This window comes from Bacillus inaquosorum KCTC 13429, assembly GCF_000332645.1.
GTDB lineage: Bacteria > Bacillota > Bacilli > Bacillales > Bacillaceae > Bacillus > Bacillus inaquosorum.
Genome location: NZ_AMXN01000009.1, coordinates 55,852 through 171,194, shown reverse-complemented (window position 1 = coordinate 171,194; position 115,343 = coordinate 55,852). Strand labels below are relative to the sequence as shown.

Below are 115,343 nucleotides of genomic sequence, written 5' to 3'. Positions count from 1 at the left end.
CATTAAAGCTGAAAATTAGATAATTCCTCAAAACAGCAGCAAATGCCGCCTTATAACAACACTTTGCTTTCTGAACCTGAAAAAAAGCGCTGTGTTTGCTTCCATTCCTCATATAAAGCCAGTTCGGCCTGACTATCCTGCGGTTCTATTACCCGGACATTTGCTGACATCTCTTCCGTCAATTGAAAGGTTTCATTGCAAATGACTGCAGCCCCTACGACAGATGCCTGATGATATCCCTCTTGGACATAGATTTTTTTCTGAAGAAGGTCCGCGATATATTGAGTGAGCGCTTTGCTTTGGAATCCTCCTCCGCACACCCAAACATAGTCACGTTCAAACGGAGTAATCTCTGTTAATATATCAAAGTTCCATTTGATAGAAAATGCGATCTCTTGCAGCGCCGCACGTACAAAATGTGCTCTTTTTAAATGCGCTGAAAGCGGGGCATCAAAAAGAAAACCGCCTCTCGTTAACGCATTCTTTTTTGCCGATAAATAAGAACCGAGAGCCGCCACACATGCATTGTCTTCTTTAGCAAGTGCAGAAATCTCTTCCTCCATCACTTCGTACGATTCATTCGGGTAAAAAATCTGTTTTAATTTTTGATAATTCAGGCCGGTAATTCCCGGATTTGTTTCCACAAGCCATTGGCCATGTTCTGTATGGCAGTTCAGCCAGGCTTTATGTTTTGTGTCGTCATGATCAGCAGTAATTTTGGTTATTGGCGTTGTTGTCCCAGATACGATGACGATGTCCTTAAGAGCAGCGCCGGTGCTTTTTACAGCCAGCTGTGTGTCTCCGCCCCCTGCTATAACCTTTGCATGTATAGAAAGGCCTAATTCGGACGCATACTCATTTGTTATCGTTCCAATCGCTGTTCCCGCTCTTACAAGAGGCGGAAGGATTGATGGGGAGAAGCCGAATATGCCGCACATCTCTTCTGACCAAGTGTTTTGCTTCACGTCAAACAGCAGGGTTTCGGTTGCCTGTGAGGGTTCATATGTCAATATTCCGCTCAGCTGGTACGTCACCCAATCACTGATGCTTGTAAAGCTTGCCGTTTTTTCCCATAAAGAGGGCTGGCGTTCTTTTAAACCATAAAGCTTGAGCGCAGAAAAAAGTGCGGTCGGCAGGCGCCCTGTGCAGCTGGATATCTCTTCCTGATTGGGTATGCTCTCCTCCCACTCACGGCCGCGGTTATCAATGTTCGGCAGCCCTAGAAAAGAGTCGCCGTTCTGATCGATCAGAACAATCCCCTGTCTTTGACTCGTCGATGTCAAACCTATTATGTCAATATCATGCGAACGTGAAAGCGCACGTTTTGCCAATCTCATGACTTGTTTCCACAGCACCTGAGGAGAAAAATAACGGCTGTCCGGGTAAAGCGTCTCGGTGGCATACACGATGTCCTCCCGTTCAACCGTTTGAACACTGCCTGATACACTCACGATCGCTACTCTCGCATTGCCTGTACCGATATCAAAAACGAGATAGCCTTTTTGTTTTTTCATTCCGTTAGCCTCCTTTCTTATGCCTCTGTTTTTAGCTTATCTTTGTTATACAACGTCGGAATATTAAGAGTTTTTTCAACCTTCCATTTTTTGAGGGCTTCATTCAGGATCGTCACGTGATGATCCTCCACTTCAAAGGTTGCTCCAGCGAGATGCGGTGTTGCCAGAACATTAGGCAATGAAATCAATTTGTAATCCGATTCCTCTGGAGGTTCATGATAAAAAACATCTAAAATTGCTCCTCTGATTTTATGTTCTTTTAATACAGATAAAAGATCATCACGGTTTACCACAACCGCTCTTGAAGTATTGACGAAAATCGCACTCTCTTTCATCAGATCAAAATATGCCCGATCAATCAGTCCAAGTGTTTCCTCGGTACGAGGCAGATGGACAGAAACGATATCACTGACTGAAAAAACCGTTTTAAGAGATACTTTTTCATATTGAGGATGATCGTCTTGTACGTATGGATCGTAATACTTTATTTTACAGTCGAACGCAGTCAGCAGTTTTGCAATCCTTTGACCAACCGCGCCGAACCCAACCATGCCGACCGTTTTTCCCGTTAATTCATTTCCTTTAAATTTGACATAAGCCTGCAAATAATCATTTTTCCACTTTCCATCCTTCAGCCATTGATTCGAGGTGCTGGTATGGCGGAGAAAGGAAATCACATTCCCGATAAACATTTCAGCAACGGCTTGCGCATTCCGCCCGGGTGTATAAAAAACGGGTATGCCTCTTTTTGATGCTGCGGCCACATCCACATTGGAGGGCATTCCCCTGCACACACCGACAAATGAAAGTTCGGGAACAGAAGCAAATACGCTGTCTGTTACTTGATCAAGCTCAGTAATCAAGCCTGTCGCATTTGTTGCTTTTAATAGCTGAATGATTTCATCTTCCCGGTATGCCCGGCCTTGCTCCTTCCAGGTGTGATAAGCAACCGAGCCGAACAATTTTTCAAGCTCTTTGCGTCCTTCTTCGTTGTACGGCGCTGTAACCAAAACCGTCATGGTGCAAAACATCCTTTTCATCATATTTTTTCATAAAAAAAATCTCTTTCCGAAGATGGAAAGAGATTCATATATAGGCGTGCCCTGTTACAGACAGACGCCGGTATAAACCTTGCTTTCCTATCTTTCAAGCTGACGCTTGCTGGAATTGGCACAATAATGTTGCCGAGGTTTCATAGGGCCAGTCCCTCCACCTCTCTGGATAGAAAATGTTGAGTATGTAATTTTCTGAATAAAGAATACGTTTATCATAAAGAAGTCTCAGATTGATGTCAATCTCTTTTTTTCAGAATTGACGTTATCATCCGAAATGTTATAATTCTTACAAAATATCTAACTAGAGAGAGGAACTGGGCCATGAAATCTTTTGCAACACAACAAAACGGCATTTTCAAATCCGTTTGCTCGCTGGACTGCCCGGATCAGTGCGGATTATTAATACATAAAAAAGACGGAAAAATTGTGAAAGTGCAAGGTGATCCCGACCATCCTGTTACGGCCGGAAACATATGCAACAAAGTCCGAAACATGACGGAGCGCATCTATGATGAAAAGCGGCTGACTGCACCGCTCAAACGGACTGGTGCGAAAGGCCAAGCAATATTTGAACCGATTTCTTGGGAAGAGGCGATCGATACCATTACCTCCCGCTGGAAACAGCTGATTAATGAAGAGGGAGCTGAAAGCATACTCCCGTACAGCTTTTACGGAAATATGGGAAAATTAACAGCTGAAGGTATGGACCGCCGCTTCTTTTACCGCATGGGTTCAAGCCAGCTCGAACGGACAATTTGCAGCAAAGCGGGATCTGAGGGCTATAAATATACAATGGGTATAAGTGCGGGAATTGATCCTGAGGAAACCATTCATACGAAACTATTTATTTTTTGGGGAATCAACGCGGTCAGCACAAACATGCACCAAATTACAATCGCCCAAAAAGCACGAAAACAGGGTGCCAAAATTGTCGTGATTGATGTGCATAAAAATCAGACAGGGCGTCTCGCAGATTGGTTTATTCCCATAAAACCCGGAACCGACAGTGCACTTGCCCTTGGCATCATGCACATTTTATTTAAAGAAAACCTTCATGATGAAGCATTTCTGTCCGAATACACGGTCGGCTATGAAGATCTCCGTGAACACGTGAAACAGTATGATCCGGAAAAGGTGTCACTGATCACCGGTGTCAGCACTGAAGATATTTATCAGCTGGCAAGAATGTACGGCGAATCCTCCCCTTCTTTTATCAGAATCGGAAACGGAATCCAGCATCACGATAACGGCGGGATGATTGTAAGGACAATTGCCTGTCTTCCGGCGATCACTGGCCAATGGCTGCACAAAGGGGGCGGCGCAATTAAGCATAACAGCGGAATTTTAGAATATAACACGAATGCCTTGCAGCGCCCTGACTTACTGAAAGGGCGCACACCGAGATCGTTTAATATGAATCAGCTTGGCAAAGTGCTTTTGGAAACAGATCCGCCTATTCGCTCTCTTTTTATTTACGGGACGAACCCGGCCGTTGTCGCGCCGGAAGCGAACAAAGTCAGACAGGGCTTGCTGCGGGAAGACCTATTTACTGTAGTTCATGATTTGTTTTTGACGGAAACGGCTGCATACGCAGACATTGTCCTGCCTGCAACATCCGCTTTTGAAAATACTGATATTTATACCTCCTACTGGCACCATTACATTCAGCTTCAGCAACCGGTGATTGAGAGATATGGTGAAAGCAAGTCTAACACTGAAGTGTTCCGATTACTGGCTGAAGCAATGGGGTTCACAGACCAGGAGCTCAAAGATTCAGATGAAGAATTAATCCGCCAGGCACTTGACCATCCAGATAATCCATATTTGGCGGAGATTGATTACGATTCACTTACAAAGCATTCATTTATGAAAGCAAAACGCGAAAAACCGCTGTTTCCGGGCAAACTTCCGACTCCAAGCGGAAAAATAGAATTATATTCGAAAAAAATGAAACAAGACGGTTTCCCAGCTTTACCGACATATACGCCTCTTGTATCCGATAATGAACATCCGTTTATGTATGTTCCGGCGCCAAACCATAATTTCTTAAACTCAACGTTTTCTAACAATGCAAAACACATCAAGCTTGAAAAGACACCAAAGCTCTTTATTAACACAAAAGATGCTGAAGAACATGGAATCATTGATGGGGATCCTGTACGAATTTGGAACAGCCGGGGAGAATGCGAGCTGAACGCTGCAGTCGGAGAACAAGTGCTGCCAGGTGTCGTAGTCAGCCAAGGATTATGGGCGGATGAACCGGGAAAAAAACAGCTTGTAAACGCGCTTACCCCAGATCGCTTGTCCGATATGGGCGGCGGCGCCACCTTTTTTTCAGGACGCGTGCAGATTGAAAAAGCATAAACGAAAAAACCGCCCAGAACATGTTCTGGCGGTTTTTTTTGGTTGATAATGAAACCCGGAGTATGCCAAGCCCGTATAACATAACATCGACATAATGGAGGCATGCATATGGACGTTTTTTTAGGAATCGGTATTGCTTTGGCTGGCTATTTTATCGGTGAAGGCTTAAAGCAAATGAACCATCCAAAAGCATATGAAAAAAGTGATACCTTGCTTATAAAAGAACGAGATATTTACTTTTACATCGGACATTTTTTAGGAATAACGACAACTGAGGCAAAACAGTTAGCCGGAGACATGACAGACCTGCCTTACATTAAAATCAACGGGAAAAAGTATGTGCAAAAACAAAGTTTAATAGAATGGATATTTGCATTAGTCAAAAAGCAACAGGATGAAGTTAGTATTAAGAAAAACGGGATTTGCTAGTTGTTTAATGGAAAACATTTGAAAGTAAAGGCTTGCTTCAAAAGCAACGCCTTTTTAATCATAATAAAAGAGAGCGTTTACATATTTATTTCTCCTTTGCCCGATGATGCTTTTCGAACACCTTGATTGCTTCTAAAGTCGTTTTCAAGCTCTTCTAGAGTACGACCTTTTGTTTCCGGCAGATACTTTTTCACGTAAAGAATCGCAGAAGCCCCCAGAACAACGAAGACGAAGAACGTTGACGACATCCCCAATTGATCTAGTAACACAGGAAACGTTAAGCCGATAAGAAAATTCATCATCCAAAGGAAAAACACTGAAATCCCCATTCCGAGCCCTCGCAATCTGAGCGGGAATATTTCTGAAATCATGAGCCACGTAACCACGGATACCGCTGACTGCTGAAAAGCCAGGAACGTAATTGTCAGGCCAATCACGATAAACGGCAGCACGGGAGTTCCTTGAAGTGTGATGGAACAAATCGCTATAAGCAAAATAGAAGCTGTTGTGCCTGCAAGTCCTGTAAGGAGAAGAGGCCGCCTCCCGACTTTACCTACAATCCAGATGCCGAATGTACAGGCTATCACTGAAATAACGCCATTTCCAATGTTTGCGACAAGTGCTGCGTCTCTGGCAAAACCAGCTTTCTGCAAAATTTGCGTGCCATAGAACATAATGGAGTTAACACCGGTTATTTGCTGCACTATAGCGATTCCTATTCCAAGACCTACAAGTCTGCGAATCCATGGGACTGACAAGTCTTTCAGTGTCGCCCGATTTATTTCAGTCTCTCGATTGATTGAAGCTTTGATTTCAGTCAGCTCAGCTTTGGCACAATTTTCTTCCCTTACATGCTTAAGAACTCTGAACGCCTCCCCCACCTTCCCTTTCGATGCCAGCCAGCGCGGGCTCTCTGGTACAATAAGCATCCCGAACCACAGAAAAATGGCCGGCAGTGTTGCCAAGATAAGCATAAATCGCCAAACGTGCGCATATTCACCCATTGATGTACCAATGACTGCATTACATGTAAATGCAAGAAGCTGACCTAAAATAATCATCAGATCGTTCTGAGTAATTGTTTTGCCCCGCTGTTCCGCTGGCGACATTTCAGCTAAAAAGGCCGGTACTGTGACAGATGCTGCCCCTACTGCAAGACCAAGTAAACTTCGGCAGATTATCATAACAGATGTGTTTGGTGCGAACGAACAACCAATCGTAGCAATAAAAAACAAGAAAGCTAGATTTAAGATGGTTTTCCGCCTGCCAATACGATCTGCTAACCGTCCTCCAGTCAGGGAGCCAAATGCGGCTCCGAAAAGGAGGGAACTTGTGATGAGACCTTCGGTGAAGGGAGTTAGATCAAGCTGACCTCTTTGTGCCATAAAAGGCAACGCTCCATTGATTACTCCAGTGTCATAACCAAAGAGAAGGCCTCCGAATGTAGAAATGATGGTAATCTTGCGGAAAAATTTTTTATGTTTACACGAGGTATTTCCGCCTGCAGTATCAATTTTTTCACAATGGTCCATTTTTCTCCTCCTTTTGAAAGGACTTACAATCGCTACATGTTATTGATAGTCCACCCATACTGCGCCTTTATCCGCGGATCGAACGCAGTTTTCCACCCAGCGTACACCTTCCACACCTGCTTCAATTCCTGGATACCACATGTCATTCAATTCTTTCCCTTGATCTGCAGCCTCCATTGCTACGGCAAACCGTGAATAAAGATTTGACCACGCTTCAAACAGACCTTCTGGATGGCCGGCTCCAATCCGGTCATCTTGTAATGCTTCCGGATATAAATACCCCATTCCGCGCTCCAAAATCTGTACAGGTTTTCCCTGTATTTCCAACCGTAGCTGGTTAGGCTGTTCATCCCACCATTCAACACTGGCTTTGGAACCGATCACACGTATTTTCTGGCCATGCATTGATCCGGCATTTACACATGAAGACCACACCGTGCCGACCGCCCCATTATCGTATTCCATAATCGTATAAGCATTATCTTCAAGAGGCGCTCTGCTTTTTACAAAGCTCTGGCGAGTACATAACAGTTTGTTTATTTTCAGTTCCGGAATCATGATTTCCGATAAAAATAACGGATGAGTTCCTAAATCTCCTAACACGTAGCTCGGACCGGCAAATTTCGGGTCTACACGCCATTTCGTGCTTGGATTATTCATTTCTACAGGATCTGAGTGAAAACCATGTGCAAATTGCATATTAATAATTCTGATGTCACCCAACTCTCCATTTGCGATCATCTGGCGCGCCTGTTCAATCATTTGATGCCCAGAATAACCATATGTAATGCCGACAACTCTGTTCTTTTTCTTTGCCAAATTCTCAAGCTCTTTTGCTTCTTCAAACGTGAAACAAAGAGGCTTTTCACTTACAACATGCAAATCGGCATTCAGGGCCGCCTTACAAATTTCATAATGAGTGCCGTTTGGAGTTGCGATAGAAACAGCTTCAATACCGTCTTCTCGTTTTGCTTCTTCTTCAAACATTTGCTGGAAATCCAAGTAGCAGCGTTCCGGAGTAACATGAAGATTCATCCCAAAATCTTTTCCCCGTTCCGGATTGATGTCAAATGCCCCTGCAACCAACTGAAAGTGATGATCACGCAAGGCAGCCGAGCGATGAATGTATCCAATTTGACTTCCCCGGCCGCCTCCTACCATTGCCCAGCGTATCGGTCTATCTACCTTTTTTTCACCATTAATCATTTTTGATTCCTCCCTCACTAGTAACCAACATTTTTTAAATAGGCAAGGCTTTGACTGACATCTCTTAAACTAGTATCAGAGTTTCTCGGATCACGTTCTTGCTCAATCGTAATATAGCCGTGATAGTGAATGTCTTTTAGCAACTTGTAAATCGCTTCATAATCAATAATTCCTTGGCCTATCGGACACATGACTCCTTTTGCGCAAGCATCAAAAAAGCGGATATGCTCACCCATTACTTGTTGATAAACATGTTCATCAATGTCTTTAAAATGGATATAGTCGACACGGTCCGCATAGTCCCGCAGCCATTGTTCCGGATCCATCTTTGAATAATATAAATGTCCTGTATCAAGACAAAGCCCCGCAATATCATATGGTATATCTTTTAGTAATTGCTGAATCTCATCCTCGAATTCAATATATCCCCCTGCATGAGGATGGATGACGGCTCGTACGCCATATTGCTTCCACGCCCGTTCCGCAATTGTCCGAATATGAGACATCATACGGTTCCATTCCTTTTTAGATAACCGTTTCGCTTGATCAGGATGCCCCGCCTTATAATCTCTTTCGTCATGCCCCCAGTCAATCAGGACCAAATAAGGAGGTGAAAAGCGAAAGCGCTCCTCTTTATCCTGAAAAGAGAAAGGTAGTTTTGTAATCAGAGAACAAATCTCATCAACTTGCTCCAGCAAATTTCCTAAGTGCGACTCTGATACTAAATCATCAAAAATCGTACCGGCAATAATGGATAAATCGTTTTTCAAAAGCTCTGCTTGGACACGTTCGATATCCATCGGAATATAGCCGTATGGACCTAACTCAATCCCTTTATAACCAGCTTGTGATGCTTCTTGCAGCACTCTCTCCCATGGAGGAAGATAAGGATTTTTCGGATCGTCAACGCCCCAGCAGCACGGCGCGCCAGCAATGTGAATACTCATCCAAGACACCTCTAATCAAATGAATTATGAATCGCAACCAAAAAATAAAGCGCTTTCTTTTAACTGGATTTAAAAGTACGTTCATTTCGGTTCTCCGAGATGATCTTCTCTTCTTAATCGTGCACTTTAACTAAAACCGGAAACAAATGATATAAAGCGCTTTACACTCCGTTTTTAAAAGCAAATAGATTTCTTTTTTACTAATTATATCCCTGTATATAGAAAGCGCTTTATATTTTGTGAGTTGATTGTATAATATTCAATATATTTTGTAAACGTTTTTTTGAAATTCCTTTCAGAAAATAATCAACAATATACCAATATATATACATCTTCAACTTTAAAAAAGGATATTCCGACCTATCAATGTTGTTTTTTTGAGTTTTTCTTGCTTCCCTTTTGTCATTCTTGTCATTCTATGGTGAAACACAAAAAAGCAGCGGGGACTTTCCAGCTGCTAAACAAATATATTGATTTGGAACACACATCTTTAATGAAAACGGCTTGTTGATCTTCGGACAATTAATTTCGGCAATACTAAAATTTTTTGTTTTTCTGAGGCTTTTCCTTCTATTTCATCAATTAGTAAATCCACTGCCTGTGAACACATGCTTTGCACAGGCACTTCAACTGTTGTCAAAGGGGGATCACTACTTTTTGATATCAGTGTATTATCAAAGCCTGTGATAGAAAGTTCTTCAGGAACCAACACATGTTCCTCCCTTGCTGCAAGGAGCGCACCAATTGCTAAGATATCATTACAACAAATCATAGCTGTGGGCGGATTTGAAGATTGTAATAATGAAGAGGCCAAAGACTGTGCAGACTCGGCCGTTGAATCTGTTACAACAATCAGATCTTCGTGAATATCAAGATCAGACTCTTGTAATGCCTGTGAATATCCGCGAATTCGTTCCCTGCTGCTTGCATTGTCTTCTGCAATCACCGCAATCCTTGAGTGGCCAAGCGAAATTAAATATGCTGTTAATTCATACCCTCCCAAGAAATTATCAACTGTAACCGTTGTAAGAGATGAGTATGGCTGTGATTCCGAAAGAAGGATAACAGGAATGTTATCGCTGATTAACTCATGAATAACCTCTTTATTCCTAAACCCCCCAGCTAAAATAAACCCGTCAACACGTTTCTGCCTTAATAATGAGACGTATCTCTCTTCCTTCTCTGACTTGAAATCCGTACTGCAAATGACGACATTGAATCCATATTCGTGTGCCCGATCCTCTACTCTCCGTGCCATTTCTGCAATCAGAGGATTAGCTATATCCGGTAAAAGAAATCCTATTGTCGAAGTCCGTTTCCCTGTTAATGCTGATGCGAGCACACTTGGCTTATAATTCAGCTCTTGCATGGCATCTAGCACTTTTTGTTTTGATTTCATCCCGACCGGCTGATGATTGATCACTTTTGAAACTGTTGAAATGGACACGCCGGCTTTTTCTGCAACATCGTAGATTGTAGTTTTCATTTTGCTAAAAACCTCTTTCTCCATACAAGTAACCTAAAAAAATGCACGATTTGGAAAGCGCTCTATATAGGCTATTGTAAAGATAACTGTGAAGATTTCAATAATCTTTTTTAGCTTTATGAAGCATTGCAATATCTTGTCCAGCCCCTATCTAACCCATTAACGGCTAAAGACACATTAAGCAAATAATATCGCTGCTAATCCTCTCAATCAAAACATCATTTTCTATTTTAAGTAAACTTGCAAAGATACATGACGATTGCCGTAAGACCAAACGGTGTTTTCAATTTTGAGGTTCTGGCTGAATGTTTCGATCCATACCTGTTTTGAGTGTAATAAAGCAGACAGCTGCACTGAGTTAAGCTCAACTTCTTCAATCTGTTCGTTTTTTTGAAACACAAATACAACTTTTTCGAATCTCCATTTTTCACCAGACTCATCTCCCATATCTCCCCTTTATGATAAGAAAGAATGTTACTCACCTTAACAAATTTGTTCCCAGTTCTACAGCCTCTTCATATACGCAATGTACTAACAAAAGGTTTCAAAAATCAAATGCACGCCTGGCATAACTGGCTCTTTTCCTAATGGGGAAGAGTCAACGAAAAAAAGCGAATGAATAGCTGCCGAACAGACAGAATAAGAAGAGTTGATATTTAAACACTTTTCGTAAAGGGGTGACATCAATGAGTAAAAAAGGAATTCAAAATTCAAGTATTGAACAAATAAGAAATGACCATGAGACTGAAACAGCTTTTAAAGCAGATGATCCTAAAAAACATGGTTCCGATCCTAAAAGAACGAAATAAGTTTTTGGCCTTAATGGCATAGACACCGCAAAATTTCAATAGTCTGGAGTGAGTAAAGTGGCTCAAAAAAATGGAGCAGACAGACCGGATGATTACAAAAGATTTTCTTCATTAGACAAGGAATATGATTTTCAGCAATCTTTAAATGAAAGTGGTAAGACAGAGAATGTAAACGCTGATACTCAAACTCATAATAAAGAAAACATTAATGACACCACGGATGTAGCTGGAAAATATTTTGATCCCTCGGACTATAAAGGAACCACGCAATTGGAAAAAGGATTGGCTGAAACTCATGAACAAGTCAGCGATGACTATTTTGAAGGGACAATCGATCAAAATTTGGACTAGTTTTTATCAAACGAGGCTAAAAGCATGTTAGCTCTGTTTTTAGAAACAACCGCAGGAAGGTTAGTAAAACCCCACCGAATAAGATGGGGTTTTTACGTCATGTAACCACATTAAAATTTAAAACGATTAATGACGGTTTGAAGTTCTTCCGCCAATTGGGATAGAGATTCTGCAGCATAGGAGATTTCCTCCATTGAATTAAGCTGCTCCTGTGAAGATTTTGCAACCGCTTCTGAATTTGCTGATGTTTCTTTTGTACCAGCGGCCAATGTATGAACTGTATGCTGAATGACTTCAACGCCTGATGTAAGCTGCTGTGTTACCGCTGCCACTTCTTGTATTTGAGAAGTGACCTGTTCCACCAGGTTCAGTATTTCATTGAAATTTCCTGTTGTCTCTTGAGAAAGAACAATACCTGAGCTCACATTTTCTTGAACAACCTTGATGTTATTCACCGTTTCAATGGATTCATTTTGGATAGTTGTTACCACCGATTGGATGTGGTTTGCAGATTTATTCGTTTCATCAGCTAATTTCCGAACTTCTTCTGCCACCACAGCAAATCCTTTTCCTTGCTCTCCGGCTCTGGCCGCCTCGATCGCTGCATTCAGAGCTAATAAATTTGTCTGCTCGGAAATATTTGTGATCAGTGAAGAAATATCGCTAATCTCAGCTGTGCTCTCTACCAATGCCTGCAATCCATTGCCGGCTGAATCTACAGATGTATCAATGAATTTCATCTGATCTAACATTTTGTTGACGGATTTAGACCCTATTTCAGCCTTGTCTCTCATCGAAGAAGAAAGATCCGCTATGTTACCTGTATTTGAAGCAACAGATGATATACTGTCTAATAATTCAGTAATAGATTCCGCACTCTTTTCAGTCATTGAGCTTTGCTTCACATTGCTGTCGGCAGCCATCTGCATTGCCCCGGAAATTTGTTCAGAAGTTGATTTCGATTCTTCCGCGCTTGCTGATAATTCTTCGGAAGATGCGGCGACTTGTTCAGATGAGCTGCTGATCTGCTTCACAATTTGAGTTAATGATTGGGTAAAAGAATTGAAAGATTGAGCAAGCTGACCAAATTCGTCTTTATTTTTAACAATGACTTTTTTCGTTAAATCAGCCTCTCCGTGAGCAATTTCCTCCATCTGCTTATTCATACTTCTCAATGGAACCATAATGGACTTTAACAGCAATAAGCTTAAAACAATGCCTACCATTGCTGATATCCCTGTGACAATGATGATGAACCATTGACTCATTTTCCCATTGCCGCGTATTTCGCCTTTTAGATCCTCCACCTCTTGATCCAGGCGATCTGTCAGTTTATCGACAGCCGGATCTACAACGTCTTTTCTTAACGTTCTTTCTTCCCTAAAATGGATGGTTTCTGCTTTTTTAGGATCTGAAGAGTAGGCTGTTAATACTTGCTGATTTAAAGCTCTATACTGAGTGAAACTTGTTTTAATGTCTTCAATATTTGATTGATATTTCTCTTCATCAATCAAGCCATTGATCCGATCAAGGCTCTTTAAGACATCTTCTGCTTTTTCCTTCATTCCCTCGTCATATTCTTTGTCTCCGGTGATCAGAAAGCCTCTTTCATCATTTGATAACCCGGTCAATCGATATTGGATCTGCTTCATCTCTTTTTGGAATTCCATTTTGTCTTTAAGTTCTTCATTCTTTTTTACAGTAGAAGAAATCATAAAAACAGAGGAGCCTCCAATTCCAATCATTGAAACAACTAATATTGATATAATCCCCAGCAATTTTGTTTTCACTTTCATGTGTAGTTTTCCCTTTCTGCACGATGTAATGATTGACATAATAATGTTCAAGCGTTGGCATGCAATTCGCTTACGCCCATGACAATAATATCGACATGTTTTATAAAATTTTATAGTGATGTCTTACTCGGTAAATAAGCCAATTCTTTAATTTGCTGACTTGTCTGCGTAGTATTTGAATTTCTCTTTTTCACTTTTTCTATTAAGGCATACTAAAAAAGGCTTTTCCTATCTCAAATTGGCTGAACAGGCTGTTCTTTCGAAAATATAATGACAATACGCAACATGATGTGAAGGAGCGAAACGTCAAATGGGGATCATCAATGGAAAAGAATTCATTGACCGATTAAATAAACTACAAAACGAAATATGGTATGATGGCAAAAAAATTGAGGGTAACATTTCTGATCATCCTGCATTTAAAGGAATAATCAAAACCAAAAGCTCGCTTTATAATTTGCAAACGAAGGATGAGTTAATGAATGAAATGACTTATTGCCTTCCTGGAGAACATGACCCAATCGGTCTCTCATATCTTCAGCCTAAAACCAAGAATGATTTGAGAAAAAGAAGGAACATGATTGAACATTGGGCTAGACATACTCACGGAATGATGGGGAGAAGTCCGGATTATATGAATACGGTCATGATGAGCTTTGCATCCTCAGCAGAGCTTTTAAGAGATAAAGAAAATTGCTTTCCGGAACATATACTAGACATGTATAAACAAGCTGCTAAACACGATCTTTCCTTTACCCATACATTCATTACTCCCCAAGTGAACCGGTCACAGTCCTATTTTGGCTCCAGTGAAAAACCAATATCTGCTAAAGTCATTGATAGGACCGAAAAAGGATTAATTGTACAAGGCGCGCGTCTGCTTGCAACCCAAGGCGGGTTAACGGATGAAATCCTGGTTTTTTCGGCACCTAAATTTTTCTTTGAAACAGATGAAGCCTTTGCTTTTTCAATTCCATCTAATACAAAAGGCGTTAAATTCATCACAAGAGAATCATTTGTATTAAGCGAATCATCCTTTAATCATCCCTTAAGCTCAAGGTATGAAGAAATGGATTCAATCGTTGTTTTTGATCAGGTACTAGTGCCATGGAATCGTGTGTTTTTTTATGATAATGTTGAAGCAGCTAAAGATTTTATGACAAAAAGCTCCTTTCATGCCTTTACCTTTCATCAGGTCGTCATTAGGCAAATGATAAAGGTTGAATTTCTATTAGGAGTTGCACAGCTTCTTGTCGACACTATTAATGTTTCTGAATATCAGCACATACAAGAAAAACTCTCTGAAATCATTGTGGGGTTGGAAACCATCAAAGCACTCATTGAGAAATCAGAAAATGACGCTCAGTTAGATGAATTCGGCTATATGCGTCCCAGTTTGATTCCTCTTCAAGTCATCAGTACGATCATTCCTACTCTATATCCTCGATTCACTGAAATTATTCAGTTAATTGGCGCTAGCGGAATGGTGACGCTGCCGACAGAAAATGCGTTTGACTCAGAGATACGGGAAGATCTTGATCAATACCTCCAAGCAACCAATACAAACGCTGAAGAACGTGTGAAAATTTTCCGCTTGGCTTGGGATTTAACAATGAGTTCATTCGGAACAAGGGAAACTCACTACGAAAGATACTTTTTCGGAGATCCTATTCGGATTTCAAGCAGACTGTATACAAGTTATCCAAAGCAGCAGCAAGTGAACATGATTAAAGCGTTTTTACATGCGGATGTTGATGATTGATATCTATTCATACTAAAAAACAGCGGGAAAAGGTCCGCAGTTTCGTATTTTTTATTCAGGAAACTGTACATGTCCCGGCACTGTATATGCATTGGACGTTCCGCTTTCAGGCAGCTTCGGAATCGTGTCTTTCACAACTTTTCCGCGGATGTCAGTGATTCTGACTGTGAGAGAGCCTGTCCCTAAATTAGTGCTGACAAAATGGTTATAGTCCATTTTCTCCATGTTGATCCACTTTCCGTCTTTATTATATTCCATTTTCATAACAGGATACTTGTGATTTCTGACTTGGATTGCAGCCCACCACCTGCTGCTGCCTTCTTTGATCCGGTACGTGAAATTGCCCGTGATTGGGGCTTTGACAACACGCCATTTAATATTGATTTTTCCGTCTTTGATATTGCCGATTTTACGGAAGGCATTAGGTGACAGATCGAGCGCTCCCCGAGCGCCTTCAGGATATAGATCGGTAACGTAGACAATTGTTTTTCCTTTTGGCCCTTGGACTTCCAAATAAGAACCTGCAAGTGCCGCTTTCACTCCTCCGTAATTGAGATCTGCCGGATTTATTGCAGTAATCTCCATATCAGAAGGAATGGGATCCAGCAGGAAAGCTCCTCCTGAATAACCTGACCCTGTATACGTTGCATAGCCTTCATGCAGGTCATCAAATGCTGCCGAAGCTTGCGGGGAAAAACAAAGGATCATCAACAAAAACATGCCAACAACTGCACTTATTTTCTTTTTCATACCTGCCCTCCTCAATCCAGACTTTAAATGAGAATCATTATCATTGTAAGACTCAATCCATCTGGTTTGAAAGAGGAAATAGATTCATAGATATTTTATGACAGATTCTCTATCATACATATATCCAAGGAAGTGTTTGATGAAAAAATCAATACGAATGAACGAGTATGCTCATCCGCCGAATGACTTGTTTTTATTTGCTGAGCTATAGCAATAACCGAAATAAAACGAGTTTTTAGCCTGACAACAGCCAAGCAGGAAAAATTATTTTTCCCCGCTCAGTTTTAACTTAGCTGTCATCATGATGCCAAATATCAGCACGATCGGAACCCAAATGATGATGTAATAAAAATCAGGCTCAGCTAAAGCCACAATAATAGCCCCTACACAATATAAGATAATGGCCAGCGCTCTTAACACAGCATCTCTTAAAAATGTCTTTTTCTGCTTTTTAAAAAACAAACGGCCGGACAAATCCTCTAACAGAGAAGCCAATGTTCCGGTCAACACAGTTGAAGAAATACCTGCGATCCCCAGCTTTTTTGCTGCTATTGTTTGAATCCCCATGGAAATGCTCAAGAGAATAATAAGGATGTATACAGGAACAAAAGACGAATAAAAAGAAAGACAAGCAAAAACAAATAAAATGAATGCTTCAAGTGCAAGCGCTTTTGTCACAGCAGAAGGCCAAAGGGTATTTTCTGCCTTTCCGACCATCAGTGTTGAAATAATCACGCCGCATATAAATCCGATTAGCGCAGTCAAAGAATTAAAAACAGTAACCTGAAGGGATTTGCCGATAGCCAACCCCAATAATACAATGTTTCCCGTCATATTAGCTGTGAACACATGTCCCAAGCTTAAATACCCGATTACATCCACAATTCCAGCTGTTAAACATAAAAGCGAAAGCAAGGTGTTTCGATAAGCTGCTGCAGTCAACGGTGTATCAATCCTTTCCTATTTCAATTAAAAGTGTGTCTTTAAAACGCGATCGTATATTTTTAAATAACCCGGCTTTAATTTAGGAAGATAGAACCTATTATTCCTTTCCATTAACTGTAATAATAATCCCCACGAGGAAATTTATTAAAATTGAAAGGGAGCATATTATGATGAAACGATTTTGTTTATGGTTGGCCATGTTCAGTTTGTTATTGGTTCTTTTGCCTGGAAAAGCGTTAGGCGCCGTCGATTTTCCAAATACCTCAACGAATGGCCTTTTAGGATTTGCCGGAAATGCTAAAAATGAAAAAGGCATTTCTAAAGCGAGCACAACGGGCGGAAAAAACGGTCAGATTGTTTACATTCAAAGCGTAAGTGATTTAAAAACCCATCTAGGAGGATCTACTCCGAAAATTTTAGTGCTTCAAAATGATCTTTCCGCATCTTCGAAAACAACAGTCACCATTGGTTCAAATAAAACACTCGTAGGCTCATACGCGAAAAAAACGCTAAAAAATATTTATTTAACAACGTCATCTGCCTCTGGAAACGTCATTTTTCAAAATCTGACTTTTGAACACAGTCCGCAGATTAATGGAAATAATGATATCCAGCTTTATTTAGATTCCGGCATCAACTATTGGATTGACCACGTCACATTCTCAGGCCACAGCTATAGTGCAATCGGAAGTGATTTGGACAAGCTCCTGTATATCGGAAAATCAGCAGATTATATCACGATCAGCAACTCAAAATTCGCGAATCATAAATACGGTTTGATTTTAGGATACCCAGATGATTCGCAGCATCAATATGACGGCTATCCCCACATGACAATCGCCAACAATTATTTTGAGAACCTGTATGTAAGAGGCCCGGGTCTTATGAGATACGGATACTTTCATGTTAAAAACAATTACAGCAACAACTTTAACCAGGCGATTACGATTGCCACAAAAGCAAAAATATATTCCGAATATAATTACTTTGGAAAAGGCAGTGAAAAAGGCGGGATCCTTGATGACAAGGGCACTGGTTATTTCAAGGATACAGGCAGCTATCCGTCTCTCAACAAGCAAACCTCTCCGCTGACTTCCTGGAATCCCGGATCTAATTACAGCTACCGTGTCCAAACGCCGCAGTATACAAAAGAATTTGTCACGAAATACGCCGGATCACAAAGTACAACACTGGTATTTGGCTACTGACACAAAAGAGGCCTGCGTAAAATAACGCCGAGCCTCTTTTTTACTTATAGGCTATTTTAAAGCGGTCTTGTTCCCTCCATCAGATTGGATGAAGGTACTGAAACAATTCCTTTTGCTCCTCTTTATGACTTTTTCACGATAACTTCTCAACGGTTTTTATTATACCAGTTTGATACAAGTAAAAAGAATTCATATTATAAAGTTTCAATATATTGATTTTTATCATCTATAAACGAGACCGCCATCAGTTAATATGGCTTGGCCTGTAATGTAATCTGAAGCATCTGAAGCTAAGAATGATACCAAATTAGCAACGTCCTCAGGTGTTTGATATCTTTTAAGGGCTATTTCCGAAGAAAATTTTTCAAAAGCTTCTCCTTGCTGCAAATCATCACTATGTTTCACCATTTCTTCATCAATTCTGTCCCACATTTTTGTTTTTGCGACTCCGGGACAATATGCATTCACTGTTATGTTATACTTCGCCAACTCTTTAGCAGCTGAATGTGTAAAAGACTTCACCGCATGCTTCGTCGCTGAATATGTGCCCAGCATTTCAAATGACTCGTGACCCGCTATACTGCATGCGTTAATGATTTTGCCCTTTGTTTCTTGTTTGATTAACTGGTCAGCGGCTGCTTGAGTGCCAAAGACAACTCCATTCACATTAACCTGAAATAATCTATTCAGTTGTTCTTCTGTGATTTCCAAAAATGGAGAAACAGCTTCAATCCCCGCATTGTTTACAAAAACATCTAAACGGCCAAACTGATCTACTGTTTCTTTAACCAAATTGAATTGGTCATCACGTTTTGATACATCACCTTTCACACCAATCACCTGAAAGTGTTTCTCTTTAAAATCCGAAAGCGTTTCATTTAGCAATGCTTCATTGATATCGTGCAGCACTACACGAAAACCATCTTTACATAGTCTCTCTGCGATGCCTCTCCCTAATCCGCCTGCAGAACCTGTAACTATCGCCGTCTTGGACATAAATAATCCCCTTTCGCAATGAGTTAACGTGACTATATATTTATTTTAACAAATCAATTTTTCTCCACATCATGTAAACTGCTTAGGTTTGCTCTTATTTAAAATCATTCGTCCGAACTTGCTCCCCACCCCAATTGCTATATCAGAGGGATAATTATGCCGGGCATGCTTTTCTACGCGAAAAAAACATTTCAATCAATGTCCTTTTCATCTTATCTTTAGACACGTAAAAAAAGGCCAAGTATTAGACCGGCCTTAACGTTCAATCTTTTATTAATATTCATATAACTCATCAAACTGATAACCATATAAACCTTTAACTTTCACTTCTCCACAGCCCTGATCTTTCGTTAACTCTAAATAATGATTCTTGTACGGCATCGCTTCTGCTTGATCAGTTGCGCTGAAATCGAAATGGTTGCCTGTGAAATCTTTCTGACTTAGCGTGATTTCATTTCCTGATAAAGAAAGGCGAAACAGTCTAGCATGAATTGTGCATCCTTCCGCATCAAAAATTGTGAATCTGTAGCCGAACTGAGACGGAAACCTATTTGGATTTGAATCATCGGACATCATGAACTCTTTTTGATTTTCTGTCATCGTAAAGCTTACTTTTTCCTCATTTTTTACAATAGCTGCTGAAGCATTCCCTGCACTGATTGACATAAAAAACAAAGCTAAGATTAACGTGAAGAACTTTTTCACTTAGATTCCCCCAAGCCTTTTTATTTCAATATATTGGAATATGAAGCTTTGATCAATATAAACTTTGATAAATAAGTCTTTAGGGTCAATTCACACATCCTGTAATGAAAATGCTGAACTAATCTAATGATTAATCCAGCATCATACTTCATTAATTATCTAAACCATGCCTTCACTACATGATTCGTGAAATTGGGATCATTAAAAGGAACATTTGCTTTACCGAAATCTGTTATATTTAAAGCATTTCTCGCTGCTGGAGTTAAGTCTTCCCACCCGATTAATGGTTGAGTGCCCCCTGCTGCATGATCACTAATATGTAATTCATGGTTTAAGGGCCATGTGCTGTCGTAAGCAATTAATGGATGTGTATCCTTCATATTGCTATCATTCGGTTGAACATTTGTAAATTTTCCGTGTCCAGAGTATGCAATTGATAAAACTTGTGGATTTTGATTAGCAGGATTGTCGACCCAAACTACGATGCCTTCCCAGTCATGTCTATGACCCAAACTTGGAGAAGCCTCATCCTTCGGAAAATACCAAGAATACATGATGGCCCACACGCCATTATACCAAGTTGAACGTGAATAAACTTGTCCGGTATGTTTGCTGCAACCCCCTTCAGGCGCTCCAGTCGGCTGTAACCCGCCACTCGTATTGCCTTGTGCGTCTACTGCCGGAAAGGGCACACAGCCGCTATAAACCTTCAAATACGGCTGGAACCGTTTTGCGGCTTTTTGAGAAATAGTAGTTGGGACAACTTCATTGAACCCTAATATTTTGTCATGATCAATGACAGCAGCATCAACTGTTGGAACTAAGCTGATAAAAGCGAAAAATGACATCAACACAGCACACACAATGTTCTTCATTTCACTTTCCTCCTTATCGCATTCGTTATGTAAAGTCTAAGCTGCAAAGTCATTATACAAATAGTGGAACCTCTATTCAATCAAGTTTACAGAATCTTAAAATCAATAAACAAAATCGGTACTGGCCTGTCCTTTTTTCATTGAACATTTTTTCCGCCCTTATTGCTTCTACCTTCAACCGTTAGCTTGCAGTGCATTTCGCCTTTTTGATTTTCATCTATCCAGCCTGTACAATATTCAAAAACCCCAAAAAGGATGATGGACATGTGCGGCAGGTTTACTTTATTCTCTGCATTTGAAGATATTATTGACCACTTTGACATCAATCAATTTTTACCTAAAGACGAATACCATCCAAGCTATAATGTCGCTCCATCACAAAGCATCCTGGCAATCATCAATGATGGATCAAATAATCGCCTAGGCATGATTAGATGGGGTCTTATTCCTCCCTGGGCAAAAGATGAAAAGATCGGCTATAAAATGATCAACGCACGAGCTGAAACATTACCCAAGAAACCGGCCTTTCGAAAACCGCTTGTCAGCAAACGCTGCATCATTCCAGCCGACAGTTTTTATGAATGGAAACGGCTTGATCCCAAAACGAAAATTCCGATGCGGATCAAGCTGAAATCATCTGCTCTTTTTTCGTTTGCAGGCTTATATGAAAAGTGGAAAACAAACCAAGGGACCCCTCTTTACACCTGCACAATCATAACAACTAAGCCTAATGAACTCATGAAAGATATACACGACCGAATGCCGGTTATATTGACTCATGATCATGAAAAAGAGTGGCTGAATCCTCAACATACAAATCCTGATTATCTGCAAAGCTTACTTGTGCCTTATGATGCTGATGACATGGAAGCATATCAGGTTTCATCATTAGTGAACTCCCCTAAAAATAATTCACCTGAGCTTCTTGTTGCACAGAATCGTATGTAATGATTGAGTTTCTATATCATAAGATTTTGTAAATAAGCTTTAGTCCTTAGTGCCGATCTATTCCATTTTTAATGAATATTTAGTACACAGATCATTTAGTTGTTTAATACGATTGATAATTTCATTACTGAAAAATAATATTATTATGTAAACCGTAAATAAATAAGCAATGTAAACCCCTTTACAACAGGGTTTACATTGCTTATTTAAACTTAACCTTTGCAGAAAATCGCTTTATTGATCAGCTTTGTCAGAAAAATAACTGAACCACATTAAACTTATGAAGCCTGCAGCACCTATGATTGTAAATATGATATTAGCCCATGTGGGTAAATCCATACACTTTCCCTCCTAAGAAATAAATTAAGGGATTTTTTATCTTAGGCCTTCTTCTTTCTTTTTCTTATCCAATTTAATACCTATGAAAATGTTGATTATTGCAGCTGGGACATATAAAAATCCTACTCCCAGAATGCCTAAAATTGTACTTAAACTTACTATGTAGCTTTTGGTCATCACTTGACTGTCAATTAAAATAAGAAGTGTAATCAATCCAGCTAAAACACCTGCAAACCAGGCATTTCCAACAGCGTAAGAATCATCTAGCACTCCTAGTAATTGTCCAAAGATTGAAATTCCAAGAGCAGTAATACTGGATAATATCGTGAGTGCTTTCATTCTCGCCTCCGTAGCCAATTAGATAATGGTTATCATTTCCACATAAACATTTTAAAGTTCACAACAATACTATGCAAGCAGAAAAACCCTATATAACGTATCTTACATAGGGATTTTAATATCAGTGTATCGTATTTTAATGAACATTCACCCCTACTGCAGCTTTTAACGTAACAATAGTGAAATCCATTGTGTGATCGGTTAACTTCTTCACGTGCTGGGATATTTCACAACAGGCACTTTCTTCTTACGCAGAGAATCGAGCATCACTGATCCAGCCTTCAAGTTGCCTTGCACTAATTCTTTAGGGTCAATACCATCCACTGATGGAGTGACACGTCTGCATAGCGGTCACTTTTGAACATTTCTAAAAACCATAACGTTTCTGTACCAGTGTTTTGTATATAATGTCCAGCATTAGAAGGCACGTATCCAACGTCGCCCGCTCTATAATCAAATGTGCGGGCAATCCCATTCCCGATAAATACTGTCATGCGTCCCTGTCCTGTCAAATAATACTGCCATTCATCGCTATTGGGATGCCAATGAAGCTCTCTCATCGCGCCAGGCTCAATCTGAACAAGTGCTGCCGCTATGTTTTTTGAAATCGGGAAGTTAGAAGAGTCCACAATTCGTACGCTTCCCCCAGGCGTTTGAATGGGGGTTTGATTTAATAACTCGTATTTGAAAGTCAAGGGGACTTTTCCGTAAGGTGACTGAATGTCTTCACTGGCGACTGATCCCGGCACATTTCCTTGATAAATATAGACTTGTTCTGAAGGAAGAGAGTGAAAAGCATTCTCTGGGACACCAAAATTTGCAGACAGAACATCTTTTGGCGTGTGTGCAAGCCAATCTGAAATGGTTAACGTCGAAAACTCAGAAAAGTTTCCATCATCGAAGACGAGCAGAAATTCGCAATGTTCTAATCCTTGAATGGAGTGCGGAATTCCTGCGGGAAAGTACCAAAGATCGCCTGGACCAACATTAGCAATGAAATTTCGCCCCTCTTGGTCAACTGCGGTGATGCGGGCCCGTCCCAAAAGCAATAAGCCCATTCCGCTTGTTTATGCCAATGAAGTTCACGTACGCCTCCCGCATTTAAGCTCATATTTACTCCTGCAATTGCGGTCGAAATCGGAAGCTGCCTAACGGTGATTTCACGTGACCAGCCGCCGTGATCTAATTTCATCGGAGCATCTGAGAATGAAAATCTCAAATTAGGAATCATACCTTCGTCTGTAACAGGCGGAACAAGTATATTTGGATTTTGAATATCTCGCATCATATTACGCGGTCCCGCATCAATAGCTCCGGCTCCATCACTTCGAATAGGCTGCGGCACGTTTCTGTCTTCATGATTGATTGGCTGCTTTTCCAACAGTAAACACCTCAACAAGTTTTTTATTTCAGCCTATGCAGGGGCTCATATTGCTGTGCCTAGAGATCCGCAAATAAAAAAGTGGCCATCATCACCGTTATCTTTTATACCATAGCTTCTTATGTAATTTGATTTCTTCTGTTTGTTTTTTCTCGTCTGTCTTCCACTCCACTTTAACTAATACATCATGTCCTATCACTTCATCTTCAGGCATAAAATCAAAGGTAGCGATATGGTCTTCCATGTGTCCTCCACCTGGCATTTCTTCGCCTGTATACTCTGATAAAGCATAATCTTCTCTGTCATCATACTTTTTCCCATCTATGAACAAGGTGATTTTTTCAACAACAGTCCTCTTTTCGTCTTTCTTACTCCCCTGCCAATACAAATTTAGAAAGTAATTAGATCCAATTGACGTCTTGTCTGATTTTTCAAGGTTAGAAACCCACAGTCCGCTTTTTCCGCTGCCCTCATATTTCACTTTGTTTCCTGAGATCATTACAATGATTGCTACGATGCAGATTATTAAGAATGCAGCAATCATCAATAGCCATTTTTTAATGTTGTTCTTTTTTCTCATGATTTTCCTCACTTCCCTCATACTTAGTAGGAAAATGGGGTCAAAATGTTACTAATAAGAACTTAAATTAAAGCGTTACAGGGGCAAGATTAAAACTTATAACATGCTCTTTAATGCATTTTTTATTTCATTGAGTCAATTACCTTCAAAATGATTACATTCTTTAACAAAATTCCCTATGATTGTGGTAATATCTTTGTGAGATATTTTTGAATTTTAAGAAAGAGGGGTTTAGATGAGCAAGATTGCTTCAGAAGTTGTTGCTACTGCGCTGAATGATTGGTACATTGCTATAAAGAAACAGAAGGTTAATGAATCAATCAAGTATTACTCAGAGATTAAAAAACAATTTGATAATATGGAAGAAGATCAGGAGGTTCTTGCATATTACAGTTTATTAGAAGAAAGACATAAGATGTTGTTACACTCATCACGAGGAGAACCATTACAAAAGCACACTTACTTTACTGAAGACAATCAAGCCTTTATTAAGAAAACCAACGACAAATTGGAATACAATTTTTATTTATTTGAAGCCATGTACGAAGCGTATAACAAAAATTACGATCGAGCTATTAATTTATACGGATTAGCAGAGAAAAAACTTGCAGAAATTCCAGATGAGATCGAAGCAGCAGAATTTTACTCCAAAGTCTCCTACCTTTACACTCTCGTTAAACAAAGTGTTGTATCGCAACACTACATAAAAAATGCCATCGCTATATATAAGCGATACCCTGATTACAAGTGCAAACTGGCTGTATCATTAATGATTGCAGCAGCAAACTATGCTGATATTAGACGATTTGAAGAGTCAGAAGAATATTATCTGGAGGCAATAAACATTGCTAAGGAAGTAAATGATGAATTTTTGGAAGCACAGTTATATCACAATCTCAGTATCGTTTATTCTGACTGGAACAAATCCAATGAGTGTATTAAGTCTCTTGAAAAGGCTTTAGAAGAGGAATCTTGGGCAGATTCAATTTATTATATCCATTCAATATTCATGATGATTAAAGAACAATTTAAAATTGACGAAAAAGCGAAAGCCATTCATTTTTACAATAAAGCACAGGAAAGACTCATATCAATGGAGAATAACATATACGAAGCCAAAATCAGCATCTTATACAACCTTTATTGCGGTGAATTAAAAAACAACTTTAAAAATTGCATAGATCATATTGAATTTTTGAAACAACAAAATGACCTTGAAAGTGTTGATGAATTATCTTACTTAGCCGCAAAAAGATTTGAATCAATAGGTGCTTTTGAAGAGGCTGCAGGCTTTTTCAATGAAAAGATTTGGGCTGAACAGAAAATGAATCAGGTGGAGGGAATCTTATGAAAAAACTAGTGCTTTGCGTGTCTATTTTAACTGTGATATTAAGTGGAGCAGCTTTAACGCAATTGAGTACAGATTCACCATCTAGCATCCAAGTTGCTGAAAGGCCAGTCGGAGGTTAAGGAAAAGATCAATGAATATAGCCCACCTCATGAGAGTGGGCTTTTTGTTTTTTCATTACTCCAAACTCGCTACATCTTAAGGCGAATAAGTACCTATTATATAATTAGACCCTTTAATTCTTATCAGAGAACTACAAAATGATAAAATGTTATCACGACTTATTAACAGTTAAAAGAGGGATTAATTTGAAAGAAAAATTATATTCATGTTTAATTTGCGGATATAAGGGATTAAGTCAAAATCCTTTGTATAAAGGCGAGTATCAAAAAACGTTTGATATTTGTCCATGCTGTGATTTTGAGTTTGGCTACAGTGAGGATCATGATGTCAGCTTAGGCTTTATTGTAACTCCGGATCATTTAATCGAGGCTGCATTTCAATTGTATCGTAAACAATGGATTGAGTCTGGTATGAAAATTGCTCATCCTGAAGATATTCCTGAAGAATATAAAAACGGTGATTGCTTAAAATTTCAAGTTCTGTTGAAACAATTGAAAAACCTAAATCTTGACTTAGAAAATTTTGATATTGACGGCTTTCATGTTTAACTGCGTTGCATGTTTTTCAAAGGTGTAACTGTCTTTTTCTTTGTAATTTTAAGCTGCAGGAAATGATCCATCGGCTTGGTCATTTCGATACCTTTCTTTATTCGTATTCAATAAAGACTTTGTGATCATCGACAAACATTTCACTTCCATCGGATAAGTGTATCCAAAACGCTTCCTCTGGTTCTTCTCTATAGTCATAAATCGCAGTAACTTTGACGTTTGACTCATCTTTGATTGGTTTTCCAACTGTTATTTTCGTTTTTTCCTCTGGCAAAGTAATGGATCTAATCATCAAAGCCCTCCCATCATTTTTATTTTACTCTCCCCTTTCCTTTCTGGAAGTATGCCGCTTTAAAGCCTAATTAACCCCATCTTCAGTAAATTTAAAGGTTTGTTTTAAATGGCGTCCTTCTTTCCCCTTTTGTGTCCAAATAATATCAACTTCTAATTCAGAAGCCTTATCTGCCAGCATAAAATGCTTGAACCTCAACGGCGAACCATCGTTTAAACTGTCAGCTAACGTTTTAGAATCTTCTTTTTGTTTTATACAATTTTCATCAGGACAACCAAAAAGTGAAAACCTTGTGATTGAATCAGGGTCATTTCTATACAGTTGCACATCCACTGTAGCTGCTTTTCCCCCTATGTTTTTGACTTCCAAGGAATATACTTTATATTCCCCGTTTTGAGGGCTCGCAAATTCCTTTACATTCTTTGCTTCACTTACTTTTACTAACCACTGGTCTGTTTTTTGTGTAATGGGCAACACCGTAAAAGTCAGGGCTTGCGCTTTTGATTGAACAAAGGTAAATCCAAATATTAAAACACATAAGGAAAATAATACCCTTTTCACTTTTTTTATCCCTTCTTTCTTTTTCATTCGCTTTTCAATAAAAGTGTGTCTTAGACATGATGTTGAGCAGTTTACAAGCTCTTAACCATCTAAGGGTATGTGCCTTACCGCTCGTCATTTATTTCTTTCGGTATTTGAGATGGTGCTCTAGGAACTTTTCGCAGTTTGTTATTGATCACATCAGAAGAGTAGAGCGTAACAACCATACTCCCCCCACTCCGTTTTGCCCGAATGAGTATTGGTTGATTATATTGGTTTTGAAAGAGAAAGTCTGGACCTCCCCAGCTTACTGTAGCATCACGTCCGGGAGGAACATATGGCACGCTTCTTGTATGAGAATAGCGCTGAACAATTCGCAGCCCCGCACGATCAACAGCATTAAATAGTGTTGATGATACCTGACAAATTCCTCCGCCCACGCCTTCAGATAACTCACCTTTAACGATAACGGGCGCACTCTTATAGCCTTTGTCCCGTGTTCTCATTCCAACAACTTGATTAAATGAAAACGTCTCATTAGGGAAAACAACATGGTTGTCAATTGCTTTAGCAGAAAGTGAAATATTGTGGGAACGGCTTTCATTGCTCGAATTAAAATAAGTTACGTACTGACCGAGCTTCTGCGTACTGATGTGAGCAAGCAATTCGCTGTCAACTTTCGGATAAATATTCAATTCAGGTACTTCTACCTTGGAGGGGCCTTGACCATAGAAATAAGCATAAAACTTTTCCATAAACGCCTGTTGATACAGTTTGTAACCAACCCTGCCCGGGGTGATGCTCCCCTGATCGTTAACTGCAGCATTTATCGGCTCACGGTAAATTTGCTGATCGAGCTGCAAGATGAACTTACGGTACTTTTCATGGTCAATCAGCGGCGTACCGGGAAGAGGCATCGTAAAGTTTTCACGGTTAACAGTGGCAATCGTCCGTCCCTCTTGTGTGATCGTTAAGCTGTCAGGCTGTTCGCTCGGCTGAGCCAATAATAATAGGCCAGTGATCCAAATTTGTATCATAAGTCGGTTTACCTCCCGACCATTAGTATGAACAGCAGCTTATCCTTTGATGTATTTCTTCCCATCGTTTGTTTGAATATTTAGATGCTGATTTACTTATTTTTAAGCAATAAAAAAACCCTCATAGAGAGCTATATCTTTAAGTGTTCACATCAATTCCCCGAGCTCACTGAAACACACGGTTTAAATCGTTGAACAAGTTTAAAATGATAGAGCATCTCCCTCGCATGAGGATGCCTTTTTGTGACTGTCTAAAATAAAAAGATCATTTTATAACAACAATAAAATAATCCTTTTCAATATTTTTTTATTGTAAAACGATAAATCGTGTGTTAAATTCAATTTGACAATAAATAAGTGAGGTGCTTTTTATGAATCGAGTGTCAACACTCTTTTTAAAGATTGCTGTTATTCTAATTGGAATTCCGATTCTTGCTTTGTGCATTTTTGTGGTGCCTAGGATAGCCAATTATACAGCAGAATTATTTCCAAATATGGCTTATATACAATATCTCGTTTTCATCTTTTTGTATGGAGCGGCGATACCTTTTTACTTTGCTCTTTATCAAGCGTTTAAGCTTTTAAGCTATATCGACAAGAACAAAGCTTTCTCTAAAATTTCTGTAAGAGCTTTAAAGAATATTAAATACTGTGCGGTCACTATCAGTATCTTGTTTGCGGCAGGCATGCCATTCTTTTATCTCATGGCCGAGGTAGACGACGCCCCGGGTATCATTGTCATCGGATTGGTCATTATTTTTGCTTCAATGGTGATAGCAGTCTTTGCTGCTGTTCTTCAAAAACTGTTAAAAGAAGCGATTGATATAAAATCAGAAAATGACTTAACGGTCTGAGGTGATGAACATGGCAATTATTATCAATATTGATGTGATGCTTGCTAAAAGGAAAATGAGCGTAACAGAGCTTTCGGAGAGGGTTGGCATAACGATGGCTAATCTTTCTATATTGAAAAACGGAAAAGCAAAGGCCATTCGATTATCAACCTTAGAAGCGATTTGTAAGGCTTTAGAATGTCAGCCAGGAGATATTCTGGAATACCGAAATGAAGAAGACACACAGGATTCATAAAGAAAAGATATTTATCATCAAAAGAAAAATAAAGTGATTTGGCGGTGATCCTATGGACGTAACCCTATGTCCATCTAAGCGTGCCTTACATATATTCAGAAAAAAACTTTGGAGGCACACATCATGAGAGCCCTAAAACAACTCGTTCGTTTTGGTTGGGAACAGGCCCTTTCATGTTTGTTTCCTGTCGTTATTTTTGCCTCTTTGGCTATTACACAAATCATCCCTCTTCCCTTCTTGCCGCGGTATGACTGGCTGCTCATCATCTGCGTTCTCATGCAGTTGTGGATGGTGCGTTCCGGTCTTGAGACACGGGATGAATTAAAAGTGATCACCTTGTTCCACCTAATTGGACTTGCTCTTGAACTTTTCAAAGTGCATATGGGCTCCTGGTCTTATCCAGAAGAAGGATATTCCAAAATGTTTGGGGTGCCTTTATATAGCGGCTTCATGTACGCAAGTGTAGCCAGTTATCTATGCCAGGCGTGGAGAAGGCTTAATGTTGAACTGGTTAAGTGGCCGCCGTTTTTTGTAGTTGTACCGCTTGCTGCTGCGATTTATTTGAATTTTTTCACCCACCATTATTCGATTGACATTCGCTGGTGGTTATCTGGACTTGTCATCATTGTCTTTTGGCAATCATGGGTCATATACGAGGTGAATGGAACTCGCTACCGTATGCCGCTTGCACTTTCTTTTGTGCTCATCGGATTTTTTATATGGATAGCCGAAAATATCGCAACATTTTTCGGGGCTTGGACATACCCAAACCAAACCAATGCATGGAGTCTCGTTCATCTAGGAAAGGTGAGTTCATGGCTCTTATTAGTAATTGTTAGCTTTCTTATAGTTGCAACGTTAAAACAAGTAAAGGAACAGAATCCCACAAAGGCAGAAACTGCCAATTTCTACAACTGTTAAAACCCTTTTTAAAAAAGTCTTGGTCCTACGAATGGCAGGGTCAAGACTTTTTCAGGTTGAAGCTCTCCTAGCGCACAAAGTTTCAATAAGATACTGGGAAAAAGCAACGTTCGAATTGTTGCTTTTTTCTTATGATTGATCGCCTTATGTTTTTTTGTGTACGGATTTAAATCACGTCTGCTTTCAAGACCTTGATAAACTCTTGCGCCGCCGGCGTTATTTCATCAAATGAATGCGCGATAACGCCAATATCGCGGGTGATCCGCGGAAAGATGTCTTTTTTGATCAATTGATGCGGGACAGATGACAGTGTAAAGTTTGAAATAATGCCTATGCCCAAGTTGTTTTTAACCATATTGATCAAGGTTTCGGCATTTTGCACAGTTAAGTTTTCCTTTAATTCAATGCGGTGCTGCTGAAACGTGTTTGACATCGCAATTTCATGACCGCCTTTGCAAAAAATAAGGTCATCTTGATATGTTTTGAGGTCGACATGCTTTTCCTGTTTTAATTCGTCATATTGCGGCGGGATGACAGCCACCATATAGTCTTTGCACAATAGTTGATGGTCAAACGGTTCAAATGGAGATGCTGCGACCCCAATATCAACCGTCCGATCCTCGACCCATCCTTTGATTTGATCAGAGGTCCCTTCGACCAATTCTATGCGGATCAGCGGGTAATTTGATCTGAATGCCGCAATCGCCTGCGGCATGATAATTGTTGAAACAGCAGGAAATGAACCGATTTTCACCTTCCCGCTTAGCAGCTTGTTTTCCCGGTTGGCTACTTGATATATTTTGCTTTCAATCCCCTTCATTTGCCTCGCCAGCAGTAAAATTTCCTTTCCGACATCAGTCAGCATTAAACCATGATGTTTATCTCTGATCAATAATTTCAGCTGCAGCGAGCTTTCCAGATTTTTAATCGCTTTGCTAACCGCTGGCTGAGAGATGAACAATTCTTTTGCCGCTTCTGTAATATTCAATTTCTCCCCGACTTTTACAAATATGTGAAGATGGTTCATATTCATAACCATTTGGTTATACCCCCAATAATAAAAATGTATTTCAGTTATATATAAATGTAACATATGATAGAAACCAGCACGAATATTTAAACAAGAAAGGCGGCTTTATAATGGTAAAAGTCATGCTGGGAATCATATCTGTCACACTTATTTGGGGCTATACTTGGGTAGCGATGAAAGTAGGAATACATGACATCCCTCCGCTTTTGTTTTCGGCTTTGCGCCTGTTTATCGGGGCGGTTCCTTTATTTCTCATTCTCTTCATTCAAAGAAAGAAACTTTCAATAGGAAAAGCACATGTCAAAAGCTATATCATCATGAGCCTGCTGATGGGTCTGGGCTATATGGGGATCTTAACGTATGGAATGCAATTTGTTGATTCAGGAAAAACCTCTGTTTTGGTGTATACGATGCCTATATTTGTTACGGTGATCAGCCATTTTACATTAAACGAAAAAATGAATGTGTATAAAACGATCGGGCTGATAAGCGGCTTCTTTGGACTTTTATTTATATTTGGAAAAGAAATGCTGCATGTCGATCAAAGCGCTTTATTTGGAGAACTATGCGTCCTTGCGGCAGCGCTTAGCTGGGGAATCGCAAATGTGTTTAGCAAACTTCAATTCAAGCATATCGATATCATTCATATGAATGCCTGGCATCTTCTGATGGGAGCCGTCATGTTATTGGTTTTCTCCTTTATATTGGAACCGGTCCATTCAGCCAAGTGGACATATCAGGCGGTATGGTCATTGGTGTTTAATGGTTTGCTTTCTACCGGCTTTACATTTGTCGTATGGTTTTGGGTGCTCAATCAAATCGAAGCGTCAAAAGCATCCATGGCACTAATGTTCGTTCCCGTATTGGCTCTATTCTTTGGATGGCTGCAATTGCACGAACAGATCACCATAAACATCATCATCGGCGCAATGCTGATATGCTGCGGCATCTTTATGAATACATTTAAATTTTCACGTCAGAAAGTGTGAATGCATATACATTTCTCGGGAGTGATATTTAGTAATAACAATTTGCCAAAGCCTTTAGAGAAAATGAAAGATTTTTATACAACGTTTTTCATAAAACCGAAAACGACAAATACATCAATCCAAAAAATAATTTGAAACTATTTCATACAGCTTCAATCAGGAACCCGGCTTGAGCAAATAAGACGGTCGGATCTGATGCAGGGAAAATGAAAAAGAGCATGTAAATTAATGCTCTTTTTGTTTTAAATTTGTTTAAAATACTTCTTTATCTTGATCCCTTTGCCTCTCCAATAAAAGAATGTAACGTGTTAAGGTTTAATAAAAACTTCATTAGGAGTGGTTCTTTGCTTAAAGCTTCAAAATTTTTATTTCATGTGCAGCTTTGATACTATGTGTGTATTCTCTATATAGCCAAAGTGAATTCCTCTTGGTTTCTCTCCAAGTATTAGTTGCACTTCTCTTTGTTTTAGTGGGAGTGGAATCACTTTCAAATAAACAAACAAGGTCAGGGTATTTGTTGTTCGGATCAGCGGCCTTTATACTTGTTGTGAACGTTGTAAAATACGTGATTTAAGTTAAACAAAGTAATGTGGAGTCCCAGAACCAATACATTACCGCAGCGACAATGCTCATTATCGATTCTTCGCTTATCGGTTTTTCGAAAGTTATTTTTGCATTCTCTTCAGGCAAAATAATCGATTTAATCATTCACTTCATTCCAAGTTTGTTTTACACGCTTGCGTCCTCAAGTAACTTCTAATTACAAGATTCAATATTACTCGTTAGTACACTTGGCCCCAACTTTTGAGTTCTAGAATGAGAAAGACGTACTTGAACTTTAACATTCTTCATTTCGGCTGTAATTAAGTCAAATCTTCCCGCCCAACTAGGGCTCTCTTCCTCAGGAGTGGGATAAAGTTTAAACCGCCAACTAATTTCACCGGGTTTAGAAGCAAATCCTTCATAACTGTCGTAATTTCCATAAGAAGATGGTTCGGGAAGGTGGACAGCAAGAATGCTTATATTCGTTCTGGCAGCACTCGGTGGATTTAATTGCACCTTATAGATTAATGCCACACCTTTTGCATTTTTAAGGTTTTGATCCACCGGTTCCAGTATTACACTACAAGGCATTGAATTAGCATTTACTTGAGTTGGATAAGCAACAACAGCAGACAATAAGGATATAACTAAAATAAATCGTTTCACTGGATATCCCTCACAATTTTTTTAGTTAATTTCCCTTATTTCTGGATTGATTATACAGTAGCTCGATGTTCACAGACTTTATCCATTATTTTGTTTATGTACAAATCCCATTTATTTTCTTTTAACAATTATTTCGACTTCATCACCTTCAATAAGTTCAAAACTGCTTGGCACTTTGTATTCTGTTAATAAATCGATTCCGGTTCATAACTCACCTGCATCATGCATTACGAATTTTCATCTTTTACACACCATACTTCATTATCATTTTATAAATCATAGTCTAGTTGATTAAATTCGGAAGGATTAGAACTGATTCAATCTCAAATAATTAAACATCTTGGTCATCTCTCTTATTCTTGTTGTGCCTTTGAATAGTATTTCGGCGAGCTATTACTGCAGGTATTAATAGCAGAGTACCAACAATAAGCAACATAAAAAAGATTACAAACAACGCTCCTGTACCCGGCACAATTTCTTCATAGGTAATAAAGCGTTCATCCCCCTGCAGGACGAAGAACCGAGAATTTTCGAGAAAGGCTAGATGAAAGGCTATAGACGTCCATAAGCTTCCTGTTACAATGCGCAGAAGTTGAAGGATGAATCCAAAAGACAACAATAAAACAATGTAATCTAATGTGATAGCAGGTGATTCAATTCCTGCTATATATTGCAAACCACTGACAGTTAATGGTGCAAGCACAAACAGGATCGGCTGAAGGAGTAAAGATATGAAACAGTTAAACCGCCTGTTTAGAGCATTGTACACTGTCCCACGAAAAGTTAATTCCTCTGGAAAAGCTTCATAAAAGAAAGCGATAATCATGTTTAAGAGCAATACTGTAACCAAATGGGCAGAGAAGTGAAATTGTGCAACTTTGATCCAGCCCAATAAATGGGCAATAGTGAATCCGGATCCGGATAGAATAATCACATACATTGCTCCCATAATGGCTTTCGGAATGGCTTGCCGCCACCCAGACAGTCCGATAGAGTAAAATGGTCTACTAGAAAACCGCTTAAGAAGAATGTAGAGCAACGGGACAGTCATTAAGGTCACTAAACCTGCTTGGATACTTTGCTGCAAAAGCTTGGAAGCACCTGCTTGGCGGGCCATTGAACCGATTAATGTAGCAAAAAACAAAGCAAAAACGAACGTTCCCCAGCTGAGCAAGATAGTTACCAACCATTTTGGATGATTGTTTTGTTTTCCGCTTTGGGTATGATGAAGGTGCATTTGGATACCCCTTTCACATCTTTATATAAGCACTAAACAAAAAAGCAAATTGTGCAACTTATATTTAAACTTTATTATCTCGATACGTTCCAGATGCAGTTATTGTTTCAAATTTCTGCATCACCCTACTTCCTTCTGACTTAAATTCTACATGAAAAAGCGATCTGCTATTATATGATTTCCTAATAAAAGGACATATAACAACATTCCAGGTTATTCAAAAACTATAATAAAAAAATGCCCCCCTAAGTTTAGGGGCATTTGGCAATGATTCTATCCATTTATTGTATTCATTAACTCGAAGAAATATTCAGGTTTATGGGTCTTATTTAGCTTATACCATGAATGCAATGTATCCGGTGCAAATACATCTAATTTTTTCAATACTTCCATCGCAAATTCCAGGGGAGCTATTCCTGATGCAGTAACCAAATTTTCATCAGATACTGCAGGTCTCTTCTCATATAATTTTTCTCCTTTATAAGTAGGACAGACCATTTTCATATACTCTAAGTCATTGCTTGTATGCTTTCTAGAATCTAAGTATCCATAATTCGCGAGGCCTTGGGTTGCACCACAAATGGCAGCAACAATCGTGCCAAGCTCTAAAGCTTCGCCAACTTTTTTCAAGATCGGTTGATGAGTATCTTCTCCCCAAGTATTCCCTCCGGGTAAAATTAAGAGATCTTTACTCTCAAGCGTACACTCATCAAGGGACATATCTGGTTTTATGCTGAGCCCTCCCATCGTCGTAATCATTTCTTTATTAACTCCTACTGAAATTACTTTTAAAGGTGCTACATCTTTTTTGAAATATCTCCCTGAGTTTAGTTCAGCAATCAAATATCCATATTCCCAGTCTGACATTGTATGAAATACATAAAGATAAACTTTTTTTGTTTTCACTCATAACACTCCAATCCCAATTGATAAAGCCCATTAGAATGACTTCGTGCCCATCCTTTTAAATAATGCCATACGGGTGGCAATAGGAACAATTATAAAATCTCATGCTACACCTAACCTATTATCAATGATGTAACATTTCACATAATGTTTACCTTTAAAATTGGTGTTTTTCTATTTTCTTATTCCTCTCTTTTCCCTCGTGACCCTAGTTCTCTTAACATATTAAAAATAAGAAAACGAAATGAATGAAAAGAGTTTTGTTAAACTAACTGTCATGAGGACATTTCATAGGAATATATCGATTTTACTCCTATTTTTGTGGTATTAATAGAAGGTGAATACAAAATCAATTGAATTAGGAGGCCTTGATTAATTTGAAAAATAAAGCGACATTAAAACTTGGAATATGTATTGGACTTTTATGTTTAAGCCTTACTGGTTTCAAACCCTTTGACGGATCAACGCATGCTGAAGCAAAAGCCATAGAAGACACAAAAATGACAAGCCGTATAACTATTAAAAAATTTGTTCAACTTGAGAAAAAATTTGATGCCAGGCTTGGCGTTTATGCAATTGACACAGGTACAAACAAAACTATCGCCTATCGGCCGAATGAACGGTTTGCTTACGCATCAACCTATAAAGTTCTAGCCGCAGCTGCTGTCCTGAAGAAAAACTCAATTGAAAAACTTAATGAAGTCATCCACTACAGCAAAGACGATCTTGTTACATATTCTCCAATCACAGAAAAACACGTAGATACAGGCATGAGCCTGAAGGAAATCTCAGAAGCTGCAATCCATTACAGCGATAATACTGCTGGGAACATATTGTTGCAACAACTTGGCGGCCCTAAAGGTTTCGAAAAGTCACTGAAACAGATTGGGGATCATGTAACCAGGGCTAATCGATTCGAGACGGATCTAAACTCTGCAGTTCCTGGGGATATTCGTGACACTAGCACCGCAAAAGCACTGGCAACCGACCTTAAAGCTTTCACTGTGGATAACACTCTCACGACTGATAAGCGCACGATCTTAACTGATTGGATGCGGGGGAACGCTACTGGTGACGAACTGATTCGGGCAGGCGCTCCTATAGGGTGGGAAGTCGGCGATAAATCTGGAGCCGGAAATTACGGAACACGAAATGACATTGCTATCGTTTGGCCGCCTAATAGAGCTCCTATTATTTTGGCAATCCTATCAAACCGGTTTACGAAAGATGCTCATTATGATAATGCTCTTATCGCTGAGGCTGCAAAAGTCGTCCTTAACGATCTCAAATAGTAGATGAAGACTCCTTTTTGGAGTCTTCTTATTCTGAAACCAGTTTATAATACTCTTAGTTATTCGGACTCACTTCCCAATACTTCGTTCCGTTAGAAGACACTAACGTGTCAAACCATATCTCAAAATTGGAATCTAAGTTAACCGCATCTTCAATATCATCAATTGAATCTAGATATAACATATAACCTAATCCGTTTCTTGATTTGTTGGTGTCAATGACATATCTTCCATCATAATGATATTCAATTAGGACGTATCCCTCGGGGAAATCTTGAACTCCATTGTAATCAATAATTCCTTCTGTGCTAAGTAATGATTCTGTAACTTCCATACTCAAACACTCTGTGTTCTCCCGGTTCCGTTACATTTCCCTTCGTTGCTACAGTCAACACTTCACTAGCTGGTGATGGCTTACCTGATACACTTATCGCTTTCCGTATAGTCATAACTATTGTTAGCTATTAATACTGTAGAGGTTCAATATCATCGTATTAGGTTTACATCAATTACGTTATAAAAGGCATTAGAGGTATCCGCAACATCCCACACCCCTAGAATGACATGATAACCACTGCGATCAGTTGGTACATAAATCTTATGAGATAGATTAGTATCAGCCTTTGAACCATCGTGATCTACAGTTCCAATTAACTCAAACTCATCCCTTGTTAAAGGTTTGTTTGGATTCCAATCTTTCTTGGTTATATAATAGTGCCACTTTGATGTTGCGTGAGGAGCAGTATAGTGCCAAGTAAAGGTGTTTAGACCCCCACGTATGTTTTGTTTTACCCAATGATCTGCAGTCTGCCTGTCTAACCCAAAATCAATTTGACCCGAGCCTCCATTTGCTGATGCAATTTTCCCATCTGGTGGACCCGCGGACGGAAACCCTTTTGGTCCTTCTACCGATTGAGGATTATCAACTACGGAACCATATTTCTGAGTAGCTGCCGTCCAACCAATTATTTGTTTTTCTAATGATCCCATATACGCTCGACTAGCAGGCTCTTTTATATACCCGTGTGCAGATACATCACCTGCAAATAAAGTAGCACCAACACCTAGAACAGCAGTTAGAACAGCACCTTTGATAAAACCCTTCATTACTACCTCATTCCTCCCTTTGTTGTAAAATTTTTCTCTTTCCTACTATAATAATTCATTACATGTGAGGTAATCTCCTTCTTTATTTTTGTTGACGTTTAAAGAACTTCATGTTCCCCGGCTTCTTTGTTCTTCAGCTTATTGACAAACCCTCTTTGCATACAGCTTTCCATTTCAGTCACAGATACCGAACACTTTATCAATCTCTTTTTGATCTTTTGGCAACTCTATAAAACACTTATCATCTCTAATATCATTTAACCCCATTTTCGTTGAGATCGGCTTTTCACATTGTTTACACTTTATTTGACCTCACCTTATTTTCTGATTAAAATTGTTGTTTTTATTGAGATTCCTCATTAAAAAAAGCGCTCTGCTTTCTGCTGCAGATGCGCTTCATCTCTCAATATATGGACATATACCACCATTCCAGATTATTCGTACTTAATAACTCTATCTTCTAGTTGCTGAATCTTTCTTAAAATCTTCTAACTGCTCAAACTTTTAAATACTAAGACGGTATGCCTCCAATATAATTACAGCATAAACTAAGAAAATCCTATAACATTGCTTTTTGGGTTTGCATATGGAGAGGAAAACTTAACAATTCTTTTCGAATTCGAAATAAAATGATAGTTTTATATTATTTTATGCGGAAAATTTTTGGTGAAAGATTAGCATTATTTATAGAAGAAATGAAAGAAATACTCAACAAATATCCCGACCTTCCCAAAATTTAAATGGCTATCATCCGGGACATTTATAAAACCAATCATAAGAAAAATGCAACCGTTTATCATTGCGCTCTTTTACTATCAATTCCCGCTGAAGCAAAAGACAAGATACTTTGGTACTTCTATAAGTCTTTCTTGTTAACAGAAACCGCAGATATAGCAGCAGAAATAACTATCCGCTCCGCTTCTTATACACTCTCTGTAACATGGAGAATTAAAAAAGGGAGGTCGTTCATATACATAGGGGGAGCTTCCTGGATAAGTCCATGGATAAGGACTATATTCTTGTCGCTGATACAAATGGAAAGACGGGTAATAATACAACATGTTCAACTCCTTTTTCAGTTTCCAATATTATACTTATCTATACCCTTTTTAGGTGATTGTCTCTGTATAATTGGGTGGTTGCCTAGTGGATTTTTATTCTGCAAAGTCATGGGTGCATGTTCTATTTGACATTGCAGCTGAACTTAAAATCCATTCATCAAGATCTAGAATCTCACATAATCTTACGCACCATTCACCCTGATCCGCTGGCCATCTTTGATTTCTTTCGATGCGTTCTCTACTCCCGACGACGGCTGGAAGATCGTATTAACGGGCAAATCATCAGCCGTGGCGCTAGACCGGACGATTTTATATGTACCCTTCGTGATTAAAAAATTATATGTATTTAATTTCTGATGTAATTACATCTCTGGATCTTTCACAGTTACCTCCAAAATACTTTGCATTGTCCCAGCACAAGCTGTGAACCCCTGATTAGTGTACTTAATTAACTTTCTCATGGGAGCAACGCCATATGTCAGTTTATGAAGGGCTAATTTATTCCTCGAGAGCTCCCACAAAGAATGCGTCATAAGCGAATTGAGTAATGGTAAAGTAAAATGTATATAGTAACGATTCAATGTTTACATAAAAGCCGATCTTAACTAATTGAATCACCCTTGGCTTATTTTTAATATCAATTAAGTAAGTCTCTGATGGGCAGTTTCATTAGATTATTTTCCACCCTCTTCTTTGATGTGTTTGTTTAATGCTGCGAATGCTTCATTATTTGAAAAAAAAGATCATAATCTGAAATGGCTTTAAAGTATTAATTACCTCGAAAATCCCCATGCCCTCTGGAACATCCATATACCTTGATTAGTGAACTCACCTAAAAACAATTCGCCAGAGCTCATTGAATCCGATTAAGTACCACTACCATATTGCTTTATTATGGTGATATTTTGTTTGTATCGCCAATGTTGCTGTATTCAATAAAAGAACCTTTTGTTGAAGAAGTAAGACTTAAAACTTAATAGATCATTTCCACTCTTCTTTTAAAATAGCGTAATAATATTCATCCCACCATTCATTGCCTTTGGGAATACATTTTTTAAAAAAGCCTTCTCTTCTCATTCCAATTTTCTCCATAACTCGGTATGATGGAATATTCTCAGGTTGACACGTAGCTATAATCCTATGTAAGTTCATTTCTTTAAAACCATATTCCAAGATAGCTTGTGCTGCTTCAGAAGCATACCCTCTATTTTGATAATTTGGATTAAACACCCATCCAATCTCATATGTATGTTCACCAAAATACTTTAAAAAAACAATATGCCCTATAAGACAACCTTCATCTATTAGTACTACTGGAAATTTTTCAGCGTTATCACCTTTGTTTTCAATTACAAATTCTTTTGCATCTTCTTCAGTAAAAACCCCCTCTGGTATATACTTCATCACATTAATATCTGATGTATACTCATATACAGCTTGCCAATCTTTGAATTCAAATTCACGTATCAGTAACCTTTTTGTTGTTATATGCATTAAAGTAACTCCCATCAAAAATACTTAAACCCAATCTTTATTTCGATATTAAGACAACAATAACCTCTTTAATTACTATCCTTATTCAACAATATGGCTCCTTACTTGAACAACTCAAGAAATTTCTGATAGTGAACAGGCAACGGAATATGATTCACCTTAATAAAACCCCCACCCTTTTCTTGATTGGGGAGGGGTTTTTCGTTTTTAAGATAATATTAATTTTCCTTTGCTAATTCCATCAGCCTGCAACTCCTAGTTAGGGGCATATGGGGGGGATATCTGATGGCTCGCTACACACATCAGTCATTATAATATTTCAATGTAGCCTTCTGTTCCATGAACACGAATTCGTTGCCCATCTTTTAACAGTCGGGTAGCATTTTCAACTCCAACAACTGCTGGTAAGCCATATTCACGCGCTATAACTGCTCCATGAGTCATTAATCCACCAACTTCGGTGACTAGGCCTTTTATGGATACAAACAATGGTGTCCAGCTAGGATCAGTAAAGGAGGTCACTAATATATCTCCCTCTTCTAGAACAGCATCTTCCATGTTTAAGATGACACGTGCTCGTCCCTCTATAACTCCGGACGAAACGGGTAGACCTACAATGGCTTCGGATGGGAGATTTTCTCGTTTGTACTGACCTACAATGATTTCACCTTCAGACGTGATAACACGTGGTGGTGTTAGTTTTTCGTATAACTTGTACTCGTCTTTTCGTTTGCTGATGATCTGGTAATCCAGTTGATTTGTGCGTACGGCTTCGTGAAGTTCTTCAAACGTAAGATCGAATATATCTTCTTTTTCATGAATAACGCCCGCTTGTACGAGACGTTCGGCTTCTTTCAGTAAAGCCTGCTTATAAACGAAGTAGCGATGAACCATGCCGTATTTTGGATATTCCCGGTAACCGCTAAAATTCCGGATCAGGTCGATCATCCGTTTTGTTTCTTTGGCTTTTTGATCACCATCCGGTAATTGCTTCAATCGATCTAATAACTCTAGCTCTTTTTGTAAAGCTTCCTGTCGCCCTTGCTCAAATTTCCGATGGCTGGCATTAGGCTTAAAGTTTTTGATGTTACCAAGAATCAACGGGACAAGTGTAATAGGTTTCTCGCTCCAACGAGTTCTAGAAATATCGATTTCCCCGACACATCGCATTCCGTATTTGCTGAGATAATCATAGATAGCATCTCGGGTTTCCTGGCCACCATCCAACTTAAGCAGTTCATCTAAAAAATGATCATCTTTTACATGTTGTAAATAATCAATGACTTCCGGATAAGGACGAATCACATCAGCGACATCTAATAGCGCCAGACCCATTTCCGAAGTAATATTGTTGGGGACAGATTGAGAAAGCGTATCTGCTGCGTTTTTTTCACCCAACCATTCGTTCATTTTTTCATTGATCCATGATGAAGCATTCATAGCAGCCATAATCACAGCCGAACTTTGCGGGTCAAACAAAATCTTCTTTAATTGCTGAATATCTTCCAAAATAAAATCAAATAAATCGGATCCTGATTTAATTTGGATGTCTTGTTTTAACTCTTCTATCGATATTTGACTGCGCTTAATCAGATCAGAAACGATGGTGGGGTCGTTTTCGATTAGTACTTGAGATCCCGCAGACGACATACTTTTATTACTTTTACCGAGACTCTGTTCTTTTTGATCATTTGGTAATGATTTTATAAAGTCTCGATCTACGATGGTCATAAGTGCGTCTTTTAAGAGCGGATCGTGTTGTCCCATGCCATTTAATAAAAATTCTCTGCTCTCAGGTGATGCCAGATTATGTGTGACATCAACAAATAACCTTCCACCAGCTTTACGCATAGGTGCAGAAGTCGTCAACAGAAAAAAAGACAATCCCAGTGGTTTTATGGGATCCGTCATCATTTGTTGATGACCGACAGAGATATAGACGTGATTTTCCTGATCATCCGCTTCAGGGATCGGATATAAAGTCGTGATGGGCCGACTCTGGACAATATAAAAAGTATCGTCTACCAAACACCATTCGATATCTTGCGGCTGGCCGAAATGAGCTTCGATCTGTCTTCCGATGCATGCCAGTTGTAAAATTTGTTCATCAGTCAGTGTTTGGGTCTTTTGCTGGTCAGGATCGATCTGCTGTGTTTCTGTTCCGCCTTCTTTTCGTCCATAGATAGCCAATTTTTTGGCTGCTATCCTCTTATCGACGATTTGCCCATCCTGTACTTTATAACAATCGGCAGATACCAAGCCAGAGACCAGTGCTTCACCAAGTCCAAAACTGGCATCGATGGATAACACCTTTCGGTTGCAAGTAATTGGATCAGCGGTAAATAAAATCCCCGAAGTCTGTGGGAAAACCATCCTTTGAACGATAACGGATAAATAAACCTGGCTGTGGTCAAATCCATTTTGCATACGGTAGATCACCGCGCGATCCGTAAATAGGGAAGCCCAGCATTTGCTGATATGCTGCAAGATGGCATCAACGCCGATGATATTTAAATAGGTATCTTGTTGACCGGCAAAAGAGGCATGTGGTAAATCTTCAGCAGTCGCACTAGAACGCACTGCATAAGCATGTTCTTCCCCAAACCGGGAGATATTGTAAGCAACTGCTTTCACAACATCGGAAGGAATTTCCGCTTTTATAAGGATTTCCCGAATCTTCCCGCTGATTTCAGCGATTTGATCTCGATCTTCTACTTTTAACATGGTTAGCTGATCCAACAAAGCATGATACGTTTCGTTTTGTTCGATGGCTTTTTGAAACCCCACGGTTGTAACACAAAATCCTTCGGGTACTTGGATCCCTTCAATTTTTGATAATTCTCCCAAATTTAACCCTTTTCCGCCAACAACCATAAGCTGTGTTTTTTCCATTTCCTGAAAACCGAGAACCACTGAACTCATTCTACATCTCCCCTTCAAAAGAAATTGACAAGAGCTTCCCAGCATGATATAATTAAAATATATAATGGATATCTATGTGCTTTATAAGGAAACAGACGTAGTCTGATTATATCAGCGTGTCTGTTTTTGTGCAATATAAAAAGAACCTGAGTAATTTTATCAGGTTCTTTCTTAATTTCCTGCTACCATTAATCACATTAAAAAACTTGGTTCGCGCCGACTCCGTTACTGCATAATCCCCTAAGGGAATCCTGAAGTTGGGTTCTTTTGAACTAACTTGCTTTGTTAGTTGAGTCCTTATTTATAAATTAATATTCCGACTTAGTTTTTGTATACGGAACTTCGAGTTATTTGAGACTCATAGTGATTAAAATACATAGCCTAGATATACTTATTACGAGTAATAAGTCCCGATCCCTTATAGGAACTTTATTCTAGAGAAAGAGCAATAAAAGTATTTACAAGAAAAAGATGATCAATAATCAAAACAACATCCAATTTTTATACTAGGTATTGTTTTCGCTTCGTTCCGCAACAACCTATTATCTTTGTTAACCATGCCTAAGTTGTGAGCTTTTTTTATTCTCGGGTTCAACTACCTCATTTTTCTCAAGTTTTTCACAGAATTACCAATAGATCTACTAGAGCTGTGTTATTTCCCCCACACCGTTATACCGTATATAAAAAAGTTGCACTCCTCCCCCCCCCTTTTGGACATGATTGCCGAGGGAATCTTGACGTCTACAAACGGCTACTTTGTTTGTACTTTATATGTTTCGTGATATATTAAAGAAAACCATACAAGTGAGGATGTATCATGACAAAACATCAGATCTATACAATGAGTCTCGCAAGGGTCTATCCCCTATATGTTACGAAGGTGGAGAAAAAAGGACGTACGAAAACAGAAGTCGATGAAATCATCCGTTGGTTGACAGGATATAGCCAGGAAGAGTTAGAAGCGCAACTGGAAAAACAGGCAGACTTTGAGACCTTCTTTGCGGAAGCCCCCCAACTGAATCCTTCACGAGCTTTGATCAAAGGTGTGGTCTGCGGTGTCCGAGTGGAAGACATCGAAGAACCAACTATGCAGGAAATTCGTTATTTGGATAAACTGATCGATGAGTTAGCAAAGGGAAAAGCGATGGAGAAGATTTTGCGGAAATAATAATTAAAACGAATTCCGTATATAAAATATAAATGAAGGTGTTTTATTGTTGAATCGGCAATAATCTTGAAATTTCAGGCAAGAAGCAGAAAATGATCAAACTTTATTCCAAACCAACATTATTTTGAAATGATAACGACTAGGGCATTTGTGTATAGTATAATATCCCCTGTATATTAGGTTTGCTCACCCAAGGGAGTCTTGCTCATCTCCTAATGAAAGGGGTGAGCTTATTTCCAGTATTGATGCTAATGCTTGTTTATAATCGCCATACTCGGCCAAAGATATGTAAGCATCAGACATCTTGGCGTCTTCAAGTTTTGCAGAAACGCTGCTCAAGAAAGCAATTTTCATATCGATATAGTCAATCCATTGTCTGTAACACCGATATGATCATGATAAGATGCATTAATGTTGTCAGCACCCTTGCCTGAGAACTCACTGTCATCCAGGTCAGCTACAGCTTTAAATGCTTTTCTGAGCGTAACCATTTGTGACCTTAGTTCCTTATACTCTTTGGTTCTTTTATCCGCTTCAGAGAGTAAAGATTCAGCTTCAAATACCTTCATATCATTCTCCTTCCAGCCTATTCTATGTAAATTTTACCACAATCAACTATTTCAATAACAGAAAAGACAGCCAAATCTGACTGTCTTATACATCGTATTATCTTGTTCTATAATAATTTTCTGCGGTATAATAGCGCCATTCCCAAAAAGTTGCACCATTGGATTGTATATACCGATCTAGAAATAGCTCAAAATTTAAATTTAATGGTGTATACTCCCCTATTTCTAATATAAAAAGATAGTTGGGATCCCCTTTATCCAATTTATCTTTGTCGATCATCAAATGACAACCTTCTAATAAGTGACCAATTGGGATACCATTGATGCCTTCAAACAAATCCTCATATTTTAATTCTTCTTCAATCTCTTCAAGGCTAAATAAATAAAGTCCTCCACCTATATTCTCCCCATCAGCGAGTATCTGAAAAATTTTCGCACCATTATGTAGTGTAATAAACTTCTGATAATCATCTGGAAGGGTAAGCTGGTGTTTAGCCTCAAAGCTTTGAATGTCATTCAGAGTTGCTTTGTCCTGTGAAAATGTAACAAGGAACTCCATGATATATCCTTCAGAACAAAACAATTTAATGGCTCCTTTTTCATCTAAGAGACTTTGCAAACCGTTTACTGTCTTATGAACAAAGTTAGTCAAATACATCACCCCATTATTGTTCTTGTAACGAGAATAAATGTCCCTTTTGGCATACAAATTCCAAAAGATATGAACAGATCGTGATAGACGCCCTTTTCATTGAATATAATGCAATAAATTCAAAAAAGAGGTGCCTCCCAAAAGTGAATTCTCTAATGAATGAAGACATGATGAAGATTATTAGAAATGGCCTTAGCGCATCGCATCATCCAAAGCATATTATTGTTGTGGGAGCTGGATTGGCCGGGCTTGTATCAGCATCTTTGCTAAAAAATTCCGGTCACAGAGTGACGATTCTTGAAGCGAGCGGCAGAGCTGGCGGCCGTGTCTGCACTTTGAGATCTCCCTTTAGTGATGGTTTGTACTTGAACGTTGGTCCGATGCGCATACCGAATAACCATTTGCTAACCTTAGAATATATAAAAAAATTCAGTCTGCCAACAAATGTATTTATCAACAGAACCCCAATGGACATCATTTATACGAATGGAATCCTAACACGTCTCCATATTTTTGAACGAAATCCTCAAATATTAAGATACCCTGTTGCACCGAACGAACAAGGGAAATCGGCTGAAGAGCTAATGCTTTCTGTATTGCAGCCAATATTAAATTTTATTAATCAAGATCCTGCAAGAAATTGGCGGATTGTTGAAAAACAATACAAGAATGAATCGTTAAGCTCATTCTTAAATACTTTCTTTTCATATGGAGCAATCGATATGATTGGTGTACTTTTGGATATGGAAGCGTATATGGGTATGTCCCTTGTTGAAGCGTTACGGGAATCAATCTTTTTTACATCGCCATCTCAATTCTATGAGATAACAGGCGGCATGGATCGACTTCCTCATGCGTTTCTTCCTCAATTAAAAACAAATATTCTATACCATCAAAAAATGATGAAAATTTCTCAAAATGAGAACAGCGTTACGATCCATTGTCAGCATCAACAAACAGCAGAACATGTAGCGTTCACAGCTGATCTTGCTATTGTAACCATTCCTTTTTCCACATTGCGATTTGTGAAGATCGAACCATACCATTCTTTTTCCTACTATAAACGGAGGGCAATCCGCGAACTAAACTATATGAGCGCAACAAAAATCGGCATAGAGTTTAAAAGCCGATTTTGGGAAAAAGCCGGGCAACGCGGCGGCAAATCAATTACTGATCTTCCGATTCGATTTTCGTATTATCCAAGCACTGGTATTGGAGCAAATGGACATGCTGTTGTTCTGGCGAGTTATACATGGGCAGATGAGGCACTGATGTGGGACAGTCTTTCAGAAGATGAGCGTATTCAGTATACTTTACTCAATTTATCTGAAATATATGGCGATATTGTATGGTCTGAATTTGTGTCCGGCGCCTCTTTTAGCTGGAGTCAGAATCCTTATTCTGCGGGGGCCTTTACAGCTTTCGAACCAGGACAAGAATTAGAGCTTTATCCTTATATCCCTGTCCCTGAGGGAAGAATTCATTTCGCTGGAGAACATGTCTCACTCACTCACGCGTGGATGCAAGGCGCGATCGAATCAGCAATCCGTGCCGCGTATGAAGTCAATCGTTTACCTTAAATCAGGCTGGCATCTTGTGATAAAGCTGATTGAATCAAGAATCTTGAAGGCAAAAAATAAAATAACGAGGAGGCCTTCAAAGAGCTCTTCATTTTAAAAAGAATGAAGACCAAAGGCTGCCGTTAATGAATCGACAGGCTTAATAATCTAGGACTCTCTTATTTTTTATCTATTACTCAGTAAAATCTATAACCATACGGCCGGTAACTTTGCCTTGTTCCATTTCATCAAATATATCATTAACATCTTGGATTGGACGCTTTGTCACTTTAGGTACAACCTTACCGTCTGCAGCAAATTGGAAAGCTTCCTTCAGGTCTTCTCTAGTACCTACTATAAAGAACCTACTACTTGAATCTGCAGCTAGAGTATAGAGGCTAAGAGGTGCATTAAATTGTTAGATGAAGAAGGATTATGTGAAGGTGTCTTTGAGAGCAAGCGCTGACTACAAAAAATACCGCTATTAAACAAAAAATTGATAGCATTCTCATTTTATAGGGTAAGTTTTAAAACCTGATGGAGAATACCCTACCTCCAGCAATGCCAAGGCCGTTCGCCTAGTAGAAAACGACCTTTAACCATTACTAACGATTTTAATAATCATTTACCATACTCGAAGCACATATTGGGATTCCAACTAAAAGACCGTCGCCTCTTAGTAACTCGCAATAACAATGATTATAAAATTTCTCAAGGAACGATCAGCAGCCCGTTAGCTACCCCTGATTATAGATGATCTGTTACCACACTGTTACGTTAGAACTTCCACTACTTTGATATCCCTCTGTCGCTAAGACTTGGTAAGACCAATTACTACCTAGATTCATTCCATGACTTTTCCATGCGTTAACATGATTGCTGAAAGTGATTGTAGCGTTGCTTCCAGTTGGTCTCTTTGACTGGCGAACACTCCAGTACTGCGTAAAAGTAGTGCTTGGGCCATCAATGGAAGGTGCGTTATAACGTGTAGTTGTATATATGTCATATGTACCCCCATCACTGTTTACAGTACCTTTATACGTTCCAGTAGGTCTATAAGTACCCCATGAATCCACTACATAATATTCTATGAGAGGAGATCTCGTCCAACCATATAAAGTCAAATATCCATTGCCGTTCGGCGCCCAAACTCCGGCATTATAGTTTATTGTCCTAAATGGCGAACCTGTTGTCCAACCTTTACCAACAACGAAATTTCCGGTATTAGACCAATTAACACTGTAATTCCCGCCAGATCCATTGACAGCGTTTACTATTCCGCCCCCATCGGTCCAATTTTGCCAGTAGTCTGTGCTAGCTGCAGAGGCGGTTGCCGAAAACAAGCTAATACTCATTAAAGCTGCCGTTAATCCAACTAAGAATTTCTTTTTAAACTTAAACATATGTTACCTCCCATAATATTTTTTCTGATTTTGACATGAGGTAGCACTCGTATATATTTAAAACATTCTTAATTACTAACGCCAAAGCTTTTGATCGTCCTCTTCAAGATAATACCACGAATTCACGAATGAATATTAAGAATATTTGTAATTTAATTACAAATTCCTAAAAATCACATTATAAGTGGTCTTGTCCCGCCATAGTCTGATCCTTTTTTCGTAGAATCACAATTCTTGTTTCTTTATCTGATGGAGTAATATCTGTAAATAATCCCCATTAAAACCATTTCGTATAAAGGAGATATACATTAGAGATTGTGAAGTCATTGTAGCTGCTTAAGGTGGTGCTCCTGACTTTGAAACGTTTCATGTCCAAAAAATCAGCTCATAAGATTGTTTACTGTGTCTTCGATGTTATCTACAAAGACGGTCAGTCAATTGCTTCTAAGCCGCTCACTGTGCGTAAGACAGTTCTGAACTCACTTGAACTGAATCATCCAAATGTTTGTATTATCGAAGGAATACAAGGAAACGGACTCGCTTACTTCAATCTGGCCAAAGAAAAGAATTTAGAGGGGATCGTAATCAAGAATGTTGAATCCTCTTATGAAATTAATAAACGTTCAAATAATTGGCTGAAAGTGATCAATTATGATTACACTGAAGTTCTCATAACCGGCTATACCAAAAAGGATAATCTGTCTTATCCTGATGGAACAGCAACTGGGTTTATGGAATTTATGCAACATGCAGAGCGAACTAAGTTCCACTCTATGAAACAAGTAAAGTCTGAATCTGACGAATATGTATTTATTGATCCTATCTTATGTAAAGTTAAGCACAGATTTAAGACTAAACATGGTAAACTCCGCATCCCTTCCTTCGAATCCTGGAGAGTATAATCTCTCCGTTACATACCTCCTTAGTGCAAAACCCTTTAAAGTTGAATGAAAATTTAGTACATGGATCAATTAGTTTTCATCCATTCATCGAAGCTATAGGGATAATCGACAGTCTTTATAGACCCTATTTCTTTTGCCGTCTGACGGGTTTTCATACATCCCTCATAGCTGTAAACCTAAATTTCTTTATAATCTCTTAATTCACCGGATTTCCCTGTGATGATGAAATGTCTAAAGCTATTGATTAACTCCCAAATATTACCGCCATGTGAAAACCCATTTGCTCTATAGCCTAATTGGTATGGCTAAACGTCTTCCCCTGTGTAATCATCAACGAAGAACAGCTTTGTTTTAAATCTGGAATAAGCTACACGATCCTTTGACTTACAAAAGAAAATACGTCTATCAATGCTTCCGATAAGCTTTATCAGGTCGTTAATATCATTCATGCGTTTTATTTGCTCTTGATTTGGTAATATAGTTTTTATAACTATTTCACTCACAATTAAAAAGTTACCCTTGCATTCCTTCAGCCGCCATGCTATATTCATATAGCGATGAGCTGAATTGTGTAAGCCGATGTACATGCCCTTTGCGGCACACACGAATGTGGCGTGTTCAAAGAGGTTTTACAAACCCTTACATACCATAGTTTATCGCTATTTTTTATTTCATTAGGTCACAGGTGAGGTCACGATTTTAACAATAAATCCATCTTATCCGCTGCTTCTAATTGCATTGATGGAAGAGCGTGACTGTATGTTCCTAATGTTTGTTTAATATCAGAATGACCTAGCCTTTCTTGTACAATTTTCGGATTTACTCCAATACTTATGAGATACGTAGCATGTGTGTGTCTTAATGCATGAGGTTTTATTTTAGGTAATCCTAGCTGCTTTCGTATTGAATGAAATCCCCTTCTCCAATTGCAAGGTGGTAACCAATTCCCCAATTTCGTACATACCACTAAGTCTAGATCATTGTATTTTGCTCCTGCTTCTTTCTTGTCCTTTTCAACAAGGCGTTTATGCTTCAGCAGGCTTTCACAAAGTGACTTTGGAATACTTATCTTCCTATAAGAATTAACGGTCTTAACCTCTGGTTGTAAGCCATAATTCCCTTTCTCATCAATTTTACACAATGTTTGACGAATGGTGACGTACCGTTCTTTCCAGTTTATGCTTTTCCATTCTAAGCCCAATACCTCACCCATTCGCATACCTGTTTTAATGGATATTTCATAAGCAATGAAATGTCTTGATGGCCGTTTGATTTGTGAGAGATCTAAAAATCGTGTTATTTCCTCAGGTGTCCATGTTTCCACTCGTTTATTTTCACTAGGCAAATTTAATTCATCAAAAATGCTTACATCAAGCTTTCTTCTTCTTGCTGCTTTCTTAAATATGCTCCTGGTTAACTGGACTGCTCTTCTTATTCCATCTGGTGCTATTTTCCTAACAAAATAAAGAGTGTTTATCTGTTTCTGTAGTATCTCTTCAGTTAGTTCATCGAATTTATATTCGGCTAGGTATGGCAGCACGTTGTATTCCAATATCTCTCTATAATTAATGTATGTGCTTGCCCTCTTCACTCTTTTGCTCTCTAGCCATGTTAGGGCATACTCACCAAAGGTGTCTGTAATCTTCGGCAAATATTGTTTTTCTTTCTCAACTTCAATGATAACTTGCTTTAATTTTTGTTCAGCTTCTTTATAAGTCTTAATCCCTTTTCTTTTACGCTGAATCCTCTTTTTTGTTATTGGATGTGTTCCACCTGAATAAACAAAATAGTATGTCCCTGTTTTGTCGTCTTTTTTAATTTTCGTCATTCTGTTCACCTATTTAAGCGAACACAAGGGAAAACGTACTAAAGACAATTATAATAATACGCTTATAAGAAGTCACATAAAAAGGACAGAGAGTCTCTTTTCTCTGTCCAAAACACTAATTGTAATTATTATGTTGATCTTCTTTTTCAACTTTTTTTCTTTCTAAATAAAGTTTCTTTTATAATCCATAAAAGCTTTTGCCATCAATTCAAGATTCGGCTCGTTTCTATATTTCACAGTGCAATTTTGAAGGTTGTACTTTTTGAATAGCTCATCTATAGTCACGTTAACTTACTTTCCAACTTTCTCTTTTCTAAATAAAGTTTTCTCTGGTAATCAAGAAAAGCCTTTGCCATTGACTCTAAATTTGGCTCATTACTATATGTAACAGTGCAATTTTTCAAATTGTATTTCTGTATCAAATCTTTTTCTGTCATATTCTCACTCTCTAAGCTGTATTTACAATGGTGTTAATTTGTATGAAAAGAATCATATCATGAGAGACAAGTTTCAACCATGAATAAAAAATGGCAATGATTGATATGATGTATCCTTCCTACTTACGTTGTAATATGGCTAACCTTTTGTCTCCCATCATAATGAGATACATCACTAAATTTTCGTTCCCCCTTTTTAACCTCCTGCTCAAAGTGTCTTTAACTACAAGTTCTCTTAAAATTAGTGTTATTTGTCTTGATTTTTGTTTTGATCTTTCGCTTGATTGGTTGAGACTACTGTATCAAGTGTCCCTAACAGGTTCGGACGGCGGAAAATTACGTTCTCCTACTTGTGGCTTGTCCTGCATCATCCATTAAGTGCTGACGAAGGATGGGTGTATCGTTTAATTCGCCTTTATTAAAAAGGAAAAAATAGAAAGCATACCATCTTCATTTATTGCAGCGGCTGAGTCACTACCCTGTCAAGTTTTACGTGTTAGTCGAATTCCACAGCAGTCTGATCTTTAAAAAGGCATCACTAAAGACAACACCTTAATTCAGGAGCATAAGACTGACTTATATAATTATAGAGGAAGTGAATTTAACTCCCCACCCTCATCGTCGCAAAACACGACATCGTCTATTTAAACAACAGCTAACACTTCATCTGCTGCTTTCCAGAAAGTAAAGATGTCTACATACTCTTTTTGAAACGTTTGTCCATGGTTCTCAACCACCATACATTCAATTACATCAACATCAGGATGTTTCTTTTTAGTCCGTTCTATAAAGGTCGAAAGATGTCTTTCGTAACTTGAAGAAAACAATTAAATCAAAAGCTTATTCTGTCTGTTGTAAGACTTTAATTCATAGGATTTGCTCGTTTTCATTCAATTCATTCCCTTGATTAAATTATTATGTTTCAATACAATGGGAAGGTATCAACCCTTTACTGATTAGGAGAGTGTGATCGCACTCCCTAATCACCCAAACCATGCTACAAACTGCATAAATATAGCCGGTACAGCTACTAACAATACTCCAATAACCATCTGACAGAATCGCTCATTATGTACCTCAGTTTTATTCATCAGCGTCAGCTTCCTCTACGTCATACTCACCAATTCTACATAAATTATCGCTAACTCTAGGGATAACTGTTTGTCCTCCAGCCATTTCAAACATCACATGTATATGATCAATTGCCATTTGCAACATTGACTCTAAATTGTCTCTTGCGTCCTCTTTACTTTCACCATCTATATTGAAGGAAACAGGAATAATGATATCAGTATGTATGTTGAAGCGCTTTGTTGGTGCTCCATTATTACTTGTTTCAATGAAATTAACTTCTTCTGACTTGTTATTCTGGATAAAATGATGAAACTTTTCAGTTATTTCCTCAAAACGATCTTTAATTTTAATTACCTTTAAGTTCGCTACGTTAGTTCCTACAGTGTGTCGATTAATTTGCATTGTCATTATCCCCTTAGTATGTTTTGTTTTTGTCTAAGATTTGAAAGCCTTCTAATGTAATAAGCTGACGGTATCAATAAGTGCGCCTTATAAAGTCGTGTGTTTCAATTTAACATCCTCTTTTTCCACTTTCGCGAATTATGATTCACTTTAATGAATTTATGATATACCTAAATGAAATTAACGTCAATAACTTTTTTGAACATTTTTTATTCATTAACATTATTCTGATACATGTTGTGTTATAATAAATTCAACAAAATGAATTTCTCGTAGGTGATATAAAAAATGAAACCACTAAAATTGAGTTATAAGCCATTAAAACTCACTTTGATTATGAAAGATAAAACTAATCAGGATTTAAAAGCCGATTTGAGATTAGCTCCTGCTACGCTTGCTAAGTTAAATAAAGATGAATATGTAGCACTTTCTGTGATACATAAGATTTGTGAATATCTAGAGTGTCCAATACAGGAAGTTGTAGAGTTTGTAGAGGATAAATTTGAACAGTTTTAACCAAGAGTATTGCAAGTGAGCAATATTTTAAAATTTTACTATTAAACAAAACCATTGAAATATTAGATTGCGACAAATTTTCTTAAACAAAAGTATTGCAAATATCAGAGCCTGATTGAGGCTCTTTTTTTCTAGGAATAATTTAAACGTAGAAATTTAAATGAAGAACAATGATACTTAACAGAAGGAAATCTGCAGCTAGAGTATTAAAGCTGAGAGGTGAATTAAATTGTCTAATGAAGAAATGTATTATGAAGAATATGAAGAACTGAAGAAGAAAACAACCAAGGTTATTCATAATAAGAATTATTCAATAAGGTTTATTGAGCAAACAAATGGCAGCGATGATGAAGAAGCGTTTTATAAGGAGATCGCACAGTTATTGTTTGAGAGGGCTATGAGTAAGAAAAAATGAATGGCAATAAGATCAATCATTTAGGAAAGGAGAACAAGTAATTGGAGAAAACGTCCCCTTAATTTCGGATGCTGAATTATATATAATAAAATTATGGATCATAGAAATACCCACACTTTGTTTAAATCAGCAACTAATTATAAACTATGAAGGATATAGTCAGTTTTTAACCGGACTATAATTTCATTATTCAAATAAATTTCTTTAAAATTCTTATTTTATTGAGACACAATGAGGGTTAATCCTCATTGTGCATAATTGGCCAAATACAGCTTTCCACCTTTATTTTAAGTTCTTCTTTTGCTTTATCATCTAACTTGTTGTAAAGCTCCCTTATGAGCTTTCTTTGATATTGAATATGTTCAATTAAATAGTCTTTTTTGTAATTCTTTTTTAACCCTTGTTTAGTCAGTAACCATTCGTCTTCATACCCAATAAACTCAAGCAAAAGTGTCTTAAAAGACTCGTTTTCTTTTTCCAGAGTCTTAAGACGCTTTTTTGTTATATGATCTGTAGTCATTTTCAATTCTCCTTAATATTTAACTATTTGTATAAATCAAGCGATGACTTCCACTACAAAAATTGCTGGTAAAGATAATATACTGTTCTTTTTAATTCCATCTTTGGAGAGCCAGAGAATTTATCTAGCAACTCTTTAACCTCCGCTTTGCTTATACCAAGGTGATAATGCAAATCAAACTCCTGGTTTCGCACTTTCTCAGAACCAATATCATTGAATCCAAATAAATTCACTTTAAAACACAACTTTTTTTTAGATTTGTTTTTTTACGATCTAAGGTAATCATTATTGTATTAAGTTTATTATCTACCTCAATGGATGTACAAAATGAATGATCTTCATCAGTTTTTATCTCGATCATGCAATTGTGTTTTTCTTTTAAATGTTCAGATAGCATAGTAGACAAGTTACCATCTGGAATTTTCGCCTGTAATTGCCCTACCTTACTGATGTCATAAGTAACATAAGGTTCTTGGATATCTTCATGAAGAACAATAGGCACAGATTCAATTTTACCTTCGTTTAAGCTATACTCTATATATCTAACCTCTTCTTTTAAAGATCTATCTTTCAAGATATTTCCCCCTTCAATTGGACAGTTTGATTCTTTTAACTAATTTTATTCAAACAAAGTTCTTTATTCGAACCCAATCTTGTCTTTGTTTATCTAAGGGTCTTGAGCTTTGTGCCAATTTTCCAATATGATAAACAGGAAACCACTTTGTCTCATTTATCATTACTGGTTCCCCATATTTCACCACATCTCTCAAATAATTTGAGCATTTTATGTTATATACTCTTTTAACAGTCCTAAAGGCTTTTACTCCTAAGGTAATAATGATTTTAGGAGTAACAATTTCAATTTGCCTTTTTAAAAAATGTTCACCGCAATTTCTATACCAAGCAGTTTTTGTTGTCCCGGACAAATTTTCTGTTTCTTTCATACAAAGTATTGCATTTGTCAAGTAAGTGTCTTCCACATTAACACCAATAAGGGATAACATTTCAATTAGTTTATTGTTTGTTTTATTTAAAGGATTAACTTGTCCTTTGTTCCTAATAAATGCCTCAGCATGACCCCAATCTTGACCTATGACCATCACCTTAGCATTTAAATTACCGCACCATCTAGTCCATGGATTAATGTGATTTGAGTCATATCTTCCATCTAAAATTACAGCTGGATTTTTAACTCCTTGACATAAAGTACATTGTTTCCTTTGGTGAACTAATTCTCTATACTCCCTATTTTTTGAGACTGGGTCTAGTATGAAAGACAAAATTTTACTCCCCTTTTAAAATTGAGTATACTCTTCTTTAAATATAATGATTATTTTATTACTATTATACTACAATTTTCCATGGTCAAACTAAACAAAAAGCAGTCTATTCAGAACTGCTCCTTAGTGTTTTCTTCTTTTAACTTTTTGTTTAGTTTGAACCCAATTAAGACATTGACAATCGCAGCTGGAGAATATAAAATCCCTGCACCCATTATTCCTAACGCTGTACTTGAACCCACTATAAATGCCTGCATATCTGTGTTTCTTGACTTCAAGCAAAGTAATACTAGGATACCAGCTAAAACCCCCATAACCCGTGCAATACCCGGAATAAAGAAATCTGTTAGAACTCCAAATAATTGCCCAATAATTGATAGCACAATCCCGAAAAAGCTGGACAATAAAACTAATTTTTTAATAGCACTCAACCCCTTTTTTCAAAGTCTCTTCCATTCAACATACTCAAACCGTATCTGATACAAGTCTTCAAGTCTGGCAGCCAATTCAATCCAACCTTCTTCAACAATGCTTTTCTTTTCCTCATCCTCAATCCACTCTATCCAATACACCTGAACACTCCTAACGCTTTACGACTTGAATTTCTCTTACCTCACATTGCACATTACACTTTGTTTTGAGCTCACTTGCTACCTCAATGACTTCATACATTGTTTGCAATTTAGAAGCGCCGTGTAGGTCGTTAGATGTCAAATAACCGTCCTCATCTAACTTAAATGATTTGAAGTACTCCTTGTTTTCAAACTGCAGTACATAAAAATAATCAACCAAAGGCATAAATCAACCTCTTTTAAATAATTTTATAATCCTCATAGCTAATGGCAGTAGCCCCATTAACATGAAAAAGGCAATAACGTTAAGCTTATTTTTGAAAAACAGGCTGGCCAAATTTCTTTCCATGCCCGCTGCTGTTTCTTTATCCATGAGTTCTTTAAACTCTTCATCATAGACCTGATCAACAAAAATAAACTTAATGCCGGTTAATAGCCCAATTCCAAGCCAGATAATTAAAAAATAAGCTAATCCAATCATTTGTTCCTTCCCTATATCGAACGAAATTTGCTATTTTTTAATATGTTGAATAAATTATGTAGGTGATCTTGTGTAAGAAAAATACGAAACAAACGGGTATGATACTTCAATCGTTTATGATTACAAAGAGTATCCTGATGTAAAATACGGTCGCTGCGACAATCGGGATTACACTTTGTTCAAAAGCTCTGTGAAGAGTGGAATATTCTTGCGTGAATGCAGAAGGTGTGGCATGAAAAAGAGCATTTAGTGTAATGCTCTTTTCATTCTCTAAATATAGTTTTTTCACTCCCATAAACTTCGAATTGGGCGACGTTTTCTTTTCTCACCTTCGCACTGTCTACAGCCTGAAGTAAGGTACACTGTTTTGTCATTATTTAAGGAATTATTATGGTAATATTTTCTCGTTGTTTTTGTAACTTTGTTGCCATGACTACAAATTTCATTCGAAATACTCTCATATTCTAATGTGTAGTCTTTATGATTTTTAAATTCATCATAGCCTGTCACTACGCATCCTCCCAAAATAACATAAATTAGTGTTTTGATTAAAGTCTACAACTTTAAGTATTATTTAAAATTTAAAAAGAGCAAGTTTATATATGAAGGCAAGTACAACTAAACAAAGGACATAAATTAAAAGAAGGACTATATATCTCAACTCACTGCGACTCGCCTCCTTGTTAACATGGCTCTTTTAAAAAACTGGTTTTGTATGTTGCTTCATTTCGTAGGCAGCAATAAATTTTTGACCATTTTTAGAAAGCTGTATTCTTTGATAAACTTTTCCTGCTACTTTTTGTTTCTCCAGTAAGTTCAACGCCAAAAGTGGAGGTGCGACATCAAAAAAACAAAATTTCTGAATATCACTCATTCCATAGCTATTCTGAATACCTATAGAGAAATCATCCTTAAAAAACATAAATAAGTTAAATAAGCTCATTTCTTCACCAGCAACTTTTTCAAAAGCAGTTAGATTTGGTAATTTTATCTTTTTGTGGTTTAAATAATTGATAAGCTCCTCATAAGAGTAACCATCGAATTTACTTTCTCTTTCTCTTTTTTGTTGCATTTGTTCAATACGTTCTTTTAGTTTTATATTTTCTTTAACCAATGAAAGATTCTCTTGAAGAATATTTTCCAGATTTGCCGAGTTTTCTCCCGAAACCCAACCTTTTAATTCCTTATTATCCTCTTGTTCTTTTAAAGATTCTAAAATAGCAATTTTTATATCTTTTTCATCACTGAAAAATCTACTTATTTTAGCTAATACTTCTTTTCTAAATTCTTCATACTTTCGAGGATTCTTTTTTTCCATTACTTTGCTTCCAAAACGCTGTATTTTTTCTTCTAGAGCGTCTTCTTGGATAACTATTGCAAACCGTGGCTTTCCAACTTCTCCTGCATAATCGTATTCCCAATGTGTATAGCTTTTTCCTGTTTCATCATCAATTTCACCATAACGCCCGCCTAGTATTAACATATAAACATCTGATTCATCAATCCAACGTTTAATGGTTTCTTTTTGAGATTCATCCCCAGCTTTGAAAAGCTCCATACCCGCTGGGATATGACCAGCATTTAGTATTGCCTCTACAGCTATTTGCCTTTCTTCAACTAAATCGGTATAAGTAGATGAAACAAATACTTGTAATTTCTTTTTCATAGTATCTGACCTTTCCTCTTGAAAAGACTGGTTTTATTATGTTAAAAGCTTTTCGTAATAATTATTTTTCACTGAATATGCAAATGACTTTCTAGAAAATTTAAGCCTTCCGCCTTTTACTCTTTCACCACAAATATTCTCAATGATTATCGAAGTAGCTTCTGCACTTAAACCCTCAAGGAGAGCTATTACTCCTCTTAGATAATTTTCAGTTAAAGGTATTTTTTCACCAATATTATAATTGCTATTTGATGCTTCTTTTATATACTTGCTATCAATTATTCCGTTGTTGTGTACGAATAAATTTCTTCTCGCTGTTATCTCAGAGAAAAACATTAATTCCTTTTTGTAGTTTGTTTCAAAATGATCGGCAAACTCTAATTTAAAAGATTTTTTCGTGAATAAATCTGTTGGTTTACCATAGAAAAGACTCCTCACTTTTTCTTCTATAATTTTATTAATAATTTCTTCACGGCTGATACTTTCAACAATGTAACTCATTAGTTTGGTACCATCAGTTACATTGTTGCTTGACTGTTTATTACTCTGCAGCTTATGGGGATAAGCTTTGTAAACCATTGTTACTATCTCTCCCCAATAAAACTCAAATCTAGCAACAGCGTCAATTAAAATTCTCTTCGGGTTTTCCTTCTCAAGTAATCTGTTTATTCTCCCCAATGTTTCTCCCCTATCTAGCTGTCTTACAGTAGTTTGTCCATAGGTAGGATTAGCTTTAACTAAGTCAATTTCGTTTTTTATTATCTTTTCCTTAATATGTGGAAAATAAAAATCAATTAATGTGTAAGAGTCCCACAACATCCTCATATCAGTTCGATATTTCTTAAACGCATGTCCAATATTAGATGCTAGCCATTTTTGATTTGTCATTAAATTTACCTCGTGAATTTTTTAAAAATAGTGGGCCTTCCCTCATTACCCTTTTAACATGTTCTTTTAATACGAATAAATTTGATGATTCTAAGCAATTAACTTGATCATCCGTAATATAAGCCTCCGACAACCATTCAGGCACATATCCTAAATGTTGTTTGCCCAAAACTAATCTTTTTAAAGCTAAATTAATTTTCATCTGAACCCAGTAGAGATTAGAATAAGTTCCAAGGTACTTATTGAAACTATATTTTTCACCCTCATGTTCAATAACTTCAGTATATTGGTTTACATAACAATCTTCTTTTCCAGTGTGAGGAGTGTTTCGCACCCATATGGTTTGGTTCTCTACTTTCAAAAAAGAGATGTTCTTTTTATGGTTCTTTCGCATAACCAGTGCACCTTTTTTCAATAGTTGCTTATCATACTCCTCCAGAAAAACAAAGCATCCTTTCCACTTTTGATCATTAATTTTAGGTCTTATAACATTATGCTCTTTTATAATTTCATTTTTCATTCCCAAATCAGTTACTTCAAAATTTATAAACGGGAGTGAGTGACAAAAGGTTGAAGAGTTATAAGGAGTTGTATTAAAACCATTATTATGGAACCTAATCAGCTTTACATATCCTCTATTTATCTCCATGTTTTCCTCCATTACAATAAAAGTGCGATTTTATGTAGACCTAGAAAACTTGTAATTCCTTCCTATGCTTGCAACTTTAGTATACCATTTTCATCCTGAGTGATCGATATGGTTATGGCTTTTTTGGAAAATCAATAACTCATGCAGCTCGATGTTTAAATATGTACAGACTTTATCTAACAGCTCTCTTGGATACCGCTCCATTTCATCTCTGTATAGCTTTCTGACAGTCGGATACTCATGATCAATTTCTCTGGATAGCTGCCTGATGCTGATCTTCCTTTCGTCTAATAAGGGCTTTAAATTTGATTTAATCACGTTCTCACCTCTTGGTTATTTCTGATCACTTAAAATGATCATTAAATAAATAATAATGGCCAAGGCTTTTTTCTCCTTGGCCTCGCTGAATTTAATACTCATCAGGCTCTTCATGTTCAAATCCATAAATACCGTTTATCCAAACATCTCCACAACCTGGATTCTTTGTAATCTCTAACACGTGATTACGATTAGCATCTCCCTCTACTCGGTCTGTAGCAGTATAGTCTAAATAATTTCCGGTAAATTCTTTCTCACTACGTGGGAATACCCAGCCAGCAAGAGTAATTCTGCTGATTTTCATATTTAGAGTACAACCTTCAGCATTGCGAATTGTGAATTTGTAAAATAGCCAAGTACGGTCATAATCACGATCAAAATAATCTGCCATAGAAAAACTTTCTGAATCCTCACTCATGTGAAAGTTAACATTTTTGTACTCTAATGTAAGCTTTGCCTCGGCATTTGGAATACTAAAACTCGACATAAAGCCAAGGCAAATCAAAGTCAGAACGATTAATTTTTTCATTCCCTCTCCCCTTTTTATTCCAATTATAATATAAATTGGTAATTAAAGGACGGTCTTTTTTCTTAATAAGGAAGAAATTTTATGACGTTCTTACTTAGCTGCTTTCTTTGCCTTGTTTTGCAGAAAAACTGAATCCCAGATCCAAAAGATTAAAGCAAATGAGATGCTAAATAAGTAAATTTCGTATCCCATTAGAGAGTCTATGGTGGTCTTTGGATCAGTAGTTACAGCAAAGATTAACCACACTAAGAAGGAAAAGAATATGTATATGAGTAAATATTTCAAGTTAAATCTTTTTGGTTTGCGATTCAAGAAATATTGAACAGGTGCTGCAAAGAATAAATAGAGGATAAAGAGAATAACACTTATTAAGAAGTATGGAATATAGCCATCATAATCAATGCCCAAAACATAAACAACAGCAGCTGATAATGCAGACAAGACATGCACAATAAATATCCTTAAAACTCGCATGTTTATAACCCCTTTCATGTTAGAAGCTTCTTCAACATTGTCTAGATCCCTCCTTAAAATCACTTTAAAATCCATGTTTTATTCAGACTTAGTTTTCTATGTTGGTGAGTTTTCTTTTACACTGAACACACTAAATTCACCTTTAAAACCACATTCTTTAATTTTATTCTTAAATGATTCTCCAGTTTCTTCATAATTAAAATCATTTAAAAACCATGTAAGATTCTCTGTATCTAACCTTTTGCAAATTTCTCTAATGTATGGAAGATCAACATCTGAAAACGAAAAACCATACGAGTATACTTTTTCTATATCACCAGATAGTAATTCATAGAATTCTTCTTGTGCTAATTTTATTATTTCTTCTGTATTTTTCCTCAATGCTGAATGAATTTTAGACAGTGAATATTCAGATCCTGTAAAAGAATTTATTATTTCTTTGTCATCTTCACCGTGTCCAATTATTATTTCACTGTTTTGTTGTCCGTGTATTGGATATACGGGAATGGCATCATAAACCGACTCTAATACAGGTGTATAGTTAAAAGTTAAAAAAGTGTCTTTCCATGGGTCCATTAGAAATTCAAAAGATTCTTTTGATTCCACTTCAGCTATATCAATAGTATTAATCCACTCAGAAAACAAATCTTTTATTTCTAAGGATGCTAAGTAAAAGTTGGAGGTAGCATCTTCATTTCTATAAGCCATTCTAAAATCGGATGAATCATCATCTTCGTCTTCGAATAAAGTTGACATAGCATATAAGTGGTTATCAAAATTTAATCTACCTAGACTAGCTTCAAAGTCACTCCAATCCTCTCCACTAACTTCTGAGATTATATTGATAAGAAATGCAACAAGTTCTTCTTTGTTAAACTTTAGTGAGCCATCAGGCATTTCAGAAGGTTGAATACCAAATGAAGGATCTAACTCTACAGCATTAGGATACATCTCCAATAAATAATTGTAGAAATCTTTATACCTTGTTGGTAAACCGTGTGCTAAGTCGAAACCATTGCCTATAATAAATAAACTACTCATGTTTTCACTCCTAATTATTAAGTTTTACTGCAGATCACCCAATATTATGTAAATTCACTATCCTTTCTTTCAAAGTGATATGAACAGTAAACAGAGTTGCTATCTTCAACTATAAAGTATGTATCCTGAATTAAGAAATTTGTGTAACCTGCTGTTTTGAGTATCGCTTTACTCACCATGAGCATATCCATCTGGATATCATAATCTGTTAAAAGAGCCAAATCAGTAGTAAACGCTGCATGTAATTCAAAGAAAGAATTATCAAATTTAAAGTTTAGGATTTTCATAACGATCCCCCACCACCTTACCGTTTCCTTTATTATACAGTGAGAGCTTAACTAATTAAAACTGCTGTTTTATTCAGAACTTAATATCCTTTGTTCCTTTCCCTCTTCCGTCCATTGCTGATGCTAGTCACTTCATATTTTCTTTAATATAGCTATGTTTATGTAAATTTAATAGTTGACAATGGGAAAATTGTTAACGTAGCCTTACACAAGGTTATTTGGAGCGTTAAAGAAAAGAAACCCCTCTCGTTTTTAAAAGAAAACAATCTTGATGTTCACCATATAGACTGCTTTTCATACAATAATAATCTTGATAATCTAACCTGTCTTACAAGAAAACATATGTGAAATACTCACCAAACAGAGAATAAAGTCTAAAATAGAAAAAAAAATGCAAAAGAAATCATCTCACTTAGACAAAAATTTGAAGATGAGGGGTATAACTTGTTTGACCCGGAAGACTTTTTCAATGTCGCACGGTATATTAGTGTCACGTTCAATTAACCGTATAGAACCGTATCGGAAATATTAAAAGAAAAGAAATACGCAAACTTGATTTAACCCTCGAAAACTCTCTAAATCATTTTTAGTCTACTCAGTGAAATCCCCGCGAAAATTTACAATAATCTTCAAAATCGGAGGTTCATTAATGTCCTCTATTGATGATTTAAATGAATTTGATGCTGTATAAAATTGAACAAAAATATGGTTTCAAAGTTGTTTCTGAAAACCCGCTTGACTCATTAGCATATATGGATTGTGAAAATGAGACGCTTTATTCTTATGTGTAAGGGTATCTCATGAAGTGGGAAACTGAATAAAAGTCATATTTTAAAGAGATTAATAATCCTAAGTACATCTTTTAAACTTTTAAAAAAGAAGTCACCGTTCTAATTGAACGGTGATACTAGTGTTCTATTTCTAATTCTCCCTCAAAAGTGATTTCTGAGTATTTAGATGAAATTTCATATCGTAATACATTTGGCGCAGCATTAAAGTATAACACCGAAGGCAAATAAACATTAGTGTTATGTTTAAGATAATTTTGTTTATAGCTGATAATATCAAAACCATCTTCATTATAGTATTCGTAAACAAACAGTTCTTCTAGTGCCTCTATATACTCCTCCTTATGATCATCATAATCCGACCAATCGAATCGAGAAGCATATGAAGTTTTTTGATAACCGTCATACTCTTGTATAGATACTGTTTTTTCAGGTTTGAAAATAACATCCACATAATCAAAATCATCATATTGCCGAAGTATGTTAGCTCCTGGTATTGGTAACTCTTCTTTTTTACATAATAATCCTTCTTCAAAAAATAATTTCACATCTATATCTTCATCATATTGTGTTCCGGTATTAGAAAGACATAAATTTAGCACATATTTTTGATCCAGTTCATTGAAGTAAATCAGCCATTCATTATAAAGCTTAATCTGTGAATGTAATCTCCTTAGTAGAGCGTATTTTTCCTTCTCTTCGTCTTTACCTATTAATTCATACGATGTTCTTGAGGATGATCCTATAGCCATCGCACCAAGAGGATTTTGTTGTTTTTCAAGATGGCCAACATTATAGAAATCCATTTCGTCGATAGTTATATTCTGATGTATACAAAAGTTATTAATGGCTTCTTTTATAGAATCATTAATTGTTATTCTTTCTTTTCTGAAAAATGAAGATTGTATTGAGTTATGAACTTCTTTTTGACCAACAGGAAAATTGAGTTTCTCCATTTTTTGTATTTTGTCTATTTTACCGATAATCTCATTCTTCATATCTAACATATATTTAGAAGTTGTATAATTATTTTCTGTTGCATTTGGTTTTTCCGTTATTCCTCCATTATAAGCACCTTTAATGGACAAATCGCTCCGTGTTTTTGTAGCTTGTTCACCACCTTTTTCAAATCGTCTTAAAAAATGCAGAGTCAAATGGTTAAGGAATTTCTTTTTAAAATCTTCAGTATTTGTGAAAGTATCATAAATATTAGATTTCCCATATCTCTCTTTGAACTGTTTGATTTTTTGATACTGCTCAAAGTCAATCTCTGAAGGATTAATTGGCTTTTCACAAAAATAAAGAAATACTTGCTTATCACTTTTAATTAGTTCCACAATTTCCTCTTCAGTTCCTGAACCATAATGATCTGTAGGTGTTCCGAACCTTGTCCAGAAAACTGCTACAGCTGCATCACACTCTAACACAAACTGTTGATTTAATAATTCTTGTGGCCTTCCGCCTGATTGCGGATAAGAATCCTTACTCCAATGTTTAGTATTAATAATGGCATTATTTGCATGTCCAAACATCCTATTAAAATCATCTACTGTTTCATTAATGATTTTCAATTCCTCTTTTACATCTGAAGGACAAGATATTAGTAAGTCATATAGGGTCACACTCTTTGGCATCTGTTTCTCCCTTTCAATGAAAATAAGCTCTAAACCTATTTTATCCTATTAATCAAATAATGACTATTTATCTACATTAATTTCATTCAATAGTATAAACATCTGCTGCTGCATCCGCCATTTGCTTTTCTGTAGGTATTGTATAACGCTGTACAACCGCCACAGTGTTCCCCAAGAACCTAGCGATTGTAGATAAGTCCCAACCTCTCTTAGCCAATTCAGTAGCAAGCGTATGGCGTAACATGTGAGGTGTTATCTCGTATTCTTTCAAAAGCATTTGAACTGTCCTGGTTGTTAATTTCTTATTTGATCTACTTACAAAGGCGTATTCGGAATCATCATTTCTTGATTCAAGATAACGGTGAATATATCGAAACCTCTCCTTACTTATTGGAATGTCTCTAACTTTCTTCCCTTTTGATTTATTAATGTGAATTAGATAAGGATTCCCTTTCAAAGTCATATCTGCTTTCTTTAGATCAACAAGCTCTGAAACCCTCATACCAGTAAGACGCAACATATCAATGATGGCCAAGTCTCTATAATTGATTAGCTTTGGTTTGTTCTTCCTGTCACCTATCCGTTTTCTTATGGATTCAATGTAGTTAACATCAACTGATTTAGGAGCCAATTCTGAGATGTGCTGCGTCTTAGTGATACGAATATCCTTAAACGCTTCATACTGTTCAGTATAAATACAAAATGAACGTATACTAGCATATATTCTGTTTATACTTGCCGCTCTGTATCGCTTCCCTCTATTTGTTTTGATTGTTCCGTTTTCTAGTGAATCAATAAATAATTGAACAATTGTAGACGATAAGCGGTCAATTCTAATTTCGTCATCACTCAAGTATTTATTGAACAGCTGCAAATCACGTTTATAGCTTTGTTTTGTGTTTTCAGCTTTTCTAAGTTGAAATATGTAATCCTCTATTAAATTGCTATTGTATTCTTGCATCGGTTCACTCCTCATATAACTTATGCGAAATTGAGTCTCTTATAAATAATTCTTTTTATAATTAAATCTTAGCACTGTGTTTCGCATAAGTAAATGAATTATTTCGCATAATTACAGTTATGCGAAGTTATGTCTAGCCTTCCATTCTATTCTTTAAAGGAGCATCAAACCCTTATGACAAATAAAAAGATACGTGGTATTTACAAAATTGTTAACAAAATAAACATTAAAGTTTACATTGGAAGCTCGGTTAATATTGAATCAAGACACCAAGGACATAAAAGAGATTTAAGGAATGGGAAACATCATAATTACTTATTGCAGAAAGATTGGGATAAGTATGGTGAAAAATCATTTGAATTTGTCACAATATCAACTCATGATACAAAATGCAGACTCAGTATATTAGAGTACCAGACAATTGAAGAATATAAGAAACATCACACAGTTTATAACATAAGCAATCCACTAGAAGAAACAAGCAGAAGAAAGGACAAACGAAGAGTAAACAAAGGAAAAAATACAAAAGGTGTTGTTTACAAATATACTCAATCTTATGTCCTTCGATGTCTTACGGAAGAACTGTTTGATAAGGCTAGAGTTCTACATAGAAATATCGGTGAGCGTGTTTACTTTTTAAAGTCAGACGTAGATAAATGGATGCTTAACTCTATTGAGAATACAGAGATAAGATCCGATGATCGACTGCCTGGCTTACTGAATCGATGGTATAATCAAGTGGGTTTTTCTGTTCTTGAATCATCAGCTTATAAAACAAGATTGACTAAACTTGGTGTTGATGTTCCTCTGTTTAAAGACATTCTTGTCCTAAAAGATCTTGTTAACACACTTATTAAAATGAGAAAGATCCATTATTTATTCCCACAAAACGAATTGGCCGAAGCTCTGTACAATTAGACACCTTACAACATTCTTTATTAGACTATAAGCATGTTAAAGATAAAGATAAGCTCTCCATTTGCTGACTTCTTTTCAAATGAAATGACCACCGCAAAAGAACAGATTAGTAAGCGGTTGTACTATAATAAACACCTAATGGATACTTATTTTAAAGGAAAGATTAAAGAGCATAATGTCATTACGGATTGCGACATTGATAAGGTGTTACATAAGATGTACTTAAGATTTGGATTCAGAGAGTATAAGCGAAACAATTATGAGCATGTCTTTGATCTTTTGGGTATCAGTGCCCCTGATTGTAAAGCCATAATTGCAAATGAGCAGGTATTAGAACAACTTCATATCTTCCCTTCTGCAGATTATTTAAGTTCCTCACCGTCCATCTAAATGATTTATCTATGACGAGTTTCTTCTATTATATATGCCCATCTAAAATAACCCTTTCATATATTCAGCCTTTGCTCTAGGTTATTAGATATTATGATTGAATAAGATCGTTATTGATATTCGTTAAGTTGTATAAAAATAAGTCTTCGATTCATTTTTTGCTGTTACGATAACGATTAACGATTAATAATATTCAGCCTTATACACCCTCTTAATTATTCATTTTTTTAATTTCGCCCTTGATTTTCATTCGAATTTGTGAATCAGCCGAAAAAATCTCAAAATCCAATATTTGTTACTGAAAAGCAGGTATAAGACTTATTATATAGGGATTTAACTACCAATATGTGGGGGTATATTAACATCCAAATACTCAAAAGCAAGAACAAATGTACCCACAGCACTTCCATTTCCACACCCTATCCAAATTTTCATTTTCCTAATTCCACATCAAAATTACCCTTTTTCACATCGTAATCGCTATCGTAAAAGCCTATAGTATCAACGTTTTTCCTTCTTGAAATTTTCCCTTTTTTATCAATATCTCCTTAAAACAACCACTTTCCCCTACTCCCGCTTATGTTTTACGATCGTTTACCTCCTATTCACTAATTAAAGTATCAAAATCTTTATGTTTACTGTCTTTTTTAGTTCTTTATAAATTTTTACGATACGCATGTTACAGATATACTATATGACTTGACTGTATTTGGTGACGACTTAACAGAGAAATTTAATGCCCTTCTAACTTTTTTAACTGCAATGGGAATTGTGGTTGACCCAACAACTCAAGGTATTTCTGATAGTGAACAAGCAATGAATTATGATTCACCGAGATAACCCCCTGCCCTTCTCTTAATTGAGGAGGGTATTTTTTTCGCCTTTTAAGAAAACATTAATCTTCCTTATTCATTTAAATATGATAAAATATTACATATTAGTCTATTGGATACATAGAGGGAGGGATTTCAATGGAGCAATTAATTCCGTCATCCACAGTTGGAGTTAAAATCAATGAGTGGTATAAATACATACGGATGTTCGCCGTTCCAGATGCAGAGATATTAAAAGCAGAGGTTGAAGAAGAAATAAAACATATGAAGGAAGATCAAGACTTATTGCTGTATTATTCTCTAATGTGTTTTCGTCATCAGCTAATGCTGGATTACCTTGAACCTAAGTCATTGAATGAAGAACGTCCTAAAATTTCAGACTTATTAGAAAAGATCGAAAGCAGTCAAACAAAGCTTAAAGGTGTCCTGGAATATTACTGCAATTTCTTTAGAGGAATGTACGAATTTGATAAGAAGGATTATATAAAAGCAATAAGGTCATATAAAATTGCTGAGAAAAAGCTCGCTTTAGTAACAGACGAAATTGAACGAGCTGAGTTTTATTTCAAAATGGCTGAAGTGTATTATCACATGAAACAAACCCATGTATCAATGCACTATGCAGAAGCAGCCCTTAACATTTATAAAGGCCAAAAAACTTATACTGTTCGTAGAATTCAATGTGCATTTGTTGTAGCAGGGAACTTCGATGATTTGGAAAGTCATGAAAAAGCTATTCCACACCTTCAGAAAGCTTTGAAAGATTCGAAAGCTATAAACAAGCACAAACTAATAGGGGCATCATTATATAATTTGGGAAACTGTTATTATAAGATGAAAGAGTATGGCAAAGCTGCTGAATATATTGAACAAGCAGTCTCATTGTACGAAAACGATAAAAGTGATCTTCTCCCTCATACATTATTTACACTGACACAAATTTACTTCAAAATGAAGGATATTGAAAAAGCCTTTATTCTTTATAAAAAAGGAATCGAGAAAGCACAAGCCATAAACGATGATGTCTTAGTTGCTGAGTTTAATTACTTAAAGGCTTTATATATCGACTCTATAGATAAACGCACAGTTTTTCGAACTTTTTCTGTACTAAAAGATAATGTTATGTATCCAGATTTAGAGGAATTAGCACTCGACACGGCTAATTATTGTAAGGAGATAGGGCAATTTGAAAACTCAACCACCTTTTTTGCCGTTATGGTGGATGCCCGAATCCAAATACAAAGAGGAGAGTGTTTATATGAAATTTAAACTTGCATTAGCCACCTTGTCAGTTGTCGTTGGATTATCAATTTTTAGTGGCTTTTCATCCTCGAATGACAAAGAGTTCCATGAAGCTAAAAGGAATATAACTTCTATTCAACCAACCAAGTTTTTTGTTTAATGTTAAACCCATTAGAAATATTATTGAACAATGAGGGCTACCAATTGCCAACTCTTGATTAATTGTTAACTCATTAAATTAAAAAGACCGCACTTATTGTATTTTATAGTGCGGTCTTTTGTCTTTAAAATAAAATTTAATGGTTAACTTTCACTAAAGGCTTATATCATATGAATCAGAGGGCATTTGAAAATTGAGTACATTATTCTTCAGTAGGCTTATATGAATGATATAACATCATTGACAGATGTTATATGGATTTTCAAAATCACTTTACACATGTAGCATAAATCTCTGTGATTCAACTATTTAAGCATTCCCTAATCATCTTCATTAAGAATATCATCATAAATACTAGGTATGTCATAAGCAATACGGTTAGCAGATTTATAGATCTCTTCAACTATGTTTGGTTTGGAAGAAGAGGAAAAAGACAATTGGAAGTGAAATTGATCCTTGTCTCTTAATTCTTTCTGATAATCTTCGTCAGTAATAAATGCAATGCTGTTTGAATGAGAATACTTGTAAACAATAAAAGAAACAAAAGTTCTCTTATCCCATGAATATTTCTCTTCTTCATAATAAAAACGAGTTTGATATGTTCCTGTTAAAACATAAAAATTTTTTTTTAATTCAACTGACAAAACATGCCCTCTGTTTTCTGCTTCAGTAGGAAAGTCAATACCTCTCCAAATTTCATCATCTTCTAAAGTAGTCCATTCATATTTATCGCGGTTTTTATAAATCTTCTCTAATACTTTTATGTCCTCTTTTTTGAAACTATTCATTTCAATCAACCCCTTCTTTCATACGTTCCAAATACATTAAAAGATCATATATTAATCTATCAATAACCTCTTTATTTTTATTTCCTTCTAAATGAATCAATTCTTCAGACGTAAGCTTATTTTTGTTTATAAGACTTACTAAGTTTCTAATCTCTGTTCGGTATGGTTTTAAGTACAGCTCTCCCTCAGTTTTATCTAGTAGTTTATATATATGAAGAACGTTCAAACAAGATTTTTTAAAAGTGTTTGTAACATTACCTTTAGAGATACATTCACCAATATCCTTTAAAGACTGCATGAGCTCCGTTTTTGCTTTTCCGTTTAAGTATACTATGTCAGTTTTATTTTTAACAAAATCTACATGGGAGTACTTATTATATAATATAAAAACCAACAATAACGAAATTGAAGTAAATAAAAAACCACATATCACTAAAAAGTCTGAAAAAAATGCATTACGTAATATTTCATGAAATAACAACACGAACAATAAAGATAAAATAATTGGCAAAGGAAAACACAATAGAAATAAAATCGGAAGTCTATTACTCAAGGATTTGATTTTGCTACCAAGCATATTTAATACCTACCTTCTCAAAATCAAGACCTGTTTAGCACATTATAACAAATGCTAAGCAGGCTTTATCGTATCTAAAAACAAATTGACTTTTTGCAAAACGAAACACTTTCTCTTAATTATAATAAATATTTTCCAACATTTCATTAATCCAGAAAAATATATTCAAGAGTGAAGAGATTATCAAACTACTTTGTTTTGTAAAAAGTCAGCTCCTTTATTATGATTTATGTCCCCCAGTAAGCCCAGCTCTGTGAATTGCTGTCCCTGCGGGTGTATAAGAAACTGCTCTTAGAATCGCATTCGATCCGTATTTGCTTCTAATTCCATCCATCACAAACCCGAGTTTCCTTCTCTTCTCATTATCCACCTCAAATAAACTCAGCTGCTGATTCACATCATCCTCAATATTTGATAACGTAACTGAGATACTTCTCACTGTTTTATCCGAGTAAAACTTATTAAAAAGCATCAAGCAGCATCTATAAATATCCATCGTGATATTTGTGGGAAGATCAATTGTTTTTGCTCGATGAAATCCACCACCAAGCTCATCCTTGCTGTATCCAATTCCCAGGCTTATTGTTCGACCAACTTTATTGTGTGTACGTGCCCTTCTTGCAACTTCCTCACAAATCTCCAGAAGAACAGCCTTAATCTCTTCTCTCCTTGTGTAATCCCTCAGTAAAATCTGACTCTTACCAAAACTAATCTGACCCTGCATCAATGGAGCACCTATTTCTGATAAATCAATTCCATGTGCATGGTAGTACAGCTGGTTCCCCATTATTCCGAACTTCTTTTCAAGCAGCTCTAAAGGAAATTTAGCTAACTGACCTACAGTTGATATCCCCATTCGGTTCAGGTTTCTTTCCATCCTCCCTCCTATTCCCCACATTTTAGACAACGGGTGAACCTTCCAGAGTTTATTTGGCACATCTTCATATCTCCAACGTGCAATACCACTCTTCGTTTTCTTACTCTCCAGGTCAAGTGCAAGCTTGCTGAGTAACATATTGTCTCCAATACCTACTGTGCACATCAAACCAAATTCTCTCCACATGCTGCTTTGAATTGCTTTGGCCATTTCCTCTGGATCTTCTTTTCCTGCATCTAAAAAAGATTCATCAATTGAATACGTATGAACACATTTTTCTGGAACAAATCTGTAAAACAGCTTTGTAATCTCAGTTGAAACTCTGATGAAAAGCTTCATTTGAGGATTTACAATGTGTATTCTTGGATCTTCAGGTATCTCAAAAAGTCTTGATCCTGTTTTGATTCCAAAATCTTTTTTAAGTGCAGGAGATGCAGCTAATACTACACTTCCCTGTCTATCCGTATTCCCTACAACAGCAAGATAACATGTTAAAGGATTAAGCCCCATTGTTACAGCCGATACAGAAGCATAAAACGATTTCATATCGACACAAAGTATATTCTTTCGTGGAAATTGTGAGTAATCAATCATTGTATGTAACTCCTATGATGTTATTCATGTTGATATAAACTGTATTGTCGTTCTGGTCTTTTACGTGAAGCTTTTGTTGTTCAAAATTAATGTAATGTACTCTGCCGGTAACATTTTCAACAAAACCATCGTTAAAAAGCTTGAATTGCAATTCCTTGTTAAATTCAAGTGCCTCAGAGACGAGAAGATCCATCTCTTCAATTTGTTGGTCATCTAAAGATGGCTTTTCAATTTTTGATACATCAATCAAATCTTGTTTAAGCTGTGTTAAATGTTCTGGAAGCATCATTGATGTCCATTTGATTGTTCCTCGATCTCTAAGCATATCGACTCACTCCTTTATTGATCTAATATTAACAGAACAAACGTTCTTTATTCAATATAGATAAGAACAAAGGTTCGATGTAAATGTTGGTAATAAAATATAAAGGTTAATAATGATATCCGTAGTATTAATAAAGGAGAGATTCTTTTCGACGAGGGAGGGTGCGATGGTGAATGAAGAAGAGGTTAATTGGATTTTTGGTCTTAGTTCCTGCTTTGATTATGTCGGGTATAACTTTAATCGAATCAAACAAAAAAGCCCCTGTAGAAGTTTTAGAAAGTGCTTGGGATGAATTTGGTTTATTTAGTTTTCAAATTGGAATAACAGATCCGGCAATTACAATTGGCATGGATCAAACCAAAAGTGAAGCAAAGCTCCGTGAATATTTAGAACATAATCTGTCTAGAGAAGCCAAGGAAAAATATAAGATTTATATATTCAAAGATGATATTGATAAGCTGGAGAAAGAACATCAAGAATATTTGAAAGAAAATAATCTCAATAAGTAAAACGCCCAGCACTTATTAAGCTGGGCACTGTTTCGTATTTAAATTGAATTTTTATAAGCATTAATTGCTTCGTTTCGCAACAACATATTATTTTTGTTAACCATGCCTAAGTTGTAAGCTTTTTTAATAATATCTAATACCTGTGAATCTAATACAGAGAGATTGCCTCCTGGATTAAATCTTGATTTCCAATAGTCTAAAGACTTATTTAGGTCAAGTGAGCTTTTTTTGTTCTCGGGTTTAACTACTTCATTTTTCTCAAGTTTTTCACAGAATTCACTAAAACCAATGGATCTACTAGGAGCTGAGTTATTCCCCCCGTATCCTTCTGTAGCCAAGCTGCAAAATGCTAAGAACTTTGGATCTTTAGTTACATCATAATTAGAAGTGCTAATCACCTGGTTCACTCTCTTTCAAAATCAATTTTTTGGCTGTAAACAAAAGTGGTGCCTGAGCTTAATGCTTTAATCTGTATAGAGTTATCTTGAAGTGCGTCCATTGGAATCTCAAAATATTTATCCCAGCCTATAACCACCTTATTCTGACCAAGAATGGCATCGGATTTGTACATCCTAGCTGTACCATCATATAACAGATTTTTCCCATCTTTACCCGTGATAACTGTTAACTTTGTATACCCCATAAAACGAGCCCTAACGTGAAGTTTATCACCTTTTAAAACACTTGGAGCTTTGGTTTGGTTAAAGTTAATGTAATCCCAAGCAAAGTCGTTTCCATCTGATGTTATCCCTGTAATTTGAAGATAATAAAGTGGTGTTGCTTCAGCTGCTTTGGCTTTTGATGAATCAGTGAAAGCAAAAGCTACTACTGCTAGAAGAGCAAGCAGCACATACGTAATTCTCTTCTTCATTTCCTAAATCCTCCTTGGTACAAGTTTACATGTTAAATATCGTCATTTGAAGAGAATTGTTTAATATTTGAAATAAAAAAAGAACCTGCATTTTGCAAGTTCTTTTCATATTGTCAATTTATTGTGAATTTTTAACGACAAGGGCATTTATGTATAGTATAATATTTCCTGTACATAAAGTTTGCTCACTCAAGGGAGTCTTGCTCACCTCCATGTCTCAAACAGAGGAGGTGAGGCCAATGTCAACTTTTCAAGTATTAGTACTCATGCTTGGATTTGGGTCATTTATAATTGCATTGTTGACCTATATAAAAAAATAGACCTCCCTTGAGCCCTGGAAAAGTTTAAGGGATGGTCTATTCGGTAGATCTGAGCAAGCCCTTTTGTGGGCAGCTTTAGTACAAACAATGACCTGTGGGTGTTGGCGCACCCCTGGTCTTCTTTTTATTTTATGCATTTCTTAAGAAAGAAATACGCCTGTAACCAATCAAATGTCTTACAGTTCTGATTATAACACATTAAGTGAAACCATTGAAATAATTTGCAAAACTTTTGTTTTATGGATAAAACCATTATTTTATTGAATTGGAGATGCTTATTTCTGCAAGATCTCATACAATTGCAATACTTTTGCTTAGTCGTCTAAACTAACTTTCAATGCATCAGCTAGCATGGTGTTAAAATCATCAAATTTGTTCATCGGCGTTCCAGAGGGTTTATCAAGCTCTAAGTATTCATTCTCAATTACATCTAAACAATACCAAGCTGTATCTGAGTCACCAAAAAACAGATATTTTTTCTGCTCATCATTTTCGTGCCACTGTTCATTTGTTTCAATAAAACCATAAACTTCTTCATCATTTTCTTCTTCCAATAAATCATTGTCGATTCCGTAAATCACTAAACCATTGAAATCTAATCCGTTTACACTTTGAAGGAATTCCTTATATCCTGTAGGAATCTCATTTATAGGAAACTTGCCTACAACCGCCGCTTCAAATTTATTAATTTCTTTTTCTGTAGCAGAGGAGTTTGGTTCATCTCCATACTTTGCTTCTTTTTTGCGAATATCTTCTAATAAATTTACCGACATAAAACTGCCCCCTTTTATCCCGGCTACATTCTAAACTACCGCTATTCTTTAATAAAAAAGCTGTCCTATTGAGAGCTTAAAACATTATCTTTGCAATATCTTTTCTTAACTGTTTAGTAAGTCATCATCTAATTCAATATACAGAATCCCATCATCTTCTTCATCAGTTTCAATTGGTTCATCAACTAAACTTAAGATAAACTCCTCAAACGAATTGGCAATCAGGAAAAAGTCTTTATCTGGATGACTTAACTCATGATCCCAAAACAATATCTTTTCATTATCGATATCCATACATATTTCATTCCCGCCTGCAGAGCTTGCAATAGGAATTATATTTCTAGGAAAACGATCAGAATATGTATCGATCGCTTTTTGAATACTGCTATGATCGTTCGCTAAACCGTAAAAATCCTCTAACAATTGCGTATCATCGTCCTTACCCATCCAAGGATCTTTCTCTAAAGGTTTATAGCAAACGTCATACTCAATTTCATCTGTTGTTTTTTTACTTTCTAGATAACAGCCGCCATATTCCTTCAAAAAATCCTTATAATCGGAAGGTAATTGTTTTCCTATGTTCATTTCAATTTCTTTGAGTTGTTCATTTTTATTGATGCTGGGATCTGTTTTTGCATCAATTGAAAACTCTTTCAACTTTTGTTTGATATTATAGAAGCTCACTTTATTTACCCCTTCATATGTATGGAAAAATGAGTTAAAGACCTTCTTTTCAGTTTTAGTCGTCCCAGTCTTCATCCTCTTCCCAGTCATCTTTCGCTTCTTGAATCTTATTATAAAAAAATTCAATAAAGCTTTCTGCAACAGTATCTTGATAACCAATTACCCTATCCCATTCAACTACTGGGCATTCTCCGTCCTTCATTTTATTCGTGTCTAGACAGTAAGCAAAGTAATCAACATCTTCAATAACCACAAGTCCATCAGGAAGGCCGTAGTGTTCTCTATATTCCTTAGTTCTATTTACAACTGATGCATGATCAAAGTTGTAACCTAAAACTAAAACACCGAATAAACCACCAGCACCGTATTTTTCTAAAAACCATTTATAGCTATTGGGAAGAACGCATTGGAGGATTTCTTCAATGCGTTCAATGTTTTTATGACTTGCGCCATCTGTAAATATAGCATTTTGTTTATTTTCATTAATAAAGTTTTCAACCTTCGAATAAATCATTTAAACACCTCAATTTCCATTCTCAAATTGTTTCGCTCTCCACTTCCAATATCTCTTTCTAAAGCTCTCGTATTGTGCTTTTAAAACCTTATCATTTCTAAAACTTTCACCATCAGACTTAAGCTTATGAATGACATCACTATATTTTGTATGTAAACTGTTCGGGATTTCAAGCATTGGGCCAGGTTCTTCTTGAATCAGGTGATGTAAATTAATCTGTGTGCCATCTTTTGCATAAGGGGCATTCCCGTTTTTCATTAGCTGAAGATTTGTAACGCCGAATTCTGTTTTTTGATTAATATCTATATCTTTCATAGTATACACTCTTCGACTTACATCTTTAACTTTCCCCTTCGCCTTTACCTTCCCCTTTATTTCATACGCTTCATACTTTTCTTTATTTAGCCATGGGGGACTTATCTTTTGGCCAGTAAACGGTTTTCTTGTTCCATCTGGTATTTTCTTCGCATTAGTCAAAAGTTCATTCTTAAGGTTTTGGCTATCAACCACATTGTATGGTACGTTATCAGCTAGAGCAAGCTTATACTTAGGGTTGTAAGGCAACAAATCTGAAATATTGACATTCTTAATTTTCTTCCCTGCTTGCCCTGCCTTGTTTATGACCTTACCTGCTACATCTGCTTTGTTGATGGCTCCTGCACCTTTTGTTCCAACAATTGCTGTAACTGTTGAACCAACAGCGTAGGTCACCCATCTTGATCTAGAGTAGGCATCCCCATTCACCATATCTTTTTGGTATGACTCTTCTATTGCTGCTGAAACAGCATCATATGTTTTTACTGGATGAAGAACTGCATTGCCCAGCGCTGAGAGTGTTTCTCCCGGATCGGTGATGAAGTCCCATATGCCGGTTACAGTGTCTTTTCCTACATCATATAAACCTACTCCTACACCTTTTACGATATCCCAGGTGATTTCTCCTGCTCCTTCTAGCTGCTTCGCTTGTTCAATTTGCACTGCAAGCTGTACTTGAGCCGGTTCAAGATTCTCGTACCCTACTTTCTTAGCAATCTCTAAATATTCATCAGGGTCAGAAACACCGTCATTAAGTTTTTTCTTTAATTCCTTGATTTCACGTTCCTTTGCTTCTTCTTTCTTCACGCTTAAGTAAGCTTCAGAATGCTTCTCAATATCGCCTTTTTTCTTATGTATGTCACTTTCTCTGTACGCTTTAGCGTTATAGTGTATCGGAGTGGCGTTTTTCCCTTTACCTGTTGACTCCTGCAGCTTTTTAAAATCTTGCTGAATAAATTGTTCATTTGGTTCAGTCTCAGCGTACTCTGTTTTTAAATCCTCATCAAGCTTGTTTAGCTTATCGATTGTTTTTTCACGTTTGTCATCTGCAGAAGAAAGTTTGTCTTTGAAGTCTTCTGTTGAGAATATTTCAAGTGGAAGAATATCATTGATGTCATTTAAAATGTCTTTCATTGCTTTCTTTTGTTCAGACATAATGGATTTTGATTTTGTGTATGCATTGACAAGTTCATGTTCTAAAAAAGATTCTTCTATGTAAGCATCAGACATCTTAGCATCTTCAAGTTTTGCAGAAATACTGCTTAAGAAAGCAATTTTCATATCGATGAGATCAATCCATTGATCTGTAACGCCGACATGGTCATGATAAAATGCTTTAATGTTGTCTGCACCCTTACCTGAAAACTCGCTGTCATCTAGGTCAGCTACGTCCTTAAACGCTTTTCTGAGCTTCACCATTTGTGACCTTAGTTCCTTGTACTCTTTGGTTCTTTTATCTGCTTCAGAGAGTAATGAATCAGCCTCAAATACCTTCATATCATTCTCCTTCCTAGCCCTACTCTATGTAAATTTTACCACAATCATCTATTTGAATAACAGAAAAAGACAGCCAAAATGACTGTCTTATACATCACACTATCTTGTTCTATAATAATTTTCTGCGGTATAGTAGCGCCAATCCCAAAAAGGTTCCCCATTAGCCAATATATACCGGTCTAAAAATATTTCAAAGTTTAAATTTAATGGATTATATTCTAAACCACTTTCAAATATATAGAGATAGTTAGGATCACCTTGATTAATTTTATCTTTATCGATCATTAAATGGCATTCTTCCAATAAGTAGCCAATTGGGATACCATTGATACCTTCAAACAAATCCTCATATTTTAGTTCCTCTTCAATCTCTTCAAGGCTAAATAGCTGAAGTCCTCCACCTATATTCTCCCCATCAGAAAGAATCTCAAAAATTTTCGCACCGTTATGTAGTGTAATAAACTTCTGATAATCCTCGGGAAGGGTAATCTGATGTTTAGCTTCAAAGCTTTGAATCTCGTTAAGGGTTGCTTTGTCCGGTGAAAAAGTAACAAGACATTCCATGGTATCTCCTTCAGAACAAAACAATTTAATGGCTCCTTTTTCATCTAAGAGACTTTTCAAACCGTTTACAGTCTTATGAACAAAGTTAGTCAAATAAATCCCCCACTCACTTGTTAGTATCCAGCCCACCAAGGAGACACAGTTTTCCGGTGGAAATCCTTTTTCAATGGGAATAAATTGTTCATATCATTATCCCCTCCGTACTGAAGAGGAATAATATGGTGGATTTCATAATCATCCCAATTCCATTTTGGATCTCCATATTTCTTTTTATACCAACTTTTATATTTGTCTCTAATTTTTTTATCCCTTTTCTCTCTATCTTCAACTGGGATAACTTTCATGTTAGCATAAGCAGGTGCCGGCATTACTTTTTTGTTATGACTGTTTTTTGCATATGGGTATAACACCGCTTTTTTATTTGCAAGAAATGGTGAAGACGTTTTAGAGTCAACCACTGGAGGAGAATCTTTCCATACAACCGAAGCCGAAAATTCTCTCTTATAGAAGCTAGTCCCACCGACTCTAAAACTTTTTGAAGAACTTGCTCCTGCCTTTATTTCTCCAAGCATAAATTTCTTAGTGTGTGCAAGAACTCTAATGTACTTTCCATTTACGGATTTATTGGCTAACAAATTATTTGAAGCATTCACGTACATAGGCTTTGTGCCAACAACTTTAGTGATTCTAATGACGTTTGTTATTGATTTGTTCTTCTCACTTAATAATGTTTCAACTTGTACTTCTACATGGCCAGGTACTTTTCCTTTAGTTTTATTCTTTATTTTGGTCTCCTTGTTAGAATACAGATCAACTCGATCTCCTGAAATACTTGAATCGTAGTTGTAGAGATAATCATGATTTAACTCAGATGCGACAATATCTGCTTGTTTAATTTGTTCTTTTTCATTTCCAAGATCGACTTTTTTCAATTTGGCATTTTTATTTTCATCAACTTCAAATTTAAGTGTTCCCTTAAACAATGAGGTGACATCCTTCTCAGAATTAGATGAAGTTGCTTCAACCTCTTTAGTGTTTAAGAAGAGTAACATGGTGAATGATAAAACTGCAAATAAAATTAGTGGAACAAATTTTTTCATAACGGTTTCTCCTTTAATGTCAAATTTAAACCTCTTATGAAAACTCACAGATGAATAATTTTTCTTTTTTTACATTTAATACCTCCTCTCATGAAAAATAGTACCACTGACCTTTATTTCAAACAATGCTTTTTGCTCACTTTTAAACTATTATTTATGTAAGATTTTATTTAAAAATCAATTTGAAAAGATTGGATAAAGGATTATAATTATTGATGGTCTACCGATATAGATAGAGAACAACCATTCTAAAAAGGGGAAATGAAGTTGAAGAAAGTGATATTAGGCTTTGCAGCATTCACTTTGAGCTTATCATTGGCAGCCTGCAGCTCAAATGATTCTGAAAAAGTAAGCACGGAAAAAGAAACACCACAAGCGTCTACGGATGTAGAAAAGAAAACAGAACAAAAGGAATCTACTAAAGAAAAAACTGCTGACAAATCTAAGGAAAAAGACAAAAAGGAATTGGTCGATGTTACTCTAGTTAGAGCAGTTGATGGTGACACAATTAAAGTTAGCTACAACGGAAATATAGACACAGTTCGCTACTTGCTTGTAGACACACCTGAGACGAAGAAACCAGATTCATGTGTTCAACCGTACGGTGAAGATGCATCAAAACGAAATAAAGAATTGGTCAGCAGTGGTAAGCTGCAGCTTGAATTTGATAAAGGTGACCACAGAGATAAGTATGGAAGGCTATTAGCTTATGTTTATGTGGATGGCAAATCTGTTCAGGAAACGCTGTTAAAAGAAGGATTGGCCAGAGTAGCATATGTATACGAGCCAAATACGAAATACATAGACCAATTTAAGAAAGACGAGCAGGAAGCAAAATCAGAGAAGCTTTCAATTTGGAGTAAGAATGGATATGTGACTGACCGAGGTTTTAATGGGTGTGTGAAAGAGAAAACCACTGCAGTTAAAAAAGCAACAACATCTAAACCAGCAACATCACAGCCGACAACTCCAAAGGCATCAAGTGAAACTTCGACTACAACTGAAAACGAAGCTTCTTCAGAGTCAACTGGAGAAACAGAAACATTTAAAAATTGTACAGAGTTAAGAAAGAAATATCCGAATGGAGTGCCTAGCTCCCACCCTGCTTACCAATCTAAAATGGACAGGGATCATGACAACTATGCATGTGAACGATAATTGAAAGCCCATTGTGGCTTTCTTTTTTTGTAAAAATCCTAAGACTTGGACTTTTATATTCAAAAACAGAAATTCATAATTATCAATACTTTTTTAACCTAAATTGACTTTCCAGTAATAATTCCTATCAATTTACGTTGCTTTATATTTGTATCGAGTTTTCCATTAACCCTTCTTCAAATAATGCAACATAAACATCAACGATTTTTATTTCTCTGATTGGACTAACCGTATATAAGAACTTGATACCTATCCTCCTGCATCCCCTTTCATGCCTTGGAATAAATCCTGTAGCGAATAAGTTAGATACAAAAAATAACCCCTTTCAAAGTGGGGTTATTTGTACTCAAGATAGCCTTTTTAATTCATCCATCGCTTCGATATAATCGGGACTTTGCATAATACTAAACTTAACATTTCCTTCTTCAAATAATTCTTCTGAATATGAATAAACAAGAACTAATTCTTCACCACCAACTTCTTTTTGTAATGAAGAAATCCATTCCCCCGAATCGGTAATATATTTAATATAAAATTTAGTTGTTAGAACGAATACTTCCTTCATTATTTTATTCATAGTGTGAGCGAAACCATCCATTACAATAGCTTCTTCCATCTCCTCTATTTCTTCTTTTACAGCACTCCATCCTGAATACTTTAATAATTCTCGTTGATTTATTGCGACTTGGAGACCATCATATCCAGGTATTATAGAAGTGAATGGAATATTAAAGTGTTGTGCATAATTCCTCAGTCTAATTAAGAATCGAAACTCAAAAAAATCGTCATACATTTTTGACAAAATCTTTTCAAACTCTTTCTTCACATCCGAATTAAGAGTTTTTGATAGAGCTGAAGGAATAAGATCATTGTATGTCCTGAGCATTGATAGATAATTCATGAGCAATCTATTAGCTTCAAACAAGATATTCCCTGGGTTTTCTAGTGTAGCTGGAGTTGGGTTTTCATCTTTGAACGTTTCTAAAAACTTTTCCAATTCTTCTCCATTTCTCACAATCAGTTCATATAAATGCTTGTTTTTTAAATGTAAAGCAAGATAATCAACAGTTTTAACATATTTTGTGTACTCTTCTTGCGTAAACTCTCTAGTTGTTTTTAGATTTAAGCTACCATATTCATTCATATTCTCAATAATGCCAATTTTATAGAACATAACTTCCTCCTATGATTATTTACCTTTTAGTTCATTTTATCGACAAAACCTGTTTTTGGAAACACTTTAAAAAACCCCTTCTCTAAAAAGAGAAGAGGAATAAATTCACAGAGAACCCCAGATAGATTTACCACCTGTATGTCCGGTTTTTTCATGTATAGTTCTATTTACTAATTGCAGTCTGCCTGTATTTTCGTGGTGATGCCATATATACCCTCGTGGGGTTTTCCCGTTTTTAATGTCTTGGATTTGATACTTATTGAATTTTTTCGCATGCTCCCAAGTATTAATTGCCTTCTTCAAAGATGCATTTGCATTTTTAAATTGAGTACCGTTTGAGGATTTAATTAGACTCATAGGGAGGTTGTAATTGTATTTAGATGCGAAAACAGGAAACCCTTTAGAATTAAATTTCACTCCAGTTTTAGGGTGCTTCTTTCCTGCAAGCTTACCATTTCTGACTGCAATTTTCTTTGTAGTTGACTTTAACGTTTGCTTGACTAAGAGCTTACCACCGACACGACTAACAACAGCAATTGCAGGTGGAATTAACCAAGCCCACTGAGCGTGATAAGATTCGTCCTCACCTACATCATCAGTTTCAGGTTCAGTGGCGCTTTCAGTCGGAGTTACAACATTCTCTTCAAATTCACTATCAGGAACACTTTCGTCTTCAATGATTTCCTCTTCAGTAGCTCCATCTTCTAATAAATTCTCGTCTTCATAGACAGGAGCACCTGCTAAATTATCATAATACGAATCTTCCGAAACATCAGAGTAATCTTCGTATGTATCCTCTTCGTAGTTAAAGTCGTCCTCATACTCTTCATACTCGGAATCAATCGGATTTTCATCTGATCCTTGAACTGACTCTGTTCCAGGTTGAACCGGCTGTTCAATTGACTGCGCTTCAGCAAAGTTCGGCAACACAAAAGTTAGCAGCAGAAGCAAACTCAAAACGACACTCAAAACCTTCTGATAGCTTTTCATTAATTCCCTCTTTTCTTCAGGATTTTTAACACACTTCCATTCTAGTACAAATGATGTTAAAAATAAACAAAAAGAGGAAAATAATACTTATTTTACAAAAAGTCTTTTAGTTGATCTAGTATAATCTCAGTATCTTCATTTTTGGACTTTCCTAACTCTTTAGCAGCTTCTTGTACAACAGTTCTTAGATTATTTGACTTTATTTGGTGCGAGTACGAAGAAACAATTGACATCAATACGTCAGCCAATTCAAAAGCCATGTCACCTTGTGCTCCTATGGAATTATCTTTAATAATGTTCACCAACCACTTTAGGTCTTCAACACTTTGGATTGGAAAAAGAGAAATCCTATGAATCTCCATAGGGTTCTTATTAGCCAGAATTTTTTCGACTTCTTCCTTCTGAATAGCTTCTGGATCATTTGGATCAATACTTGGAATTTCATCAAAATCTAAATTTTCGTCTTCTTGAACTTCTTCGTATTCGTGTGTATATAGTTTAGATAAGAATTCATCAAATGAATCTGCAATCTTAAAATCATTATTTAATTCTAGGTCAAAGTAATGGACAGGTGGATTTTCATTAGTTAGGCGATAATCTAATGCAACCCAATTATGCCCATCTCCCTGTATTAACAATAATCTTTGTGGTAACCCCCACTCTTTAATTAGGTACTCACTCTCTAAGATTCCCAGATCCTTTCCTATTCCTCTAATATGATCAACTTCAATATGATCGTCTGCCCAAGATGTTTCCTGATCTGTTGGGAACGCATTAAAATTAATCAATCCACCATTTTGTTGAATGATCAATTTTTTATATTGTTCAGGCAAAGTTAAGTTTAACTCTAGTTCAACATTCTTTATTTCATCTTCACTAATGTCTTTTAACCTAAAAGGATCATATTCACTGTTCTCCCAAAACTCACTCATGGTATTCCCTCCTATGGGCTATGTAATGATTCTCCAAGACATATACGCTTTTAAGTTCGGAAAGTTTCATTCAAAGTAGTGCTGGAAATTAAACAAGCGGTGATGTTAATTTACTTGAGGCTTATCTTAGAAGAAAAGCCAGAGAGTATGTGAGGGAACTCTCTGGCCTATAGTGGTTGATACACCAACTATGATACATATACAGGATACTTTAAATTTAGGATGTATTCAAGCAGCTTTCAGGTTTAAATAAAATGTGAATTTTATTTGGAATTAGATACTATATACATACATATCCGATAAAGCCAAAACTAATTAATGAATGTGTCAACTCCATACAACCTTTTCTTCAAGGTGTGTACCAGTCATGCTAAATTGAGTCTTTTAGTTTGACCATTTTTTTAGCTTTGCAAGAACTTTTTATAAAGGTGAGGTTGAAGTAAATCTGATTTAATTTTTCTTCTTTATCGTTATAAAGTGCAGATGAATCCAAAGAGTAAACAAACACTGATTTAGTCAAATTTTCACTTTCCAATAAGTAATCCTCCAATTGTTTATTCCGAAGAATGATTAACTTGTTAATCATGATGAGAAGATGAACAAAGTTTACTTTGTACATCTAGGCTCTTCCTAAATTTCAATGATTAAAGCATACTTGGGGGATGCTTTAGGTTTAATAATCCTCCGCTACGCTACAAATTATTAAACTTTCAGCCAACCATCCCCCAAACCCCCTTCAGACTGGTGTATTCACACTTTTTCTTCTATATATGACTTAAACTAAAAAAATTTGACGGTTTAATGTTCCTATTGTATTGGTTTATAATATAGGAAGTTTAAACCGTTATTTTTTATAGCCCACTTGGCAAAGAATGGTCAATATCATAGGTTAGATCATCCTGGACTTCCATCTGTTCAATTTGATTGCTTATACTCTCAGCATCCTCATTAATTAGGAGGTCAATTAACTTCTTGAAATCATGAATGTAATTTTCACTGATTCTATAATTGTTCTCTCTAAAGATTGAATGTGATCTTTTGTGTCTCCTCTCAGCATTCTTCAATAACTTTGAACAAGCTGTTTGATTAAGCTTTTTCTTATAGTCGATACGCTCAATTTCTTTTAATAAGAAACCTATAAGCTCCTTACACTCATTCTCAATGTATTTATCATTTGCAGTAATGTCATAAGCTGCGAAGTAATATTTGAGATTGCTACATTCATTTATCAGCGTCTGTGATCTTCGTTTAAATTCAGACCAATGTCTCGACAGTCTTACATGACGGATTTCTTTATAACCTAGTTCATCAAGCACCTGTTTCTCACACGTCATAATCATTTTCTTCTCGGCTGACGATGCTTTACGTGGTCTGAATTTCCCTTTCTCACAAACCTTTATAATGATGTCATACATTATTAACCTCTTCTCAACCAACTTGTTTAACGCCTGTTCAATAGCCTTTTTAAAGCTATTGTTGCTGCTGTCGTAGAAATCTTTAACAATTTCGGTGTCTGTGTTTGCATATTTAGCAAGAGACTTTCTTTTTTCAAAGCAATACTTATAGTTGTGATTAACAAGACTTACTGATTTAATTAACATCCCTTTACTTATAGACATATTTCCATTCTTGCTTAGAGCAAGCATATCAAGTATAAGAAGCTGTATGAACTCACTATAGACTGTATTATTCCCCTTGCGTTTTGTTTTTTCTAAGGGCTGCTCAAACACTTTATCTATTATTATGGAATGTCCAACTTTACTATATGTACAATATCTCTCTAGTTCTCTAAACTGAGCTTTACGGCTATCTCCTGAACGTTTTATTTCTATTCCAAGTTCACCGCAAAGGATTTTATAATTTTTAAACGTTTTCCCTGATGTCAAAGCTTCTATTTTTATATGCACTCTCTCCTTTTATAAAGTTAGGACTCATCCAGTTAAGGACCAGTCAGATATGTAGTCATATATGTAAGTGTCTGATGGCTTACTGTTCTTGTTATCTGCAACAATTGGCGCTCTGTTTTCATTAACTTCAAGCTTACACCACAGTTGTTCACCAGTTTCACGATTGATGTCGTTGAAGCTTGAAACGTCCACATAGACTTCGAGACAATATGAGGAAGATAACTTGATTAAAGCGGTATCAAAGCATTCTGTAACAGTCATTTGATGAAAACCGTTAGAGGAGAATTTATCCAGGTTATCAATCATTATCCTTTAATATCATTTTTTCGATGACTTTTCTATATGTAACTTTCTTGCAAACACCATCACGCAATATGTAAGGCAACCCAACTACCACTGAATTATATGGTTGAGGGCTAATAATCTCTGCTATGTAACCATCGTGCTAAGTATTGCATTATGTTTTTGGTTATAATAAAACGGGTTATCTTCTCTGATCCGCTTAAATCCATTGGCCTAAATCAATTCATACGCTTCTTCTTACAATCAAATAAATCTCCACTAATTTTATTTTTATTCTAAATAGTTTAATAGGAACGAAAGCCATTAAAGGCTGTATGGATTATGCTCCACGACCAAAACCAGCTACATGGAATGTTTCGTTACCTGATGCAGAATGAAGACCACTTTGTTGACCAGCTACAAAACCAATTGCAAGTGCAGCTACGATAGTCAGACCGATAGTTACTTTTTTCATATTATGTTCACCTCCTTTCAAGTGATATCGTTAGATGTCGAACGATTTAGAGGGCAAGCAAATCCAAAATCTGCGCATCCTCACCCATTTCCCTTAATTGATCTAAAGGTAAGCGAACACAGAATAAATCACCGGACAGCTTGAAATGTTTAATCGATTTATAAAAGTATCTCTTGTCCTTATAAGCGAGTCCTTTTAGATAGAAATGGATGCCATAGTCATTATCGATGCTTGGTATTTCTTCTAGGTAATCTAAAATTTCTTTAGCATAATCTAGATTGTTTCTCTTGATGTGATAATGTGCAATTTCTTGGATGTCTGTGGTTTCTTCCGAATCAGGATTTAGCCAAAAGTTCTCTTTTCGCCAGTGATTCTCCAAGAAGCAAAGACTTCTAGTTAATTGTAATTCTGCCAAATGGTTATTATCAGTATGATTCAAACCTTTTAAGAAATATTCTTTCGCTCGTTCATAATCATCAAGGATGTACGTGTTCCCCATTGTCAGACAGCTGTATGCAACCAATCTATCAATATTCTTTAAATTAATGCCGTAGGAGCAGTAAAAGCGTGCTTGAGTCATTTTATTTTGACTGAACGCTGAAGCACCTAGCAGAGCCATCAGACGGTTATAAAAGTAGCTTTTAATATCATCATTGTTCTCGATTAAATCAAGATCTACAATAGTCGACATTTCTGCAAGATTAGAGTATTCTGCCACTTCAAGGTAGTAATACAATGGAATTATGTATGTAAATACCCTCATTTCCTGTGTCTTGGGATCGAGCTTTCCAATTGCTTTAAGTGCCTGATGTGCGTTTAATCGCCTTTGTCTTGTCTACGTTTGATCTGATACATCGCAGCCCATTCGCGTTCAATTGGACAGCTGCTATTGATTAATTGTTCAATCAATGTGTCAGTTTGTTCACACTGTTCATTGATATCTGACATTTCAAGTTGTACTTTTACATCTACATTCGTTTTTTCAACTTCTCTCTCTTTAACTGTCAATGAAATAGCCTCCTAATTAAATCACTCTAATAGAACATATGATCCCATTAAAATTGGCAGGAATATGGTATATACTTTATCGACTTTTCTGGGATTGATTTAAGTATAATCTAATCAAAATTATTAATCAATATATTTTATCTTATAATTTATAATTTATTCATTTTATTTTAATAACTTATTATTTATGTTATTATGAGAGCAAATAGTTAATACCGGAGGAACAATATGATGAGTGAACAAGTGATTCAAAAAATCGCTAACTTAATAAAAACTCATAGAAAAATGGTTAAACGCTTCTCTACTACAGAACTTGCCAACATGGTTGGTGTAAGTCAGGCTACAATCTCTAATATAGAGAATGGAAAGTTTGGTAAAAGAGCAAATAGTATAGCTACAGTTAAAATAATATTTGAAGTATTAGACATTCCAGATACAGATCCAGAAATTAGATCATTTCTTAATATTAAAGATGACGAAATTTCCAAAGAGGTAATTAGAGGATTCGGATGGACAGTACCTATTACTAGAACAACTAAAGTTAGGATTGATGTTGCTGCTGAAGTAAATGCTAAACAACTTCAATATCATCACCTAACAGATGAAGAACAGTCAGAAATAAATGAGATATTCAATTTTGAAAGTGAAGTTTTAATAAGAAGTGTCATGGACTATATTCAAGAGAACTTTGATGAGATTCAAAAAAGAGCTGTTTCAAATGTTAAAAAGAAGGTTCAGAAACTTAGCCAAAAAATAAATGAAGATATTGATAATAATATTTAATGCCTATGTAGAGATCATAGGCATTTTTTGTGCATAAAAAAGACCTGAATTAGAAATCCAGGTCACACTACTCCCCTGTATTCACCTTATTATTTAGTACGTTTTTATTGATTTAACAGCATTTATTTACATTCACAATACGGTGTTCTAGGTCACACCCAGGTCACAGTATGGGTCACATTCAGTGTTGTTGATGACAAGGAGTAATGTAATATTTGTCATACAATTAAACAATAATACAGTAAACATTGTAAATTTTTGATTATATTCGACACGATTAGACAGATTTACTCACAATTAAAAAGTTACCCTTGCATTCCTTCAGCCGCCATGCTATATTCATATAGCGATGAGCTGAATTGTGTAAGCCGATGTACATGCCCTTTGCGGCACACACGAATGTGGCGTGTGGTGCATCGCCTCAATACGCAAAGACGTTTGCCTAAGGCAAACGTCTTTTTTGTGTTATCCGATTTTTGTGCCGTTTGGGACAGGCTGCCCCGGCTGCAATAGGACGACGTCGCCCTGGCCGGGAATGCCGCCAAGGACCAGCACTTCCGATTTAAATCCGGCGATCCGGCGCGGCGGAAAGTTGACGACTGCTATAATTTGCTTGTTGATGAGATCTTGCGGCTGATAACGCTTCGTGATTTGCGCGCTTGATTGTTTCATGCCGATTTCTGCTCCAAAATCAATCACAAGCTTAATCGCCGGGACTCTTGCTTCAGGAAATTCCTCCGCTTTTACAATAGTGCCTGTTCTGATATCCAATTTCTCAAAATCTTCAATGACTGCCATATCAATAACTCCTTTTTCTCCTATTATAAAAGAGGTGTATGAGGTTTGTTTAACCAAAGGACCATCATTTTTTATCCGAATATAAGGTATTTCGATATAGCCGGGGCGGCATGCCTGTACTTTTCGTGAACCATCTTGTAAATGAAGATAGATTTTGAAAGCCCAGCGCCTCGCTCACGTTAGTAAGGGTTTCCTTTTTCTCTATCAGCATTCGTTTCGCTTCCTCGAGACGAAGATTGGCAATATAGCTCTGCGGAGACTTCCCGGTCTGCTTCTTGAACCAGCTTGAATAGTAGGCTGGGTGGTAATGCTCGATTTCTGCCAGCTTCTTAATCGTCAGCCGCTCAGATAAATGGCTGTGAATGTAGGCAATTGAGTCGTAGGTATGGGATTGCAGCTTTTCTTTTATGTATTGAACAAGCATATGCAGCGAGTTTGCTGTACCGGCCTTTGCTTCCTCCGTCAATAAGTACCTGATCGAAGACCAGAAAGGATCAAGTGAGGCTTCAATTCCCGACCCTGCATGAAATTTATCAATTTTCAACGCATATAGCGGAACATCCAGTACAAGACATTCATTTCTCCCGATTGAACGGAAACGATGCTCGCACTCAGCCGGAATATATAAAAACCGATCCGGCTTTAATGTCACCTCGCGCCCCTCCGTCTCAAGATCAATACTCCCTTCAAGCGGAAAAAGAAATTGGCTGTACGCGTGCTTATGTGAATGATAAAGTCGTGTATATGTCCGTTTTTCGCAAATAATCTCTTGAAGCGAGTCCATCAGCAAGCCCCTTCCTTTGGTCATTTTTTGATCCGGTAATGGTGTTCCGATATAGGTGAAAATCCGATTTTTTCATATAAAGAAACTGCCGCAAGGTTTTCTTTCAACACTTGCAGATACATGTGCTTCGCTCCGTTGCTGATTGCCCATTCAGTCAACACCCTGATTACTTGAGTTCCTGCCCCTTTCCCTCTATGCTTCTTGGCTACAACGATGTTACTGAGTCCTCCATAGCCATCAATGACAGAAGCCGTTCCAACCGCTGTCAGGCTCCCTTGGTCATACATCGTGAAAAAGGTTTTACACGGCGGCATGCGTTTGAAAATGTTTGAATAGCCTTGATGCCGCTTCGGCGAAAATCCTTCTAATCTTATAAAATTATCAATCCAAACAGACGACGGTACCTGTTCCCACTTGTATGTCAATCGGCGATTGTCTTCTGTACGGTTCATAATGTCCCGGCACAATGCAGTCATTTGAAAACATTCATCTGCCTTTTCATATCCGCTGTCTGCCAATGCGCCATCAAGCCCTTTCGGAGATGCATTACTGATATGAAAACAAACAGGCAAGCCTAAGCTTTTATAAAAATGCTCGACCTCTTGCTGGAAATCTCCTTCAGGCATATCCGCAGAAGTCCATACGCTGTTCGCCCTTTTGGTTACGCCAAAGTTGGCTCTGAGAAGCCATTGTCCCATGCTTTTCTGAATATAAGACGGCCATGAAGCTGCCGCTAACTGCTCAATTTTATGAATATCATCCATAGCATAATGTCTCTCCCCTATGTATACTACCAATACATTATACAATATTCAGAAATATAAGACATCTTTTTATTAGTTTACATAATATTTTTATTGTTAATCGATAATCCTGACAAAAACGTCCGAATTGAAAATGACAGACTTTCTAAAATATCCTCTTCACGTTCAAATGCTTCTTTTGCGATTAAAGCAGTAAAGCCATGAAGCAAACTTCTGAGCCCCCTTGTCGCGTGAATGGCAGTCTTTTCGCATGCATATCTATTTTCAATGAGCAGATTCGTCACAAGCTGGACAATTTGGTCCGACACGATTTCCGCTCTTTTGTCCTGAATCTTAAGCAAAGCCGCCTCATAATATCCGGGATTTTCAACTGCAAAATCAACATATGCATGAGCTAAAGAAAGCAGAGCGGCATCTCCCTTTTGTTCGGTTACAGAGGCTGCCATTTGATCAAAAAGCTTTGTCAGCCCGCTGACAGCAAGCTCTGTTCTGACCGCTTGCAGCCCGTTGACATGATTATACAGCGATGGAGGGCGAACATTCATTTTTTTAGACAGTGCGGCAAGCGTGACACTATTCAAGCCTTCCTGATCGGCAATCTCCGCTGCCGCGTCTACAATCATTTTTTGGTTCAATCCTATTCTGGGTGACATGCTATCATCCTTTCTTTGCTTTTTGTATCGCCTGTCGCATCCGCTCTGAGGGTGATCTCAGAAAATTCCCATGTCCGACAGCGAGACAGGAAGGCGCCTTGTCGGCGAGCAATTGTGCGCTTTTGATGGCCTTCTCCTTATTCCATGTGGCGAAGGCAGGAAAAGGAAACGTCCATTTTACCTGTCCTGATACAGCGATTCCTCCGCGTGATTGAAAGGCATCTCCTGCTATTATAATGCCGTTTCTTGTATCAAGAAATGACATGCTGCCCGGTGTATGGCCCGGTGTTGGAATTGCAAGCAGAGAACCAATTGTTTCACCGCCCGTCAGCAGCTGGTGAGGCTTTGTTTGCACGTGTTTCGGAATACCTCCTTTTATAGGTGTCTGCGGCTCATCATGACGCAAGGATGTATCACCTTGCAGCAGAAAAGAATCCCGTTCTGAGATCATCACCTTTGCATGAGGAAACGCTTGTGTCAATGTATCCAGTGATCCGACATGATCCCCATGTGCATGGGTCAGTAAAATATGCTGAAGCGGTTTTCCTAGCTGATTTACAGCTTGAATAATTCCTTTATAGCTGCCTGGAATTGCGGCATCAATAAGGGTGACTTCGTTTTCTTCCTCTACTAAATAGCAATTGACCGGAAACAAAACTGGAAAAAAAGTCAGCTGCCAAACCGTTTGATTCTGGGTAACTCTCATCTTTTTATTCCCCCTAACAAAAAACTAATGGCATTAGTTTCATTATAACTAACACCATTAGTTTTTCAAGAGTTTTTCAATTTTTTATGGCGACATATATATTAACTTGCGCCCGTTGAGGTACTGCTGCACTTTGATCATACATCTCAAAGTCGCCTGTAAATGTACGCAGATGACGCTTATCCCAAGTCCAAATTTCCTTCCACGTTTCATACACAATCTCTTCAATAGGGCCGATTCTGGAAGTGAAAACGGCATAAGCGGAAGCCGGCAAATCAATGTTTTCATACGGTTCCGGAAGAGTCCCGCTGTCCTCCTGAAACGCTCCGACTGAAAATGTGTAAAACCCATTCGTCTCCTGTTCGTAATTGGAATATAAGGCGATAATGCTTTGATCTTTTTCAGCCTGTGAGAAAAGAATCCTCATATCCTGCTGCCAGAATTGATCCCATAGGGCCGGGATCCGCCTTTCTTCTGTCATTTCCAATGCGTTGCTTGTCCGCTGTGATAGTCCGGCAAACCGTTTCTGTTTTAAGTCTGTTATATGTGAAAAACTCATATGTTCCCTCCTTTTTACCTAGATTATAAAAAAAGAAACCTGACAGCAGTGTGTCAGGTTTCATATACTTTTTGCATTTGATGAATGGTATCTTTTACTTTATCCCGTATATGAAGAGGTTCCAAAACCTCAATATCCTTTCCGAACTGCAGCAAAAAACCGATCAGCCATTGATCTTCTGGAAGAGAAATCACTGCCCGGCAGTTTTCATCTTCATCACAATGAAGAACCTCAGATCCGAACCATTCACGTATGCGCTGACGTGCTGGCTGCTGAACAAGAATAACCAGTTCAGTTAAACGGTCCTTTTCGTACCAATTCCTATCCCACGGCAAGGTATCCAGCTGAATGTCTTTTCTGATAAAGGAATTTTGTAAAATGGCCATATCTTTCATCCGGTTAAGTTTAAAAAAGCGAAAATCGTTTCTAACCAGACAATAGGCGTATAAATACCAGCGCCCTGCCTTGCAAACCAATGTGTAGGGTTCTGTTTCACGAAGAAGTGTTTCCCCGCTTGCGTTCGTATATGTAAATGATATCGTTGACAATTGATCGATGGCGGCACTGATTTTCTCACGAAGTGCCTTTTGATCCTCAGTATGGCCCCAAGCCGTCATGTCAATAAACCATTTTTCTGTTTGATGCTTAAATGCTTCAGCAGATTGCTCCGGTATGAGGTGCTTAATTTTTTGATAAGCTGTGCTGTGAGAAGCAGGTTCACACATGGAAGAGACACTCTGCAAAGCGGACGCAATCGCAAACAGCTCCTCCTCTTTCAGCCACTCTCTCTCAAGCCGATACGTTTCCATAATGCCAATTCCGCCCCCGGCGCCCTGTGAGGTCACAATCGGAATACCAGCTCTATTGATCGTATCAATATCACGGTAAATTGTTCTGACGGATACTTCAAATAGCTCAGCAAGTTCAGCAGCCTGCACTTGTTTTTTGCTGATTAATAACACAACAATCGCTAACAAACGTTCCAGTTTCATTCTGTGCACCTTTTCTTCTTTTCATTTCCAACAAATTCAATCATAACATTTTTATAAAGCTTGGGCATATCTATTATGCGGCCCAAAGACACCTCGCATATGTTATGAAAGCAGGGGTTTCCCCTTCTTTTTTATGTTCAGTATTTGATTTCAACTACTATTTCGAACCGGATAAGCATACACTTCTCAACGGAGGGGATTTCACATCATGCATCTTACACTTCAGAGCGTTTATCCTGCCATGATTATTATCTTTTTTCTGTATAAAAAAATTAAAAGGTCCATCGGATATCAGCCGCTGAAACCTCACTGGCTGTTCACCCGTATGATTCTTTTCTCGCTGTTTGCTTTTGGTCTTTCGGTCTTCAGCATCACTCACCCTTTTTTATATGGATCTCTCATTTTGGGCATTCTTGGCGGATGGCTCCTTGTCTTTTTCGCTAAGAAAAACATCTCCTTTGAAAAACGCAGAGGAAAAATCTATTTTCGGACTCATATTTGGGTAGAAGTGATACTCTTAACCTTGTTTTTATCAAGATTTCTGTATCGAGTGACAGAGCTTTATCTTACCTCGCCTGATCTAAACAGCCTTGGCTCTTACAGTCAGTCAATCGGAACTGATCCTCTGACAATTGGCGTCTTTTTTCTGATAGCCGTTTATTATATCGGGTTTTCTTCTTTTGTCATCAAACTCAGCAGAAACGAACTCGATCAGAACGGACACGATAAAGAAAAAGACATCCTTGCCCGCTAGCAGCGATTGAGCAAGGGTGTCTTTTTTAATCGTGTTGTGTATGATGGATCATTTGCTGGAGAACATCTAAAACGTGTTCATCCTCCGGAGAGTAATAAATAGATGTTCCTTCTCTGCGCGATTTTACAAGCCGGAGATTTTTTAAGAATCTAAGCTGGTGGGAAACTGTGGATTGCAGTAAATTCAGCTTTTCTGCAATTCCGTTTACAGCATGTTCACCCTGGGATAATAAATGGAGAATTCTGATTCTGGTAGGATCAGAAAGCGCTTTGAATGTTTGCGCGACGAGAAACAGCGTCTCCTCGTCCAGATCAGCAGCCGCCCGTTCCGTTTCTCTAAATTCAGTCATATGTATCACCTTTCTTTATTCATAGTTTTATCTTATAACAAATGTGCTTGAGTGCAAACCAGCTTGCTCGTGTTCCAATTCAATCTCATAGTTTAAATTTATGTTTCAAATCAGGTTTTTACTTGGTCTGATATACCGTTCTGTGTCATAATAAAAAGGTCATACTGCTCCAAACATTGAGGGTGAAACACAGTGAAGAAAAAGAGAAAAGGCTGTTTCGCTGCTGCGGGTTTTATGATGATTTTTGTCTTTGTCATCGCCTCTTTTTTATTGGTCTTGCTTTTTTTCAACCGGGATTTAATCAAAAAACTTCCGATCGATACAAAAACGATTGTTTTGGAACGTTTAACCGATTATAAACCGCTGGTGGAAGACGAGCTTGAAAACCAAGGACTCTCTAATTATACATCACTCATACTTGGCATGATGTATCAGGAGTCAAAAGGAAAAGGCAATGATCCCATGCAGTCCTCTGAATCTCTGGGGTTAAAACGCAATGAGATAACAGACCCTCAACTCAGTGTTAAACAAGGCATCAAGCAATTTACCCTCATGTACAAGACCGGTAAGGAAAAAGGTGTAGATTTGGATACAATAATTCAAAGCTACAACATGGGGGCAGGTTATATTGATTTTGTAGCTGAACATGGAGGAACGCATACTGAGGAATTGGCAAAACAATACTCCGAGCAGCAAGTCAAAAAAAATCCCGAGCTGTATACTTGCGGGGGAAATGCAAATAATTTCCGCTATCCGTATTGCTACGGTGATTACACGTATGCAGAAAAAGTAAAAGAAAAAACAAAAACTGTTGAAGAATCTTTGCAGGTTGCAACACTTGAAACCATGGAATCAAAGGCTCATGAATAGGAGTCTATCAATTTACTGACAAAAGCCCAAAAACTGATTTGGGCTTTTGTCATGTTTACAAGCTCAAAAAAAGCCATACTCAGTATGGCTTTTAATAATACGGTGATATCATCAGATATACAATAACGCCTGTAAGACTTACATACAGCCATAGAGGCATTGTCCATCTGGCAATTTTTTTATGGCGCTCCACCTGCATGCTGAAGCCTCTGATCAGCGTAAACAGTGCAAGCGGCACAATGATTGCAGAAAGGCAGATATGTGTAATTAAAATAAAGAAGTAAATCGGGCGCATGATACCTTCTCCGCCATAAAGCGTATTCTCCGCAATCGAATGGTAAGTAACATAGCAAATCAAAAATAGTAATGTTGTTGTGAAAGCGGCTAAAATAAAGCGTTTATGAGCTTTGATATTTTTCTGTTTAATCATAATCAGCGCGGCCAATAAGAAGATAAATGTAAAGCTGTTGAATATCGCATTCAGCATTGGCAAAATGTGAATATTCGCATGGCTGAACTGATCTAATTTAGGCATAAAAAACAGCACTGCGATTAAACCGTTAATCAGAACTGTCAGCGTAAGGACAATCCCCGTATAATTTTTCGGTTTATTTTCTGTTTGATTCATTTGATGACCTCTCCTAATTTGTACTGGCTATCCAAATCGTATGCAAATTCAAAGAAGATGTCAACGTTTTCGATTGCTTCGTCAGAAATTAGACACACTTCAAAGGCCGGCGGCTTTCAGCCCCGGCCCTGTTAGATTTATGCCTCTTTGATCAAATGCTCAACGACCTTATATTCATTTTCATTCAGCAGGTTCTTTTGGATTTTTGAATGAATCGGTTTATTCATATGCTGATCCAAGATATCGGCCGTTTCTTTATCACCGGCGATGACCATTCGTTCCCATCTTTTTGTGGCAGCTTTTTGATCAAGATTGGCAGCCAGACGCTTATACAGTCTCGTTTGATTCTCCGTTACATGTTCCCTCATTTGGTTCTCTTCAAATGGTGCCGCTTTGTTTACAGAGGAATGGCAATTCTCCCAAGACTCATTGATGATATCATACTCATAATGCTCCACCTCCTCAATTTTACCTAAAATGGTTTCAATAATTTTCACTTCATGCTGCTGAGTTAAAATAAACGCCGTACTTGGGTACGTTTGGCGCAGATCCTTCAGCTGATCCAGAACAGCTGTTTCTTCCCAGTAAAATCTTGTTTCTACAGGGATTTGAAGTTTAATTGGTTCCCATATGCCGCTGTCAGAAACAAAAAATACGAGACTGCGGGGCATGTCTTTTCCCATTTCATTGAGGTATTGGTCAATTTTCGTTCTGATTCCATCCAGACACTTCTCTTCCTCTGGATCACTTGCTGCCAAATACTCTTTCAATCTGCCGAATCCCGACTTTAAGGCAATTTTCCATTCTCCCCCCTGCTGATCTGGATCCCTCATGTCTGTATTGAGATATAGGGAGAGAATTTTATCCGGCGGCTCCAATCGGACATACTGTAATTTCTTAATCAATGAATCAATCGCCATTCCGATTCCTCCTTTTTCACAGGTTAGTTTTCTTTTTCCTCTCTTAAAAACGGTCAAACCTTACTTTGCGCTAAATTCTAGTAATAATGGATTTGTTGTTTACAATGCCCTTCTCATCTAATACAATTGATAATTGTGTTTCTAAGCTGATTTTGAAAGGAGTTTGATCTTGTTTACTGCTGAAGAAAAAAATCGCCAAGAACTTGAAGAAGAACTAAATGATTTAGAATTTCAAATTTACCGCATGCAGGAGAATATGAAGGATCTATCTAAAGATGCCAAAGTGCTTGGTATTGATCAATCGAAACATGATGAGTGGATGATTGTTTCCTCGATTGATGATGGCCAAACATGCAAAATTATGCTTACCGATTGTAAAACGGCTTATAGAGGAAAAGGCTGTTTTTCACTTGTAGCGTCTTACAAGGACGATGTCATTCATATCGGCGACATAAAAGGCCCTCCGAATCACGGGTTTGGTTCCATTTGCATGAAATATTTAAAAGATATCGCCAGAGACCACAATATTCCGAAAGTCACCGGCGACATTGCCAAGCGGGACTGGAATCATGTAGACCGACTGATTCATTTTTATGAAAAACATCAATTCAAAGTATGCGTTGATCATGATACACAATCAGGCAGCATTAAGTGGGTTGATTTGTAAAAAAAGTCTGGAAGAATGAGCCAAGTTGTGCTGTAATGGTGTAAAACCATTGATGGAGGATTCTATGTACGCCTCAAAACTGAAAAAGGGAGACGAAATCCGGATCGTGTCTCCCGCGACCAGCATGTCTATATTATCAAATGAAGCAAAAATTCAAGCAAAAACGGCGTTAGAACGCTTAGGTTATCGGGTAACCATCGCTGAACACGCAAATGAATGTAACGAATTTGATTCATCCTCTATTGAGTCAAGAGTTCATGATCTGCACGCTGCCTTTTTCGACCCAGGTGTTAAAGCAATTTTAACGACACTCGGCGGCTTCAATTCAAATCAGCTGCTGCGTTATCTTGATTACGAGAAAATCAAACAGCATCCAAAAATTCTGTGCGGCTATTCCGATATAACGGCTCTTTGCAACGCCATTTATCAAAAAACGGGCCTTGTTACTTATTCAGGTCCCCACTTTTCAACATTTGCAATGAAAAAAGGGCTCGATTATACAAAAGAGTATTTTCTTTCTTGCTGCGCTTCGGACGATCCGTTTGAGATTCACCCTTCAAGCGAGTGGAGCGATGACCGCTGGTTTTTGGATCAAGAAAACAGGCAATTTTATCCTAATAACGGCCCTATTGTAATCCAAGAGGGTTATGCAGAAGGCACTTTGATTGGCGGAAACCTTTGCACACTTAATTTGCTGCAGGGTACGGAGTATTTTCCTGAAACAGAACATACCATTTTATTGATTGAAGATGATTATATGTCAGACATCCACATGTTTGACCGCGATCTGCAATCACTCATCCATCTTCCCTCCTTCTCAAATGTTAAGGCAATTATGATCGGCAGATTTCAGAAAGCATCAAACGTATCAATAGATCTTGTGAAAGCCATGATTGGAACAAAAAAAGAATTATCCGGCCTCCCAATCATCGCAAATATAAATGCCGGACACACCTCACCAATTGCCACGTTTCCTATAGGAGGAACATGCAGGATTGAAGCTGTTTCGGGTACATCACGAATATGGATCGATAAACATTAATCAGCTTGTAAATTTCTTTTTTACAAGCTTTTTCAGCGTAAACATTTATGCAGCCGCACGAGGACATGACAAATGTCATATATCATGCATGATGTGTGCTACTACAAAGGACTTCTCTCATTCGCGTATACTGAACTGAGACACACAATGAGAGGATACTTACTATGACCGAACAAACCATTGCACATAAACAAAAACAGCTTACAAAGCAAGTCGCCGCTTTTGCTAAGCCCGAAACAAAAAACAGCCTGATTCAGCTTTTGAACACGTTTATTCCTTTCTTCGGATTGTGGTTTCTGGCTTATTTCAGCCTCAACGTCTCCTATCTCCTTACGTTAGCATTAACAGTAATTGCCGCAGGATTTTTGACAAGAATTTTTATCATCTTCCATGACTGCTGCCATCAATCATTTTTCAAACAAAAGCGCTATAACCATATTCTCGGTTTTCTGACAGGTGTTCTGACTTTATTCCCGTATCTTCAATGGCAGCACAGCCATTCGATTCATCACGCAACAAGCAGCAACCTGGATAAACGCGGAACGGGTGACATCTGGATGTTAACAGTAAACGAATATAAAGCTGCATCCAGACGAACAAAGCTTGCTTACAGACTTTATAGAAATCCGTTTATCATGTTTATTCTCGGACCGATTTATGTTTTTCTAATCACCAACCGTTTTAACAAAAAAGGTGCAAGACGTAAGGAGCGTGTAAACACATACCTTACGAATCTGGCCATTGCGGCGTTGGCTGCTGCTTGCTGTCTGATCTTTGGCTGGCAATCGTTTTTGCTGGTGCAAGGCCCAATTTTTCTGATCTCAGGTTCAATCGGTGTGTGGCTGTTTTATGTTCAGCATACATTTGAAGATTCTTATTTTGAAGCAGATGAAAACTGGAGCTACGTTCAGGCTGCTGTGGAAGGCAGTTCGTTTTATAAACTTCCGAAACTGCTTCAATGGCTGACAGGCAATATCGGTTACCACCACGTTCATCATTTAAGTCCAAAAGTGCCTAATTATAAGCTTGAAGTTGCTCATGAACATCACGAACCATTAAAAAATGTACCGACAATCACCTTAAAAACAAGCCTGCAATCACTTGCATTCCGCCTTTGGGATGAAGATAAAAAACAATTTGTGTCATTTCGGGATATCAAACATATACCTTTCAGCCTTCCGCCTGATTCAACAGAAAAACAGAAGCTGCGGAAGAACGCCTGACAATGAAGGAGGTCTTCTCTTATACACAAGAAGGCTTCCTTTTTATTGTTCGAGGGTGCATTCTGGCTTTCGCAATGGTAAAGTTACATGTAAGATGAAAAGCAGAAAATGAGGTAATATTATGTTTAAAAAGCATTTTACATTTCAAAAACTAAGCGGGATCACGCCTTATATATGGACGATATTTTTCATCCTGCCCTTCTACTTTATATTTAAATCATCTTCTATGTTTGTTATTATCGTCGGCATCATTTTGACGCTTTTATTTTTTTCGGTATATCGGTTTGCTTTTGTCTCTAAAGGCTGGGCCATTTATTTGTGGGCGTTTTTGTTAATTGGCATTTCAACTGCCTCTATTACGCTGTTCAGTTATATTTATTTTGCTTTTTTTATCGCGTATTTTATTGGAAACATAAAGGACCGCGTTCCCTTTCATATTTTATATTACGTCCATTTAATAAGCGCAGCCGTCGCAACTAATTTCAGCCTCGTATTAAAAAAGGAATTCTTTCTGACTCAAATTCCTTTCGTCGTTATTACTCTCATCAGCGCGATTTTATTGCCCTTTAGTATAAGAATCCGCAAGGAGCGCGAACGACTGGAAGAAAAACTCGAGGATGCAAATGAACGGATTGCCGAGTTGGTGAAATTAGAAGAGCGGCAGCGAATTGCCCGCGACCTCCACGATACACTTGGGCAAAAGCTTTCTCTTATTGGTTTAAAAAGCGACTTGGCAAGAAAATTGATATACAAAGATCCTGAACAAGCAGCACGTGAACTGAAAAGTGTACAGCAAACAGCGAGAACTTCTTTAAATGAAGTAAGAAAGATCGTATCCTCTATGAAAGGCATCCGGCTCAAGGATGAACTGATCAACATCAAACAAATTCTCGAAGCAGCTGACATTACGTTTATCTATGAAGAAGAGAAATGGCCTGAAAATATCTCATTGCTTAATGAAAACATTTTGAGCATGTGCTTAAAGGAAGCTGTCACAAATGTCGTCAAACACAGTCAGGCTAAAACTTGCCGAGTTGACATTCAGCAGCTATGGAAGGAAGTTGTCATTACAGTGTCTGACGATGGAACATTCCAAGGAGAAGAAAAATTCTATTCAAAAGGTCATGGCTTACTCGGTATGAGAGAACGGCTTGAATTTGCAAACGGGAGCCTTCACATCGATACTAAAAACGGCACCCGGCTTACCATGGCAATTCCTAATAACTCAAAATAAACAAAAAGGATGACTTACATGATTAGTATATTTATTGCGGAAGATCAGCAAATGCTGCTGGGCGCTTTAGGATCACTTCTAAACTTAGAAGACGATATGGAAGTCGTAGGCAAAGGTTCAACCGGTCAAGATGCTGTTGATTTTGTCAAAAAACATGAGCCTGATGTATGCATTATGGACATTGAAATGCCCGGAAAAACAGGACTTGAAGCTGCTGAGGAGTTAAAGGATACAGGCTGCAAAATTATTATCTTAACCACCTTTGCCAGACCTGGCTACTTTCAGAGAGCCATTAAAGCAGGCGTTAAAGGCTATTTGTTAAAAGACAGTCCGAGCGAAGAACTCGCAAGCGCCATTCGAAGCGTCATGAACGGAAAACGCATCTATGCACCTGAGCTGATGGAGGACATGTACAGCGAAGCTAACCCTCTTACAGATAGGGAAAAAGAAGTGCTTGAACTTGTGGCTGACGGTAAAAACACAAAAGAAATCGCTCAGGAACTCAGCATCAAAAGCGGGACGGTGCGAAATTATATCTCAATGATTCTGGAAAAGCTTGAAGTGAAAAACCGAATTGAAGCCATTACTCGGTCAAAGGAAAAAGGCTGGTTTAAATAAAAAGGATCTTGGCTGATGCCAAGATCCTTTTTGTAACCCCAGCTTTACGTGTTTCAAGGTGTTAGATTCTCTTGCGGATTGTGATCGAGTTTATATTCTGTCAGAAGCTAACAGCCACTGAAAATGGAAAAAGTACGGCAAGGATGTATAGAAAATAAATGTGTTCTAAATAGATTTTTGATAAGCCGTATAAAACAATATTGTTTTTAAGAAACCGATGACGACTGCTGCTAATATCGGCACTTTTAAAAGCCGTATATCTCTTGAACATAGCTGTATAGCCCTTGTGGGCGTATAGTGCAATCCTATCGATACAATCCCAAGAACTGCAACGAAAAGCCGCCCTGTTTTGATGAGACAAGTTCATCTGCATGTTACATATACCGAGTTGTATGTGTCCAGAGTAAACATGCTCATGGTAATAGCTTAATATCGCGGCGAATACATTATGGCAATAAATCGGCAATCGGCGGAGACTATACACTGTCAGCGTTCTCAATTCAGCCCCATAAATTGAAAGGCAAGCACTCCGGGGACGAGTAACTAAAAGCGCCGATGAGTTTAAAGAAACCCTCTAAAAGAGCGCCCTTTTGTCCTTCAGCTAAATTTTTTTCGCTCCTAATGCCTGCAGAACGATCGCTTGGTTACCAGCCCTATAAATTGACTAATAGCCCTATAATCGTCGGCCACTGCACACCTTCCGAATTGCTGATATCAATTGAATTGAGTTTTTCAGTATGGAAAGCCGTCAGTTGAGCTTAGTCCTTCCTCCAATAAAACCTATTTATTACACGTGAAAACATCGGGACCACTTTTCTTTTATCAGCATATGATATAAACATCTCTAAACAGAACGAAAAAAGACACAAGCCAAAAGCTCGCGTCTTTTCTCACAATCTATATGATTAGTTTAAGATTTTTACATTTACAGTTTTGACGCCCCAATTAGATGCATCACTTTTATTTGGTACAAATACGTCGATTTTATTTCCTTTAATAGCGCCGCCAGTGTCTGCTGCTGTTGCTTCACCATAGCCTTCAACATAGACTTTAGAACCTAGTGGAATCACATTAGGATCAACCGCGATGACTTTCGCGTTCGGGTTCTTATTTAAGTCGATGCCTGTTGCCGTAACGCCGGAAATGCCGCCGTCGTTAGCAGTGTAAGCAGTAGCAGTAACTGTTAGTTCTTTTGAAGCTTCTTGATTATTTGTATTTGATTGAACAGCCTTCTCTTCTGTGTTAACAGAAGTTTCTGCCTCAGCCTTTGTTTCTTGTTTAGGTTGCTGTTGTACAGCTTCTTGTTTAGGTTGCTCTTTTTGCACAGCCTCTTGTTTTGGTGCAGTTTGAGGTGCGCTTGTTTGCGCATTCTCAGTAACTGTGTTTGCTGCTGTTGCCTGACCTTTTACTGAAAGTGTAGATCCAGCATAGATCATATCAGAGCTTAGGTTATTCCAAACTTTCAGGTTGTTGACTGTCGTACCGAATTTTTGAGCAATCTTAGAAAGCGTATCTCCCGCTTTAATTGTATATTGCCCAGAAGTGGTTGTTTCTTCTGAAGAAATGGTCAGTTTTTCTCCTGCAAAGATTTTATCAGAAGTTAACTTGTTCCATTCTTTTAGGTCCTTTAGGTTCACTCCGTTTTTCTGAGAGATTCCCCAGAGCGTATCACCCTTTTGCACCGTGATTTCTTTTGCAGAAGCGTGAGCTCCGAATGCAGTTGTTGAAAGTGCAGCAACTGCTACAAAGGACATAATCGTCTTCTTCATAAGTAAATCCTCCCTTGTTAGCTTTTTATTGGCGGCTAACAGGTGATATCGTAACACACGTAAATGTCAAATCAATAACAAAAAGATATGATTTAGATTACAGTTCCTTTACATGAAGGATTTCTCTGTGTTGGAAAGACTTGCTGAACCCTTGATATAATAGGCTTCGCAAGTCTTTTTGATTTGAACCAAAAAAGAGAAAATAAAATGTGTTTTTTATAGAAAAAAAGGTTGATTTTCTTTTTTTTTAGTCTGTCATCCCTGCATAAGCTTGTATTTCTTGTAAAAAAAGCCGGCCGTATTTTGCTCTTTTTTGTTCTCCGACGCCTTTTATAGACAAAAGTTCCTCATCATTTGCTGGCTGTTTGCCTGACATTTCTTTTAACGTTTGGTCAGAAAAAACGACAAAAGGCGGAACCCCCTGCTCTGCCGCAATTTCTTTGCGAACCATGCGCAATCGTTCAAACAACTCGTCATTTTCAGTAATCGCAACCGCTTTTAATGCTTCTTTTCTCGTTACTGATAATTCTCCTTTCAGCACATTCCTTCCTTTACTGCTGACAAAAAGAGTCGGAAATGTTCCGTCTGACATCCTGATGAAATCGTCAGAAATAAGAAATTCAATAAAATCACTGATTTCCCCTACTGATTGGTGTTTTAATATCCCGTATGTTGAGAGGTCGGAAAAGCCATTTTCAAGAACTTTTTTATTTTTAGAGCCGGCGAGCACCTGGGCAACCATCGTCTTGCCAAACCGTTCTTTCATGCGAATGATACAAGATAAGACCATTTGCGCCTCCCGTGTCACATCATGGGCCGTCCTTGTATCAGTGCAGTTTCCGCACTGTCCGCACGCATCAGGCTCCTTTTCTCCGAAATACATAAGGATAAAACGCTGCAGACAATCTTCCGTGTGACAATAGTCGACCATTTGTCTCAGCTTTTTTAAATCCTGCTTTTGTTTCTCTTCATGTTCTGATTGTTCAATTAAAAAACGCTGCACCATAATATCCTGCGGTGAAAACAGGAGAACACATTCGCTGTCAAGACCGTCCCGCCCAGCTCGTCCAGCCTCTTGATAGTAGCTTTCCATATCTTTCGGAATTTGTGCATGCAGAACAAATCTGATATTTGATTTATCAATGCCCATTCCAAAAGCAGACGTTGCCACCATCACTTGCAGCTCATCATTAAGAAACCTTTCCTGCTGATCTTTTCTGACATCATCAGCCAAGCCTCCGTGATACCGGCCTGCACTGATCTGATTTCGTTTCAATCTCTCATAAATCCGATCAGCTTCTTTTCTGGTCGCTGTATAGACAATGCCAGCTTCATGTTTGTTCTTTTGCACATATTCATCAATAAAACGATCCTTATTTTCTCCTTTTGCTACTTTAAAGGTTAAATTATCACGGGAAAATCCGGTATATACCGTGTTTTCTTTTTGAATATGCAGCTGTTTGCAAATATCCTCATGAACCTCGGGTGTTGCTGTTGCTGTTAATGCCATGATGACAGGTTTGTCATGTAATTCTCGGAACAAAATTTCAATATTTCTGTAGCTGGGCCTAAAATCGTGGCCCCATTGAGAAATACAGTGCGCCTCGTCTATTGCGACCAAAGGAACATCAATGCTCTGCAAAATCCGAATAAACTCCGTAGACGTTAATCGCTCCGGTGTAATGTAAAAAAGCTTATAAGCCGCTTCTTTGAGCCCGTTCAGCCTCTCATATATTTCCTGATTGGATTGTGTGCTGTTAATGTAGGCGGCGTTAATCCCCGCTTCTTCCAACGCATCTACTTGATCCTTCATCAAGGAAATCAAAGGCGAAATGACGATCGTTGTCCCTTCAAACATCAGTGCCGGGATTTGATAGCAAATCGATTTGCCTCCTCCCGTCGGCATAATGCAGACCGTGTTTTGCCTTTCTTCCGTCACCGAGCGGATCGCTTCCTCCTGGCCGATGCGGAGCTTTTCATAACCGAAATAATGGGCCAGAAGGGATTGGGCTCTATGTAACATAACGTGTAAACCTCGCTTTTCCTTGAATTTCTCCCATCATATCATAAAAAAGCGGCCATCATTTCTTTCACACAGAAATTGAATTTTCACTATACCTACCTTTTTTAGATAAAATAAAAAGCCATTTCCAAAAAGGAAATGGCTTTCGCTACGTCTTGCCGTATGCAAGTAAGAAAGTTTTAAACCACCACTCCTCAAAGTGGGTGTTTGCAGAAACGTTCCTGTCGTCCTCTGCAATGGAGGCATGACATTCCGGCTTCGATATAAAACTCCCTATTACAGCTTAAAGGTTAAAACTTAATTAACAATACGCACAAAGTAGCTTCTTTTATATAGTACATCATCAGTCGTTTTTTATCAAGGGGTCAGAACAATTGTTTAGAAAAACTTTTTTTCAGCCATTAAAACTGTTATTTCGCTATTATATCTGATAATTCGACAAACAAAAAATATATCAAAATAGAAAAACAGCCATCATAGCGAAAAGGAATGATCACTTTCTTCTATATAATATGTATACAAAAAACTCCTATCGCATGGATAGGAGTTTTGACTTGATTAGAATTTTACAGCAAGATCTTTTGCTTCTTGTAAACCTTTTTCAATGATGTCTTGTGCTTGATCAGGCGCTGCATTATGTCCTTCGATGACAACTGTTTGCAAGTCTTGAACACCCCAGAAACCAATAACAGTTTTCATGAAGTTTAATGACATTTCAAGTGCAGCCATTGGTCCTTCAGAATAAACGCCGCCGCGAGCGTTAAGAAGCACAACTTTTTTGCCACCCATTAAACCAACTGGTCCTTCTTGTGTGTATTTGAAAGTAACGCCTGCGCGAGACAGGTAATCAATATAAGTATGAAGCACTGCCGGCACTGTGAAGTTCCAAAGCGGGAATGCGAAAACAACTTTGTCAGCTTTTACAAACTGATTCAGATATTTGTCAGCAATTGCAGCTTGTTTTTTCTCTTCTTCTGTCATTTCCATTCCTTGGCCTGCTTTAAATGTTCCGTTAATCATATCTCTTCCAAGGTAAGGAAGGTTTTCTTTATGAAGATCTAATTCAACCACTTCATCATTAGGGTTGTTTTCTTTATAAGCAGCTAAGAAAGTTTCGTAAAGTTTAGTTGAAACGCCTTCTTCAGCTGTACGGTCGCTTGATTTTACAAATAATACTGTAGACATTTGTATTTCCTCCCGGTAAACTTTTTATATTTACTTACAAATAGTATGTTACTTTCTTTTTTACTCGAAGTCAATCACTTTATTTTGAATATGAGATTTTTTTTCAAAAAAAAGCAAGTACACCTAATATCGGTGTACTTGCTTATCATTTTTACTTTGAATCTTGTTCACGATCCAAAATCTCATACGTCTGTGAGCTTTTTTGATCAACTGTTTCTTTATTGGATAGATCCTTTACCTGTTCATGAAACTCTCTTTCAAATGACGGAGCATCTGTCTCTAATTCATCCTCCATATCAGCTTGAGCTTCAACTGTCATTCTTGCATAAGGAACAGCTTCGAGCCTTTCGTAGGGAATGTCTTGGCCAGTTTTTTCACACACTCCGTAAGTTCCGTCTTTCATCTTTTGTAATGCATGGTTGACCTCCTCTAACAGCTCCCGGTCTATTTCTCTCACCGTTTGGTCTGTCATCCGGTCTGTGACGAGCGTTCCGTGATCTGCCATGTGGTTGTCAACCCCATTTGAAAGCTCCCCCACTTCTTCCGTCATTGATTCTGTTTCCTTTTTCTCGTCAGATAATTCTTTTTGCATATCGAGCAATTTATGGTAGAGATGCTGTGTTTGTTCTTTTGTCAGTGACATGTGTATCCTCTCCTTTCTATCCTGTTTCCCGTTTCGCCCTCTGTCAAACATGGGAACTTTGATGGAAAGTTGAGCTACTGTCTTTTTGAACGGATTGTAATGTGGGATTTCTAAGGCGCATTTTGTCCTTCTTAGTCGTGTAAACAGAACGAGCATGTGCGCATTGCTCTGTATTTATATAAAAAAAAGCCTAACCATTTTTTGAACGGCTGGCTCGTCAAATATTCAGCTGCACAAATGCTTTGTCAGCACCGCTTGAACTTCGCTTAAATCGGTGTCTTTTGCAAATTCTAATTCAAAGGTTTTGCTTCTTGTCATCAGTAAAAGCCCAGTGTCTGGATCAAACATGCCCGCTTCTTGGATCGCAAAGCTTTCAATTGTTTTATATGGAAGAAATACACGAACTTTCTTTTTAGAAAACATTTTATTGTCAAAGAAAATAATCCGTTTATTTGTAAAGCAAATTTGGTCAACCCGGAGCTTATAAATCGATTCTATTCTTTCCCCTTCAACGAGCAAAGCTTCAAGCTTCTTTGCGTCCGTTGATCTGCTAACAGAAAAAATACCCAATGAAGAACCCCTCTTTCTGCGTTTATCTATTTGTTTTATCATTCATTACATAAAAATAAGTCCTTTATCCCTATATAAGAATACGACATAGAAGACATTTAAACCATTACGAACAGATTACATTTTTCAAATTTTTGATTTGTTTTTCGTCTTTTAAGCTGTTGTCATCAAGTAATACGCACGTTTAGAGAAAAAAGTTTCAATATTCAGCAATATTTTTTAAAAAGGTTTTAAAGTTTTTATTGATTTTGTTTTATTTTTCCTGTTTTAACCATAAAAAACCGCAGCTCAGCTGCGGTTTTTTATATCCTCGGCTATATTCAGGCATTAAACCTCTTCGAAGTATTCTTTATAATAGCCGCCGACTTTATTCGTATTGTCGATCACAAATAGAAACTCCTCTGTTTCATTTTTCACTTCATATTCTTTTCCCGGAGTTAAAACGCGGTTCACGATATATTTTTTTGCGTTTGTCTGCACACATTTTACCTTTTTGATTGTTTCTTTTTCAAGCCAATTGTTATGAATCATGATGAAATCTCCTTTACTTATCTATAAGCTTATTGTAGCTTTTTTCTTTTGTAAATTGCAATATCGGTTATTCATTGATTTTGCCTTGTTTTCTATTATAGAATGTTTGTATACGCTTACTCTTACTGTAAATAACACAGCTTATTTCTGCTATTCAATCAAGGAATTAATGTGCTATCACCAAGAATCTCAAAACAGACCATAAAAATTGACTGGAGGTTTGTTACGGATGAGTTCTTTAACGATGCAAGTGACGAAAAGGCTGGAGACATTTTTACAGGGAACAAAGAAGCTTTATATTGATGGAAAGTTTGTTCCGAGTGCCTCAGGGGCAACCTTTGATACTCCCAACCCGGCAACCGGCGAAACCTTGATGACGCTGTATGAAGCCCAGGCTGCGGATGTGGACAAAGCGGTTAAAGCTGCCCGGAAAGCCTTTGACCAAGGCGAATGGAGAACAATGTCTCCAGCTTCGAGAAGCAGACTGATGTATAAGCTGGCAGACTTAATGGAAGAGCATAAAACTGAGCTTGCTCAGCTTGAAACACTCGATAACGGTAAACCGATAAATGAAACGACTAATGGAGATATTCCGCTGGCTATTGAGCATATGCGCTATTACGCCGGCTGGTGCACAAAAATAACAGGACAGACGATCCCAGTTTCCGGCGCCTATTTTAATTATACGCGCCATGAGCCTGTCGGCGTCGTCGGCCAGATCATCCCATGGAATTTCCCCCTCCTGATGGCGATGTGGAAAATGGGTGCGGCTCTTGCAACAGGCTGTACAATCGTGCTCAAACCCGCTGAACAAACGCCGCTTTCAGCTCTTTATTTAGCTGAATTAATTGACCAAGCCGGTTTCCCTGACGGTGTAATCAATATCATTCCGGGATTCGGTGAAGATGCGGGAGAAGCGCTGACGAACCACGAAGCGGTTGATAAAATTGCCTTTACCGGTTCCACTGAAATCGGAAAGAAAATCATGTCTACCGCTGCGAAAAGCATTAAGCGTGTTACATTGGAGCTGGGCGGAAAATCACCTAATATTCTTCTGCCGGATGCCAATTTGAAAAAAGCGATCCCAGGCGCTTTAAACGGTGTGATGTTTAACCAAGGCCAAGTCTGCTGTGCGGGCTCGCGCGTTTTCATTCATAAAGACCAATACGATGAAGTTGTTAATGAGATGGTGTCCTATGCTGAATCACTTCGCCAAGGAGCGGGCCTTCATAAAGATACACAAATCGGGCCTCTCGTGAGCAAGGAACAGCACGAACGCGTTCTTTCCTATATTCAAAAAGGAAAAGATGAAGGAGCAAAAGCAGTGACTGGCGGAAGCTGTCCTTTTGAAGAAGGATATTTTGTCGCACCGACTGTGTTTGCGAATGTTGAAGATGAGATGACCATCGCAAAAGAAGAAATTTTCGGACCGGTGCTGACTGCCATTCCGTACGAAACAGTCGATGAAGTCATTGAACGAGCAAATCATTCAGAATATGGACTCGCGGCCGGTCTATGGACAGAGAACGTCAAGCAGGCCCACTATATCGCGGACCGTCTTCAAGCGGGAACCATCTGGGTTAACTGCTATAATGTGTTTGACGCGGCGTCTCCGTTCGGCGGTTATAAACAGTCGGGACTCGGAAGAGAAATGGGATCCTATGCCTTAGATAACTACACAGAAGTCAAAAGTGTATGGATTAATCTCGAAGATTAACATGCATGTCAAAAAAACTGCTGCCTGCCAGCAGTTTTTTTCTTTCTGTAATGGCGGTAAAAAACGCTGAATATATATGCTTCTGAAGGAGTTGAGCGTGATGGGCACACTTCAGGAGAAAGTGAGGCGTTATCAAAAGAAAACCATTGCAGAGTTAAGAGACAGGCAAAACGCTGACGGTTCGTGGACATTTTGCTTTGAAGGACCAATCATGACAAATTCCTTTTTTATTTTGCTCCTCACCTCACTTGATGATGGGGAGAATGAAAAAGAACTGATATCAGCGCTGGCAGCGGGCATTCGCGAAAAACAGCAGTCCGACGGCACATTTATCAATTATCCCGATGAAACGAGCGGAAATATAACGGCTACCGTCCAAGGATATGTCGGGATGCTGGCTTCAGGATGTTTTCACAGATCTGACCCGCACATGAGAAAGGCTGAACAATTTATCATTTCACATGGCGGCCTGAAACATGTTCATTTCATGACAAAATGGATGCTTGCCGCGAACGGGCTGTACCCTTGGCCTGTTTTGTATTTACCATTATCACTCATGGCGCTCCCCCCAACATTACCGGTTCATTTCTATCAGTTCAGCGCATATGCCCGAATTCATTTTGCTCCTATGGCTGTAACACTCAATCAGCGATTTGTTCTTAAAAACCGCAATATTCCATCTCTTCATCATCTCGATCCGCACATGACAAAAAACCCTTTCACTTGGCTTCGATCCGATGCTTTTGAAGAAAGAGATCTCACGTCTATATTGTCACATTGGAAACGCATTTTTCATGCACCATTTGCTTTTCAGCAGCTGGGCTTACAGACAGCTAAAACGTATATGCTGGACCGGATTGAAAAAGACGGAACATTATACAGCTATGCGAGCGCAACCATATTTATGGTTTACAGCCTTCTATCACTTGGCGTGTCGCGCCACTCTTCTATCATTAGGAGAGCAATTAAAGGCATCAAATCGCTAGTGACAGAGTGCAGCCGGATTCCTTATCTTGAAAACTCTACTTCAACTGTTTGGGATACTGCTCTGATCAGCTATGCCCTTCAAAAAAACGGCGTGGCCGAAACAGACAGCTCTATTACAAAAGCATCCGCCTTTTTGCTAGAACGACAGCATACCAAAATAGCAGATTGGTCTGTCAAAAATCCGGACGTACCTCCCGGCGGCTGGGGATTTTCAAACATCAATACAAATAACCCTGACTGTGATGACACTGCAGCCGTATTAAAAGCGATACCCCGCAGTTATTCTCCTTCAGCTTGGGAGCGAGGATTGTCTTGGCTTTTATCAATGCAAAACAATGACGGCGGATTTTCTGCTTTTGAAAAAAATGTGAACCATCCTCTGATCCGCCTTCTCCCGCTTGAATCCGCCGAGGACGCGGCAGTTGACCCTTCAACCGCCGACCTCACCGGACGTGTGTTGCACTTTTTAGGCGAGAAAGCCGGTTTTACAGAGAAACATCAACATATTCAGCGCGCTGTGAACTGGCTTTTCGAACATCAAGAACAAAATGGGTCTTGGTACGGGAGATGGGGGGTTTGCTACATTTACGGCACATGGGCTGCTCTAACAGGTTTGCATGCCTGCGGGGTTAACCGAAAGCACCCTGCTATACAAAAGGCCCTGTGCTGGCTCAAGTCCATACAGCTTGATGACGGCAGCTGGGGAGAATCCTGCAAAAGCGCCGAAATCAAAACGTACGTATCGCTGCATAGAGGAACCATTGTACAAACGTCCTGGGCTTTAGACGCTTTGCTCACTTACGAAAATCCCGAACACCCATCTATTGTGAAAGGTATGCAATACCTTACTGACAGCAGTTCTCATGGCGCCGATAGTCTGGCCTATCCAGCAGGAATCGGATTGCCAAAGCAATTTTATATCCGCTATCACAGCTATCCATATGTATTCTCTTTGCTGGCTGTCGGGAAGTATTTGAATGCTATTGAAAAGGAGACAGCAAATGAAACGTGAATCTTATCAAACGGAGATGTTCAATTGGTGCGAAACCCTGAAGGATCAGATTCAAAAACGAGGACAGCTTGATCAGTTTGAAGATCAAATCGACAAGATGATTGAAGCACTAGAAGATGATCAAACAACAGAAGAAGATTGGTATAATCAGGCTGCTGCCCTTTATCGGGATATTACAGAATCAGATGATACAAGTGAAAGACGCGCTTATGTCCCTATAGGGAAACATGTGCTGCCAAAGCTTCCGTACAAATATTCCGCCTTAGAGCCTTATATTTCACGCGAGATTATGGTCCTTCATCATACGAAGCATCATCAAAGCTATGTTGACGGTCTGAACAAAGCAGAATTAGAGCTTAAGAAAGCGAGAGCATCAAAGAATTTTGATTTGGTCATTCATTGGGAAAGAGAGCTTGCATTCCATGGAGCAGGCCATTATTTGCACAGTATTTTCTGGTTTTCAATGCATCCAAACGGAAAAAGGCGTCCTACGGGCGCATTGTTCCAAATGATTGATCTTTCATTTGGAAGCTATTCCGCTTTTAAAGAACATTTCACGCAGGCCGCTAAAAAAGTAGAAGGTGTCGGCTGGGCCATTTTGGTCTGGGCACCTCGATCGGGACGGTTGGAGATTTTAACGGCAGAAAAGCACCAGCATTTCAGCCAATGGGATGTGATCCCTCTTTTACCGCTTGATGTATGGGAACATGCCTACTATTTGCAATATAAAAATGACCGGGCGAGCTACGTTGAACATTGGTGGAATGTCGTGGATTGGCGCGAGGCAGAAAAACGTTTTGAGCAAGCAAAAGAAGTTGTTTGGAAACTCTATTAAAAAAAGCCCCCTTTTCCCGGGGGCTTCTTGTTTTAAAAAATGCCTAACACATGTAAAAATACGATAATGATGGCAACAGGTGAAAGATAACGAATGAGCAGGAGCCAAACCGCAAACCACTTTCGTTTGAGGCTGGAACCGCTTTTCAGCTCGTCGAACAAATCCTGTTTCGGTATTTTTAACGGAACAAAAATAGAAATCAATAACGCGCCTAACGGCATTAAAATATTGCTTACAAGATAGTCTGCCGCATCAAAAATGGACAAGTGAAATATAGAGACGTCACTTAAGACACCGTATGATAATGCAGATGGCACTCCGACAATAAAAATAGCAATTCCGCCTAACCAAGCGAATCGTTTTCTTTTATTGACATCGCCTTTTGAAAGCACCGCGACCAAAATTTCCAGCATTGAAAAAGCGGATGTTAGTGCCGCAAATAAAAATAGAAGTAAAAATGCTAATAAAAAGATAATTCCGAACGGCATTTGATTAAATACAGTCGGCAGCACGTTAAATAACAGGACCGGCCCTTGGTCTGGTTTGAGGCCGAATGAAAAGACAGCTGGAAAAATCGCAATTCCGGCCATTACAGCAACAAGCACGTTCAATACAGTTACAGATACAGCGGATTGCACCAGATTTTCCTGTTTCTCTAAATAAGAGCTATACGTTACCATGACAGATACACCAACACTTAGTAAGAAAAAGGATTGTCCCATCGCATATAAAATCGTATTGGCATCAATTGCGGTTAAATCAGGCATCAGGAAAAACTTAAGACCTTCCATTGCGCCATCAAGTGTAATGGAACGCACCATTAATATGACAAATAATATAAAAAGCGCCGGCATTAATACTTGGCTTGCTTTTTCAATTCCGCTGCTTATCCCTTTTGCAACAACTAAAATTGTCACCACCATAAAGAGCAGCTGGCCTCCTACAGCCAAATAAGGATTCGAAATCGTACTTGCAAATATCGTATCAAAACCAGATGTTTGCGATAAACCGCCAGTGAAGCCTTTGATAATATAAACTAAAATCCACCCGCCAACGACACTGTAGAAAGATAAGAGAATAAAGCACGTCGCCATGCCTAAATAACCGATCCAATGCCACTTCGTTCCTGGAGCAAGTGTTTTATAGGACTGAACGGCATCTTTCTGTGTTTTTCTGCCTATGATAAATTCACCTAACAATAAAGGCAGTCCGATTAAAACCGTAAATAAAATAAAAATAAGTAAAAATGCGCCTCCTCCGCTGGTGCCTGCTACATATGGAAATTTCCATATCGCGCCAAGCCCGATAGCTGATCCTGCCGCGGCTAAAATAAAGCCGAGCTTCGAAGACCATTGATTCGCTTCCTTCACCCTATCACTCCTATTTTATCTAACCATTATAAAGATTCATTGTAAGAATATCTTCCTATATAGTCAAGAACATTTTAATTAGTTTACATAATATATCTACTGTCA

At 37.7% G+C, this 115,343-nt stretch carries 119 protein-coding genes, 1 other RNA gene, 9 pseudogenes and 1 riboswitch; of the genes and pseudogenes, 40 read left to right on the top strand and 89 right to left on the bottom strand.

Features of this window, described 5'->3' with window-relative positions:
* Window positions 1-50 precede the first annotated feature (50 nt).
* Both BSI_RS02040 and BSI_RS02045 read right to left on the bottom strand, forming a co-directional pair.
* Entirely contained in the window at window positions 51-1,514 is a 1,464-nt protein-coding gene (locus tag BSI_RS02040; RefSeq protein ID WP_003241904.1) for an FGGY-family carbohydrate kinase, read from the bottom strand.
* A gap of 17 nt (window positions 1,515-1,531) precedes the next feature.
* Window positions 1,532-2,557, bottom strand: a complete 1,026-nt coding sequence (locus tag BSI_RS02045; protein ID WP_080030912.1) for a 2-hydroxyacid dehydrogenase — start codon at window positions 2,555-2,557, stop codon at window positions 1,532-1,534.
* A gap of 93 nt (window positions 2,558-2,650) precedes the next feature.
* Window positions 2,651-2,742, bottom strand: a riboswitch (SAM riboswitch).
* 148 nt (window positions 2,743-2,890) lie between these two features.
* Here BSI_RS02045 and BSI_RS02050 point away from each other — a divergent pair.
* On the top strand, window positions 2,891-4,933 hold the full coding sequence (locus tag BSI_RS02050; protein ID WP_003241900.1) for a molybdopterin oxidoreductase family protein: 2,043 nt from the start codon (window positions 2,891-2,893) through the stop codon (window positions 4,931-4,933).
* Window positions 4,934-5,041: 108 nt separating this feature from the next.
* A complete protein-coding gene (locus tag BSI_RS02055) occupies window positions 5,042-5,362 on the top strand; it encodes a hypothetical protein (RefSeq protein ID WP_003241898.1) in 321 nt (106 codons plus the stop codon).
* Window positions 5,363-5,439: 77 nt separating this feature from the next.
* Here the strand turns inward: BSI_RS02055 and BSI_RS02060 are convergent, their stop codons facing one another.
* From BSI_RS02060 to BSI_RS02080, 5 genes are all read right to left on the bottom strand, one after another.
* On the bottom strand, window positions 5,440-6,894 hold the full coding sequence (locus BSI_RS02060; RefSeq protein WP_003241896.1) for a sugar porter family MFS transporter: 1,455 nt from the start codon (window positions 6,892-6,894) through the stop codon (window positions 5,440-5,442).
* Between the two features lie 39 nt (window positions 6,895-6,933).
* Window positions 6,934-8,100: a Gfo/Idh/MocA family protein gene (locus BSI_RS02065; RefSeq protein WP_003241894.1), complete on the bottom strand. Its 1,167-nt coding sequence runs from the start codon at window positions 8,098-8,100 to the stop codon at window positions 6,934-6,936.
* A gap of 17 nt (window positions 8,101-8,117) precedes the next feature.
* The gene (locus BSI_RS02070) at window positions 8,118-9,047 is read right to left on the bottom strand and encodes a sugar phosphate isomerase/epimerase family protein (RefSeq protein WP_003241893.1); all 930 of its coding nucleotides are present in this window, start codon (window positions 9,045-9,047) and stop codon (window positions 8,118-8,120) included.
* Window positions 9,048-9,537: 490 nt separating this feature from the next.
* Window positions 9,538-10,533: a LacI family DNA-binding transcriptional regulator gene (locus BSI_RS02075; RefSeq protein WP_003241891.1), complete on the bottom strand. Its 996-nt coding sequence runs from the start codon at window positions 10,531-10,533 to the stop codon at window positions 9,538-9,540.
* Between the two features lie 225 nt (window positions 10,534-10,758).
* Complete coding sequence (locus BSI_RS02080; RefSeq protein WP_003241889.1) at window positions 10,759-10,980, bottom strand: hypothetical protein; 222 nt, start codon at window positions 10,978-10,980, stop codon at window positions 10,759-10,761.
* Between the two features lie 239 nt (window positions 10,981-11,219).
* Between BSI_RS02080 and BSI_RS02085 the strand changes: the two genes are divergently transcribed.
* Together BSI_RS02085 and BSI_RS02090 are read left to right on the top strand one after the other, a co-directional pair.
* Window positions 11,220-11,342 carry a hypothetical protein gene (locus tag BSI_RS02085; protein ID WP_003241887.1) on the top strand — a complete coding sequence of 41 codons (123 nt, stop codon included), beginning with the start codon at window positions 11,220-11,222 and terminating at the stop codon, window positions 11,340-11,342.
* 57 nt (window positions 11,343-11,399) lie between these two features.
* Window positions 11,400-11,693: a YozQ family protein gene (locus tag BSI_RS02090; RefSeq protein WP_003241886.1), complete on the top strand. Its 294-nt coding sequence runs from the start codon at window positions 11,400-11,402 to the stop codon at window positions 11,691-11,693.
* A gap of 110 nt (window positions 11,694-11,803) precedes the next feature.
* Here BSI_RS02090 and BSI_RS02095 read toward each other — a convergent pair whose 3' ends face one another.
* Complete coding sequence (locus BSI_RS02095; protein WP_003241884.1) at window positions 11,804-13,489, bottom strand: methyl-accepting chemotaxis protein; 1,686 nt, start codon at window positions 13,487-13,489, stop codon at window positions 11,804-11,806.
* A 310-nt stretch (window positions 13,490-13,799) separates the two neighbouring features.
* On the opposite strand from BSI_RS02095, the gene hpaB reads away from it, so the two are divergent.
* Window positions 13,800-15,251: a 4-hydroxyphenylacetate 3-monooxygenase, oxygenase component gene (gene hpaB / locus BSI_RS02100; protein ID WP_003241882.1), complete on the top strand. Its 1,452-nt coding sequence runs from the start codon at window positions 13,800-13,802 to the stop codon at window positions 15,249-15,251.
* Between the two features lie 51 nt (window positions 15,252-15,302).
* On the opposite strand, the gene exlX is transcribed toward hpaB, so the two are convergent.
* Window positions 15,303-16,001, bottom strand: coding sequence for an expansin ExlX (exlX, locus tag BSI_RS02105; RefSeq protein WP_003241880.1), 699 nt, complete (start codon window positions 15,999-16,001; stop codon window positions 15,303-15,305).
* 264 nt (window positions 16,002-16,265) lie between these two features.
* A complete protein-coding gene (locus BSI_RS02110) occupies window positions 16,266-16,943 on the bottom strand; it encodes a YoaK family protein (protein WP_032732316.1) in 678 nt (225 codons plus the stop codon).
* A gap of 173 nt (window positions 16,944-17,116) precedes the next feature.
* Here BSI_RS02110 and BSI_RS02115 point away from each other — a divergent pair, with 173 nt between their 5' ends.
* The gene (locus BSI_RS02115; protein WP_032732333.1) at window positions 17,117-18,154 is read left to right on the top strand and encodes a polysaccharide lyase family 1 protein; all 1,038 of its coding nucleotides are present in this window, start codon (window positions 17,117-17,119) and stop codon (window positions 18,152-18,154) included.
* A gap of 222 nt (window positions 18,155-18,376) precedes the next feature.
* Here the strand turns inward: BSI_RS02115 and BSI_RS02120 are convergent, their stop codons facing one another.
* From BSI_RS02120 to BSI_RS02130, 3 genes are all read right to left on the bottom strand, one after another.
* Complete coding sequence (locus BSI_RS02120; protein WP_003241875.1) at window positions 18,377-19,150, bottom strand: acetoin reductase; 774 nt, start codon at window positions 19,148-19,150, stop codon at window positions 18,377-18,379.
* 273 nt (window positions 19,151-19,423) lie between these two features.
* The gene (locus BSI_RS02125) at window positions 19,424-19,816 is read right to left on the bottom strand and encodes a hypothetical protein (RefSeq protein ID WP_050556908.1); all 393 of its coding nucleotides are present in this window, start codon (window positions 19,814-19,816) and stop codon (window positions 19,424-19,426) included.
* A gap of 194 nt (window positions 19,817-20,010) precedes the next feature.
* The gene (locus tag BSI_RS02130; protein WP_003241872.1) at window positions 20,011-20,730 is read right to left on the bottom strand and encodes an NPP1 family protein; all 720 of its coding nucleotides are present in this window, start codon (window positions 20,728-20,730) and stop codon (window positions 20,011-20,013) included.
* Window positions 20,731-20,994: 264 nt separating this feature from the next.
* Here BSI_RS02130 and BSI_RS02135 point away from each other — a divergent pair, with 264 nt between their 5' ends.
* A complete protein-coding gene (locus BSI_RS02135; RefSeq protein ID WP_003241868.1) occupies window positions 20,995-21,678 on the top strand; it encodes an SOS response-associated peptidase in 684 nt (227 codons plus the stop codon).
* 375 nt (window positions 21,679-22,053) lie between these two features.
* Here BSI_RS02135 and BSI_RS02140 read toward each other — a convergent pair whose 3' ends face one another.
* From BSI_RS02140 to BSI_RS02145, 3 genes and pseudogenes are all read right to left on the bottom strand, one after another.
* A complete protein-coding gene (locus BSI_RS02140; RefSeq protein WP_003241865.1) occupies window positions 22,054-22,356 on the bottom strand; it encodes a hypothetical protein in 303 nt (100 codons plus the stop codon).
* A 210-nt stretch (window positions 22,357-22,566) separates the two neighbouring features.
* A pseudogene (gene oxdD, locus BSI_RS0121680) lies at window positions 22,567-23,737 on the bottom strand (oxalate decarboxylase).
* A 97-nt stretch (window positions 23,738-23,834) separates the two neighbouring features.
* The gene (locus BSI_RS02145; RefSeq protein WP_032732315.1) at window positions 23,835-24,317 is read right to left on the bottom strand and encodes a DUF4944 domain-containing protein; all 483 of its coding nucleotides are present in this window, start codon (window positions 24,315-24,317) and stop codon (window positions 23,835-23,837) included.
* 235 nt (window positions 24,318-24,552) lie between these two features.
* On the opposite strand from BSI_RS02145, the gene BSI_RS02150 reads away from it, so the two are divergent.
* From BSI_RS02150 to BSI_RS02155, 3 genes are all read left to right on the top strand, one after another.
* The gene (locus BSI_RS02150) at window positions 24,553-25,668 is read left to right on the top strand and encodes a Rap family tetratricopeptide repeat protein (RefSeq protein ID WP_003241859.1); all 1,116 of its coding nucleotides are present in this window, start codon (window positions 24,553-24,555) and stop codon (window positions 25,666-25,668) included.
* Complete coding sequence (locus BSI_RS0121675; protein ID WP_032732313.1) at window positions 25,665-25,787, top strand: PhrK family phosphatase-inhibitory pheromone; 123 nt, start codon at window positions 25,665-25,667, stop codon at window positions 25,785-25,787. The genes BSI_RS02150 and BSI_RS0121675 overlap by 4 nt, the downstream gene beginning before the upstream one ends.
* A 186-nt stretch (window positions 25,788-25,973) precedes the next feature.
* Complete coding sequence (locus BSI_RS02155) at window positions 25,974-26,336, top strand: hypothetical protein (protein ID WP_003241857.1); 363 nt, start codon at window positions 25,974-25,976, stop codon at window positions 26,334-26,336.
* Between the two features lie 97 nt (window positions 26,337-26,433).
* Here the strand turns inward: BSI_RS02155 and BSI_RS02160 are convergent, their stop codons facing one another.
* From BSI_RS02160 to BSI_RS02170, 3 genes are all read right to left on the bottom strand, one after another.
* Entirely contained in the window at window positions 26,434-26,628 is a 195-nt protein-coding gene (locus BSI_RS02160) for a hypothetical protein (protein ID WP_003241855.1), read from the bottom strand.
* A gap of 66 nt (window positions 26,629-26,694) precedes the next feature.
* On the bottom strand, window positions 26,695-27,189 hold the full coding sequence (locus BSI_RS02165) for a YozF family protein (protein ID WP_032732312.1): 495 nt from the start codon (window positions 27,187-27,189) through the stop codon (window positions 26,695-26,697).
* A gap of 104 nt (window positions 27,190-27,293) precedes the next feature.
* Complete coding sequence (locus BSI_RS02170) at window positions 27,294-28,205, bottom strand: VanW family protein (RefSeq protein WP_003241851.1); 912 nt, start codon at window positions 28,203-28,205, stop codon at window positions 27,294-27,296.
* A gap of 371 nt (window positions 28,206-28,576) precedes the next feature.
* On the opposite strand from BSI_RS02170, the gene BSI_RS02175 reads away from it, so the two are divergent.
* The 3 genes and pseudogenes from BSI_RS02175 to BSI_RS02185 all read left to right on the top strand — a co-directional run bounded on the left by BSI_RS02175 (window position 28,577) and on the right by BSI_RS02185 (window position 30,215).
* Entirely contained in the window at window positions 28,577-29,059 is a 483-nt protein-coding gene (locus BSI_RS02175) for a DUF2975 domain-containing protein (RefSeq protein WP_003241850.1), read from the top strand.
* A gap of 10 nt (window positions 29,060-29,069) precedes the next feature.
* Window positions 29,070-29,326: pseudogene (locus BSI_RS02180) on the top strand (helix-turn-helix domain-containing protein).
* Between the two features lie 91 nt (window positions 29,327-29,417).
* Window positions 29,418-30,215 (top strand): DUF817 domain-containing protein, encoded by a 798-nt coding sequence (locus BSI_RS02185; RefSeq protein ID WP_003241846.1) that lies wholly within the window; start codon window positions 29,418-29,420, stop codon window positions 30,213-30,215.
* A 166-nt stretch (window positions 30,216-30,381) separates the two neighbouring features.
* On the opposite strand, the gene BSI_RS02190 is transcribed toward BSI_RS02185, so the two are convergent.
* Window positions 30,382-31,254 (bottom strand): LysR family transcriptional regulator, encoded by an 873-nt coding sequence (locus BSI_RS02190; protein ID WP_003241844.1) that lies wholly within the window; start codon window positions 31,252-31,254, stop codon window positions 30,382-30,384.
* Between the two features lie 101 nt (window positions 31,255-31,355).
* On the opposite strand from BSI_RS02190, the gene BSI_RS02195 reads away from it, so the two are divergent.
* Together BSI_RS02195 and BSI_RS23180 are read left to right on the top strand one after the other, a co-directional pair.
* Complete coding sequence (locus BSI_RS02195; RefSeq protein WP_003241842.1) at window positions 31,356-32,234, top strand: DMT family transporter; 879 nt, start codon at window positions 31,356-31,358, stop codon at window positions 32,232-32,234.
* 361 nt (window positions 32,235-32,595) lie between these two features.
* Complete coding sequence (locus tag BSI_RS23180) at window positions 32,596-32,808, top strand: membrane protein (protein WP_032732310.1); 213 nt, start codon at window positions 32,596-32,598, stop codon at window positions 32,806-32,808.
* A gap of 182 nt (window positions 32,809-32,990) precedes the next feature.
* On the opposite strand, the gene BSI_RS0121665 is transcribed toward BSI_RS23180, so the two are convergent.
* From BSI_RS0121665 to BSI_RS02205, 3 genes are all read right to left on the bottom strand, one after another.
* Entirely contained in the window at window positions 32,991-33,443 is a 453-nt protein-coding gene (locus tag BSI_RS0121665) for a YoqH family protein (RefSeq protein WP_019258613.1), read from the bottom strand.
* A 331-nt stretch (window positions 33,444-33,774) separates the two neighbouring features.
* Complete coding sequence (locus tag BSI_RS02200; protein WP_003241835.1) at window positions 33,775-34,680, bottom strand: CPBP family intramembrane glutamic endopeptidase; 906 nt, start codon at window positions 34,678-34,680, stop codon at window positions 33,775-33,777.
* A gap of 273 nt (window positions 34,681-34,953) precedes the next feature.
* Complete coding sequence (locus BSI_RS02205) at window positions 34,954-35,586, bottom strand: type 1 glutamine amidotransferase family protein (RefSeq protein WP_003241833.1); 633 nt, start codon at window positions 35,584-35,586, stop codon at window positions 34,954-34,956.
* 371 nt (window positions 35,587-35,957) lie between these two features.
* Between BSI_RS02205 and bla the strand changes: the two genes are divergently transcribed.
* A complete protein-coding gene (bla, locus tag BSI_RS02210; protein ID WP_080030915.1) occupies window positions 35,958-36,878 on the top strand; it encodes a class A beta-lactamase in 921 nt (306 codons plus the stop codon).
* 55 nt (window positions 36,879-36,933) lie between these two features.
* On the opposite strand, the pseudogene BSI_RS0121660 reads toward bla, so the two are convergent.
* From BSI_RS0121660 to ppsA, 5 genes and pseudogenes are all read right to left on the bottom strand, one after another.
* A pseudogene (locus tag BSI_RS0121660) lies at window positions 36,934-37,194 on the bottom strand (SMI1/KNR4 family protein); the annotation flags it as partial.
* 170 nt (window positions 37,195-37,364) lie between these two features.
* Window positions 37,365-37,985 carry a lytic polysaccharide monooxygenase auxiliary activity family 9 protein gene (locus tag BSI_RS02215; RefSeq protein WP_003241828.1) on the bottom strand — a complete coding sequence of 207 codons (621 nt, stop codon included), beginning with the start codon at window positions 37,983-37,985 and terminating at the stop codon, window positions 37,365-37,367.
* Window positions 37,986-39,228: 1,243 nt separating this feature from the next.
* Window positions 39,229-39,313 (bottom strand): annotated as a pseudogene (locus BSI_RS23340) (PEP-utilizing enzyme); the annotation flags it as partial.
* A 714-nt stretch (window positions 39,314-40,027) separates the two neighbouring features.
* Entirely contained in the window at window positions 40,028-40,540 is a 513-nt protein-coding gene (locus BSI_RS02220) for a GNAT family N-acetyltransferase (protein ID WP_003241824.1), read from the bottom strand.
* A 309-nt stretch (window positions 40,541-40,849) separates the two neighbouring features.
* Window positions 40,850-43,462 carry a phosphoenolpyruvate synthase gene (gene ppsA, locus BSI_RS02225; protein WP_003241821.1) on the bottom strand — a complete coding sequence of 871 codons (2,613 nt, stop codon included), beginning with the start codon at window positions 43,460-43,462 and terminating at the stop codon, window positions 40,850-40,852.
* Between the two features lie 817 nt (window positions 43,463-44,279).
* Between ppsA and BSI_RS02230 the strand changes: the two genes are divergently transcribed.
* Window positions 44,280-44,630, top strand: a complete 351-nt coding sequence (locus BSI_RS02230; protein WP_003241819.1) for a DUF2200 domain-containing protein — start codon at window positions 44,280-44,282, stop codon at window positions 44,628-44,630.
* Between the two features lie 285 nt (window positions 44,631-44,915).
* Here the strand turns inward: BSI_RS02230 and BSI_RS22360 are convergent.
* Both BSI_RS22360 and BSI_RS02240 read right to left on the bottom strand, forming a co-directional pair.
* Window positions 44,916-45,199 (bottom strand): annotated as a pseudogene (locus tag BSI_RS22360) (T7SS effector LXG polymorphic toxin); the annotation flags it as partial.
* Between the two features lie 97 nt (window positions 45,200-45,296).
* Window positions 45,297-45,851, bottom strand: coding sequence for an SMI1/KNR4 family protein (locus tag BSI_RS02240; protein WP_032732306.1), 555 nt, complete (start codon window positions 45,849-45,851; stop codon window positions 45,297-45,299).
* A gap of 143 nt (window positions 45,852-45,994) precedes the next feature.
* Between BSI_RS02240 and BSI_RS02245 the strand changes: the two genes are divergently transcribed.
* A complete protein-coding gene (locus BSI_RS02245) occupies window positions 45,995-47,431 on the top strand; it encodes a flavin monoamine oxidase family protein (RefSeq protein ID WP_162532067.1) in 1,437 nt (478 codons plus the stop codon).
* Window positions 47,432-47,603: 172 nt separating this feature from the next.
* Here the strand turns inward: BSI_RS02245 and adhP are convergent.
* Window positions 47,604-47,788: pseudogene (gene adhP / locus BSI_RS22355) on the bottom strand (alcohol dehydrogenase AdhP); the annotation flags it as partial.
* Between the two features lie 383 nt (window positions 47,789-48,171).
* Window positions 48,172-48,813, bottom strand: a complete 642-nt coding sequence (gene xynA, locus BSI_RS02250; protein ID WP_003241809.1) for an endo-1,4-beta-xylanase XynA — start codon at window positions 48,811-48,813, stop codon at window positions 48,172-48,174.
* 307 nt (window positions 48,814-49,120) lie between these two features.
* Here xynA and BSI_RS02255 point away from each other — a divergent pair.
* Window positions 49,121-49,715: pseudogene (locus tag BSI_RS02255) on the top strand (ATP-dependent DNA ligase); the annotation flags it as partial.
* Window positions 49,716-49,780: 65 nt separating this feature from the next.
* Here the strand turns inward: BSI_RS02255 and BSI_RS0121655 are convergent.
* From BSI_RS0121655 to BSI_RS0121650, 3 genes and pseudogenes are all read right to left on the bottom strand, one after another.
* Window positions 49,781-50,194: pseudogene (locus tag BSI_RS0121655) on the bottom strand (YoqU family phage-derived protein).
* A gap of 212 nt (window positions 50,195-50,406) precedes the next feature.
* Entirely contained in the window at window positions 50,407-51,543 is a 1,137-nt protein-coding gene (locus BSI_RS02260; protein WP_003241805.1) for a site-specific integrase, read from the bottom strand.
* 1,520 nt (window positions 51,544-53,063) lie between these two features.
* Window positions 53,064-53,456 carry a hypothetical protein gene (locus tag BSI_RS0121650; protein WP_032732305.1) on the bottom strand — a complete coding sequence of 131 codons (393 nt, stop codon included), beginning with the start codon at window positions 53,454-53,456 and terminating at the stop codon, window positions 53,064-53,066.
* 288 nt (window positions 53,457-53,744) lie between these two features.
* Here BSI_RS0121650 and BSI_RS02265 point away from each other — a divergent pair, with 288 nt between their 5' ends.
* Window positions 53,745-53,972: a helix-turn-helix domain-containing protein gene (locus tag BSI_RS02265; RefSeq protein WP_003241798.1), complete on the top strand. Its 228-nt coding sequence runs from the start codon at window positions 53,745-53,747 to the stop codon at window positions 53,970-53,972.
* A gap of 229 nt (window positions 53,973-54,201) precedes the next feature.
* Window positions 54,202-54,387 (top strand): hypothetical protein, encoded by a 186-nt coding sequence (locus BSI_RS02270; RefSeq protein WP_003241796.1) that lies wholly within the window; start codon window positions 54,202-54,204, stop codon window positions 54,385-54,387.
* A 238-nt stretch (window positions 54,388-54,625) separates the two neighbouring features.
* On the opposite strand, the gene BSI_RS02275 is transcribed toward BSI_RS02270, so the two are convergent.
* The 7 genes from BSI_RS02275 to BSI_RS02295 form a co-directional block, all read right to left on the bottom strand.
* Complete coding sequence (locus BSI_RS02275; RefSeq protein WP_003241794.1) at window positions 54,626-54,907, bottom strand: hypothetical protein; 282 nt, start codon at window positions 54,905-54,907, stop codon at window positions 54,626-54,628.
* 229 nt (window positions 54,908-55,136) lie between these two features.
* The gene (locus BSI_RS0121645) at window positions 55,137-55,481 is read right to left on the bottom strand and encodes a hypothetical protein (RefSeq protein WP_032732304.1); all 345 of its coding nucleotides are present in this window, start codon (window positions 55,479-55,481) and stop codon (window positions 55,137-55,139) included.
* A 49-nt stretch (window positions 55,482-55,530) separates the two neighbouring features.
* Entirely contained in the window at window positions 55,531-56,187 is a 657-nt protein-coding gene (locus BSI_RS02280; protein ID WP_003241789.1) for a uracil-DNA glycosylase family protein, read from the bottom strand.
* Between the two features lie 110 nt (window positions 56,188-56,297).
* Window positions 56,298-56,609 (bottom strand): hypothetical protein, encoded by a 312-nt coding sequence (locus BSI_RS0121640; RefSeq protein WP_032732331.1) that lies wholly within the window; start codon window positions 56,607-56,609, stop codon window positions 56,298-56,300.
* Window positions 56,610-56,627: 18 nt separating this feature from the next.
* Window positions 56,628-56,759 carry a hypothetical protein gene (locus BSI_RS02285; RefSeq protein ID WP_003241785.1) on the bottom strand — a complete coding sequence of 44 codons (132 nt, stop codon included), beginning with the start codon at window positions 56,757-56,759 and terminating at the stop codon, window positions 56,628-56,630.
* Between the two features lie 10 nt (window positions 56,760-56,769).
* Window positions 56,770-56,985 carry a hypothetical protein gene (locus tag BSI_RS02290; RefSeq protein ID WP_003241782.1) on the bottom strand — a complete coding sequence of 72 codons (216 nt, stop codon included), beginning with the start codon at window positions 56,983-56,985 and terminating at the stop codon, window positions 56,770-56,772.
* 3 nt (window positions 56,986-56,988) lie between these two features.
* Window positions 56,989-57,240 (bottom strand): hypothetical protein, encoded by a 252-nt coding sequence (locus tag BSI_RS02295; RefSeq protein WP_003241780.1) that lies wholly within the window; start codon window positions 57,238-57,240, stop codon window positions 56,989-56,991.
* Between the two features lie 109 nt (window positions 57,241-57,349).
* Between BSI_RS02295 and BSI_RS22335 the strand changes: the two genes are divergently transcribed.
* The gene (locus tag BSI_RS22335) at window positions 57,350-57,490 is read left to right on the top strand and encodes a DUF8096 family protein (RefSeq protein WP_080030913.1); all 141 of its coding nucleotides are present in this window, start codon (window positions 57,350-57,352) and stop codon (window positions 57,488-57,490) included.
* Between the two features lie 35 nt (window positions 57,491-57,525).
* On the opposite strand, the gene BSI_RS22850 is transcribed toward BSI_RS22335, so the two are convergent.
* The 11 genes from BSI_RS22850 to BSI_RS02345 form a co-directional block, all read right to left on the bottom strand.
* Window positions 57,526-57,750, bottom strand: a complete 225-nt coding sequence (locus tag BSI_RS22850) for a hypothetical protein (RefSeq protein WP_219858581.1) — start codon at window positions 57,748-57,750, stop codon at window positions 57,526-57,528.
* Window positions 57,751-57,937: 187 nt separating this feature from the next.
* Window positions 57,938-58,906, bottom strand: coding sequence for a DUF4062 domain-containing protein (locus BSI_RS02300; RefSeq protein WP_003241778.1), 969 nt, complete (start codon window positions 58,904-58,906; stop codon window positions 57,938-57,940).
* Between the two features lie 36 nt (window positions 58,907-58,942).
* Complete coding sequence (locus BSI_RS02305; protein WP_003241776.1) at window positions 58,943-59,794, bottom strand: hypothetical protein; 852 nt, start codon at window positions 59,792-59,794, stop codon at window positions 58,943-58,945.
* Window positions 59,766-60,443: a hypothetical protein gene (locus BSI_RS02310; RefSeq protein WP_003241773.1), complete on the bottom strand. Its 678-nt coding sequence runs from the start codon at window positions 60,441-60,443 to the stop codon at window positions 59,766-59,768. Before BSI_RS02310 ends, BSI_RS02305 begins: the two co-directional genes overlap by 29 nt.
* 90 nt (window positions 60,444-60,533) lie before the next feature.
* The gene (locus BSI_RS02315) at window positions 60,534-60,761 is read right to left on the bottom strand and encodes a helix-turn-helix domain-containing protein (protein WP_003241772.1); all 228 of its coding nucleotides are present in this window, start codon (window positions 60,759-60,761) and stop codon (window positions 60,534-60,536) included.
* 91 nt (window positions 60,762-60,852) lie between these two features.
* Window positions 60,853-61,290 carry a hypothetical protein gene (locus BSI_RS02320; protein ID WP_003241770.1) on the bottom strand — a complete coding sequence of 146 codons (438 nt, stop codon included), beginning with the start codon at window positions 61,288-61,290 and terminating at the stop codon, window positions 60,853-60,855.
* A gap of 90 nt (window positions 61,291-61,380) precedes the next feature.
* Window positions 61,381-61,764 carry a UPF0715 family protein gene (locus tag BSI_RS02325; protein WP_032732328.1) on the bottom strand — a complete coding sequence of 128 codons (384 nt, stop codon included), beginning with the start codon at window positions 61,762-61,764 and terminating at the stop codon, window positions 61,381-61,383.
* Window positions 61,765-61,860: 96 nt separating this feature from the next.
* Window positions 61,861-62,805 carry a bacteriophage abortive infection AbiH family protein gene (locus BSI_RS02330; RefSeq protein ID WP_003241766.1) on the bottom strand — a complete coding sequence of 315 codons (945 nt, stop codon included), beginning with the start codon at window positions 62,803-62,805 and terminating at the stop codon, window positions 61,861-61,863.
* Window positions 62,806-62,849: 44 nt separating this feature from the next.
* A complete protein-coding gene (locus BSI_RS02335; protein ID WP_003241763.1) occupies window positions 62,850-63,092 on the bottom strand; it encodes a hypothetical protein in 243 nt (80 codons plus the stop codon).
* Between the two features lie 907 nt (window positions 63,093-63,999).
* Window positions 64,000-65,514 carry a DUF4062 domain-containing protein gene (locus tag BSI_RS22845; protein ID WP_003241759.1) on the bottom strand — a complete coding sequence of 505 codons (1,515 nt, stop codon included), beginning with the start codon at window positions 65,512-65,514 and terminating at the stop codon, window positions 64,000-64,002.
* 82 nt (window positions 65,515-65,596) lie between these two features.
* Window positions 65,597-66,475 carry a tyrosine-type recombinase/integrase gene (locus BSI_RS02345; protein WP_003241757.1) on the bottom strand — a complete coding sequence of 293 codons (879 nt, stop codon included), beginning with the start codon at window positions 66,473-66,475 and terminating at the stop codon, window positions 65,597-65,599.
* 174 nt (window positions 66,476-66,649) lie between these two features.
* Between BSI_RS02345 and BSI_RS21880 the strand changes: the two genes are divergently transcribed.
* The 4 genes from BSI_RS21880 (at window position 66,650) to BSI_RS22840 (ending at window position 70,018) form a co-directional block, all read left to right on the top strand.
* Complete coding sequence (locus BSI_RS21880) at window positions 66,650-67,393, top strand: GIY-YIG nuclease family protein (RefSeq protein WP_003241756.1); 744 nt, start codon at window positions 66,650-66,652, stop codon at window positions 67,391-67,393.
* Between the two features lie 1,089 nt (window positions 67,394-68,482).
* Window positions 68,483-68,623, top strand: coding sequence for a phage holin (locus BSI_RS22325; protein ID WP_003241752.1), 141 nt, complete (start codon window positions 68,483-68,485; stop codon window positions 68,621-68,623).
* 131 nt (window positions 68,624-68,754) lie between these two features.
* On the top strand, window positions 68,755-69,885 hold the full coding sequence (locus BSI_RS02350) for a Rap family tetratricopeptide repeat protein (protein WP_003241749.1): 1,131 nt from the start codon (window positions 68,755-68,757) through the stop codon (window positions 69,883-69,885).
* Entirely contained in the window at window positions 69,875-70,018 is a 144-nt protein-coding gene (locus tag BSI_RS22840) for a hypothetical protein (protein ID WP_162532064.1), read from the top strand. The genes BSI_RS02350 and BSI_RS22840 overlap by 11 nt, the downstream gene beginning before the upstream one ends.
* Before the next feature lie 320 nt (window positions 70,019-70,338).
* Here BSI_RS22840 and BSI_RS02355 read toward each other — a convergent pair whose 3' ends face one another.
* The 4 genes from BSI_RS02355 to BSI_RS02370 form a co-directional block, all read right to left on the bottom strand.
* Window positions 70,339-70,806: a hypothetical protein gene (locus BSI_RS02355; protein ID WP_003241747.1), complete on the bottom strand. Its 468-nt coding sequence runs from the start codon at window positions 70,804-70,806 to the stop codon at window positions 70,339-70,341.
* 1 nt (window position 70,807) lies between these two features.
* A complete protein-coding gene (locus BSI_RS02360) occupies window positions 70,808-71,383 on the bottom strand; it encodes a hypothetical protein (protein ID WP_003241745.1) in 576 nt (191 codons plus the stop codon).
* Window positions 71,384-71,603: 220 nt separating this feature from the next.
* Window positions 71,604-72,854, bottom strand: coding sequence for a Y-family DNA polymerase (locus BSI_RS02365; RefSeq protein ID WP_003241743.1), 1,251 nt, complete (start codon window positions 72,852-72,854; stop codon window positions 71,604-71,606).
* Window positions 72,847-73,179 (bottom strand): YolD-like family protein, encoded by a 333-nt coding sequence (locus BSI_RS02370; RefSeq protein WP_003241741.1) that lies wholly within the window; start codon window positions 73,177-73,179, stop codon window positions 72,847-72,849. Before BSI_RS02370 ends, BSI_RS02365 begins: the two co-directional genes overlap by 8 nt.
* A gap of 173 nt (window positions 73,180-73,352) precedes the next feature.
* Here BSI_RS02370 and BSI_RS02375 point away from each other — a divergent pair, with 173 nt between their 5' ends.
* On the top strand, window positions 73,353-73,688 hold the full coding sequence (locus BSI_RS02375; protein WP_003241738.1) for a YolC/YozM family protein: 336 nt from the start codon (window positions 73,353-73,355) through the stop codon (window positions 73,686-73,688).
* 38 nt (window positions 73,689-73,726) lie between these two features.
* Here BSI_RS02375 and BSI_RS0121620 read toward each other — a convergent pair whose 3' ends face one another.
* Window positions 73,727-74,086 carry a YolB family phage-derived protein gene (locus BSI_RS0121620; RefSeq protein ID WP_032732301.1) on the bottom strand — a complete coding sequence of 120 codons (360 nt, stop codon included), beginning with the start codon at window positions 74,084-74,086 and terminating at the stop codon, window positions 73,727-73,729.
* Between the two features lie 5 nt (window positions 74,087-74,091).
* Window positions 74,092-74,559 carry a DUF4879 domain-containing protein gene (locus BSI_RS02380; protein ID WP_003241736.1) on the bottom strand — a complete coding sequence of 156 codons (468 nt, stop codon included), beginning with the start codon at window positions 74,557-74,559 and terminating at the stop codon, window positions 74,092-74,094.
* Window positions 74,560-74,798: 239 nt separating this feature from the next.
* On the opposite strand from BSI_RS02380, the gene BSI_RS22835 reads away from it, so the two are divergent.
* Window positions 74,799-74,879: a putative holin-like toxin gene (locus BSI_RS22835; protein ID WP_127721184.1), complete on the top strand. Its 81-nt coding sequence runs from the start codon at window positions 74,799-74,801 to the stop codon at window positions 74,877-74,879.
* Between the two features lie 314 nt (window positions 74,880-75,193).
* Here BSI_RS22835 and BSI_RS02385 read toward each other — a convergent pair whose 3' ends face one another.
* The 6 genes from BSI_RS02385 to BSI_RS02410 all read right to left on the bottom strand — a co-directional run bounded on the left by BSI_RS02385 (window position 75,194) and on the right by BSI_RS02410 (window position 80,326).
* A complete protein-coding gene (locus BSI_RS02385; RefSeq protein ID WP_003241734.1) occupies window positions 75,194-75,652 on the bottom strand; it encodes a YrhA family protein in 459 nt (152 codons plus the stop codon).
* Window positions 75,653-75,757: 105 nt separating this feature from the next.
* The gene (locus BSI_RS02390; RefSeq protein ID WP_003241731.1) at window positions 75,758-76,336 is read right to left on the bottom strand and encodes an SMI1/KNR4 family protein; all 579 of its coding nucleotides are present in this window, start codon (window positions 76,334-76,336) and stop codon (window positions 75,758-75,760) included.
* 55 nt (window positions 76,337-76,391) lie between these two features.
* Window positions 76,392-76,850, bottom strand: a complete 459-nt coding sequence (locus BSI_RS02395) for an SMI1/KNR4 family protein (RefSeq protein WP_003241729.1) — start codon at window positions 76,848-76,850, stop codon at window positions 76,392-76,394.
* A 9-nt stretch (window positions 76,851-76,859) separates the two neighbouring features.
* Window positions 76,860-78,662 carry an LXG family T7SS effector ribonuclease toxin YobL gene (gene yobL, locus BSI_RS02400; protein WP_003241727.1) on the bottom strand — a complete coding sequence of 601 codons (1,803 nt, stop codon included), beginning with the start codon at window positions 78,660-78,662 and terminating at the stop codon, window positions 76,860-76,862.
* A 99-nt stretch (window positions 78,663-78,761) separates the two neighbouring features.
* On the bottom strand, window positions 78,762-79,319 hold the full coding sequence (locus tag BSI_RS02405) for an SMI1/KNR4 family protein (RefSeq protein ID WP_032732300.1): 558 nt from the start codon (window positions 79,317-79,319) through the stop codon (window positions 78,762-78,764).
* Window positions 79,320-79,339: 20 nt separating this feature from the next.
* Window positions 79,340-80,326 (bottom strand): HNH endonuclease signature motif containing protein, encoded by a 987-nt coding sequence (locus BSI_RS02410; RefSeq protein WP_003241723.1) that lies wholly within the window; start codon window positions 80,324-80,326, stop codon window positions 79,340-79,342.
* A 267-nt stretch (window positions 80,327-80,593) separates the two neighbouring features.
* On the opposite strand from BSI_RS02410, the gene yokF reads away from it, so the two are divergent.
* On the top strand, window positions 80,594-81,484 hold the full coding sequence (gene yokF / locus BSI_RS02415) for an endonuclease YokF (RefSeq protein WP_003241721.1): 891 nt from the start codon (window positions 80,594-80,596) through the stop codon (window positions 81,482-81,484).
* A gap of 346 nt (window positions 81,485-81,830) precedes the next feature.
* On the opposite strand, the gene BSI_RS02420 is transcribed toward yokF, so the two are convergent.
* The 6 genes and pseudogenes from BSI_RS02420 to BSI_RS0121615 all read right to left on the bottom strand — a co-directional run bounded on the left by BSI_RS02420 (window position 81,831) and on the right by BSI_RS0121615 (window position 88,192).
* Complete coding sequence (locus BSI_RS02420) at window positions 81,831-82,658, bottom strand: hypothetical protein (protein ID WP_003241719.1); 828 nt, start codon at window positions 82,656-82,658, stop codon at window positions 81,831-81,833.
* A gap of 105 nt (window positions 82,659-82,763) precedes the next feature.
* Window positions 82,764-83,648 carry an HNH endonuclease gene (locus BSI_RS02425; protein ID WP_003241714.1) on the bottom strand — a complete coding sequence of 295 codons (885 nt, stop codon included), beginning with the start codon at window positions 83,646-83,648 and terminating at the stop codon, window positions 82,764-82,766.
* A 92-nt stretch (window positions 83,649-83,740) separates the two neighbouring features.
* Window positions 83,741-84,580 carry an SMI1/KNR4 family protein gene (locus BSI_RS02430; protein ID WP_003241712.1) on the bottom strand — a complete coding sequence of 280 codons (840 nt, stop codon included), beginning with the start codon at window positions 84,578-84,580 and terminating at the stop codon, window positions 83,741-83,743.
* Between the two features lie 851 nt (window positions 84,581-85,431).
* Window positions 85,432-86,487, bottom strand: a complete 1,056-nt coding sequence (locus BSI_RS02440; RefSeq protein WP_003241708.1) for a hypothetical protein — start codon at window positions 86,485-86,487, stop codon at window positions 85,432-85,434.
* A gap of 622 nt (window positions 86,488-87,109) precedes the next feature.
* On the bottom strand, window positions 87,110-87,244 hold the full coding sequence (locus BSI_RS22830; protein WP_003241706.1) for a lysogeny pheromone AimP family peptide: 135 nt from the start codon (window positions 87,242-87,244) through the stop codon (window positions 87,110-87,112).
* A 46-nt stretch (window positions 87,245-87,290) separates the two neighbouring features.
* A pseudogene (locus BSI_RS0121615) lies at window positions 87,291-88,192 on the bottom strand (AimR family lysis-lysogeny pheromone receptor).
* A gap of 288 nt (window positions 88,193-88,480) precedes the next feature.
* On the opposite strand from BSI_RS0121615, the gene BSI_RS02445 reads away from it, so the two are divergent.
* Window positions 88,481-89,035 (top strand): helix-turn-helix domain-containing protein, encoded by a 555-nt coding sequence (locus tag BSI_RS02445; protein WP_003241701.1) that lies wholly within the window; start codon window positions 88,481-88,483, stop codon window positions 89,033-89,035.
* 465 nt (window positions 89,036-89,500) lie between these two features.
* Here the strand turns inward: BSI_RS02445 and csaA are convergent, their stop codons facing one another.
* The 7 genes from csaA to BSI_RS02480 all read right to left on the bottom strand — a co-directional run bounded on the left by csaA (window position 89,501) and on the right by BSI_RS02480 (window position 94,291).
* Window positions 89,501-89,833 (bottom strand): chaperone CsaA, encoded by a 333-nt coding sequence (gene csaA, locus BSI_RS02450; protein ID WP_003241699.1) that lies wholly within the window; start codon window positions 89,831-89,833, stop codon window positions 89,501-89,503.
* Between the two features lie 64 nt (window positions 89,834-89,897).
* Window positions 89,898-90,623: an AraC family transcriptional regulator gene (locus tag BSI_RS02455; RefSeq protein ID WP_080030907.1), complete on the bottom strand. Its 726-nt coding sequence runs from the start codon at window positions 90,621-90,623 to the stop codon at window positions 89,898-89,900.
* Window positions 90,624-90,637: 14 nt separating this feature from the next.
* Window positions 90,638-91,381 carry a GNAT family N-acetyltransferase gene (locus tag BSI_RS02460; RefSeq protein WP_003241695.1) on the bottom strand — a complete coding sequence of 248 codons (744 nt, stop codon included), beginning with the start codon at window positions 91,379-91,381 and terminating at the stop codon, window positions 90,638-90,640.
* A 77-nt stretch (window positions 91,382-91,458) separates the two neighbouring features.
* The gene (locus BSI_RS02465) at window positions 91,459-92,034 is read right to left on the bottom strand and encodes a TetR/AcrR family transcriptional regulator (RefSeq protein WP_032732299.1); all 576 of its coding nucleotides are present in this window, start codon (window positions 92,032-92,034) and stop codon (window positions 91,459-91,461) included.
* Between the two features lie 4 nt (window positions 92,035-92,038).
* Complete coding sequence (locus BSI_RS02470; protein WP_003241690.1) at window positions 92,039-92,740, bottom strand: MBL fold metallo-hydrolase; 702 nt, start codon at window positions 92,738-92,740, stop codon at window positions 92,039-92,041.
* Between the two features lie 76 nt (window positions 92,741-92,816).
* Window positions 92,817-93,299, bottom strand: a complete 483-nt coding sequence (locus tag BSI_RS02475; RefSeq protein ID WP_003241688.1) for a GyrI-like domain-containing protein — start codon at window positions 93,297-93,299, stop codon at window positions 92,817-92,819.
* A gap of 53 nt (window positions 93,300-93,352) precedes the next feature.
* Window positions 93,353-94,291 (bottom strand): helix-turn-helix transcriptional regulator, encoded by a 939-nt coding sequence (locus BSI_RS02480; protein ID WP_003241686.1) that lies wholly within the window; start codon window positions 94,289-94,291, stop codon window positions 93,353-93,355.
* Window positions 94,292-94,499: 208 nt separating this feature from the next.
* Between BSI_RS02480 and csk22 the strand changes: the two genes are divergently transcribed.
* Window positions 94,500-95,045: a mother cell-specific sporulation protein Csk22 gene (gene csk22, locus BSI_RS02485; RefSeq protein WP_003241682.1), complete on the top strand. Its 546-nt coding sequence runs from the start codon at window positions 94,500-94,502 to the stop codon at window positions 95,043-95,045.
* A 25-nt stretch (window positions 95,046-95,070) separates the two neighbouring features.
* Here csk22 and czrA read toward each other — a convergent pair whose 3' ends face one another.
* A complete protein-coding gene (gene czrA, locus BSI_RS02490; RefSeq protein WP_003241680.1) occupies window positions 95,071-95,394 on the bottom strand; it encodes a Zn(II)-responsive metalloregulatory transcriptional repressor CzrA in 324 nt (107 codons plus the stop codon).
* A 192-nt stretch (window positions 95,395-95,586) separates the two neighbouring features.
* On the opposite strand from czrA, the gene BSI_RS02495 reads away from it, so the two are divergent.
* Entirely contained in the window at window positions 95,587-96,264 is a 678-nt protein-coding gene (locus BSI_RS02495) for a lysozyme family protein (RefSeq protein ID WP_003241679.1), read from the top strand.
* A 91-nt stretch (window positions 96,265-96,355) separates the two neighbouring features.
* On the opposite strand, the gene BSI_RS02500 is transcribed toward BSI_RS02495, so the two are convergent.
* Both BSI_RS02500 and BSI_RS02505 read right to left on the bottom strand, forming a co-directional pair.
* Window positions 96,356-96,892, bottom strand: a complete 537-nt coding sequence (locus BSI_RS02500; protein WP_003231280.1) for a DUF420 domain-containing protein — start codon at window positions 96,890-96,892, stop codon at window positions 96,356-96,358.
* Between the two features lie 137 nt (window positions 96,893-97,029).
* A complete protein-coding gene (locus BSI_RS02505) occupies window positions 97,030-97,812 on the bottom strand; it encodes a VLRF1 family aeRF1-type release factor (RefSeq protein WP_003241677.1) in 783 nt (260 codons plus the stop codon).
* A gap of 169 nt (window positions 97,813-97,981) precedes the next feature.
* On the opposite strand from BSI_RS02505, the gene BSI_RS02510 reads away from it, so the two are divergent.
* The 5 genes from BSI_RS02510 (at window position 97,982) to desR (ending at window position 102,596) form a co-directional block, all read left to right on the top strand.
* Window positions 97,982-98,479 (top strand): N-acetyltransferase, encoded by a 498-nt coding sequence (locus BSI_RS02510; protein ID WP_003241676.1) that lies wholly within the window; start codon window positions 97,982-97,984, stop codon window positions 98,477-98,479.
* Between the two features lie 64 nt (window positions 98,480-98,543).
* A complete protein-coding gene (locus BSI_RS02515; RefSeq protein WP_003241674.1) occupies window positions 98,544-99,521 on the top strand; it encodes a S66 family peptidase in 978 nt (325 codons plus the stop codon).
* Window positions 99,522-99,685: 164 nt separating this feature from the next.
* Window positions 99,686-100,744, top strand: coding sequence for a Delta(5) desaturase DesA (desA, locus tag BSI_RS02520; protein ID WP_003241672.1), 1,059 nt, complete (start codon window positions 99,686-99,688; stop codon window positions 100,742-100,744).
* 121 nt (window positions 100,745-100,865) lie between these two features.
* A complete protein-coding gene (gene desK / locus BSI_RS02525; RefSeq protein ID WP_003241670.1) occupies window positions 100,866-101,978 on the top strand; it encodes a two-component sensor histidine kinase DesK in 1,113 nt (370 codons plus the stop codon).
* Between the two features lie 18 nt (window positions 101,979-101,996).
* The gene (gene desR / locus BSI_RS02530; protein ID WP_003241669.1) at window positions 101,997-102,596 is read left to right on the top strand and encodes a two-component system response regulator DesR; all 600 of its coding nucleotides are present in this window, start codon (window positions 101,997-101,999) and stop codon (window positions 102,594-102,596) included.
* A gap of 905 nt (window positions 102,597-103,501) precedes the next feature.
* Here desR and BSI_RS02535 read toward each other — a convergent pair.
* The 7 genes from BSI_RS02535 to BSI_RS02560 all read right to left on the bottom strand — a co-directional run bounded on the left by BSI_RS02535 (window position 103,502) and on the right by BSI_RS02560 (window position 109,317).
* Window positions 103,502-104,365, bottom strand: a complete 864-nt coding sequence (locus tag BSI_RS02535; protein ID WP_003241667.1) for a LysM peptidoglycan-binding and 3D domain-containing protein — start codon at window positions 104,363-104,365, stop codon at window positions 103,502-103,504.
* 247 nt (window positions 104,366-104,612) lie between these two features.
* Window positions 104,613-106,388 carry a DNA helicase RecQ gene (recQ, locus tag BSI_RS02540; protein ID WP_003241665.1) on the bottom strand — a complete coding sequence of 592 codons (1,776 nt, stop codon included), beginning with the start codon at window positions 106,386-106,388 and terminating at the stop codon, window positions 104,613-104,615.
* 141 nt (window positions 106,389-106,529) lie between these two features.
* Window positions 106,530-106,716, bottom strand: a non-coding RNA gene (gene ssrS / locus BSI_RS22315) — 6S RNA.
* A 230-nt stretch (window positions 106,717-106,946) separates the two neighbouring features.
* Window positions 106,947-107,573 (bottom strand): FMN-dependent NADH-azoreductase AzoJ, encoded by a 627-nt coding sequence (gene azoJ, locus BSI_RS02545; protein ID WP_003241662.1) that lies wholly within the window; start codon window positions 107,571-107,573, stop codon window positions 106,947-106,949.
* 151 nt (window positions 107,574-107,724) lie between these two features.
* A complete protein-coding gene (locus BSI_RS02550; RefSeq protein WP_003241659.1) occupies window positions 107,725-108,216 on the bottom strand; it encodes a TraR/DksA family transcriptional regulator in 492 nt (163 codons plus the stop codon).
* Window positions 108,217-108,441: 225 nt separating this feature from the next.
* Entirely contained in the window at window positions 108,442-108,786 is a 345-nt protein-coding gene (locus BSI_RS02555) for a PH domain-containing protein (RefSeq protein WP_003220141.1), read from the bottom strand.
* A 327-nt stretch (window positions 108,787-109,113) separates the two neighbouring features.
* Window positions 109,114-109,317: a DUF6501 family protein gene (locus tag BSI_RS02560; RefSeq protein WP_003241656.1), complete on the bottom strand. Its 204-nt coding sequence runs from the start codon at window positions 109,315-109,317 to the stop codon at window positions 109,114-109,116.
* Window positions 109,318-109,546: 229 nt separating this feature from the next.
* On the opposite strand from BSI_RS02560, the gene dhaS reads away from it, so the two are divergent.
* The 3 genes from dhaS (at window position 109,547) to BSI_RS02575 (ending at window position 113,868) form a co-directional block, all read left to right on the top strand.
* The gene (gene dhaS, locus BSI_RS02565) at window positions 109,547-111,034 is read left to right on the top strand and encodes an aldehyde dehydrogenase DhaS (RefSeq protein ID WP_003241654.1); all 1,488 of its coding nucleotides are present in this window, start codon (window positions 109,547-109,549) and stop codon (window positions 111,032-111,034) included.
* 100 nt (window positions 111,035-111,134) lie between these two features.
* Window positions 111,135-113,033, top strand: a complete 1,899-nt coding sequence (locus tag BSI_RS02570; protein ID WP_003241651.1) for a terpene cyclase/mutase family protein — start codon at window positions 111,135-111,137, stop codon at window positions 113,031-113,033.
* Window positions 113,023-113,868 carry a superoxide dismutase gene (locus BSI_RS02575; RefSeq protein WP_003241649.1) on the top strand — a complete coding sequence of 282 codons (846 nt, stop codon included), beginning with the start codon at window positions 113,023-113,025 and terminating at the stop codon, window positions 113,866-113,868. Before BSI_RS02570 ends, BSI_RS02575 begins: the two co-directional genes overlap by 11 nt.
* Before the next feature lie 32 nt (window positions 113,869-113,900).
* Here the strand turns inward: BSI_RS02575 and BSI_RS02580 are convergent, their stop codons facing one another.
* The gene (locus BSI_RS02580) at window positions 113,901-115,238 is read right to left on the bottom strand and encodes a sodium-dependent transporter (RefSeq protein ID WP_003241647.1); all 1,338 of its coding nucleotides are present in this window, start codon (window positions 115,236-115,238) and stop codon (window positions 113,901-113,903) included.
* Window positions 115,239-115,343 lie beyond the last annotated feature (105 nt).

Bases quoted from the DNA above. Each gene is read 5' to 3' on its own strand.
- BSI_RS02040 (WP_003241904.1), bottom strand. From the start codon at position 1,514: ATGAAAAAACAAAAAGGCTATCTCGTTTTTGATATCGGTACAGGCAAT.
- BSI_RS02045 (WP_080030912.1), bottom strand. From the start codon at position 2,557: ATGATGAAAAGGATGTTTTGCACCATGACGGTTTTGGTTACAGCGCCG.
- BSI_RS02050 (WP_003241900.1), top strand. From the start codon at position 2,891: ATGAAATCTTTTGCAACACAACAAAACGGCATTTTCAAATCCGTTTGC.
- BSI_RS02055 (WP_003241898.1), top strand. From the start codon at position 5,042: ATGGACGTTTTTTTAGGAATCGGTATTGCTTTGGCTGGCTATTTTATC.
- BSI_RS02060 (WP_003241896.1), bottom strand. From the start codon at position 6,894: ATGGACCATTGTGAAAAAATTGATACTGCAGGCGGAAATACCTCGTGT.
- BSI_RS02065 (WP_003241894.1), bottom strand. From the start codon at position 8,100: ATGATTAATGGTGAAAAAAAGGTAGATAGACCGATACGCTGGGCAATG.
- BSI_RS02070 (WP_003241893.1), bottom strand. From the start codon at position 9,047: ATGAGTATTCACATTGCTGGCGCGCCGTGCTGCTGGGGCGTTGACGAT.
- BSI_RS02075 (WP_003241891.1), bottom strand. From the start codon at position 10,533: ATGAAAACTACAATCTACGATGTTGCAGAAAAAGCCGGCGTGTCCATT.
- BSI_RS02080 (WP_003241889.1), bottom strand. From the start codon at position 10,980: ATGGGAGATGAGTCTGGTGAAAAATGGAGATTCGAAAAAGTTGTATTT.
- BSI_RS02085 (WP_003241887.1), top strand. From the start codon at position 11,220: ATGAGTAAAAAAGGAATTCAAAATTCAAGTATTGAACAAATAAGAAAT.
- BSI_RS02095 (WP_003241884.1), bottom strand. From the start codon at position 13,489: ATGAAAGTGAAAACAAAATTGCTGGGGATTATATCAATATTAGTTGTT.
- hpaB (WP_003241882.1), top strand. From the start codon at position 13,800: ATGGGGATCATCAATGGAAAAGAATTCATTGACCGATTAAATAAACTA.
- exlX (WP_003241880.1), bottom strand. From the start codon at position 16,001: ATGAAAAAGAAAATAAGTGCAGTTGTTGGCATGTTTTTGTTGATGATC.
- BSI_RS02115 (WP_032732333.1), top strand. From the start codon at position 17,117: ATGAAACGATTTTGTTTATGGTTGGCCATGTTCAGTTTGTTATTGGTT.
- BSI_RS02120 (WP_003241875.1), bottom strand. From the start codon at position 19,150: ATGTCCAAGACGGCGATAGTTACAGGTTCTGCAGGCGGATTAGGGAGA.
- BSI_RS02125 (WP_050556908.1), bottom strand. From the start codon at position 19,816: ATGTCAATCAGTGCAGGGAATGCTTCAGCAGCTATTGTAAAAAATGAG.
- BSI_RS02130 (WP_003241872.1), bottom strand. From the start codon at position 20,730: ATGAAGAACATTGTGTGTGCTGTGTTGATGTCATTTTTCGCTTTTATC.
- BSI_RS02135 (WP_003241868.1), top strand. From the start codon at position 20,995: ATGTGCGGCAGGTTTACTTTATTCTCTGCATTTGAAGATATTATTGAC.
- BSI_RS02140 (WP_003241865.1), bottom strand. From the start codon at position 22,356: ATGAAAGCACTCACGATATTATCCAGTATTACTGCTCTTGGAATTTCA.
- BSI_RS02145 (WP_032732315.1), bottom strand. From the start codon at position 24,317: ATGAGAAAAAAGAACAACATTAAAAAATGGCTATTGATGATTGCTGCA.
- BSI_RS02150 (WP_003241859.1), top strand. From the start codon at position 24,553: ATGAGCAAGATTGCTTCAGAAGTTGTTGCTACTGCGCTGAATGATTGG.
- BSI_RS0121675 (WP_032732313.1), top strand. From the start codon at position 25,665: ATGAAAAAACTAGTGCTTTGCGTGTCTATTTTAACTGTGATATTAAGT.
- BSI_RS02160 (WP_003241855.1), bottom strand. From the start codon at position 26,628: ATGATTAGATCCATTACTTTGCCAGAGGAAAAAACGAAAATAACAGTT.
- BSI_RS02170 (WP_003241851.1), bottom strand. From the start codon at position 28,205: ATGATACAAATTTGGATCACTGGCCTATTATTATTGGCTCAGCCGAGC.
- BSI_RS02175 (WP_003241850.1), top strand. From the start codon at position 28,577: ATGAATCGAGTGTCAACACTCTTTTTAAAGATTGCTGTTATTCTAATT.
- BSI_RS02185 (WP_003241846.1), top strand. From the start codon at position 29,418: ATGAGAGCCCTAAAACAACTCGTTCGTTTTGGTTGGGAACAGGCCCTT.
- BSI_RS02190 (WP_003241844.1), bottom strand. From the start codon at position 31,254: ATGGTTATGAATATGAACCATCTTCACATATTTGTAAAAGTCGGGGAG.
- BSI_RS02195 (WP_003241842.1), top strand. From the start codon at position 31,356: ATGGTAAAAGTCATGCTGGGAATCATATCTGTCACACTTATTTGGGGC.
- BSI_RS02200 (WP_003241835.1), bottom strand. From the start codon at position 34,680: ATGCACCTTCATCATACCCAAAGCGGAAAACAAAACAATCATCCAAAA.
- BSI_RS02215 (WP_003241828.1), bottom strand. From the start codon at position 37,985: ATGAAGGGTTTTATCAAAGGTGCTGTTCTAACTGCTGTTCTAGGTGTT.
- BSI_RS02220 (WP_003241824.1), bottom strand. From the start codon at position 40,540: ATGCATATAACAACAAAAAGGTTACTGATACGTGAATTTGAATTCAAA.
- ppsA (WP_003241821.1), bottom strand. From the start codon at position 43,462: ATGAGTTCAGTGGTTCTCGGTTTTCAGGAAATGGAAAAAACACAGCTT.
- BSI_RS02230 (WP_003241819.1), top strand. From the start codon at position 44,280: ATGACAAAACATCAGATCTATACAATGAGTCTCGCAAGGGTCTATCCC.
- xynA (WP_003241809.1), bottom strand. From the start codon at position 48,813: ATGTTTAAGTTTAAAAAGAAATTCTTAGTTGGATTAACGGCAGCTTTA.
- BSI_RS02260 (WP_003241805.1), bottom strand. From the start codon at position 51,543: ATGACGAAAATTAAAAAAGACGACAAAACAGGGACATACTATTTTGTT.
- BSI_RS0121650 (WP_032732305.1), bottom strand. From the start codon at position 53,456: ATGCAAATTAATCGACACACTGTAGGAACTAACGTAGCGAACTTAAAG.
- BSI_RS02265 (WP_003241798.1), top strand. From the start codon at position 53,745: ATGAAACCACTAAAATTGAGTTATAAGCCATTAAAACTCACTTTGATT.
- BSI_RS02275 (WP_003241794.1), bottom strand. From the start codon at position 54,907: ATGACTACAGATCATATAACAAAAAAGCGTCTTAAGACTCTGGAAAAA.
- BSI_RS02290 (WP_003241782.1), bottom strand. From the start codon at position 56,985: ATGCCTTTGGTTGATTATTTTTATGTACTGCAGTTTGAAAACAAGGAG.
- BSI_RS02295 (WP_003241780.1), bottom strand. From the start codon at position 57,240: ATGATTGGATTAGCTTATTTTTTAATTATCTGGCTTGGAATTGGGCTA.
- BSI_RS02300 (WP_003241778.1), bottom strand. From the start codon at position 58,906: ATGAAAAAGAAATTACAAGTATTTGTTTCATCTACTTATACCGATTTA.
- BSI_RS02305 (WP_003241776.1), bottom strand. From the start codon at position 59,794: ATGACAAATCAAAAATGGCTAGCATCTAATATTGGACATGCGTTTAAG.
- BSI_RS02310 (WP_003241773.1), bottom strand. From the start codon at position 60,443: ATGGAGATAAATAGAGGATATGTAAAGCTGATTAGGTTCCATAATAAT.
- BSI_RS02320 (WP_003241770.1), bottom strand. From the start codon at position 61,290: ATGAAAAAATTAATCGTTCTGACTTTGATTTGCCTTGGCTTTATGTCG.
- BSI_RS02325 (WP_032732328.1), bottom strand. From the start codon at position 61,764: ATGCGAGTTTTAAGGATATTTATTGTGCATGTCTTGTCTGCATTATCA.
- BSI_RS02330 (WP_003241766.1), bottom strand. From the start codon at position 62,805: ATGAGTAGTTTATTTATTATAGGCAATGGTTTCGACTTAGCACACGGT.
- BSI_RS02335 (WP_003241763.1), bottom strand. From the start codon at position 63,092: ATGAAAATCCTAAACTTTAAATTTGATAATTCTTTCTTTGAATTACAT.
- BSI_RS22845 (WP_003241759.1), bottom strand. From the start codon at position 65,514: ATGCCAAAGAGTGTGACCCTATATGACTTACTAATATCTTGTCCTTCA.
- BSI_RS02345 (WP_003241757.1), bottom strand. From the start codon at position 66,475: ATGCAAGAATACAATAGCAATTTAATAGAGGATTACATATTTCAACTT.
- BSI_RS21880 (WP_003241756.1), top strand. From the start codon at position 66,650: ATGACAAATAAAAAGATACGTGGTATTTACAAAATTGTTAACAAAATA.
- BSI_RS02350 (WP_003241749.1), top strand. From the start codon at position 68,755: ATGGAGCAATTAATTCCGTCATCCACAGTTGGAGTTAAAATCAATGAG.
- BSI_RS22840 (WP_162532064.1), top strand. From the start codon at position 69,875: ATGAAATTTAAACTTGCATTAGCCACCTTGTCAGTTGTCGTTGGATTA.
- BSI_RS02355 (WP_003241747.1), bottom strand. From the start codon at position 70,806: ATGAATAGTTTCAAAAAAGAGGACATAAAAGTATTAGAGAAGATTTAT.
- BSI_RS02360 (WP_003241745.1), bottom strand. From the start codon at position 71,383: ATGCTTGGTAGCAAAATCAAATCCTTGAGTAATAGACTTCCGATTTTA.
- BSI_RS02365 (WP_003241743.1), bottom strand. From the start codon at position 72,854: ATGATTGATTACTCACAATTTCCACGAAAGAATATACTTTGTGTCGAT.
- BSI_RS02370 (WP_003241741.1), bottom strand. From the start codon at position 73,179: ATGCTTAGAGATCGAGGAACAATCAAATGGACATCAATGATGCTTCCA.
- BSI_RS02375 (WP_003241738.1), top strand. From the start codon at position 73,353: ATGAAGAAGAGGTTAATTGGATTTTTGGTCTTAGTTCCTGCTTTGATT.
- BSI_RS02380 (WP_003241736.1), bottom strand. From the start codon at position 74,559: ATGAAGAAGAGAATTACGTATGTGCTGCTTGCTCTTCTAGCAGTAGTA.
- BSI_RS22835 (WP_127721184.1), top strand. From the start codon at position 74,799: ATGTCAACTTTTCAAGTATTAGTACTCATGCTTGGATTTGGGTCATTT.
- BSI_RS02385 (WP_003241734.1), bottom strand. From the start codon at position 75,652: ATGTCGGTAAATTTATTAGAAGATATTCGCAAAAAAGAAGCAAAGTAT.
- BSI_RS02395 (WP_003241729.1), bottom strand. From the start codon at position 76,850: ATGATTTATTCGAAGGTTGAAAACTTTATTAATGAAAATAAACAAAAT.
- yobL (WP_003241727.1), bottom strand. From the start codon at position 78,662: ATGAAGGTATTTGAGGCTGATTCATTACTCTCTGAAGCAGATAAAAGA.
- BSI_RS02410 (WP_003241723.1), bottom strand. From the start codon at position 80,326: ATGAAAAAATTTGTTCCACTAATTTTATTTGCAGTTTTATCATTCACC.
- BSI_RS02420 (WP_003241719.1), bottom strand. From the start codon at position 82,658: ATGTTCTATAAAATTGGCATTATTGAGAATATGAATGAATATGGTAGC.
- BSI_RS02425 (WP_003241714.1), bottom strand. From the start codon at position 83,648: ATGAAAAGCTATCAGAAGGTTTTGAGTGTCGTTTTGAGTTTGCTTCTG.
- BSI_RS02430 (WP_003241712.1), bottom strand. From the start codon at position 84,580: ATGAGTGAGTTTTGGGAGAACAGTGAATATGATCCTTTTAGGTTAAAA.
- BSI_RS22830 (WP_003241706.1), bottom strand. From the start codon at position 87,244: ATGAAAAAAGTAACTATCGGTCTGACTATCGTAGCTGCACTTGCAATT.
- BSI_RS02445 (WP_003241701.1), top strand. From the start codon at position 88,481: ATGATGAGTGAACAAGTGATTCAAAAAATCGCTAACTTAATAAAAACT.
- csaA (WP_003241699.1), bottom strand. From the start codon at position 89,833: ATGGCAGTCATTGAAGATTTTGAGAAATTGGATATCAGAACAGGCACT.
- BSI_RS02460 (WP_003241695.1), bottom strand. From the start codon at position 91,381: ATGGATGATATTCATAAAATTGAGCAGTTAGCGGCAGCTTCATGGCCG.
- BSI_RS02465 (WP_032732299.1), bottom strand. From the start codon at position 92,034: ATGTCACCCAGAATAGGATTGAACCAAAAAATGATTGTAGACGCGGCA.
- BSI_RS02470 (WP_003241690.1), bottom strand. From the start codon at position 92,740: ATGAGAGTTACCCAGAATCAAACGGTTTGGCAGCTGACTTTTTTTCCA.
- BSI_RS02475 (WP_003241688.1), bottom strand. From the start codon at position 93,299: ATGAGTTTTTCACATATAACAGACTTAAAACAGAAACGGTTTGCCGGA.
- BSI_RS02480 (WP_003241686.1), bottom strand. From the start codon at position 94,291: ATGAAACTGGAACGTTTGTTAGCGATTGTTGTGTTATTAATCAGCAAA.
- csk22 (WP_003241682.1), top strand. From the start codon at position 94,500: ATGCATCTTACACTTCAGAGCGTTTATCCTGCCATGATTATTATCTTT.
- czrA (WP_003241680.1), bottom strand. From the start codon at position 95,394: ATGACTGAATTTAGAGAAACGGAACGGGCGGCTGCTGATCTGGACGAG.
- BSI_RS02500 (WP_003231280.1), bottom strand. From the start codon at position 96,892: ATGAATCAAACAGAAAATAAACCGAAAAATTATACGGGGATTGTCCTT.
- BSI_RS02505 (WP_003241677.1), bottom strand. From the start codon at position 97,812: ATGGCGATTGATTCATTGATTAAGAAATTACAGTATGTCCGATTGGAG.
- BSI_RS02515 (WP_003241674.1), top strand. From the start codon at position 98,544: ATGTACGCCTCAAAACTGAAAAAGGGAGACGAAATCCGGATCGTGTCT.
- desA (WP_003241672.1), top strand. From the start codon at position 99,686: ATGACCGAACAAACCATTGCACATAAACAAAAACAGCTTACAAAGCAA.
- desK (WP_003241670.1), top strand. From the start codon at position 100,866: ATGTTTAAAAAGCATTTTACATTTCAAAAACTAAGCGGGATCACGCCT.
- desR (WP_003241669.1), top strand. From the start codon at position 101,997: ATGATTAGTATATTTATTGCGGAAGATCAGCAAATGCTGCTGGGCGCT.
- BSI_RS02535 (WP_003241667.1), bottom strand. From the start codon at position 104,365: ATGAAGAAGACGATTATGTCCTTTGTAGCAGTTGCTGCACTTTCAACA.
- recQ (WP_003241665.1), bottom strand. From the start codon at position 106,388: ATGTTACATAGAGCCCAATCCCTTCTGGCCCATTATTTCGGTTATGAA.
- azoJ (WP_003241662.1), bottom strand. From the start codon at position 107,573: ATGTCTACAGTATTATTTGTAAAATCAAGCGACCGTACAGCTGAAGAA.
- BSI_RS02550 (WP_003241659.1), bottom strand. From the start codon at position 108,216: ATGTCACTGACAAAAGAACAAACACAGCATCTCTACCATAAATTGCTC.
- BSI_RS02560 (WP_003241656.1), bottom strand. From the start codon at position 109,317: ATGATTCATAACAATTGGCTTGAAAAAGAAACAATCAAAAAGGTAAAA.
- dhaS (WP_003241654.1), top strand. From the start codon at position 109,547: ATGAGTTCTTTAACGATGCAAGTGACGAAAAGGCTGGAGACATTTTTA.
- BSI_RS02570 (WP_003241651.1), top strand. From the start codon at position 111,135: ATGGGCACACTTCAGGAGAAAGTGAGGCGTTATCAAAAGAAAACCATT.
- BSI_RS02575 (WP_003241649.1), top strand. From the start codon at position 113,023: ATGAAACGTGAATCTTATCAAACGGAGATGTTCAATTGGTGCGAAACC.